Raw genomic sequence first — 88,527 nt, 5'->3', positions numbered from 1 at the left:
CACGAGGCCCAGATGATCCCCGCGGCAGGCCAGGTCTTCTCCTTCCACGACTTCCGCTTCGAGGTGCTCGAAAGGGAAGAAAACCGCCTGACACATCTGCGCATCAGCCGGCTGTGACCCGCCAGGAGCCGGCAGGTGCAGGCACGAAAAAAGGGCGGCCACGGGGCCGCCCTTGGTGTGATGACACGAAAGCCCCGCGATCAGAACGCGGTGTCGTAGAATGTGCCATAGGCCGAGTAGCCGGGGTTGGCGATGCTGCCCGCGACACTGGAATCCGGCACGGCCCCATCGGCATCGCCGAAGGGCAGCGTTACCATCAAGGCGAAGCCGTCGAAGTCATCGCCGAAGGCCTTATCCTCGACCTTCCGGTATTCCCCCGACAGGACAAGCGGCCGGCCAGAGAGACCGGCGTCAAAGGCATAGGACCCGCCGATGCCGGCAACCTGGTAGTCGTCACCTTCGACGTCCGCACCGATCACCCCGCCGAATAGGGCGAACCCCGAGCGGAACTTGTAGTGGCCGCCCAGCCCGGTCATCTCGATCTTGTCGCCGCCTTCTTCCATGCTCTGGTAGGCGGCATAGACACCCGTTTCGGGGGTCGAATAGCTGGCCGACAGGCCCCAATCATCCAGATCGGCGCCTGCACCACTATCCAATTCGGAGCGCCCGACATAGGCGTCGACCTCGAAATTCGACAGGCTGTAGCCGAGCGTCAGACCGTAGCTGTCCAGCGTAAGCGAACCGCCGTCGTCCAGGGCGAACCGTTGCAGGTACGCCCCCGCGGTCAGACCGTTTGCAAACCGATAGCTCACCGAGCCGAAAACATCGTAGATCTCGGCAACATCGGACCCGTCGTCAAGCCGGTTGGAACGCCCGGTCAGGTCGACCATGACTCCGTTTCCCATGTCGCGGGAAAACGTGCCGTTCAGCATGAGAGAGTCGAAATCGGTGTTTCCACCGTCGCCGGTCTGGCCATAGCCTAGCGTCACCGTGCCGCTATCGGCAACCGCCGCCATCGGCAGCACCGCGATGACCGCTGTGGAAAGGAACAGTCGTTTCATGGTGCAGTCTCCTCTTGATCGCACTGGATACGGTCAACCAAACGTAATCATTGGACAATTCCAAGAGGTGAGAGTTTCCGGCTCCGGCCCTCGGAGGGGGGCCGAACGCAACGGCTTGCCATAACTCCAGCACTGACCCGAATGAATCGCGGATGTTGCATTCGTGCGACCGAAGAAAAATTCCTTTGGCCCGGGCCTGTCCGGCCTCGTGGCCCGCGACTCAACGGCCCTTGAAAAGCCCGCCCAGAAGGCCCCGCACGATGCGGCGGCCGGTGGTGCCTTTCAATTCCCTCGCCACAACCTTGGCGATGCTTTCGCCCAGGCCGTCATCGTGGCGATGGCGAGTGGACCAGGGGCGCGACGCGGCCCCAGCCCGACCGCCGTCATAGCGGCGAGCATTGCGGAATTCGCGTTCGTCTTCCACCAGCCCGGCCCCTCGGGCCTCGGTCTGCTCTGCCGCCCTGGCGGCGGCCTCGGCCCGCTGCGCCAGCATCTCGGCGGCGCTGTCGCGGTCCAGAGGTATGTCGTATTTCCCCGCCAGGGGGCTGGCGGCCATCACGGCGGCGCGCTCGGCACCGGTGATCGGCCCCAACTGCGACGACGGGGGCCGGATCAGGGTGCGTTCGACCATGCCCGGCACGCCCTCGGCATCCAGCATCGAGGTCACGGCCTCACCGGTGCCCACGCGGGTGATCGCTTCGGCGGTCTCGAAGGCGGGGTTGGGGCGGTAGGTCTCGGCGGCCTGCCTGAGCGCACGCTGGTCACGGGCGGTAAAGGCGCGCAGCGCATGCTGAATTCGGTTGCCCAGTTGGCCCAGCACATCCTCGGGAATATCGGCCGGGCTCTGGGTGACGAAATAGACCCCGACCCCCTTGGACCGGATCAGCCGCGCGACCTGTTCGACCTTGTCGACCAGCACCTTGGGGGCATCGTCGAAAAGCAGGTGCGCCTCGTCGAAAAAGAAGACCAGCCGCGGCTTGTCCGGGTTGCCGACCTCGGGCAGCGACTCGAACAACTCCGACAGCAGCCAAAGCAGGAAGGTCGCGTACAGCTGGGGATTGGCCATCAGCCTGTCGGCGGCCAGCACGTTGACGCGGCCGCGACCATCCGGCGCGGTGGCCATCATGTCGGCCAGCTCCAGCGCCGGTTCCCCGAACAGCCGGTCTCCGCCCTGGTTTTCCAGCACGAGCAATTCGCGCTGGATCGCCCCGACCGAGGAGGTGGCGACATTGCCATAGCGCAGCGAAAGCGCCCGGGCATTCTGTCCGACCCAGAGCAGCAGGGATTGCAAGTCCTCCAGATCCAGAAGCGGCAGGCCCTCCTCGTCGGCCACGCGGAAGGCGACGTTGAGCACACCCTCCTGAGCCTCCGACAGGCCCATGAGCCGCGACAGCAGAAGCGGGCCCATCTCGGCCACTGTCGTGCGCACAGGGTGGCCCTGCGCGCCGAAGAGATCCCAGAAGGTCACGGGCGTGTCCGAATAGGCCAGGTTCAGACCGATGGTATCCGCACGGTCCATGAAGGCGTCGTGCAGCTTGAAATCCGGGCTGCCGGGCCGGGCCAGCCCCGAAAGGTCGCCCTTCACATCCGACAGGAACACCGGGACCCCGGCCGCCGAGAACCCTTCGGCCAGGATTTGCAGCGTCACGGTCTTGCCGGTGCCGGTGGCCCCGGCGATCAGCCCGTGGCGGTTCGCCTTGTCCCACCGCAGGTGCTGAGAATCGGCATGATCCGACCCGCCACCGCCTATGAAAAGGCCCCTGCCGTGATCCTGATCCATGGCATTCCCCTTCCAGCCCCCATCGTCGGGAGAGAGAATACATTGTTAACCCTATTGTGCGAGTCTGAAGAGGTCCCGCTGTCCAAGTCCTTCGGCGGCGGGCTTCCTCCCTGTCAGACTTGCCGCGCCTCCGGGCGCGGCCTTTTTCGCGCGCAGGCGCTTCTTCCCGCTCTCATCACGAGGCGTCATGGCCACCATGACAGAATGTCACATTTGGCTGTTGACGCGGGGGGCGGGGTTTCGTAGCGTCGCCACGATAAGTCGGCCAAGTCCGACAGGGAGAAATGGGAAAGGGTCCGTGAGGGCCCTTTTTCATTTGCGGGGTCATTGGCCATCCTGCCCGCTGCGCGGCGCGCCGCCTACGACGCTTGCAGGGAGGCGCCCATTGGTGAACGCGGCCGGATTTCGGTCTGACAGCCGGGTTGATCCATGCTAGGCCAGCCGCAATCTGAAACCAAGTGGACGCGAACATGACACCAAAGACTACACTCTCCCTCGTGGCCGTCCTGGCGATGCTCGGCCTGCCCGTCATGGCGCAGGACGACGGTGCAACCGAGCCGGCCACCACGCTCGACATGGGCACCCCCGTCGACGAGGACGGCAACCCGATCACCGAGGACCCGCAGCCGGGCCAGCAATACGTCCGCGACGAGTATGGCGACTGGTCCGTGCGCTGCCTGCGCACCGAAGAGGGCGAGGACCCCTGCCAGATCTACCAGTTGCTGTCCGACGAGGAGGGCAACGATGTGGCCGAGGTCTCGATGGTCAGCCTCGACGAGGGACAGGCGGCCGCGGGCGCGACCATCGTGGCGCCGCTGGGCACGCTGCTGACCGAACAGTTGACCCTGCGCGTGGATGGCGGCACCGCCCGGCGCTTCCAGTTCACCACCTGCAACCAGGGCGGCTGCATCGCCCGCGTGGGCTTCACCGAGCAGGATGTCGGGCTGTTCAAGGCCGGGGCCGAGGCGACGCTGCGCCTGGTGCCCTTTGCCGCCCCTGAACAAGAGGTCGTGCTGACCGTGTCCCTGTCTGGCTTCACCGCCGCCTTCGACTCGCTCTGAGGCGGGACCCCGCAAGACAAACGCCGCCCCGGATTGCCGGGGCGGCGCGACGTGTCCCGAGGACAGGATTCATCAAAAGGACTGGCGGAACCCGATCAGCACGTTCGTTGCGTTGTACTCTGCCGTCGCGGGCGAATTCTGCAGCGCGACCTGCGCATCTTCGAACGTGTCAAGCTTTCGTGCCTCGACGAAGACCTTGGATCGCGGCGTGAGCGCATAGCGCGCGCCGATCATGAGCTGGCCGCCACCTACGGTCTCGGATCTGGAATACCCCACATTCTCGTTATCGAAGGTCACCTGAACAGCGCCGAGGCCAAGGCCGCCATAGACCTCGACCCCCCCGGTCTGCACGACATCGTAGCGCGCTGTCGCCATCAGGGCATCGCCCGAAATGGCGTTGGGGTCACTGGTGGAATAGACGCTATCCGACCTGCTGTATTCCAGCCCGAGTTCGAGCCCGGGAACGACAACATCGCTCCTGGAAACACCCAGGCCGAAAATCCGGCCGGCGTCGGTGTCGTAATCGCCGGCATTCCATTCCAGTTCATTCTCGGTCGTCACGCCCGCGAACACGTCGAAATTCCAGTCCTGTGCCGCAACCTCGCCGGCGCAGAAACTGGCCGTCATCGCGAAAAGGGCTGTGTAGCATCGCATCGCCTTGACCTCCATCGTTGTTCCATTCGGACCAGCCATGTCGGTATCACTTTGAAACTTATAGGAAAACCGTCATTATTCCCGGCGGGCGCCATGCGTTGCAGCGTATCGGCAAGCCGGTGTCCGCCGCGTCAGGGGGCCTTACCAAGCGCCAGCACCGCGTTCAGCCCGCCGAAGGCGAAGGCGTTTGACAGCGCCACCCGGACAGAGGCCTCGCGCGCTTCATTGGGCACCACGTCGAGCGCGCATTCGGGGTCGAACTCCTCGTAGCCGATGGTGGGGGCCACGACACCGTCGCGCAGGGCCATGATGCAGGCCAGCAGTTCCACCGCCCCCGTGCCGCCGATCAGGTGGCCGTGCATGGACTTGGTCGAGGAGATCATGAGGTTATCCGCCTGCGCGCCGAAAACATCTGCGACGGCGGCGCATTCGGTCTTGTCATTGGCCGCTGTGCCAGTGCCGTGTGCGTTGATATATCCCACATCGCCCCGGTCGAGACGGCCGTCGCGCAGCGCACCGGCGATGGCCCGCGCTGCCCCCTGTTTCGAGGGCATCACGATGTCCGAGGCATCCGAGGACATGGCAAATCCCGTCACCTCGGCCAGGATCTCGGCGCCCCGCTTCTTCGCGTGGTCCAGCCGCTCGAAGACGAAGACGCCAGCGCCCTCGCCCTGGACCATGCCGTTCCGGGTGGCGCTGAAGGGGCGGCAGGCGTCCTTGGACATGACCCGCAGTCCTTCCCAGGCCTTGACCCCGCCAAAGCACAGCATGGACTCCGACCCGCCGGTCAGCATCACGTCGGCCATGCCGGTCCGGATCATGTTGAAGGCCTGCCCCATGGCGTGGTTGGAGGAGGCACAGGCAGTGGCGACGGTGAAGGACGGCCCGCGCAGGTTCCATTCCATGCTGACATGGCTGGCGGCGGCATTGTTCATCAGCTTGGGCACGATGAACGGATGGACCCGGTTCTTGCCCTCTTCGTAGACGGCGCGGTAATTCTCGTCCTGGGTGTTCAGCCCCCCTCCCGAGGTGCCCAGCACGACGCCGGACCGGTCCGCCAGTTCGCCCGAAAAGGACAACCCCGCCTGCCCCAGCGCCTCGCGCGCGGCCAGCAGGGTGAACTGGGTGAAGCGGTCGTAGAGCGAGATTTGCTGGCGGTTGAAATGGGTCTGTTCGTCGTAGTCCGTGACCTGCCCGCCGATCTTTACCGCGAGCCGATCCACATCGCGGATGGTCAGCGGGCCAATACCGCAGCGCCCCTCGCGCATGGCCTCCAGCGTGGCGGGCACATCGTGGCCCAGGGCGTTGATCGTGCCGGCTCCGGTGATGACCACACGGTGGGTCACGCCTGGTCCTGCACCAACCGCTCGACGGCCGCGATGATCGCGCTGACCGATGTAATGTCGAAGTCGCTTTCCGAGGGGTCGTTGGCGTTGAAGGGGACGGAAATGTCAAAGGTCTCCTCGATCGCGAAGATGCTTTCGACAAGGCCGAGGCTGTCGATGCCGAGATCCTCCAGCGTACTTTGGGGGCTCACGTCGGACGGGTCGAGCATGGCCTGCTCGGCGATGATTGCGATCACCTTGTCATCGATATCGTCGCGCATGTTGTCCTCTCGACCGTTCCCTGCCACTGATTTAGGGATTCGGGGGGCCCTTGGAAACCGTTATTCGCCCCCGGCGCTCATGCGTCCCCCGGCCCACGGACCAGGCGGCGCAGGGCCCTTTGTTCGGCGCGGTGGGCATGAGTGGGCTTGGCCGGGTGGCCGCTGACGAACAAGCCGTCACCGACATCGGAAAGGATCACCGCCCCGCCACCGGCGACCACGTCGCGCCCGACCTTCAGATTGTCGGCCACACCCGCCTTGCCGCCCAGGATCACCCGCGCGCCCAGAACGCTGGACCCGGCGACGGCAACATGGGCACAGAGCAGGCAGTCCGCGCCAAGGACCACGTTGTGGCCGACCTGGACCAGGTTATCGATCTTGACGCCGTTGCCGATGCGGGTGGCACGGATCGTGCCGGCATCCACGGTGCTGTTGGCGCCGATCTCCACGTCGTCTCCGATCTCGACCCCGCCCAGTGAATGGATGCGGTGCCAGCGGCCTTCGACGTCCGGATCGGAGGGCGGGTCCAGCGGCCTGCCGCCGCGCTGGCGCCGGGCCCGTTCGGCGTTGCTCGGCCCCATGGTGGTGAAAGAAAAGCCATCGCCACCGATGACCGCGCCGGGCTGGGCGATGAAGCGCGCCCCGATGTGCACCCGGGCGCCGATCCGCACCCCGGCGTGCAGGGTGGCCCCGGCGCCGATACGCGCGCCGGGGCCGATGCTGACATGGGGGCCGATCCGCGCGCCGGGGCCAAGGACGACCCCCGCGCCGATCACCACGAGCGGGCCGATCACGGCATCCCCGGGCACCTGGGCGGTCGGGTCGATCACCGCCGTGGAATGATGCCCGGACAGCCCCGCGAAGACGGGATCGTCGTCCATTATCTCCGTCAGCCCGGCCATGGCGAGGCGTCCACGCGGGGCCACGATGGCACCCTCGAGTCCCAGCGCCCCGATATCAGCATCAGGCCAGATCACGGCGGCGCGGGCCCGACCGGCAACCAGTTGGTCGGCGAACTTCGGGGTCAGGGCCATGGCCAAGTCATCGGGCCCCGCCGCACCGGGTTCTGCCAGGCGCTCCACTGTCAGGGTGGCATCGCCCTGGGTCTCTGCCCCCAGTTCGGCGGCGATCTCTTGCAGACTGTGGCGCATGACCCTTCCCTTCGTCTCAGGGGGTCAGCCTTAGCCGCCAAGGGCGCGGATCGCCACCCCCTCGTCGGCCAGCGCGCGCCAGATCGCGACGTCGCGTCCGTAGATATCCTCGCGGAAGTTCAACTGCCCGGTCGTGTGGGTGAAAGCCGTGCGATAGACGATGTGCACCGGTACGGGCTGTTCCAGGTCGACGCGGGTCTCGCGGCCCGTGTCGAGGCGGCTGTGAAAGAACCCCTCTGGGTCACTCGTCTGCGGCGCCAGCAGGGTATAGGCGAATTCGAAGGGATCGTTCAGGCGAATGCAACCATGGCTGAAGGTCCGGGTCTGGCGGCTGAAAAGGCTCTTTTGCGGCGTGTCGTGCAGGTAGATGTTGTAACGGTTGGGGAACATGAACTTGACCAGCCCCAGCGCGTTGCCCCGGCTGGGGGGCTGACGCATGGAGAAGGGGAAGGTGCGCCGGTTGAACTGGCTGAAGTCCACGGCCCCGCGGTTGATCCTGCGGCCCTGGCTGTCGGTGATCTCGATATGGCTGACCGCATTCGGATTGCGCTGCAGCATCGGCAGGTATTCCTTGGTGACGATCGAGCGTGGCACATACCAGCTGGGATTGATCACCATGAATTCCATGACATCCGAGAACTCGGGGCTCTGCCGATCGCTGGATCGCGCACCGATGACAGAACGGGTGACGAAGGTCGGCACGTCGTTATCCATGATGATGGCGTGAAAATCGGCCAGGTTCACCCAGACGTGCCGCTCGCCGCGCGGTCGGTTCATCCAGCGTTCCCGTTCCATCGACACGACCACGCTTTGCAGCCGGGCCTGGGCGGGGGTATTGATCGCGCTCAGCGTGCCCTCGCCCACGATCCCGTCGGGGGTAAGGCCATGCGCCTGCTGAAACCGCTGGACGCCCGCCTGGATGGTCGCGTCGTAGACCTGCGTGGCCGACCGGTCCATGTAGCCCATGCGCACCAGCCGGTCGCGCAGGGCCACCACCGCGGCGCCGCTGTCGCCCGTCTCGAGCCGCCCGCCGGGCACCAGCGCCCCCCAGCCGCCATTCGCCAGCAGTCGCTCCAGACGCATCTTCTCGCGCAGCAGCCGGGCGTATTCGGGCGATTGCGGCGGCAGCGCGGTCAGAAAGCCGGCCGGGCTCGACTTTGCGAAGCCGCGGATCAGGGCAAGGCGGTCACGAACGGGCACTTCGCGCTTGATCGCGGGCACAACGGCACCGGGCCGCAGCAGCCCGGTCTGGATGTCCCGGGCATATTGCAGAAACAGCTCGCTAAGGTAGACCTCGGTCGCGCCTTTTTCGGTCGGGGTCTCGGCGGCGCGCAGCCGCGCCATGACCCGGTCGGGGTCATAGTCGGCCATTGGCAGGCCGTGGTCGCCCGCGTCGGCCAGCGCCCCGAGAAAGGCATTGCGCCGGTCGCGGTCGCGCCCGGTCGTGCCGGTCCATATGCCCTCGAAGCCGCGGTCACGATAGAATTCTGCCAGCACCTCGTTGCGGGCCGCACTTTCGGCGACCGCCTGGCGGAAGGCCGTCACCTGCGCCGCGGCCGGGGCCGGCAGAGCCGAGGCCAGCAGTCCCGCGCAGATCACCACCGCGAGCGAGAATTGGTTAACGATTCTGAGCGACATTGGCATTGCTTCGGACGTCCCCTGGCGAAAAATACAAAACTTGATCGAAATCAGAGTGTTCACCCCGCAAGGATGATCTGTCCATTCACAATCGCGAAAGCAGGCAACAGCCGGGCCGGGTGTTGCCTGTCTGCGCAGGCCGTGCGGCAGCGCGGCCGGAATGTCACAAGTCGAGGAATTCCGACCTTTTGCGCAAAATCCTGCCGATTTTCACCTTGCCACGCACCTTCGAGACCTCGGGGGTTGGTCCGCGAATCGATTTGTGGCATAGACCCTGTGCAGCCAGCGATGAGACGACAAGTTAATGTCGCCAGAGGGCGAGCGAAGACAAAAGCGACGGGACAGGCGCTCACACCATGACCATGAACAGCTCTTCGGGCATAACGCGGCGCGGCCTGCTGGGGGCCTTTGCGGCCACCACGATCTCTGCAGCGCCGACCTTTTCCAATGCGGCCGGTTTCCTGCGCGGCGGCGGCGACATCCGGCGGATCCGGATGTACAGCGGACGCACCGGGGAACGCATCGACACCATCTACTGGATCGAGGGCGAGTACATCGGCGAGGCCCTGCGCGAGATCAATCTGTTCATGCGCGATTGGCGTACCGACCAGACCAAGAACGTCGATACCCGCACGATCGACATCATGGCGGCCTCTCACAACCTCATGGAGGCGAGCGAGCCCTACCTGTTGCTGTCGGGCTACCGTTCGCCGCAGACCAATGCCATGCTGCGGCGCCGATCCTCGGGCGTGGCGCGCAATTCCCTTCACATGAAAGCCCAGGCCGCCGACCTTCGGCTGCAGAGTCGTTCGGTCAGGCAGATGGCGCAGGCCGCCATTGCCTGCCGCGCCGGAGGCGTGGGGCGCTACACGGGTTCCAACTTCGTGCACATGGACTGCGGCCCGGTGCGCGACTGGGGCCGCTGACGCGCGCGCCAGGACGGGCGCAAGAGAACGGACCCGGGGCGCGCCGCGACCCGGGTTTTTCTTCGGACCGCGACGCGCCCTTGCCACAAGGGGCTTTGAGACCGGGCTGCAACGGGTTATCAGGACGCCCGTGAACCGTCGGTGCCGCCATGTTCCTCAATCTTCTGCTCGTGCTTTGCCTGGTCTGCCTGAACGGGTTGCTCGCCATGTCGGAACTGGCCGTGGTGGCCGCACGCCGCGCCCGGCTCGAGGCCGACGCGGCCCGCGGTCAGCGCGGCGCCCGCATCGCCCTGCGCCTGGCCGAGGACCGAGGCCGGTTCCTGTCCACCGTGCAAGTGGGGATCACCCTCGTCGGGGTGCTGGCCGGGGCCGTCTCGGGCGCCACCATCGGCGTTCGCCTGGCCGACGTCCTGCCCCGCCTGGGCGTGCCCGCGCAGTTCGCGGACGAACTGGGCGTCGGCCTGGTGGTCATCATCATCACTTACCTGTCGCTTGTCATCGGCGAACTGGTGCCCAAGCAGATTGCCCTGGCCGCGCCCGAAAAGGTGGCCGTCCGCGTCGCCCCGGCCATGCTGATCCTGTCCCGCATCGCGGCACCGGTGGTCTGGGTACTGGACAGCTCCGGGCGTCTCGTCCTGCGCCTGCTGGGGCAATCCGACCGCCAGGAGACCGCGATCAGCGACGAGGATATCCACTACATGTTGTCCGAGGCCGCGGGCGCCGGGGTCATCCACCGTGCCGAGAAAGACCTGATCGGCGGCGTCATGCGCTTTTCGGATCGGCGCGCGCGCGCTTTGATGACACCGCGCCCGGACGTGGAGATCGCCGAGTCGGGCGAAAGCCTGTCGGCGACCCTGGCGCGGTTCAGCGACTCGGGCCATTCCCGCCTGCCCCTGCGCAGCGGCGGCCCGGACGAGATCATCGGCCTGCTGCACAGTCGCGACGTCCTCGCCGCGCCCGCCGGCGATTTCGACGCCGAGGCACTGGTCCGGCCCGCCCCCGTGATACCCGAATCCCTGCCCGCCCTGAAGGTGGTCGAGCAGTTGCGACAGTCACCCGGCCACATGCTGCTGGTCTATGACGAGCACGGCCGTTTCAAGGGTATCGTCACGGCCATGGATCTGCTGGGCGCCATCGCGGGCGGCTTCGACGAAACAGAGACCGCACCGACCCCGATGATGCGCCGCGCAGACGGATCGCTGGTCGTTTCGGGCGCCATGCCCGCCGACGAGTTCCGCGATCGGCTGGGTCTGACCCTTGCGCCTGCGACGGACTACGATACCGTGGCCGGGCTGGTGCTGGCGCAGTCGGGCGACCTGCCCGCCGAGGGTCAGGTCATCGAAATCGGTGCCTGGCGGATCGAGATCATGGACATGGACGGGCGGCGCATCGACAAGATCTTGGTCACGCCCACCGGTTGATCCGGATCATCCGGTCGCCGGGACGACTCCTTATACCGAACCGGACCCAGGGCAATCAGGCCCGGCAGGCACGAGAGGCGGAACAGGGCACAAATGACAGCGCCGAGCGACGCAGAACAGATTCACACCCTGCCCCCCGAGGCGGCCCTGGCCGCGCTGGAGACATCCGCAGCAGGCCTGGACCCGGACGAGGCCGCCCGCCGATTGACAAAGCACGGGCCCAACCGCCTGCCAGAGGCGCCCCGCCACGGCCCCCTGTACAGGTTTCTGTCGCAGTTCCACAACGTCCTGATTTACGTGCTCATCGGGGCGGCTGCGGTGACGGCGGCGCTGGGGCACTGGGTCGATACCGGGGTGATCCTGGCCGTGGTGCTGGTCAACGCCGTGATCGGCTTCATCCAGGAAGGCCGCGCCGAACAGGCCATGGACGCGATCCGTGCCATGCTGGCCCCGGGCGCCACGGTGCTGCGCGGCGGCCAACGAACAAGCCTGGATGCCGAGGCCGTGGTGCCCGGCGATATCGTGCTGGTGAACGCAGGCGACCGGGTGCCCGCGGACCTGCGCCTGATCCAGACGCGGGGCCTGTCGGCGCAGGAGGCGATCCTGACCGGCGAATCTGTTCCCGTGGAGAAGACCACCGCGGCGGTCGCGCCCGAGGCCGCCCTGGGCGATCGGGCCGGGATGCTCTTCTCGGGCACGCTGGTCACCGCCGGAACCGGCCGCGGAGTGGTCGGCGCGACGGGAACCCGCACGCAGATCGGGCAGATCAGCGGCCTTCTGGATCGGGTCGAAACCCTCACCACACCCCTTCTGGCGCAGATGGACAGCTTCGCCCGCTGGTTGACGGTTTTCATCCTGCTGGTCGCCGCCAGCCTGCTGGCCTGGGGATATCTCACCGCAACGATGGGCTTTGCCGATCTCTTCATGGCGGTGGTCGGCCTGTCGGTGGCCGCGATTCCCGAAGGGCTCCCGGCAGTATTGACCATCACGCTGGCCGTGGGCGTTCGGGCCATGGCCCGGCGCAACGCCATTGTTCGCCGCCTGCCCGCGATCGAGACGCTGGGCGCGGTCTCGGTGATCTGCACGGACAAGACCGGCACCCTGACCCGCAACGAGATGATGGCGGCCGCTGTCGTCACCGCCGATGGCGCGGTCACGGTCGAGGGCGCGGGCTACGCCCCCGAGGGCGCGCTGCACAATGGCGGCCCGGTCCAGCCCGACCGGCTGATCGAGGTGGCGCGGGCGGCCGGGCTGTGCAACGACGCGGTGCTGCGGGCGGATGAGGGCGGCTGGCACGTCACCGGCGACCCGATGGAAGGCGCGCTGCTGGCTCTGGCAGGCAAGATCACCGGCGCGGGTGCCCGGCCCTTCGGCGACTGGAGGCGCCTTGACGCGATCCCCTTTGACGCGGCGCACCGCTACATGGCCGTTCTGGAACGCGACCCGGACGGCGCCGCGCATATCTACGTCAAGGGCGCCCCCGAGGCGGTGCTGGCGCTTTGCGCCGACCAGCGCGCCGGCAACGGCGGCACCGAGGCGCTCGACCCCGACCACTGGCACCAGCGGCTCGAGGAACTGGCCCACCAAGGCCAGCGGGTGATCGCCTTGGCCAGCCGAGTGACCCCCGACGCGGGCCGCGCGCTCGACCCCGACGACCTGCCCGGCAGGTTGACAATGGTTGGCCTCGTGGGGCTGATCGACCCGCCCCGCGACGAAGCCATCGCCGCTGTCGCCGACTGCCACACGGCCGGAATCCGCGTGAAGATGATCACCGGAGACCATGCCGCCACTGCCCGCGCCATCGCCGCGCGGATCGGTCTGACCAACCGCGACGAGGTGCTGACAGGCGCCGACATCGAGGCCATGGACGATACGGCGCTGGTCGCGGCGGCCGCGCGCACCGACATCTTCGCGCGCACCTCGCCGGCGCACAAGCTGCGCCTGGTCGCGGCGCTGCAATCGCGCGGGCTGACCGTGGCCATGACCGGCGACGGGGTAAACGACGCGCCGGCCCTCAAGCGCGCCGACGCCGGGATCGCCATGGGCCTCAAGGGCAGCGCCGCCGCTAAGGAAGCGGCGGACCTGGTGCTGGCCGACGACAATTTCGCCTCGATCGCCGCGGCGGTGCGCGAGGGCCGCACGGTCTACGACAACATCCGCAAGGTCATCGGCTGGACCTTGCCCACCAGTTTCGGCGAGGCGGCGACGATCATCCTTGCCCTGCTGCTGGGAATGGCGCTGCCCGTCACCGCGGTGCAGATCCTGTGGATCAACCTGATCACCGCCGGCACGCTGGGCCTCGCGCTTGCCTTCGAGCCCCCGGAGCCGGGCACCATGCGCCGCCCGCCACGGCCACGGGGCGCACCGTTGATGACCGGGGCCATGGTCTGGCAGGTGGTATTGGTCTCGGGGTTTTTTCTTGTTGCGGTCTTCGGCATTTACAGTCACGCCCTCGAAAAAGGGCATTCTCTCGCCCTGGCCCAGACCATGGCGCTCAACATGCTGGTGGTGCTGGAGGTCTTCTACCTGTTCTTCATTCGCCAGCTGCATGGCACCGCTCTGACCTGGTCGGCGGCCAGGGGCACGCCCGTGATCTGGAGCTGCGTTCTGATCATCATTGCCGCGCAATTCGCCATCACCTACCTGCCGCCGCTGCAAGGGGTCTTCGGCACCCGGGCCGTGCCCCTGGCCGACGGGATGCTGATCGTGGGGGCCGGCGTCGTGTTCCTGGGGCTGGTGGAAACGGAAAAGCGGATGCGGCTGGCCCTGCGGCCCGACCCGCCCCGCGGGAACGCGGGCACCGGGTCGAACCCGGAGGATTGATCATTTCCGCGCGACAAGAAAACCTGACGGCGCATGGGGACTTGGCGCAAGTCGGGGATCTCGAAGTGATCCAGTGCAGCCCGGCCGTCAGGACCGTGGATGGTGCTGTCGCGTCGTCAAGCCGGAGCCGCGCATCCGCTGCCCATGTTCATTCGCACAGACCATTCGCGTCCATGCCGACACGACATGTCCTGTCGGCTCCGGGGCGCGACGCGCGGCACAGCCAGAAAAGTGCAGAGTTCCAGATGAACTGCATCCAAAAAAGGAAGTGGCGCGCCCGACAGGATTCGAACCTGTGACCTTCGGCTTCGGAGGCCGACACTCTATCCAGCTGAGCTACGGGCGCCCATTCTTCCGTCCCCTTTGATTGCAGGTCTCGTCGCGCCTGCCCGGGTGACGGGTCATTCTTCCTTTTCAAACGGCCTTGGCACCTACGCCTAAGCGCCTTCGGCGGGAAACGCTGTTTCCGACCGGTCCAATGTCCGTTGATGTCCGGATACCGCGCCACGATCCCCCGCGCAACCACTTTCGGCTTGCCCTTGCCCGGCGTCGCGGGACAAATGTCGGCCATGAAATTCGGGGGACATATGCCGTTATGGCTGCTGGTCGCCATACAGGTCGTGGTGTCCGCGGCCTCGCTGGTGGTCGAGATCGTGGCGGGCCGGATGCTGGCACCCTACGTGGGCATGTCGCTTTACACCTGGACGGCCATCATCGCCGTTGTGCTTGCGGGTTTCTCGGCCGGGCACTGGTGGGGCGGGCGCATCGCCGGGCGGCCCGAGGCGCTACGCGCTACGGGCTGGACGCTGATCGGGGCCGCGGTGACGACGGCACTGGCGGCAAGCCTGCTGCGCTGGATCGCGGGGCCGGTGCTGGCAGGGGTCGATCACCCGGTCTGGGCCATCGTTGTGCTCTGCGGTGCGGTGTTCTTCCTGCCCTCGCTTTTTGCCGGCGTGCCCGCGCCGGTCCTGGCACAGATCGGCGTGCAGACCGGGCGCGACAGCGGCAAGGCGCTGGGCGCTCTTTTTGCGGCGGGGGCCATCGGCGCCATCGCGGGAACCCTGCTGGCGGGCTTCCTGTTCATTTCCTGGCTGGGCTCGGCCCTGACGCTGGCGGTGGTCACCGTCACCTACCTGTTCTCGGGGCTGCTCTGCCTGGGCTGGGCCAGGGCGCGGCAGGTCCCGGCCGGACTGGCCTCGGTGCTGGCGCTGGGGCTCGCGGGCTGGGCGGTCGCCGCGCCCTCGCCCTGCCAGGTGGAAAGCGATTATTTCTGCATCCGAACGGTGGACATGTCCACGGACCCAACGCGCCCGGCGCGGATGATGGTGCTCGATCATCTGGTCCACGGAACAAGCGCGCGGGACGCCCCGCAGGTCATGTTCACCGACCATGCCGCCATGCTGGACGGGCTGTCCCGGATTCGCGCCACCCGGCCGGACTATTCCAGCTTTCACATCGGGGGCGGCACCTATTCCATCCCGCGCGCCATCGCCGAGCGCGACGGCGGGCCTGTCACGGTGGCCGAGATCGACCCGCAGGTGACCCGGATCGCAGCGCGGGACTTCTGGTTCGATCCCGGGACGGCCGAGATCCTGCACATGGACGCCCGCGTCGCCCTTGCCAATCGTCCCGACCGCTACGACGTGATCCTTGGCGATGCCTTCACCGACATCGCGGTGCCGGCCCACCTGATCACGCATGAATTCTACCAGCTGGTCCGCATGCGGCTGGAACCCGGCGGCAGCTACCTGATGAACGTGATCGACTTCGAGGACCGGTTGCAGGTCCTTGGCGCGGTGGTGCGGACCCTGCAAACGGTCTTCCCGGTGGTCGAGGTCTGGACCGAAGCCGCCGCACCAGCGCCGGGCCAGCGCATGGTCTTCGTGGTGGTGGCGGGTACCGAGCGGACCGCCCTGCCCGGCTTTCGCACCCGCAGCCCGGATCCGATCCGTTTCGCGGCCCTGTCCGACGCCATGGTCGCGGGCATCGCCGCAGCCGACACCCTCACCCTTACGGATGACTTTGCCCCGATCGCCCGGCTGATGGGGCCGGCCGACTGACCCTGCCGCGCGGCCCGCTCAGTCAAGCAGCTTGTGACACAGCTCCAGCGCGTCCACGAGCGCGTCGATCTCGTCCGTGGTGTTGTAGAGCCCGAAAGAGGCCCGGCAGGTTGCCGAAACCCCCATGTGATCCATCAGTGGCCCGGTGCAATGCTGGCCCGCGCGCACCGCGACGCCCTTCTTGTCGAGGATGGTCGAGATGTCGTGGGCATGTGCCGCGCCGTCCAGCGTGAACGAGAAGATTGCCGCCTTGGTCTCGGATTTTCCTTGCACGTTCAGCCAGTTGAGCCCGTCCAGGCGGTCGCGGGCATAGTCGCGCAGTCCCCGTTCATGGGCGGCGATTTCCGTCATCCCGAGGCCCATCATGTAATCGAGTGCCGTGCCGAGCCCGATCATCTGGACGATACCGGGCGTGCCGGCCTCGAACTTCATCGGCGGATCGTTGTAGGTAACCGTGTCCTTGGTGACCTCGCGGATCATGTCGCCGCCGCCCATGAAGGGTTCCATCTCGGCCATGCGATCCCGGTGGATATAAAGCGCGCCGGACCCGCTGGGGCCGTAGAGCTTGTGCCCGGTGACGGTGTAGAAGTCGCAGCCGATCCCGTCGATGTTAACCGGCATGTGCACCGCCGCCTGCGAGCCGTCCACCAGAACCGGCACGCCCTTGTCGCGGGCGCCGTCGCAGATGGACCGCACGTCCACCACCGTGCCCAGCACGTTGGACAAATGTGTCACCGCGATCAGCCGGGTGCGGTCGGTGATGGCCCCCAGCACCTTTTCGGGGTCGAGGTCGCCGTTCGCGTCCACGTCGACCCAGACCAGTTTCACGCCCAGCCGTTCGCGCAGGAAGTGCCAGGGCACGATATTGGCGTGATGCTCCATGACCGAAAGCACGATCTCATCACCCGCCTGCATCCGGGGCATGGCCCAGCCATAGGCCACCGTGTTGATGCCCTCGGTGGTGCCGGAATTCATCACGATCTGGCGTTCGTCCGCGACCCCGAGGAACCGCGCGATGGTGCCGCGCACGCCTTCGTATTTCTCGGTCGCGATGTTGGACAGGTAGTGCAGGCCACGATGCACGTTCGAGTATTCCTCGGCGTAGGCACGGGTGATCGTGTCGATCACCACCTGCGGCTTCTGCGCACTGGCCCCGTTATCGAGGTAGACCAAAGGCTTGCCGTTCACCTCGCGCGACAGGATCGGGAAATCGGCCCGGACCGTGGCGACATCATAACTCATGGCTGACCTCCGTTCGCGCCGACCCCGAACGCGCCGAGGAAGAGCACCAGCGCGAAGGAGATGGCCAGAAAAGACAGGACGATCACGCTGGCGGCGCGACCGAGGCTGTCGAAGCCATGCGCCAGCGAAACGAAATGCGCCATGGCCCGCAGCGATATCACCAGGCCCGCGATCATGGCAAAGACGGACAGGAAGGGCGCCAGCAGCAAGAGCACCACTTGCGCCGCCAGCACCAGCACCATGAACAGTTGCAACCAGGCCATCAGGCTTAGCATCAGCTTGAAATCGGCCTGCCCGCCCATCATGCCCCCGATCCGCCAGAGCGCCGCCGTCAGCAACGCGGCGCTGGCCGTCGAGAGGACACCCCACAGGATCGGTGACAGCCGCGGCGCCGCAACCGTCTCGCCCGATTCCAGGGTGATGGGCTGGGGTGGCACGATCAGGTCCGACAGCCCGGTCAGCAGTGCCGAGCCCACGCCCGCCAGGACAAGCACCATCCAGCCCACCTCGCGCGGCAGGTCCAGATCGCGCAGATAGGCCCCGGCCGCTGCGGGGGATGTGACGGTCTGGCGCACGAGCGCCTTCAGATCGGCTTCGGTTATCAAGATCGTGTTTCCCCCTTGGAGGCCTCGACAAGGCCGGATATCCAGAACAGCAACAATATCAGCAGCCACAGCCCGCCGATCCCCTGGGTCGCAGGGGCCGCTGCCCCGTTGAGCCCCGAGAGCAGCCCATAGAACAATGCCAGCGGCGCCGCCGCCAGCCAGGCCCAGAACAGTGCCACCCGGGCACCGTAACCACCCGGCCGTCCGCCGAGCAGATAGGCCGCAACACGGCCCAGGAAAGCCAGCAGGTAGAACATCAACGGTGCAACCATCATCAGCCCGAAAAAGGCATAGGTCGCGTCGCGGGTAAAGTCACCATCGGCCAGGACCGTCTCGCGCTGCAGCGCCGGCAGGCGCGACACGAAGACGATCAGGCAGCCCGCCATGAGCCACATGATCGCGCGGTCCTCGCGCGGGCCCATGTCGAGAAGGCCCCGCACCACGCGGCGGGGCCCCCTGTAGGTCCGGACGATGTCGTTCGAGACCGGCATCAGGCGGCGCGCCGCTCCAGCCAGCCGCTCAGGCGGTCCACCATTTCGCCGGCGATGTCCTCGTCCTCGATCTCTTCGAGCGCCTCGGCAAGGAAGGCCAGCACCAGCAGGTCCGTGGCCTCGGCCTCGGGCACCCCGCGAGAGCGCAGGTAGAAAAGCGCCGTCTCGTCGATCGCGCCCGAGGTCGAGCCGTGCGAACAGGCCACGTCGTCGGCGTAGATCTCCAGCTCGGGCTTGGCCTGGAACTGGCTGTCGTCGTCCAGCAGCAACGACTGGCTGATCTGGTAGCCATCGGTCTTCTGGGCGCCGTCCTTGACCAGGATCTTGCCCTGGAACACGCCCGTGGCGCCGTTGCGCAGCACCTTCTTGAAGACCTGGCGGCTTTCGCAGTTCACTGCGTCATGGGTGACGAAGACCGTATCGTCGTGGTGGAAGTCCTTGCCGTCGCCGACACAAACCCCGGCCACGTGCGCCACGGCATCGTCGCCGGTCAGCGTGACGACGCATTCGTTGCGGGTCATCACGCCGTTGACGGTCATGGTGAAGGACTTGAAGGTGCTTTCGGTGCCCAGTCGGGCAAAGGTGCCCGTCACCGCGCGGCGCTCGTGGTCGCGCCCCTGCGCGCGGATGTGGTGCAATCGGCCACTGTCTTCGATGTCCACCTCCATGACCTGGTTGACCCGCGCTGCGCCGGGCCCGGTTTCCAGCAAGGTCATCTCGGCGCCCTTCTCCACGCGGATGACGTGGTGCAGGATCGCATCCGAGGTCTCGTCCTCGTGCAGGTAGGTCAGGCAGACAGGGTGCGCCGGGGTGCCGGTCACCCGGATGACCACGCCATCGGTGGCATAGGCGGTGTTCAGCGCGGCCAGCGGACGCGGCACCGGCGACTGGCCCGCCTCCTCGAGCACGCCGTAGGTATCGCGCGCCCAGTGGATGTCGGTATCCAGGGCCTTGCCCAGGCGCTCGATCTCGATCCCGTCCAGGGCCAGCGCGTCCGAGGCGGCCTCGTCCAGCACGCCATCTCGGAACACGAGGTGCAACCGCGCGCGATCGTGGAACAGGTGCGGCTCGCCCCCGTCGAAAAGCGCCGCGTGTGGCGCGTCGGCCTCAACCAGGGTCTCGGGGCGGGTGAACTTCCAGTACTCGTCGCGCGGATGCGGCAGGCCCATGTCACGCACGCGCGCCTGCGCTGCAGCGCGCGCCTCGGAGGCCCAGCCGGCCCCCATGGGCGCGGTCATGCCTGCCAGGCGCTCCTCGGTCGTGTCGCGTTTCAGCTGCGCGAGCTTTTCCTTGGCGATCGCGGGCATCAGGCCACCTCCGCCATGATGTCGGTGTAGCCGTTCCTCTCGACCTCAAGCGCCAGTTCCGGACCGCCTGTCTTGACGATCTTGCCGTGGGCCATGATGTGCACGACATCCGGCACGATGTGGTCCAGAAGACGCTGGTAGTGGGTGATCACGAGAAAACCGCGGCCCTCTTCGCGCAGCGCGTTCACACCATCTGAAACCAGCTTCATGGCATCCACGTCCAGCCCCGAGTCGGTCTCGTCGAGAATACACATCTTCGGTTCGAGCACGGCCATCTGCAGGATCTCGTTACGCTTCTTCTCGCCGCCCGAGAAGCCCACGTTGACCGGCCGCTTGAGCATGTCGGCATCGATCTTGAGGTCCTTGGCCTTCGCCCGGATCAGCTTGAGGAAATCTGCCGCGCTCATCTCCTCCTGGCCCTTGGCCTTGCGCTGGGCGTTCAGCGCCGTGCGCAGGAAGGTCATGTTACCCACGCCCGGGATCTCGACCGGGTACTGAAAGGCCAGGAAAAGACCAAGGGCCGCGCGCTCCTCGGGCTCCAGGGCCAGTACGTCTTCGCCTTCGAGATGCACCGAGCCATCCGTCACCTCGTAGCCCTCGCGGCCCGAGAGAACATAGGAAAGCGTCGATTTGCCCGACCCGTTCGGCCCCATGATGGCATGGACCTTGCCGGCTTCGACCTCGAGGTCGACACCCTTGAGGATCTGCTTGTCCTCTTCTTCAAGTTTGACGTGCAGATTCTTGATATTCAGCATTTTTACCTCTTTCTACAATGGGCCGGGGCTGACGGTCGCCCGGCGGGGTTTGATGACAGGGTCCGACCTGGACCGGTCCGAGGCCGCGGCACGCGACGCCGCCCGCGCCCCGACTCCATGTCGATTTCGTTGGCTTGCATCCCGGCCATGATCACGCTTTTTCGGTCTTGCGCGTGTCACGCGCCTTTCGCCGGGGCTCCAGCACCTCGGCGTAGGCGGGGGCCGCGCCCGGCTCCGCGCGCCCGCGTCGGGCCAGCGCGCCCAACGCCTGCAACGCGATGTCCGGGCTGTCGAACATCGTGTCCGCGGCCAGCGCAAGATGCGCCAACTGGTCATCCGACAGCGCGTCGGGGCCGGGCACATCGCGCAGGTAGACCGCGTCGCCGTCCAGCAATTGGCTGGTCATGGCGGGGCGATGGACAAGGTCCTCGTGGTCATGCGGCAACATCACGGACTTGGTGAACAGGAACTTGTGCAGCTTGAAGCCGTTGGCCCGCAGCGTCGCGTCCAGATCGCCGAAGACCGGCTCATCCTCGTAGATCCGATGGAACCGGACCTCGGTCAGGATGGCCACGGTTTCGGACAGGGTCCGGGGGCCGGTCTCGACCACCTCGCCCTCGGCGCCCTGCAGGTCCATCTTGAGCACGTCGACACCCGGCAGGCCCGTGACCTCGTCCAGCCCGGTGGTGCGCATCGGCACGGTCTCGATCGGGCGGCGCGGAGACATCCACTTTTCCTTGCCCAGCTGGCCCAGCGCCCGCCCATCGAAGGGAAAGAGCGAGGTGAAACCGGAATTGGGATGCACGTGCAGCACACGCTCGCCCGGACGGCCGATGGCGACCGGGAAATAGGTTTCCCGGTCGGACTTGGTCTGCTGCAGCTTGGCAAAGGCCTCCGCATGCGGCTCGAAGCCGTAGACATCGCACAGGCCCGCCTCCAGCAGGGGCTGGTAAGGCGGCGCGCCCAGCGGGTTGGCGCCGACGTCGCAAACGCGCATGGCGCGCGCGGGCGACAGGTGGCGCGACAGGACCTCAAGACGGGACATCGGTATCAGCCCGGCAAGGCACAGGCCGGGCGGGCAGCCCGCCAAGCCATGGGACGAGACAGGAGCGACAGGGGCATCAGCCGACACTCCCTTCCAGCGAGATCGCCACAAGCTGCTGAGCTTCCATGGCGAATTCCATGGGCAGGGCCTGAAGGACGTCCTTGGCGAAACCGTTCACGATCAGCGCGACGGCTTCTTCCTCGTCAATGCCGCGGCTGCGGGCATAGAACATCTGGTCCTCGTCGATCTTGCTGGTGGTGGCCTCATGCTCCACCCGCGAGGAGTTGTTCTTCACCTCGATGTAGGGGACGGTATGTGCGCCGCAGGTATCCCCGATCAGCAGGCTGTCGCACTGGGTGAAATTGCGGCTGTTCTTGGCCTTGGGATGCATCGAGACAAGCCCGCGATAGGTGTTCTGGGCGTGCCCCGCGCTGATCCCCTTGGAGACGATGCGCGACTTGGTGTTCTTGCCCAGGTGCACCATCTTGGTGCCGGTGTCGGCCTGCTGCCAGTTGTTGGTGATTGCGATGGAATAGAACTCGCCCTGGCTGTCGTCGCCACGCAGGATGCAGGACGGGTATTTCCAAGTGACGGACGACCCGGTCTCGACCTGTGTCCACATGCACTTGGCCCGGTCGCCCCGGCAGTCGGCGCGCTTGGTGACGAAGTTGTAGATGCCGCCCTTGCCGTTCTCGTCGCCCGGAAACCAGTTCTGCACCGTGGAATACTTCACCTCGGCGTCTTCCTCGACGATGATCTCGACGACGGCGGCGTGCAGCTGGCTCTCGTCGCGCTGGGGCGCGGTGCAGCCTTCGAGATAGCTGACATAGCTGCCCTTGTCGGCAATGATCAGCGTGCGTTCGAACTGGCCGGTGTTTTCCGCGTTGATGCGGAAATAAGTGGACAGCTCCATCGGGCAGCGCACGCCCGGCGGAACATAGACAAAGGACCCGTCCGAGAAGACCGCCGAATTCAGCGTCGCATAGAAGTTGTCCGAAACCGGCACGACCGACCCGAGGTACTTCTTGACCAGCTCCGGGTGATCCTTGATGGCCTCGGAGATCGAACAGAAGATGACACCGGCCTTCTTGAGTTCCTCCTGGAAGGTGGTCCCGACGGAAACCGAGTCGAAGACCGCATCGACGGCGACCTTGCGACCCTCGGCGGGGGCGTCCTCGGCGCCCTCGACGCCGGCCAGCACCATCTGTTCCTTGAGCGGAATGCCCAGCTTCTCGTAGGTGGCCAACAGCTTGGGATCGACATCGTCAAGCGACTTGGGCTTCTCGGCCATGCTCTTGGGCCGGGCATAGTAATACTGTTCCTGGAAGTCGATCTGCGGGTAATCGATCATGGCCCACTCGGGCTCTTCCTTCTCCAGCCAGCGATCGTAGGCGGCCAGCCGCCACTCGGTCATCCAGCCGGGCTCCTCGTTGCGCTCGGAGATCAGCTTGACGATATCGCGGGTCAGCCCCTTGGGGGCATAGTCCATCTCGATATCCGTCTCCCAGCCGTACTTGTACTTGCCCAGGGACTTGACCGCATCCACGGTTTCCTGATCGACGCCTTCCTTGACGTCCACGTCCAGCTTGTCCATCGCGGTCATTCCCTATTCCCCTTTCGTTGCGCACCCGTCATGCGGCGCGGGCGCGGTGTTTCCTCAGCTTTTCTGCCCAGACGTCCGCAAAGCGCAGCACGTCCTCTTGCGTGGTTCCGGGCCCCAGCGAGACCCGCGTGGCGCAGCCCGCCGCCCCGGCGTCGAAACCCAGTGCGCGCAGCACCCGGCTTTCCGTGACCTTGCCGCTGGAACAGGCCGATCCGGCACTGATTGCGAACCCGGCAAGATCCATGGCCATGACCTGCGTCTCCCCTTTCCAGCCGGGTGTCACGAAGCAGGTCGTGTTGGGCAGGCGATCGGCCCCTTTCCCGACGAAAATAGTCTCCTTTGAGGCAGCCTCAAGAGCATTTTCTAGAATATTTCTAAATTGTGCGATTTCTTCCCAGCGCCCGGCCGCAAGCTCGGCCACGGCGGCGCTGATCGCCGCCCCCATGCCCACGATCCCGGGCAGGTTCTCGGTGCCCGAGCGACGACCCATCTCCTGCCCGCCGCCGCGGATGCGCGCGGCAAGGTCACTACCCTGAGGCACGACCAGCGCCCCGACCCCCTTGGGCCCGCCGAACTTGTGGGCCGACAGCACCGCCATTTCCGCCCCAGACCAGTCATGGGCAAAAGGCAGACGCCCCACTGCCTGGGTCACGTCGCTGACGGCGAGGCCGCGGGGCAGATCCTGCACGACGCCCGTCTCGGAATTGGCCAACTGCAACGCGGTGACGCCGGGGGCCTGCACGGCGACCCGGCCCTGCCCATCCACCGGCAGCACCGGGTCGATCCAGGACCAGACCGCATCGTGCTCGATACTGGCGCCGGACAGGCCGCGCCCGGCCAGCGCCAGCGCCGCCGCCTCGCTCGCCCCCGAGGTAAAGACGATGTCCGAGCCCATCGCGCCCAGCGCCTCGGCCACCTGCGCGCGCGCCTTTTCGAGCAGTCCCTTGGCCGCGCGCCCCTCGGTGTGCACGCTTGATGGGTTGCCGACCACGTCGTAGGCCTCGAGCATGGCCGCGCGCGCCTCGGGGCGCAGCGCGGCGGTGGCGTTATGATCGAGGTAGACGCGCCGCATCATGCAACCGGGTCTACCGGCCCGGAATATCCCCTGGTTCGGGGCAGAGCCCCCAACCTATCACCAGCGGGTCCGCGGCAGGCCATCCAGTCTCGCCCCATCATTCGTCCACCAATTCGAACAGCGAGGGGACCGCCGGACAAGGCGCCAGGGAATTGCCCACCACATCTGACAGGCGGGTCTGGTGCAGGAAAACATAGACATGCGCCGACATCCCCTCCCACAACCGGTTGGTCAGCGACTGCGCGCGCGATCCCGACAGCCCCCCCGAGGCGCCGGCGCCGGTGTGCATGGCGTCCACGGTCTCGTCCACCGCCGCCAGCACCTCGACCACGCGAATCTCGGGCGCGGGCCGGGCCAGGCGATAGCCGCCGCCGGGGCCGCGCACGCTCTCGACCAGTTTCGCCCGGCGAAGCTTGACGAAAAGCTGCTCCAGGTAGGGCAGGGAAATGCTCTGCCGCCTCGACAATTCCGCCAGGGAGGTGAGCGATCCCTCGGGCTGAAGGGCAATATCGACCAGCGCCACCATCGCGTAGCGCCCCTTGGTGCTGAGTTTCATGGTCTTTCCCCGCTTGTCGTCGCGCCGGTCAGTTGACGAAGGCGCGGCGCCCCATTAGGTCGATATGGCCGGAGCGATCGCGCCGGATTAGAACACTTCTAAGGTGGCCGAGCGTTTCCGTCAAGAAAGCCGTGCCCCGGACATGAACGGACCGCAATGCCCGAAGTCATCTTTCCAGGACCCGAAGGACGTCTCGAAGGACGCTATCACCCCCGTCGGGAACGTGACACGCCCATCGCCATCATCCTGCACCCGCATCCGCAATTCGGCGGCACCATGAACAACCGGGTTGTCTACAACCTGCACTACGCCTTCTTCAACTTGGGCTTCAACGTGCTGCGGTTCAACTTTCGCGGGGTTGGCCGCAGCCAGGGCGAATACGACCAGGGCGTGGGCGAACTGGCCGATGCCACTTCGGCGCTGGACTACCTGCAATCCATGAACCAGAACGCCAAGCATTGCTGGGTCGCCGGGTTTTCCTTCGGGGCCTGGATCGGGATGCAGTTGCTCATGCGCCGCCCCGAGATCAGCGGCTTCGTATCGGTCAGCCCGCCAGCGAACATGTACGACTTCTCTTTCCTGGCGCCCTGTCCCTCTTCGGGGCTGGTCATCAACGGCGCCGCCGACCGCGTGGCCCCGCCCTCCGACACCACCGCACTTGTGAGCAAGCTGCACGAGCAGAAGGGCATCACCGTCACGCATGAAGAGGTGCCCGGCGCGGGGCATTTCTTCGAGGACGCGCACATGGACACCATGATCGAGACCGTCTCGGGCTACGTTTCGCACCGGCTGACCGAAACGACGCGCTGATGGCCCAAGACGTCGAGACCCTGGCCGCCCGGCTCGCCGAGGACGTGATCGAGGTTCAGGACGCCACCGGAGAGGACCGCCTGTTCGTCGAGGTGGGCGACGTCATCGGCGCATCCTCGCAAACGCTGGAAGAGGCCTTCCTGACGCAGGTCCGGATCCGCATGGCCGAACGCAAGGCCCGCGGCTTTCTCAAGGATCGGCTGCACCAGATTGAGGCGAACCTCAAGGGCCGGTCGGGCGACTGATCCCGGGGCTGCGGCAAATCCGGCATAATCTGGTATACTATCGCATACCATCTTCCATCGGGGCGGCATTTCCGCTAAGGGGCAGACAACAGGCGCCGCACGCCCTGGCGGCGCGCCCCACCCCGAGTGAAGCGAAAAGGCGATTCCATGTCCCATTCCGAGACCCCCGACATCATCTACACCAAGGTCGATGAGGCCCCCGAACTGGCCAGCGCCTCGCTCTTGCCGATCGTTCAGCGCTTCGCCAAGGCGGCGGGCATTCGCGTTGGCAGCCGGGATATCTCGCTCGCGGGCCGCATCGTGGCCACCTTCTCGGACGAGCTGGCGCCCGACCAGCGCCTGCCCGACGACCTCGCCGCGCTGGGCGACCTGGTCAAGCAGCCCCATGCCAATGTCATCAAGCTGCCCAACATCTCGGCCTCCGAGCCGCAGCTGGTCGCGGCCGTCAAGGAACTGCAGGCCAAGGGCTTCGCCCTGCCTGACTATCCCTACGAGCCGAAGACCGATGCCGAAAAGGCCGTCCGGGCCAAGTACGACACGATCAAGGGGTCCGCGGTGAATCCGGTTCTGCGCGAGGGCAATTCCGACCGCCGCGCCGCCGGGGCCGTCAAGAAATACGCCCAGGACAACCCGCACCGCATGGGCGACTGGGACGCCTCCAGCAAGACGCGCGTTGCCTCCATGCAGGGCGGCGATTTCTTTTCCAACGAGGTCTCGGCCACGCTGGACACGGACGCGACCGCCCGGATTGTACTTGAAACCGCCGACGGCGAGACCATGCTGAAAGAGGGTGTCTTCTACCCGGCGGGCACCGTCGTCGACGCCACCTACATGAGCGCCGCCGCGCTGGACGCCTTCCTGGCCGAGGAAATCGAGAAGAGCAAGACCGAGGGCACGCTCTTTTCGCTGCACATGAAGGCAACGATGATGAAGGTGTCCGACCCGATCATCTTCGGCCACGCGGTGCGGCAGTTCCTCCAGCCGGTCTTCGACAAGTACGGCGACGAGATGAAGGCCGCCGGCGTCGATCCCAATTCCGGGCTGGGCGCGCTGCTCGACCGCGTTTCCGACAAGCCCGAGATCGTGGCCGAGATCGAGCGGGTCATGGCCGAGCGTCCACCCATGTACATGGTCGACAGCGGCAAGGGCATCACCAACCTGCACGTGCCCAGCGACGTGATCATCGACGCCTCGATGCCTGCGCTGATCAAGGCCGGTGGCAAGGGCTGGGGACCGGACGACGCCCAGCACGACACCAATTGCGTCATCCCCGACAATTCCTATGCGCCGGTCTATGACGAAACGATCAAGTTCTTCAAGGAAAACGGCAAGCTGGACCCGGCGACCGCCGGGACCGTCCAGAACCTCGGACTGATGGCACAGAAGGCCGAGGAATACGGCAGCCACCCCACAACCTTCGAGATCCCGCAGGCCGGCGCCGTCAAGATGATCCTCGACGATGGCACCGTGCTGCATCAGCACACTGTTCAGGCGGGCGACATCTGGCGCTCGGCCAGTGCGCGCAAGGCCCCGATCGAGGATTGGGTCAAGCTGGCCATCGACCGACAACAGGCCACCGGATACCGGGCGATCTTCTGGCTGGACGAGGCCCGCGCCCATGACGCCGAATTGATCCGATACGTGAAGCCGATCCTGCAAGCCGCTGGTGTCGAAGCCAAATTCGAGATCATGGCCCCGCGCGAGGCGACCCGCGCCAGCTTGGAGACTATTACAAAGGGCGAGAACACCATCGCCATCACCGGCAATGTCCTGCGCGATTATCTGACCGACCTGTTCCCGATCCTGGAACTGGCGACCAGCGCCAAGATGCTGTCCATCGTCAAGCTGATGAACGGCGGCGGGCTGTTCGAGACCGGCGCCGGGGGCTCGGCCCCCAAGCACGTCCAGCAACTGCACGAAGAAAACCACCTGCGCTGGGACAGCCTGGGCGAGTTCTGTGCTCTGGGCGAGAGTTTCAAGTTCCTGGCCGACCAGAAGGGCAACGAGAAGGCCCGCGTCCTGGGCAACGCGGTCGAGGCGGCGACGCAGGGCGTGCTGGATCATGACCGCAGCCCCAGCCGCAAGGTGGGCGAGCCCGACAACCGCGACAGCCACTACTGGTTCGCCCGCTACTGGGCCGAGGCGCTGGCCGCCCAGGCCGATGACGCGGACCTGGCCGCCGAATTCGCACCGCTGGCCAAGGCGCTGTCCGAGGGCGAGGCCCAGATCACCGGCGACCTGGCCGCGGCACAGGGCCGGCCGGCCGATACCGGCGGCTATTACATGAACGACGACGCCAGGCTTGCGCAGGTCATGCGCCCGAGTGCGACGCTGAACGACATCATCGGCTGACCCACCCCAAGACACCGACCGGCGCGGCCCCAACGGGCGCGCCGGTTTCCAAGCCCGAACCCATGCAGGAGGGTCCCATGTCGAAGATCAAGGTAGACAACCCAATCGTCGAGATGGACGGCGACGAGATGACCCGCATCATCTGGCAGGTCATCAAGGACAAGCTGATCCTGCCCTATCTGGATATCGACCTGCTCTACTACGATCTGGGTATCGAGGAGCGCGACCGCACCGAGGACCAGGTCACCATCGACGCCGCCGAAAAGACCAGGGAGATCGGCGCGGCGGTCAAGTGCGCCACGATCACCCCCGACGAAGCACGGGTCGAGGAATTCGGCCTGAAAAAGATGTGGCGCAGCCCCAACGGCACGATCCGCAACATCCTTGGCGGCGTGGTCTTCCGGGCGCCGATCATCTGCCGCAACGTGCCGCGCCTCGTGCCCGGCTGGACCAAGCCCATCGTGATCGGTCGCCACGCTTTCGGCGACCAGTACCGCGCCACGGACATGAAGTTTCCCGGTCCCGGCAAGCTGTCCATGAAATTCGTGGGCGAAGACGGCACCGTGATCGAGGAAGAGGTCTACGATGCGCCGTCCTCGGGCGTTTTCATGGGCATGTACAACCTTGACGATTCGATCCGCGACTTCGCCCGCGCCTCGATGAATTACGCGCTGAACATGGGCTGGCCGCTTTATCTCTCGACCAAGAACACCATCCTGAAACAATATGACGGCCAGTTTCTGCAGCTGTTCCAGCGGGTCTTCGAGGAAGAGTTCAAGGACAGCTTCGACGCGGCCGGCATCTGGTACGAACACCGCCTGATCGACGACATGGTCGCCTGTGCCATGAAGTGGAACGGCGGCTTCGTCTGGGCCTGCAAGAACTACGATGGCGACGTGCAGTCGGACACCGTGGCGCAGGGCTTCGGCAGCCTTGGCCTGATGACATCGCAACTGATGACCCCCGATGGCAAGATCGTCGAGGCCGAGGCCGCCCATGGCACCGTCACCCGCCACTACCGCCAGCACCAGAAGGGCGAGGCGACCTCGACCAATTCCATCGCCTCGATCTATGCCTGGACCGGGGGGCTCAAGCACCGGGCCAAGCTGGACGGCAACGCGGCGCTCAAGACCTTTGCCGAAACCCTGGAGAGGGTCATCGTGGACACGGTCGAAAGCGGCGACATGACCAAGGACCTGGCCCTGCTTGTGGGCCCCGACCAGCGCTGGCTGACGACCGAGGGCTTCCTCGAAAGGATCGACGCGAACCTGGACAAGGCGCTCAAGGGCTGAGCCACGCCAGAGCCGCGATTGGCCATTCAGCCCGCGGGGCTTTTCGTTTTGACACCGGCCGCACGGTGGCCTAGCGGACGCGCATGGCGCAGGATATCCCCACGACCCCGCATTCCACGCTGGAAGACGCCCAGGCCTTCGCCCTCGGCACGGCCATGTGCGCGCTGGGCATCACCATGCTCACGCACCTGGGCCTGATCACCGGGCAGACGGCCGGGCTGGCGGTGCTCCTGTCCTATGTTACCGGCTGGTCTTTCGGCCCGATCTTCTTCGTGCTCAACCTGCCCTTCTACTGGCTGGGCTGGGTGCGGCTGGGCCGCCGCTTCGTGGTCAAGAGCCTGGTCTGCGTCACCCTGTTGTCCGTGATGGCAGAGACCTTCCCGGGCCTCGTCCGCTTCGACCAACTGGACCCGGTGCTTGGCGCGCTGCTGATCGGCGGCGTCACCGGGCTGGGCCTGATCGTGATCTTCCGCCACGGCGCGTCGCTGGGCGGGGTCGGCGTGCTGGGGCTGGTGATCCAGGACCGCACCGGGTTCCGCGCGGGCTATGTCCAGTTGGCCTTCGACGTGGCGCTCTTCGCCGCGGCTTTCGCCATCATGGAACCGCGGCTGGTGCTCTTCTCGCTGGCTGGCGCGGTGGTCGCCAACCTGATCATCGCCACCAACCACCGCCATGACCGCTACACGGGACGATAATCCATGCCAAAGCATTTCATCTGGCTGATGCTCGCCGTCGCCGCCGAAACCATCGGCACCTCCGCCCTGCAGGCCAGCCAGCAGTTCACCCGGCTCTGGCCATCGGTCCTGGTCGTCGTTGCCTACGCGATCAGTTTCTACCTGCTCTCGCTGACGCTGCGATACATGCCCGTGGGCATCATGTATGCCATGTGGTCGGGACTGGGCATCGTTTTCATCGCGCTGATCGGCTGGCTGGTGTTCCGGCAGACGCTGGACCTGCCCGCCGTGTTCGGCATGGCCCTGATCCTCGCCGGGATCGTGATCATCCAGCTCTTTTCCAAGACCGCCGTCCACTAGGCGTCTTCTGGCCGGAAATATCCCGGGGTTTGGGGCAGCGCCCCAATCAGGCAAATAATGGCTGCGCAGCAGACAATTTGAACACACCCCCTACCCTTTCGCCCGGCCCCGCGATATGGCCTGCGCAACTCTTCCAAAGGACACCCGCATGGACCTGCGCAATATCGCCATCATCGCCCACGTCGACCACGGCAAGACCACGCTCGTGGACGAGCTTCTCAAGCAATCCGGGGTCTTCCGCGAAAACCAGGCCGTGGCCGAGCGCGCCATGGATTCCAACGACCTCGAACGCGAGCGCGGCATCACGATCCTGGCCAAGGCAACCAGCGTCGAATGGGGCGAGACGCGCATCAACATCGTGGACACGCCAGGCCACGCGGACTTCGGCGGCGAAGTGGAACGCATCCTGTCGATGGTCGATGGCGTGGTGCTGCTGGTGGATGCCGCCGAGGGGCCGATGCCGCAGACCAAGTTCGTCACCTCCAAGGCGCTGGCCCTGGGGCTGCGGCCCATCGTGGTGCTCAACAAGGTCGACAAGCCCGACGCCGAACCCGACCGCGCCCTCGACGAGGTTTTCGACCTCTTCTCGGCCCTGGATGCCGACGAGGACCAGCTCGATTTCCCCTATCTCTACGCCTCGGGACGCGCAGGCTGGGCCGACGCCGAAATCGACGGTCCGCAAAAGGACCTTACCGCGCTCTTCAGCATGATCGTCGATCACGTGCCCGAGCCCCGGCAGATCTCAGCCAAGTCCGAGTCGTTTTCCATGCTCGCGGTCACACTGGGCGCCGACCCCTTCATTGGCAGGCTCCTGACGGGCCGGGTGGAAAGCGGTACGCTGAAACCGGGGGCCACCGTGCAGGCCCTCAGCCGCAAGGGCGACAAGATCGAGAGCTTCCGGGTCTCCAAGATCCTGGCCTTCCGGGGCCTGGCCCAGCAGCCCATCGAGGAAGCCGTTGCCGGCGATATCATCAGCATCGCTGGCATGGCCAAGGCCACCGTGGCCGACACGATCTGCGCCCCCGAGGTCACCGCGGCGATCCCGGCCCAGCCAATCGACCCGCCGACCATCAGCGTCACCTTCGGCATCAACGACAGCCCGCTGGCCGGCCGCGACGGCAAGAAGGTCCAGTCTCGCGTGATCCGAGAGCGCCTGATGAGGGAGGCCGAGATCAACGTCGCCATCAAGGTCACGGATACGCCCGGTGGCGAGGCCTTCGACGTCGCCGGACGCGGCGAATTGCAGATGGGCGTTCTGATCGAGAATATGCGCCGCGAGGGCTTCGAACTGTCGATCTCGCGCCCCCGGGTCCTGTTCCAGGAGCAGGACGGCCAGCGCATGGAACCGATCGAGGAAGTCACCATCGACGTGGACGACGACCATTCCGGTGCCGTGATCGAAAAGCTGACCGGCCCGCGCAAGGGCGAACTGGTCGAGATGAAACCGGCCGGGGCGGGCAAGACGCGGATCGTGGCCCACGTGCCAGCGCGCGGGCTCATCGGCTATCACGGCGAATTCCTGACCGACACGCGCGGCACCGGCGTGCTCAACCGCATGTTCCACGGCTGGGCCCCGCACAAGGGCCCGATTCCCGGCCGCCGCCAAGGGGTGCTGATCTCGATGGAGAACGGCCAATCCGTCGCCTTTGCCCTGTGGAACCTGGAGGACCGCGGCAAGATGTTCATCGGCGCCCAGACGGACGTCTACCAGGGCATGATCATCGGCGAGCATTCCCGTGAAAACGACCTCGAGGTCAACCCGCTCAAGGGCAAGAAGCTCACGAACGTGCGTGCTTCGGGCACGGATGAGGCGGTGCGCCTGACCACGCCTGTGACGCTCTCGCTGGAAGAAGCCATCGCCTATATCGACGATGACGAACTGGTCGAGGTCACGCCCAACGCCATCCGCCTGCGCAAGCGTCACCTTGACCCCCACGAGCGCAAACGCCAAGCCAAGGCGGCAGGCTGACCAGGATTGCACGCCTTTATTCCCGTGGCCGACAGGCCCGGGAAACAGGTTACTCGTCGATTTCGATGACCATGAGCTCGCGCTCGGACGCGCCGCGCGCGTGGCTCAGCGCCTCCTGGTAGTCGGGGCTGTTGTAGCACTCCACGGCCGCCTCGACCGACGGGAAGCGTGCAACCACGTTTCGCGGCCGTTCTTTGCCTTCCAGTTGCACGACGCGACCCCCACGGGCCAGGAAAGTGCCGTCATGCTTGGCAACGGCCGGTCCGGCCAGCTTGGCGTATTCGCCATAGGCGTCAGGGTCCGTCACCGTGACATGGGCAATCCAGAGTGCGGGCATCAGGTCCCCTCCATCATAACGAGAACACGCGGCGCGGCGCGCCGGGCATTTGGCAGACTGTCGTCGTCTGGCAACCTGTCATACCACGCTTCCGCGGTGGCGCAATCGGGGAATTCCGCGACACAGTGGCGGTCGCGCATCCGGCCGCTCGAGCACGCGTTGCCTCGCCTTTACCGGGAAACGCCGGCCGCGTTCGGCGGCACGGGCCTCCGTCTACGCGGCATATGTGGCGCGTCTTCGGGACGCGGGACCTCGTTTCGCGCGATCGGCTCGGCGCTCAGCCCAACACCTTTTCCGCCGCCGCGATGGCGGCCTGGGCATTGCCCGCATCCTTTCCGCCGCCCTGGGCCATGTCCGGGCGGCCGCCGCCACCCTTGCCACCCAACTCGCCCACGGCTGCGCGGACAAGGTCCACGGCGCTGACGGTTTCGGTCAGGTCCGGTGTCACGCCTGCGGCCACCGCCGCCTTGTCGCCCGCATCGGCGATCAGCAAGACGGCCCCGCTGCCCATCCGGCCCTTCATGTCGTCGATGATACCGGGAAGGTCCTTGCCGGTCACCCCGGACAGCACCTGAGAGGTGAAGGGTATACCATTGATCTCCCGTGCGTCGGGCCCGTTCGATCCGCCGCCGCCCATCGCAAGTTCGCGTCTGAGCTGCGCAACCTCGTTCTGGAGGGCGCGACGCTCCTCGAGGACCGTCCTGAGGCGGTCGGGTACGTCGTCCGGCCGGGTTTTCAGCGCCAGCGCCGCTTCGGCCAACCGGTGGTCCTGCCCCGTCAGATAGTCCAGCGCGGCCTGCCCGGTCAGCGCCTCGATCCGGCGAACCCCCGCGCTGGAGGCGCTGTCGGACAGGCACACGAAGGCGCCGATATCGCCGGTCTGGCGCACATGGGTGCCGCCGCAAAGCTCGATCGACCAGGTCTGCCCGTCCAGCCCCTTGCCGGTCTCGGCCTTGCCCATGGAAACGACACGCACCTCGTCGCCGTATTTCTCGCCAAAGAGCGCCTGCGCACCCAGCGACCGGGCATCATCGGGTGTCATGATGCGGGTGGTGACGGGGCTGTTCTGGCGGATCATCCCGTTCACGCGGGTCTCGATCGCGCGGATCTCGTCCAGAGAGATCGGCTTGGCGTGGCTGAAGTCGAACCTCAGACGGTCGGGCGCATTGAGCGAGCCGCGCTGCGCGACGTGATCCCCCAGCGCCTCGCGCAGGGCTTCGTGCAGCAGGTGCGTGGCAGAGTGGTTGGCGCGGATCGTGGTGCGGCGGGCGTGGTCCACTTCCAGTTCCGCGCCCTGGCCCGTGGACATCTCGCCTTCGGTGACCTCCGCGAAGTGGATGAAGACCCCGGCGGCCTTTTTCGTGTCGGTGATCCGGGCTGCGCCGGTGTCCGTCGTCAGCGTGCCGCTGTCGCCCACTTGGCCGCCGGCCTCTGCGTAGAAGGGTGTCTGGTTGCAGACAACCTGCACGGTCTCGCCCGCCTTGGCGCTCTCGGTCCTGTCGCCGCCACGGACGATCGCGACGACCTGGCCCTCGGCCTTTTCGGTGTCATAGCCCAGGAAATCCGTCGCCCCGTGCTCATCTGCGATGTCGAACCAGACGTCGGCGTCCGCCGCCTCGCCCGATCCGGCCCAGGCCGCGCGCGCCTTGGCCTTCTGTTCCGCCATTGCCGCATCGAAGCCATCGGTATCGACCTGGATTCCTCGGTCGCGCAGGGCATCCTGTGTAAGGTCCAGCGGAAACCCGTAGGTGTCATAGAGCTTGAAGGCGGTTTGCCCGGCAAGCGCCTCACCTTCCTTCATGTCCGAGGTTTCCTCGGCCAGCAGTTTCAGGCCCCGGTCAAGGGTCTGGCGAAAACGCTGCTCTTCCCCCAGCAGGGTTTCCTCGATCGTGGCCTGGCGTTCGCTCAGTTCCGGGTAATGCCCGCCCATCTGCTTGACCAGTTCCGGAACAAGCCGGTGCATGACCGGGTCCTTTGCGCCCAGCAGGTGTGCGTGGCGCATGGCCCGGCGCATGATCCGGCGCAGCACGTAACCGCGCCCCTCGTTGCCCGGCAGCACCCCCTCGGCGATCAGGAAAGAGGTAGAGCGCAGGTGATCGGCAATCACCCGGTGATGCACGTTGCCACCGCCATCGGGGTCCACGCTCGTGGCATTCGCGCTGGCCTCGATCAGCGCGCGCATCAGGTCGGTGTCGTAATTGTCGTGCTTGCCCTGCAACAGCGCGCCGATCCGTTCCAGCCCCATGCCGGTGTCGATGGACTGCATGTCCAATGCTTTCATTGAACCGTCCTCGAACTGCTCGTTCTGCATGAAAACGATGTTCCAGATCTCGATGAAACGGTCCCCGTCCTCGTCCGGGCTGCCCGGCGGGCCGCCGGGAATGTGATCGCCGTGATCGTAGAAGATTTCCGTGCAGGGGCCACAGGGGCCGGTCGGCCCCATCTGCCAGAAGTTGTCAGCGGTATCGATGCGGATGATCCGGTCGTCGGGAACGCCGATCTTGCGCCACAGCGCATGGGCCTCGTCATCGGTATGGTAGATCGTTGTCAGCAGGCGCGACGGGTCGATGCCGAACTCCCGGGTCAGCAGTTCCCAGGCGAAGGGGATCGCCTCGGCCTTGAAATAGTCGCCGAAGCTGAAATTTCCCAGCATTTCGAAGAAGGTATGGTGCCGGGCGGTATAGCCGACATTGTCCAGATCATTGTGCTTGCCGCCCGCCCGCACGCACTTCTGGCTGGTGGTGGCGCGCTGGTAGTCGCGATGTTCCAGGCCGGTGAAAAGATTCTTGAACTGCACCATCCCGGAATTGGTGAACATCAGCGTCGGATCGTTGCGCGGCACCAGGGGCGAACTGGGCACGACGGCGTGGCCCTGACGCTTGAAATAGTCGAGGAAAGTGCTGCGGATATCGGCAAGGCTGGTCATGATCGCATCCCGGGGTTTATGGCCGGTCAGAAATAGCCTTGGGCCGCGCGACTGTCCACAGGGCGCGGATGCGAAAGGGGCACCGGCCAAACGACCGGTGCCCCCGATTTTCGGTCTGTCGCGCCGCCCGGCGCTCAGCCCTCGACCAGGGCGTCGTCATCGCCATCGGGCGGCGAGTCGAACTCCAGCCCGTGGGCGGCGCGGATCTTGTCCTCGATATCATGGGCGATGGCGGCATTTTCCTTCAGGAAGGTCTTGGCGTTCTCGCGCCCCTGGCCGATGCGCTCGTCACCGTAGCTGAACCAGGCGCCCGATTTCTCGACCACGCCGGCCTTTACGCCCAGGTCGAGAAGCTCGCCGTTCTTCGATATGCCCTCGCCATACATGATGTCGAATTCCACCTGCTTGAAGGGCGGAGCGACCTTGTTCTTGACGACCTTGACGCGGGTGGCGTTGCCCACGACCTCGTCACGGTCCTTGACCGCGCCTATGCGCCGGATGTCGAGCCGCACGGAAGAATAGAATTTCAGCGCGTTGCCGCCGGTGGTGGTCTCGGGGCTGCCGAACATGACACCGATCTTCATGCGGATCTGGTTGATGAAGACGACCATGCAGTTGGACCGGCTCATCGAGCCGGTCAATTTGCGCATCGCCTGGCTCATCAGGCGGGCCTGGACACCGACGCTGCTGTCGCCCATGTCGCCCTCAAGCTCGGATTTCGGGGTCAACGCGGCGACCGAGTCGACCACGATCATGTTGACCGCGCCCGATCGGACCAGCGTATCGGTGATTTCCAGCGCCTGTTCGCCCGTGTCGGGCTGCGAGATCAAAAGCTCGTCCAGGTCGACACCCAGTTTCTTGGCATACTGCGGATCAAGCGCGTGCTCGGCGTCAACGAAGGCGCAGACGCCGCCCTTTTTCTGTTCCTCGGCCACGGCGTGCAGCGTCAACGTGGTCTTGCCCGACGATTCGGGACCGTAGATCTCGATGATGCGGCCCTTGGGCAGCCCGCCGATGCCCAGCGCGATATCCAGGCCGAGCGACCCGGTCGAGGTCGCCTCGATGTCGCGCATGGCATTGTCGCCGCCCATCTTCATGATGGACCCCTTGCCGAATTGCCGCTCGATCTGCGCCAGGGCGGAATCGAGGGCCTTTTGCTTATCTGCCGATGCTTTGTCTGTCATGTTGAGGAGATCTGCCGTTGCCATGTGTGAAACCCTTATTCCATACCCGCCCGCGGGCAGCAATTGGTGCCGTGTTCGCGTCTTGTTCCACGGTATGGGACCAAAACAGGAACATTTCAATAGAATTCTTAACCATGAGCATGCGGCGCCAAGGTTAACAGCAGGTTTATGCCGAGGCGCGGCCCCTGACTCAGCCGGGCGCCGCGCAGGCCTCGCCCAGCACCTCGGGCAGCGCGAGCAACCCGTGTAGCCCGCAGTTGCCCTCGACGAGGTCCGCCAGGGTCAAACGATCCAATTCGTCGTAGAATGCCGCGAGCGCCCGCGTCAGGGCATGGCGCAACCGGCATGTGCCAATCAGCGGGCAGGTGTTCGTCTCGGGGTCGAAGCATTCCGCGAAGGGGATGTCGGCCTCGAAAACGCGAAACACCTCGCCCATCGAGATTTGCTCGGGCGGCGCGGCCAGCCGGAGCCCCCCGGTGCGGCCGCGCACCGTCTCGATGAACCCCCCCGCGTGCAGCAGGTTGACCACCCGGGCGATATGGTTGGCCGAGGCGTTGCAGGTCTCAGCCACCTCGCCAGACCGCACGAGCCGCCCCTCGTTGACCGCGCAGAACATCAGAACGCGAGAGGCAAGGTTGGTCCGGGTTGTCAGGCGCATGTCATGGATCCATCTTCTTGGAGCTGTCGGCCAGCCGGTCGATTTGTCGCATATACCGTGCCGGATTTGATTGATCCAGATCAGAGACCGGAACCTGCGCGCGCGCCGATCGTCAGCGCCCCTGCCCCACCATGAGCCCCTGCAAAAGGCTGGTGGTCAGAAAGACCAGCGCCGCGACACAGACAATCGACGGCCCCGCCGGCGTGTCGAGGACATAGGCCGCGCGCAGCCCCACGATGGCCGAGCCGCTGCCGAGGACTGCCGCGATCAGGGCCATCTGTTCAGGCGTGCGGGCCAGCGGCCGCGCCGCGGCTGCCGGAATGATCAACATGGCCGCGATCAGCAGCACGCCGACCACCTTGATCGCCACGGCCACGGTGATCGCAAGCGCGAGGGTCAGCACCAGTTGTTCGCGGCGCGGGTTTATACCGCTGGCATGCGCCAGTTCCTCGTTCAGGGTGGCGGTCAGAAGCGCCGACCAGCGCCAGCCGATCAGCCCGACGACCAGCGCCGCGCCGCCCCAGATCACCGCCAGGTCGCCGCGCGACACCGCCAGGATGTCGCCAAAGAGATAGGCCATCAGGTCGATGCGGATTCCCGACAGGAAGGACACCGCGACCAGTCCGAAGGCCAGCGCCGAATGCGCGAGCACCCCAAGCAGCGTGTCCATGGCATAGCCGCGCCCCGACAGCGCCGTGACGGTCAGCGCCATGGCCAGGGCCACCGCCATGGCCCCGGCAAAGATCGACACCTGCAAGGCCAGCGAAAGCGCCACGCCGAGGATCGCCGCATGCGCGGTGGCATCGCCGAAATAGGCCATCCGGCGCCAGACCACGAAACTGCCCAGCGGGGCCGCGGCAATGGCCACGCCGACCCCGGCCAGCACGGCGCGGGTCATGAAATCGTCCAGCATCACTCGGCGGCCTCCTTGCCGGGCTGGTCGTGGGTGCAGGCCCCGTCATGGTCGTGACTGTGGTCGTGATCGTGCCGGTAGAGCGCCAGCGCCCCCCCCGTGCCGCTCCCGAAGAGCGCGCGGTATTCCGGCGCCGCCGAAACCACCGCCGGGGTGCCCTGGCAACAGACATGGCCGTTGAGGCAGATCACCCGGTCCGAGGCGCTCATGACGACGTGCAACTCGTGACTGATCATCAGCACCGCGCAGCCGGTCCCGTGCCGGACCGCGTCGATCTGGGTATAGAAGGCGGCAGAGCCGGGCTGGTCGAGCCCCTGCGTCGCCTCGTCCAGCAAAAGAAGGTCCGGCGTCTCGATCAAGGCACGCGCCAGCAGGACGCGCTGGAACTGACCGCCCGACAGGCCCGCCATCTGCCGCTGCAACAGGTCCGGCACACCGGCACTCTCGAGCGCGCGGGAACAGGCGGCCCGAGAACTGCGGCCCGGCAGGCGCAGGAACCGCTCGACGGTCATCGGCAGGGTCCGGTCAATGTGCAGTTTCTGCGGCACGTATCCGACCCGCAGGCCGGGCTTGCGGCGGATACGCCCCGCCGTGGGGCGCAGCGCCCCGATCAGCGTGCGCAGCAGCGTCGTCTTGCCAGACCCGTTGGGGCCGACCACGGTGACGATCTCTCCCGGCTCGATCGCGAAGGACACGTTGCGCAGCACCGGATCGGCGCCGTAGCCCGCGCTGAGGCTTTCCGCGGCGATCAGGCTCATTGCGCGCCACCGTCCTGGCAGGCGGGGCAGAGGCCCTCTGCCTCGACCACCGTGCGCTCGATACGGAACCCGGTGGCGCGCGCGGCCTTGCCAAGGCTGCCGCGGGCGGGTGCGGCCTGGGCCTCGGCCACCGATTCGCAGGCACGGCAGATCATGAAGGCGGGCGTGTGCCGCGCGCCGGGATGGGCGCAGGCGATGAAGGCATTGAGGCACTCGATCTTGTGCGCAAAGCCGTTGGCCACCAGGAACTCCAGCGCCCGGTAGGCTACCGGCGGCTGCGAGCCGAATCCCGCACCGCGCAGCCGGTCGAGCATATCGTAGGCGCCCAGTGCGCGATGCTCCTGCAGCAGGATTTCCAGCGCCTTGCGCCGCACGGGGGTCAGACGCAAGCCTTCGGCGGCGCATTGGGCCTCGGCCTGGGCCAACCCGTCGGAAATGCAACTGGCGTGGTCGTGCGTCCCGAAGCCCACCGGCTCGGCGGGATGGTCGGGGCTTCTCTCGGTGCCTGTATCGGTGCCCACTTCAAGGCTTGTCATGTTATCTCATATCATCTATTCAGCCACTAATGTTACACAATCACATGGAGACGCCGATGTCCAGAACCCGCCTGCCCCTCTCTGTCGCCGCCACGCTCATGGCCGGAACCGCGCTGGCCGATGTGCCGGACGTGGCCGTGGACATCGCGCCTGTTCATTCGCTGGTGGCACGCGTCATGGAAGGGATCGGCACCCCGGACCTGATCGTCGCCCCGGGCGCCACCCCCCATGAATACAGCCTGCGCCCCTCCGAGGCCGCCGCCCTGCAAGAGGCCGACCTGGTCTTCTGGATCGGCCCCGGCCTGACGCCATGGCTGGCGGACGCCATCAGCACCGTGGCCACCGGCGCCGCGGTCACCGAACTGCTAGAGGCCGATGGCGTGACCCGGTTGCCGATCCGGGAGGGCGCGTTGTTCGAGGCGCATGTCCACGATCATGGAGAGGAAGAGCACGCCCACGACGAGCATGACAACCATGGGGACGAGGGTCATGATGATCACGGGCATGATAATCATGACGATGAGGGCCGCGGCGACCATGAGGACGCCCACGCGGGCCATGATCACGGCGCGCATGACCCCCACGCCTGGCTTTCGCCCGACAACGCCGCCGTCTGGCTGAACGCCATCGCCGCCCAGCTTTCGCAAGCCGACCCCGGCAACGCCGGCGCCTACTTCGCGAATGCGACGGCAGCCCGCGCGGAGCTGGACAGCCTGTCGAACGACATCGACGCGATGCTCGACCCGGTGCGTGATGGCAGGTTCATCGTCTTTCACGACGCCTACCAGTATTTCGAGTCGGCCTTCGATCTGCCCGCCTCTGGGGCAATCTCGCTCTCGGACGCGACAGATCCGAGCCCCGCGCGCATCGCCGAAATCCGGGCCCGCGTCGACGAACAGGGCGTGACCTGCGTCCTGGCGGAACCGCAGTTCGACCCCGGCATCGTGACGGCGGTCATGGAAGGGTCCGAGGCCAGCACCGGAGTGCTGGACCCGCTGGGGTCGGACCTGGCGCCGGGACCGGAGCTTTACCCCGCAATGATGCGCGGCTTGGCCAGCACACTGGCCGACTGCCTGTGACCCGGGCGCGGGCGGCCGGTGGCGCCGCCCGTCCCTGCCCTCTCAGGCGTCGCGGTCCATGATCCATTTCACCGCCGGATCGGCCTGGAAACGCCACTTGCGCAGCGGGCCGGCCATGACGTTGAGATAGTACATCTCGAACCCGTAGGGCGCGCCGCAGGGGTGATGCCCGCGCGGCACCAGCACCACGTCGCCGTCGGAAACGGCCATGGTCTCGTCTAGGGTCCCGTCCTCGGTGTAGACCCGCTGCAGGCCGAAGCCCTGCGACGGGTTGAGGCGGTGGTAGTAAGTCTCTTCCAGGTAGGTGATGCGGGGGTAGTCATCCTCGTCATGACGGTGGCTGGGATAGGACGACCAGTTGCCGTCGGGGGTGAAGACCTCGGTGACGAGCAGACGATCGGCGTAGTCCTCGCCCTCCATGGCGATGTTGTTGATATAGCGCGTGTTGTTGCCCTTGCCGCGCTCGGTCAACTCGATGCCCTCGGGGCCGATGCGGCGGGCCGGATGCCCGCCGGTGCCCGGGGCGGAACAGACGGCTATGGTGCAGTGGGTTTCGGCAACCGCCGACCAGTCGCTGTCAGTCGGCACGTAAAGGCAATGCGGCGGGGTCTTTTCGAAGACATCCATCCGGTCGCCCAGCACGCCCCAGTCCTGCCCTGCGGCCTGCATCCGTGCCTTGCCCTCGACCATGACAAGGATCGCTTCGCGCTCGCCCGTGGTGTCGGCGGCCGTCTCGCCCGGCTGCAGACGGTGAAGCGAAAAACCGACATAACGCCAGCCGGCGCTTTCCGGGGTGATACGGTGGACTTCACCATGGGTACCGAAAGGTCTGCACAGAAGGTCAGCCATCATCCTTGTCCTTGTAGTTCTCCGGGTCGAAGACCAGGAAGAATTCGTAAACACAGAGCCCACCGAAGGCGCCGAAGATCGCGGCCCATCCGGCGTTGCCATTGACCAGTTCGAACAGCGCCCAACCAAGCGCCACCCCCGTGACGACCGCCCGCGTCGCGAGCGGCCGAAAGAAGGGGTGGCGCAGGTTGAACACCCGCTCAGGCCGCCTGCCGGGCCTGCTGGTCGGCCAGGGTGCGCGCGAACTGCGCGGCGGTCCAGCCTTCTTGCAGCGCCTGGCGCATGAAAGCGGCCATGCTGGGCGGGGCCAACCCGCCAACCGGCGGATCGGTGTCGAGGTTGGTCGGGAAGGGGTAGCCCTCGGCGCAGGCGGCGATCGCCGCGTCCAGGTCGGTGACCCCCATCGCGCCGCCCTGCTTGAGCTTGACCAGCTCGGGTAGCAGGGCCTGCGCCATGGTGCGGCGGTCCACCGCTTCCAGCGACCGGCCAAAGGCCGACGAGACCTGAAGCAGGTTCACCAGGCGTTCGACATCGGCGGTGCGGTTCTCGCCGCCGGCATGGAACACCGCCGGGTTGAAGAAGACCGCATCGCCCTTTTCCAACGGCACCTGGACATGGGCCTCTTCGAACCAGTCGCGAAAGCCCTCGTCATGAAAGGCCACATATCCCGGCCCGTAAAGCTGGCTGAAAGGCAGCAGCTTGGTCGGTCCGCTTTCCACGGCCATGTCCACATGGGCGACGGCCCCCTGAAGCGTCAGGGTCGCGGTCACCTCGTGGGCGTGGGCGGGATAGCGCATGGCCTCCTCGGCACTCATGAACCCCAGGTGATAATCCCGGTGTGCCGTCTGCGCCTTGCCGCCGGGCCGGACCTGATTGACCTGCGCCGTCATCTGGTAGTTCGGACCCAGCCAGGCCTCGGCCGCTGCCGCCAAGGACGCGTTGCCGAAATAGAGGGCAAAGCCTTCGGGGTCCTTCACGCATTGTTTTTGCAGCGAATTCCAGATCCGGTCATTGGCTCCGGCCGCGGCGAAATGATCGCCCTTGCCGGCCGCGGATTCCCGTTCCTCGACGATGATCCGTCGGAAGATCTCGCTGGCCCGGTCGATGACCGAGGTGTCCGCATAGGCCCGTTTCAGCGCGATGACACCCGCCGAGGACCGAAAGACACGACCCCATTCCGCCAGCAGGGCGCGGCGGCGTTCCGGGTCCTCCAGGGCGGGACGCAGGCTCTCCATGTCGTAGAGCGGGACATTCTTCTCGATCCCCGCGGCATGGGGGACATCCCCCGCTGTCAGGTTCTGCGAGGTCAACACCTTGAATTCGTCCAGATCGCAGGACTCCCGGTCGAAATAGCCGACGTGCCCGAGTTCCGATTTTACCATGATTTCCTCCTGCAGTTCATGGTGGTGGTGTTGACCCCGCGCGGGGGCCGGCGAAGCCTAGTGCCCGATCTCCAGCCCCGAACGGGTGCAGATTTCGGCAAGATGATCGAAGCCCATTTTCGAGTAGCGATGCGGTGGCGCCTTGGCCGGGTCCTGTTCGGCCTCGACCACGATCCAGCCGTCGTAGTCCATCGCCTTGAGACGATCCGTGATGGGTTGGAAGTCGATACAGCCCTCCGGGTCGCCCGGCACCGAGAAAACACCGTGCGCCACACCGTCGAGAAAGCTGCGATCCTCGGCCCGAACCCAGTCCAGTACCGGCTGGCGCACGGTCTTGAAGTGCACGTGGCTGACCCGGTGCCCCCATCTGTCCAGCACGGCAAGCGGGTCGGCCCCGGCAAAGTGCAGATGGCCGGTGTCGAACAGCAGCGTCAGATCGGACGTGGACCCTTCCATGAGCCAGTCGATATCCTCGGCATCCTGCACCATCGCGCCCATGTGGTGATGATAGGCCAGACGGCAGCCCCGCTCGGCGGACCATTTCGCCAGCTCCGACAACCGGGCCGCGTAGCCCATGACCTCGTCACGGGTCAACTTGGGCCGCTGGCGCACAGGGCGGTCCTGGTCGCCCTGGATGGTGTTGGAACACTCCGCATAGACCAGGCAGGGCGCATTCAGCGCCGCGAACTGGTCGACCTGGGCCCGGATCGTCGCCTTTTCCGTCTCCAGGTCGTCAAGCATGAGGTTGCCCGAACACCAGCCGCCGCAGAGTGCGACGCCGTAGCGGTCGAGATAGGCACGCAACCCCTCGGTATCCGGCGGCATCCGACGGCCGCGTTCGACGCCCGAATAGCCGATCCGGCCCGCGTCCTCCATCGCACCCTCGGTGGTGAAATCCGCCGTGAGCGCCGGCAGGTCGTCGTTCTGCCAGGCGATCAGGGATATACCCAGTTTCACACTCATCAATCGGCCCTTTGCGTCGCTTTGTTGGCCTCGTAACGGGCGCGGGCCTCGGCGACCTCGGCACGGTCGGACACCTCGGGCGTGCCCACTTCCCACCAGGTGCCGCCGTGTTCGGTGCTGGGATAGGGATCGGTGTCGATAACCACGACGTAGGGCCCGGTGACGTCGTGGCGCCGGGCCAGCGCCTCTTCCAGCTCGGCGATGCTGGCAACCTTTCGCGCGGTGGCGCCCATCGCGGCCGCATGGGCGGCAAAGTCGATGTTCGAATTCTCGCCGCCGACCGCGTGGTCGAGCATGCAATTGAACTCGGCCCCGCCCGTGCCCATCTGCAAGCGGTTGATGCAACCGAAGCCGCGGTTGTCGGTGACGACAACGGTGAAGCTGACGCCCATCATCGCCGCCGTGGCCATTTCCGAATTGGCCATCATGTAGGTGCCATCGCCGGTAAAGCAGATCACGTCGGCCCCGGGCTGGGCCATCTTGATCCCCATGGCGCCCGGGATCTCGTACCCCATGCAGGAAAACCCGTATTCCATGTGGTAGCTTCCGGGCCTGCCCGCCTTCCACAGCTTGTGCAGCTCGCCCGGCATGGTGCCGGCAGCGCACATGGCGACCGTGTCCTCGGTCGCCTGCCGCTGGACCGCGCCCACCACCTGCATGTCGGTGGGAAGCTGGTTGGTGTCCTCGGGCGGGGCGGTGACGGGATCGACCTTGGCAAACCAGGCCGGTTTCAGTCCCTCGATGTCGCCCGGCGCAGTATGCCCCCCCAGAACGGCGCCCAGTTCTTCCAGCCCGGCCCGCGCATCGGCCACCAGTGGCACGGCACTGTGCTTGGCCGCATCATAGGCGGCCACGTTCAGGCAGGCGATGCGGCGATCGGGATTCGCGAAAAGCCCCCAGCTGCCCGTGGTGAAATCCTGGAAACGCGTGCCCACGCCCAGCACAAGGTCGGCCTCGGCGCAGACGGTATTCGCCGGTTCGCCACCGGTCACGCCGATGGGACCAAGGTTCAGCGGATGGTCCCAGGGCAGCGCGGATTTGCCCGCCTGGGTTTCCGCGACGGGGATGTTGTGGGTCTCGGCAAAAGCCCTCAGCGTCTCGGTCGCGCCGGAATAATGCACGCCGCCGCCCGCAACGATCACCGGCCGCCGCGCGGATTTCACGACATCGGCCATGGCCGCCAGCTCGGTCGCGTCGGGCCGCACCCGGCGGGGCCGCCAGACCTGCGGTTCGAAGAAGCTGACCGGGTAATCATGAGCCTCGGCCTGGACGTCCTGGCACAGCGACAGCGTCACCGGGCCGCAGTCGGCCGGATCGGTCATGGTGCGAAAGGCGCGCGGCAGCGCGGTCAGCAAATGCTCGGGCCGGCTGATCCGGTCGAAATAGCGGCTGACGGTCTTGAAGGTGTCGTTCACGCTGGCCGTGCCATCACCGAAATTCTCGATCTGTTGCAGCACCGGGTCCGGACCACGATTTGCGAAGACATCCCCGGGCAACAGCAGCACCGGCAAGCGGTTGACATGCGCCAGCGCCGCCGCCGTGACCATGTTCGTCGCCCCCGGACCGATCGACGATGTCACCGCCATGGCCCGCTTGCGCCGCAACTGCTTGGCGTAGGCGATGGCGCAATGGGCCATGGTCTGTTCGTTGTGCCCCCGGTAGGTCGGCAGCACGTCCTGCACGGGATAGAGTGCCTCGCCCAGGCCCGCCACGTTGCCATGGCCGAAGATGGCCCAGCAGCCGGCGATGAAGGTCTCGCCATCCTCGTTCTTCTGCGCGGCGATATATTTCACCAGCGCCTGCGCGGCGGTCAGTCGGATCGTCTTGACCATTGCTAATGCTCCTCGCTCAGCCCGGCCTTGGCCCGGGCCGTATCCCAGATTTCACACAGACGCCCGTAGCGATCGGCCATCGTGGCCACCGCGTCGGCGTCGCTCATCTCGTCCTTGAACCAGGCACGCGCCGCATCGCCGAAGATCGTGCGGCCCACGGCAAAGCCCTTGACCAGCGGCTGCGCGGCGGCCAGCGCAAAGCTCTCGGTCAATTCCACCTCGGGCGCGTCGAGCCCCAGCACCACGATGCCCCGCGTGTGGGGATCGTTGCGGGTGATCGCCGCTACGGCCTTCTGCCAGGCGGCCGGACTCTTGAAGGGTTCCAGCTTCCACCAGTCGGGATAGACGCCCGCGTCGTAAAAGCCCTGGATCAGGGTCGCGGTGGTTTCGTCCTCCACGGGGCCGACCTTCGACGGGATCACTTCCAGCAGGAACTCCAGCCCGTTGCGCCGCGCCGCGGTGAAAACCCGCCTGACCCGTGCCAGCTGCATCTTGCGCGTCTTGTCGTCATCATCCGGGTGGCAGAAGACCAGCAGTTTGACCACGTTCTCGCGCGGCCATTCGCGCAATTGCCCGAGGTCCGAACCCAGCTCGGGTTCGAAATCGACGGGCCGCGAGCCGGGCAATTCGACCGGCCGGCCGATCCACAGGCCCGAACCACTGGCCCGGTGCAGGGCGCGGCGCCCGATCCTGTTGTCGCACAGGATGCCATGGCCCCCCTGCCCGCCCTGCACACGCAGAGCGGCGTCTAGGCACAATTCCTTGAACCTGTCGCCTTTCTCGGGCGTGTACCCGTCCATGTCCTCAAGTTGCGCGCGGTGGTCGAAGGCGAAGGTGCGCAAGGTTGCCCAATCGCCCTTGCGATTGGTCGACCAGTGCACCTGTTCGAGGTCCACGTCGTTGCGCAGGTCCGGTCGAACGATCCCGCGGTCAAGGAAGAATTCCAGCTCTTCCAGCGACGGATAAGCCGGCGTGCAGCCATGTCGGCTGACCGCGAGAGCACCGCAGGCGTTAGCGTATTTCAGGGCCGTGGGCCAGTCCGTCAGATCATCGGGCCCGTCCAGCCAGCCCTTCAGAAGCCCCGAGAAGAACCCGTCCCCTGCCCCCAGCACGTTGAACACCTCGATCGGGAAGCCCGGGCCGGCCTGGCCCTCGTCCAGGCTGTCGGGGACCGCGCCCTCGATGGCCACGGCCCCTTCGGCGCCGCGCTTGCAGACCAGCACCGCGTCGCTGACCGCGCGCACCGCGCGCAGGGCGGCCAGGGTGTCGGTGGTGCCGCCGGCGATATGGAATTCCTCCTCGGTGCCCACGATCAGGTCGAAGTAATGCAGCGACGCCTGCAGCCTTTCGGTCACGGCGGCGCTTTCGACGAAGCGGCTTTCGCCCTCGCCGTGCCCGGCAACGCCCCAGAGGTTCGGGCGATAATCTATGTCCAGCGCCGTCCGCAGCCCGTGCTTGCGGGCCAGCTTGAGCGCCTTGATCACCGCGGCCTCGGTGCGCGGATGGCTGAGATGCGTGCCCGTGGGCACGATGGCCCGGGCGCTTGCGACATAGCCCTCGTCGATATCATCTTCGCTAAGCGCCATGTCCGCGCAGTTTTCGCGATAGAAGATCAGCGGGAATTGCTCCGCGTCACGAATGCCGAGGATCACGAGCGCTGTCAGGCGATCCGGGTCGGTTCCGACCCCGTCCACGTCGACACCTTCGCGGAGCAACTGCTCGCGGATGAAACGGCCCATGTGCTCGTCGCCCACGCGGGTGATAAGGCCCGACTTCAGCCCCAGCCGGGCGGTGCCGCAGGCAATGTTGGTGGGCGATCCGCCGATATACTTGTCGAAGGAGCCCATGTCCTCGAGTCGGCCGCCGACCTGGCTGCCATACAGGTCCACCCCCGCACGTCCGATCGTGATGACGTCAAGTTTGGTCATGGTTCAGTCCAGCACCTCTGCAAGTTTCACGAGGCGGCCCTCGTCCACCGATTTCACCGCCGCATCTGCCAGCGCAAGCGCCATCATCCCGTCATGGCCCGTGGTGGGGGTTGCGGCGCCCTCGGCGACCGCGGCCACGAAGGCGGCGATCTCATTGGCATAGGCGGCCGTGTAGCGGGTCATGAAGAAATTCAGCAGCGGCGGGCGGGTGAACCCGCCGGCCCCGGCGATATCGATATCGGCCTCGTGGTGGTTGCGCGCGGCGACCATGCCCCGCGACCCCAGCACCTCGATCCGCTGGTCGTAGCCATAGGCGGCGCGGCGCGAATTGGTGATGATGGCCTGTCTGCCGCTGGCCGTCTGCAGGATCACGTTGACGCTGTCGAAATCGCCCAGCCGCCCGATCTCGGGGTCGGTCAGCACCGCACCGGTCGCCACCACGCTCTCCACGTCCTCGCCCAGCAGCCAGCGGGCCACATCGAAGTCATGGATGGTCATGTCGCGGAAGATCCCGCCTGAGCGCCTGATATAGTCGGCGGGCGGCGCGCCGGGGTCGCGGCTGACGATGGTGACCATTTCCACATCGCCCACGCGGCCCTCGTCGATGGCGGATTTCAGGGCCATGAAATCGGGATCGAAACGACGGTTGAAGCCGACCATGAGCGTCGCCTTCTCGGCCTCGACGACGCTCAGGCAGTCCCGTACCCGGGCGAGCGACAGGTCGATGGGCTTTTCGCAGAACACCGCCTTGCCGGTTTTCGAGAACTGCTCGATCAGGTCGGCATGGGTATCCGTCGGCGTGCAGATCACCACCGCGTCAACGTCATCGCTGCGCGCGATCTCGTCGATGGTGCGGACCTCGCCGCCGTGGGTGTCCTGCACCGCCCGTGCGGCCTCGGCCACGGGATCGGCCACGGCCACCAGCGCGGCTCCCGGGACGCTGGAAATGGCGGCGGCATGGACCTGGCCGATGCGGCCAGCGCCCAGAACGGCAAATCTCACAGTCATGTCTTGTCTTTCCCTGGCGGGGCTTTCGCCCCGCGTTAAGCGTGGAATATGAACCCCGCGGCTGCGCCCCGGACGTTTTCAGCGGACCGCGTGGCCGGTCAGGTCATCTCTGCGACCTCGTATTCCGGCTGGGTCTTGGCGCCGGTGATGTAGGCGACCACGTCCTGATGATCGGTCTCGTCCTTGTCGAGATTGGCGACGATCCGGCCCCGGCGGAACACGACGATCCGGTCCACGAGGTCCATGACCTGGCGCATGTTGTGGCTGATCAGGACCAGCGGTTCGCCCTGCTCCTTGAGGGTGCGGATGATGTTCTCGACCTGGCCGGTCTCCTGCACCCCGAGCGCGGCCGTGGGCTCGTCCATGATTGTCAGCTTGGAATGGAAGCTCGCGGTGCGCGCGATGGCCACGCACTGGCGCTGACCGCCGGACATGTTCTGGATCGTGTTGCGGATGTTGGGGATCTTGACCCCGGTCTTTTCCAGCGCATCGATCGTGTCCTGCCGCATGGCCTTGTAGTCGAGAAATCGGAAGGGTCCCAACCAGTCCATCCAGGTCTTCTCGCGGCCCAGGAACAGGTTGTCGGGCACGTCCAGGTGATCGGCCAGGGCCAGGGTCTGGAACACGGCCTCGATCCCGGCCTTGCGCGCATGCAGCGGCCCGTCGAAATGCACCGGGTGGCCGTCGAAGATGATTTCGCCCCGCGTCCGCTGCTCGACACCGGTGATCTGGCGCACGAAGGTGGACTTGCCCGCCCCGTTGTCGCCCATGATCGCCACGTGTTCACCCTTGCGCAAGATGAAGTCGGCCCCCTCCAGCGCATGAACACCGCCATAATGCTTGGTCAGGTCCCGTGTTTCGAGGATGATGTCGCCCATGTCGTGAAGCTCGATACCGCTCATTGCTCTCTCCTCCGGGTTCAGGATCGCGCCGCGGCGCGTTGCTGGCGCCACTGGTCGAGCACCACGGCACTGATGATGATCGCGCCCATGGCCATGATCTGGTAATAGGCGTCCAGCTTGACGTAGGTGAAGCCCGACTGGATGACGCCGAAGACCATGGCGCCCAGCACCGTGCCGATGATCGACCCGCGCCCGCCGGTCAGGCTGACCCCGCCGATCACCGCCATTGCGATGGCGAAAAGCTCGTAGAACAGGCCCATGCCGGACTGCGCGGTCAGGTTCTTGGAACTGAGCACGATGGCGGCGAAAGCCGCGAGCATCGAGGCGATCATGTAGACCAGAACCTTGTGCCGCTTGACGTTGATACCCGACATCCGCGCCGCCGCCTCGTTCGAGCCGATGGCATAGGTGTGCTTGCCGTAGACGGTATAACGCAGCAGCACGTGGCAAAGGACCGCCAGCAGCAGGAACCAGACGACCGGCATCATGCCCGACCCCAGCCAGGCATAGCTTTCCGTGGGGAACGACACCGGCTGGCCGCGCGTCCACCACTGCGCGATACCGCGGCAGATCAGGAACATGCCCAGGGTGGCGATGAATGGCGGGATGCGCGTGAAGGCGATCAGCGTGCCGTTGATCGAGCCGATGAAAGCCCCGAAGGCCAGGCCGATCAGGATCGGTACGATCACCGGAAGGTCAAAGGACCAAGGCCCGAAGACCGCCGCCGGATTGGGGTTTCCGTTGACCAGCCCCGTCTGCGCGAAACTCATCACGATCATCGCGGTCGCAGCGACCAGGGGCCCCGACGACAGGTCGATCCCGCCCGAAATGATCACCTGCGTCACCCCCAGCGAGATGATCCCGATGATCGCGATCTGCAGGATGATGATGCGCAGGCGCGCTTCGTTGAAGATGGTGCCGAACCGGTCCTGCGTGTCGAACAGGAAACTTTGACTGTTCATGTAGGGCAGAATCTGCCCCAGCGCCTCGAAGATCGCGACGATCACGACCAGTGCGATGAAAATGTTGAATTCGTTGGGCCAGGTCTTTTTCGACTTGTCGTATTTCAGCCCGCCGATACCGTCCGATTTCGCCGACATTCGTGGCTCCCCTGATGGTGGTTATCGTGCCGCGGTTCCGCTTTTCAAGACCTGCGGCAGGGCGCGCTTGCGCCCTGCCGCGGCTTGCCGGATCAGTTCTCGTCGAGGAACTCGTCCACGTTCTCGGGCGTCACCAGCTGGAACGGGATGTAGACCTTCTGATCCACCTCCTCGCCGCGGGCCAGCGCCAGCGCAGCGTCGACCGAGCCTTCGCCCTGGCCGAAGGCATCCTGGAACACGGTGGCGTCCAGGTCACCGGCCTGCATGGCCACCAGCGCGTCCTGGGTGGCGTCAACGCCCACCACGATGACATCCTCCATTGACATCCCGTTGGCCTTCATCGCCTGGATCGCCCCGATGGCCATCTCGTCGTTGTTGGCAAAGACGATGTCGAAGGGCTCGCCCGAGGACATCCAGTTGGTCATCTGGTCCTGGGCCTCGTTGCGCGACCATTCGGCGGTCTGGCGGTCGATGATGTTGATGAAGTTGCACATGTCCATGCCGATCACGTCATCGACGTCCTTGGTGCGCTGCACCGCCGCCTGGTTGCTGAGCTGCCCCATCAGGATGTAGGCATCGGCACCAGCGGCCAGGCCCTGCGCACGGGCCAGCTTGCAGGCCTCGAAGGCGGCCAGGGTGCCGGACTCGATCTCGTTCGAGGCCACGAAGGCCTGGTCGTCGGGCAGCGTGTCGACGTTGATCGGCTGGCGGTTGACATAGACCAGCGGGACGCCGGCGCTCGCAGCGGCCTGGGTCATGGCCTGGGTGGCCGAGGTATCTACCGCGTTGACGATGATCGCATCCACGCCGCTGGCGATGAAGTTGTTGATCTGGTCCAGTTGCTTGGCAACATCGTCCTGCGCGTCCTCGACCTGAAGCTCGACGTCCTCCAGACCGTCGGCGTAGTCGACCATGCCGTTGCGCATGACCGTCAGGAAGTTGTCGTCGAACCGGGCGATAGAGGCGCCGATGGTCTCGGCGAAGGACGCCGAGCCCATGACGGTCATCATGGCGGTTGCAGCGATAAGTGTCTTCTTCATTGGTTCCTCCCAATCGTGGTGTCCGGCACACCGGTTTTTCCGCCGGATACCCCGTGAACCGGGGCGGTTCTCCTTCGTCCTAGGCGGCCCTTTCCGCCAGTTGCGAAGACATGAAATCGAAAGCGCCGCGCAGTGCCGCTTCCGGATCGGCCAGCGCATGGACCTCGGGCGCGAAACACTCCATCGAGACCGGGCCGTCGTATCCCTGCGCGATAAGCGCGGCGACCTGGTCGACATTGCCCAGCCGGTCGGCCGCGTCCACGAGCCCCCGGTGGGCGTCCTCCATGCGTGTCACCGCGACCTGCGTGTCAGAGACCCCCGACACATGGACGATCCCGGTCATCTCGGCAAACAGCGCGCCGCCGCCCACCAGCGTGTGGTGAAAGGTGTCATGGACCAGTCTGAACCGATCCGCCGCGTCCAGGGCCTCGATTGTCTCGACCAGTTCCTGCTTGGACCGCAGCGAAGAGCGGATGAAACCCAGCGGCTCGACCAGCGCGACGAGCCCGGCATCGTCCAGCATCGGCCGGATCGCCTTGAGCGCGATGCGCAGGTTGGCGTGGCGTTCACCGTTACCGGTGCCGGTGCCGTCGTTGCGCGGGATCAGGCTGATGGTCTCGGCCCCGGCCTCGCGGGCGGTGGCGATCAGGGCGGCGACCTCGCGCTCGCGATCCGGCGTCCAGTCATTGAAGGGCTGGACCTGGCCGAGCCCCAGCAGGCGCAGCCCCCTGTCGCGGGCCATCTGGCCGCCCTCGATCGCCGGTGCGCCATCGAAAAGCGGACCGGGAATATCGTTGCGCACCTCGACACCGACACATCCAAGCCTTGAGGCGAGGTCAAGAAAGGCCGCGTAGCCCATCCCGGGCACGGTCATGTGATTGAGCGCAGTCCGAAGCTGCATGGCGACGATCCCCCTCCCGGGCGCCCTCCCGGTGCGCCTCCTTGTCGCAGAAGTCAAAACGCGCCGCGGCGATTCCGTCAACGCGGGGGTCGGTCCTTTCACTCATTCATGACGTTTTTCCGCGCATGCAAAATGACATTTTTTCGTCATTCCTGCGGGTGCTCAGGCGATCTCGGGCAGAATGATACGGGGATCAAGAAAGTGCTGGCCGATGGTGCCGTCGTCGCCGGATCGCGTTCTGACCATGAGCCTGACGACGTCGTCGCAAAGTTCGGCCAGCGGGGTCGAGATGATCATCCGAAGGTAGCCATCCAGCAACGCGGCGCGGCTCTCCTGTGTCACCTCGTTGACCACCAGCGCCACCTCGCCGGGCGCGCGGGCCTCGCGCAGGGCGGCGATGGCCCCCTCCATGCCGCCGCCCGCAACGTAGATGCCGCGCAGGTCGGCGTGACGGGTCAGCAGGTCCAGTGTCGCCTCGTATGTCAGTTGCCGGGTCTCCAGGTTCACCAGGGTATCCAGCACCGGAAAGGTCGGCGCGCGTTCGCGTGCGAAGGCCCGGAATCCCACCTCTCGCAGGTCGTGCCCATGCCAGCGATTGCCCCCCACGAAAATCGCCAGCTTGCCCGGAACGGGGCACGTCTGGGTGATCATCCAGGCCGCCTGCCGCCCTACCTTCATGTTGTTCAGGCCTATGTAATTGCTCCTAATTCCCTGCGCGAAATCGTTGAGCAACGAAAATGTCGCGACACCCTCGCGCTTGAGCGCCTCGACCACCTGGTCCAGCCGCCGGTCGTTTACGGCAATGGCCGCCACGGCATCGCAGCTGCGGCCCAGAGCATGAAGGATATCGGCGAATTCCTCGGGTGACTGGGACTGCGCGTAGCGAATCTCGGCCTTGCCGCGGATATCGGCGCGCGTCGCCACGGCCCGTTCGATCTCGGCGTGGAAATTCCGGTAGAACTCCTGCCGTTCCTTCAGCAGCACGAAGCCGAGGCGCATCTCGGGCACGGTCTCCACCAGGCGGTGATCGAACAGGCCACGCGCATGGTAGCCCACGCGGTGGGCCGCTGTGGCGATCTTCTTCAGGGTATCCTCGCGCACGGCGACGCGCCCGTTGAGCGCCCTGTCCACCGTCGAGACGCTGACCTGCGCCTCGCGGGCCACATCCCTTATCGTCGGACGCCGTGCCATGCTCATCCCCCCGAAGAATTCCTGTAGATCCATCTTGGATGACGGGCGGCACCCTTTGCAATGCCGCAAAACGCGGCATGGCATCATGAAATGCGTGAAACCGGTTGCAACACGGCGGCCGACCCGGTTTGCTGGTGTAGTGGAACAGAACGTCCGAGGATCGATGGCTGTCACGCTACAGGATGTCGCCGCGCGCGCTGGCGTATCGAAATCCGCGGTGTCACGGACCTTCACCGTCGGCGCCTCGGTCTCGGCTCGCACCCGCGCAAGGGTCGAAGAGGCTGCCGCCGCGCTTGGCTATCACCCCAACGTGCTTGCCTCCAGCCTTACCACGGGCCGAACCAAGCTGGTCGGACTGGTCTCGAACAACTTCTCCAACCCCTATTTCCTGGAAATTTTCGACCGGTTCACACAGGCGCTGCAATCGGCGGGCCTGCGTCCGTTGCTCGTCAACCTGGCCCACGCGGGCGATGCGGAACGTTCGCTGGACATGCTGCGCCAATACAGCGTTGACGGGGTGATTGTCGCCTCCTCTACCCTGCCACCGGATTTCACCGCGGCCTTCCGGCAAGCGGGGCTGCCGGTGGTCCACGCCTTCGGCTGGTCGCGCAATGCGCCGGATACGGACCTTGTCAGCATCGACAACGTCGCCGCCGGGCACCTGGCCGCCGAGACGCTTCTGACGCGCGGCTACGGCCGCATCGGTTTCCTGGGCGGCCCGGAAGAGGCCAGCACCACGCAGGACCGCCTGACCGGTTTCCGGGATCGCGCGGGCGCTGCATTTGCCGGGGCACGCTGTACCAGCGCCTATGCCTTTGCCGCCGGGCGCGACACCATGCGGGCGCTGCTGCACGACGGTCCCGTCGCCGAGGCCTGGTTCTGCGGTGACGACGTGATCGCCATAGGGGCGCTGAGCGCCATCCGCGATGCAGGGCACCGGGTACCGGGCGATGTCGGTATCCTCGGCCTCAACGACATGGAGATGGCGGGTTGGGAGAATATCGCCCTGACCACCATCCGCCAGCCCATCGCCGAGATCGTGGCCGACACGGTCGCGCTGATCGAGGCCAGTATCGCCGAGGGACCGAGGCCGCCAGTGACACGGATGCTGCCCTGCACTCTGGTGGAGCGGGCGACCTTGCGAGAGCCGAGCTAGGCGGTCGCCCGGCCCGCGCGCGGATGTCCATCTCCGCAGGGCAGCGGACTTATCGCAGAATCGGCGGGCGGGCGTCGGTCCAGGCACCCTGGGCCTTGCCGCTTGCGGCCACGGCAAAGACCGCCGCCATGGAGCGCAACCCGTCCTCGGCCCGGGGATAGAGATTGGCCGCGGGGTCCATCTCGCGGTCTTCTTTCTCGGCCCGGATGGCCTCGGCCAGATCGGCATAGATATTGGCGAAGGCCAGCGGCATCCCCTCGGCATGCCCGATGGCGACGCGGCTGGTTCGGTCGGCGGCGGGGGACAGCCCCGCCTCGCCGCGCTCGATGATCTGCACGCGCCCCCCCAGCGGCATCCAGCGCAGCTGGTTGGGCTGTTCCTGTGCCCAGGCCAGCCCGCCCTTTTCGCCGAAGACCTGAAGTGTCAGCCCGTGCTGACGCCCCAGCGCCACGGACGAGGTCCAGAGCCGCCCCACGGCGCCACCGTCGAAGCGCAGGTTGACCATTGCATCGTCTTCCAGCTCGCGGCTTTCGATGCAGCTGACCGTGTCGGCGCTCAGCCGCTGGGCCTCCTGCCCGATGACGAAGGACGCCATGTGCAGCGCATGGATACCGCAATCGGCAAACTGCGCGCTGACACCGGCCTGCGCCGGATCATAGCGCCAGCGCACGCGCGGGTTGTCCGCATCGCCCGCATCCGCGTGATGGCCATGGGCGAATTCGGCCTTCACCATGCGGATCTTGCCAAGGTCGCCGCGCGCCACCATGGCCCGCATGTGGCGCACGAGGCTGTAGCCCGAATAGCCGTAGTTCACCGCGCAGATCCGGCCGGTGGCGCGGGCGATCTTCACGATCTCCTCGCCCTCTTCGACGGTCATGGTCATGGGTTTCTCGCAAAGCACGTGAAACCCCGCCTCCAGATAGGCCTTGGTGATCTCGAAATGGGTCGCATTGGGCGTGGCCACGGTGACGAGATCGATCCGGTCGTCGCGATCCTTTTCACCTTTCAGCATTTCCTGCCAATCGCCGTAGGACCGGTCGGCAGCCAGGCCCAGGCGCTGGCCATGGGCGCGGCCCGCCTCGGGGCGATGGTCCAGCGCCCCGGCGGTGAAATCGAACAGGCCATCAAGACCGGCCCCCAGGCGGTGGGCGGGTCCGATCTGGCTACCCTCGCCCCCGCCGATCATGCCCCAACGCAGTTTCGTCATGTCGTGGTCTCCTTCACTCGAAGCCGATGGAGCGCAGGTAAGCACGGTTGGCCTGCGCATCCTCCAGCGGGGTCACGTCAAGGGTGGGGTCGATATCCTGTTCGACCGTGCACCACCCATCGAAGCCCGCCGCAGTCAGCACCTGCCGCACAGCGGGGAAATCCACGTCGCCCTCGCCCAGCTTGCAGAAGATGCCCTGCCCGCAGGCGGTGTAGAAATCCGTGCGATCGGCGACCACATTCGCCTTCACTTCCGGGTCTATATCCTTGAAGTGCATGTAGGAAATACGATCCACATGGCGCTTCATGAAGGCCACCGGGTCATAGCCCGCATAGGAATGATGGCCGGTGTCGAAACAGATCTTCAACAGATCCGGGTCGATCTCGCCCAGCAGGCGGTCCAACTCCGGCTCGAAGTCGATGAACCCGCCGGCATGGGCATGAATGCTGACCGTCAGGCCATAGACCTCGGCCCCCATCCGGGTGACATATTCGATGCGTTCCCGAAAGGCCTTCCACTCTGCGGCGTCCATCTGTTCGGCCTCGTCGGCGCGGCCCGCAGTGGGCGCGCGGCGCGGTGAGATGCTGTCGATCAGGACCAGGTGCCTGGCGCCGTGACTGGCCAGCGACTTGCAGGTGCGTTCGGCCCCGTCCAGCACGTCGCGCCACTGTTCGCGGTCGTGAAAGGGCCGGAAGACGACACCGCCGATCAGCGACAGGTCGTGTTCGGCCAGCGCCTCACCCAGTTCCACCGGGTCCTCGGGCATGTAGCCAACCGGGCCAAGCTCGATGCCGCGATAGCCCGCCGCCGCACAGTCCCGCAGCACCGTGCGCCAGGGCGGATTGCGCGGATCGTCCGCGAATTCCACGCCCCAGGAACAGGGCGCATTGCCGATCTCGATGGTCATGCGTTCACCTTTGTCCATTGTCCGGTTTCCGCCGAGGTCATGGCCGCCTCGACCACCTCGGCCACCTCCAGCCCGTCGCGGAAGGTCGGCCAGACCGGCTGGCCGGTCTCGATGGCGGTCAGGAAATCCTTGGCCTCGATGATGATCTGGTCCTGGTAGCCGGTGCCATGCCCCGGCCCCTGGCAAAACGGGGCATAGTCGGGGTGGGCCGGCCCGGTCAGGATCTTGCGAAAGCCGCGCGTCGCCTCGGGACCCTCGGCCAAATAGAGCCAGAGCGCGTTCTGGTCTTCCTGGTCGAAGCGGATCGCACCCTTGGTTCCCGTCACCTCGTAGGCATATCCCATCTTGCGGCCCGTGGCGATGCGGCTGGAATAGATATGGCCCATGGCCCCGTTGGCAAAGCGGCACATGATCTGTGCATGGTCGTCGTTGTCCACCGCGCCGCCGGGGCGGTCCGAATGGACGGTTTCGATATCCGCCGAGACCTTGGCGATCGGCCCCATCAGGGCAAGGGCCGCGTTGATCGGATGCGGAGCCAGATCGCCCATGTTGCCGTTGGCGCGCCCCGAACAGCGCCAGTTGAACGGCGTGGCCGGGTCCGACAGGAAGTCCTCGGTATGCTCGAGCCGCAGCCAGGTGACATCGCCCAGCGTTCCTTCCGCGATCAACTGTCGGGCGAATTGCGTCGCCGGTGTGCGACTGTAGTTGAAGCCCATCATGTTCGGAACGCCCGCCGCCTCGGCCGCCGCGACCATCGCGCGGGCGTCCTCGATGGTGTCGGCCAGCGGCTTTTCGCACAGGACGGGCTTGCCCTGGGCAATGGCAGCCTCGGCGATCTCGCGATGGGTTTCCTGGGGCGAGGCGATGATGACGGCGCCGACCTGCGGATCGTCGACCAGCGCCTGCCAGTCCGGCGCCGCGCGATTGAATCCGAAGGCCGCGCGATAGGATTCGGCGCTTTCGGGGCTCGAGGCCGCGATCATCTCGAGCCGGGGACGCAGTCTGGTTTCGAAGACGGCGCCGACCGCGGCCATGGCCACGGAATGCGCCTTTCCCATGTAGCCGCCGCCAATGATGCCAATGCCGATCTCGGTCATGATTTCCTCCCGTAACCTCCGGCCGACTCGTGTTGCAACCGGTTGCAAAACGTGTATCGTCACCGCCATGCAGTCGCAACATGAAATCGGGGGATCGCATGGCCAACCTGGACAGGCTTCGCGGAAAAGCCTTTCTCGTCATTGGTCGGGCGGGGATGGACCTCTATGCAGACCCGCCCGGCACGGCGCTGGAAGAGGCTGAGCGGTTCACCGCCGCGCTCGGCGGGTCGTCGGCCAATATCGCAGCGGGTCTGACACGCACGGGCTGCGACGCGGCGCTGGTCACGCGTGTGTCGGACGATTCCGTGGGACGGTTCTGCCTGAAGCAACTGGACCATTACGGCATCGACCGACGCTTCGTCCGCGTCGAGGGCGGCGAGGCGCGCAATTCACTGGCCATCGTGGAGACCCGCCTGGAGGATACGCAATCGGTGATCTACCGCAACGGTGCCGCCGATTTCGAAATGGTCGCGGACGACGTGGCCGGCTTGCCCTACGGGGGCTATTCGGCACTGGTCACCACCGGAACGGTGCTGGCGGCCGAACCCTCGCGCGGCGCCTGCTTCACCGCCTTCGAGCGCGCCCGGGCCGCCGATCTGCCGCTGGTCTTCGACGTGGATTACCGCCCCTACAGCTGGGCTTCGGCCGAGGAAGCGGCGCAGGTCTATTCCCGCGCCGCCGACCTGTGCGACATCATCATCGGCAATGACGTGGAATTCGGCTTCATGGCTGGCGACTATGACAAGGGGCTGGACAAGGCCCGCGCGCTGGCCGCGGAAAATGACCGGGTCGTGGTCTACAAGATGGGCGAAAACGGCGCTGTTACGATCACCGCCCAGGGCGAGACGCGCACTGGCATCTACCGTTCGAAGGCGCTGAAACCCACCGGCGCGGGCGACAGTTTCATGGCCGGGTTCCTGTCATCCCTGGCCGAGGGGCACGACGTGGCCGGGGCCGTAGCCCGCGGCTCGGCCGCCGCCGCCATCGTCGTGTCCCGAGTGGGATGCGCCCCGGCCATGCCCACGCCCGACGAGATCGACCGTTTCATGGACCAGACCGAAATGACCCAGCCCGCATAGGAGGCGAACATGCATATCCCCCCCTTCGACAATGCCAACCGGCCCATCGTGGACGTGGATCACGACCTTGTCCCGCTCAACTACTTCAACATCGTCAAGCTCAGGGCCGGCGAGACATTCGACTACAAGCTGGACGGCTACGAAACCTGCGTCGTGCCCGCCACCGGCACCGTGGATGTCGAGGTGAGCGGCGAGACATACGCGGAGATCGGGAATCGCGTCGCGGATGTCTGGGACGGTGATCCCGAGGGGGTCTACGTGCCCACGGCCACCGGCGCCCGCATTACCGCGCGCACCGATGCCGAGGTCTTCGTTGCGGGGGCCAGATACGCCGAAACGCTGAGACCCTTCGCGGTGCGCAGCGCCGACCTTGACCTGGTGCAATACGGGTCCGACGACACCAAGACCCATCGCAAGATCAAGCATATTCTGGGCGCAGGACATCATGACAGGGTGGGCCGGCTTCTGGTCAGCGAGTTGTTCACCGTGGGCGCCGGCGGCTGGTCTGGCTTTCCCAGCCACAAGCACGATACCGACCGTCGGGATGGCCCCGGCGAGGACATGACGGAAACCCGGCACGACGAGACCTACAACTTCCGCTTCAAGCCCGACTACGGCTCGGGGCTGCAAATGCTGCAACGCTCCGACAACGAGCCGGGCGATGCCTACCACGTCATGAACGGCTCCACCGTGCTGATCGACAAGGGCTATCATCCCTGCTGCGTGCTTCCGGGCTACGAGATGTATTATTTCACCATCCTCGGCGGGCTGTCCCAGCGCAGCCTGAAGCAGCATTTCCAGCCGACCCACGCCGAACAATTGCACACCATCCCCGGCATCATGGACATGGTGGCCAAGTTCAAATGACCCGCGCGACGCTCGCGCAGGTCCTGCAACCGGCCCTCGCGGAGGGTTATGCCGTGGCGGGTGTCGTCTGCCAGGGCTGGGAGGACGCCCGCGCCTATGTCGCCGCGGCCGAGGCCGAGGGTCTGCCCATCGTGCTTCAGGCCGGCCCGGGCGCGCGGGCGCACATGCCCCTGCCCGTCTGGGCGGCGATATTTCATGCGCTGGCTGATGCGGCGGCCGTCCCCGTCGTGCTGCATCTGGACCACGGAACCACCATCGAGGAATGCCGGCAGGCCATCGCGCTCGGCTTTACCTCGGTGATGTTCGACGGCTCGCGCCTGCCGCTGGCGGACAACATCGCCCGGACCCGCGCCATCGTCGAAATGGCCCATGCGGCAGGGGTGTCCTGCGAGGGCGAGATCGGCTTCGTCGGCTACCACGATGGTGCGGCGTCCGCAGGGACCGATCCCGAAGAGGCCGCGAGGTTCGCGAGTGAAACCGCGGTGGACGCCATGGCGGTGTCCATCGGGAACGTCCATCTGCAACGGGACCGGAAAGCCCGGATCGACCGCGGCCGACTGGCCGAGATCGAAGCCGTCACCGATACGCCCCTGGTCATCCACGGCGGATCGGGGCTGTCCCACACCCTGCGCGCGGACCTTGCCGCGCACAGCCACATCTGCAAGTTCAACATCGGCACCGAATTGCGCATGGCTTTCGGCGCGGCGCTGCGCAAGACGCTCGGGTCGGACCCGGACCTGTTCGACCGGATCGACATCCTGTCAGCAACCGAGGCGGCGATCGTGAACGAGGCGCGACAGGTCATAGGGGGGCTGCGTCCCGACCGACCTTAGAGCCCGGCCAGGAAGGCCTCGAATTCCGCCTCGGGGATCGCGACCGAATGCTCCGGCCCTGGAAAGCCGCCGGATTTCACATCCGCCTTGAATTCGCCGAAGGCCGCCACCCGTTCGCGTTGCAGTCGCTCGAACTCCGCCGCGAAATCACGGTAGGCCTTGGCATGACGCGGCAGCTTGTTGACGCCGTGACCCAACACATCCTCGGTGAAGAGGTATTGCGCGTCCGCATGCGCCCCCGCCCCCATGCCCAATAGCAGTAACGGCGTATGGTCCGCGATCACCCGGGCCACCCGGTCCGGCACGACCTCCAGCTCCGCGCCGAAACAGCCGATGTCCTCCAGCCGCTTGACATGATACCAGACGGCCAGCGCGTTTTCTGCGGTTTTGCCCACGGCCTTGAACCCGCCGGTCCACGTGCATTGGCTGGGGACGAGACCAACATGCGCGACGACCGGTATGCCGTTGTCGCAAAGCAGTTTCTGGATATCGAGCGAAGCCGCGCAATAGACGCAATCAGCCCCGGTTTGCATCGCCGCATGGGCCGCGCGCAGGTAGTCTTCGCCGGTGCAGAGTTCACCGTAGAGCAGGCCGGCCTGTACGAAACAGTCGCCCGCCGCCGCCCGCATCGCGGGCGACCATAGCGGGGCAACGACCGACAGCATGTCGATCCCCGCCTCGGCGGCCGCGCGGGCCTCGTCCTCGGTTTCGACGAAAAGCATGGTCAGCTTGTCGCCCGCCGCCTTGCGCCCCTGCAGGTCGGCCACGGTCGGGCGGGCGTGATACATCGACATGCCTCAGACCTCGACCCAGACCCGGCCGCCTTCGACCTTGGTGCGATAGGTGTTGAGGTTGACGCAGGCCGGGGCGCGCTTGGCCTCGCCGGTGCGGTAATCGAAGGTGGCGTTGTGCTTGGGGCACTCGATCTCGTAATCCATCACCAGCCCATCGGCGAGATGGACCTGTTCGTGGGTGCAAAGCCCGTCAGTGCAGAAGAACTCACCCTCGGGGCTGTGGTAGATCGCGAAGGTGCGTCCGTCATGATCGAAACGAACCAGGTCCTCTTCGTCGATATCGTTCGTCGCGCAGGCGTCGATCCATTGGGTCATTGTCATCCTCTCTTCTGCTATTGTGCGGCCGTGCCGAGTGCGGTGGCATGAAAGTCCTCGCGATAAGGCCTGGCCGTCGCGGGCAACTCGCGTTCGAGGAAATAGGTCTCGTTCCTCAGCTGTCGCCAGAGCGCCGGGATCATCTCGGCCAGCGCCTGCGGGATCGAGCGATTGGGCGCGGGCAGGTCATGCTTGATCGTTTCGTGCAGGCGGGGCAGCTGGTGATAGGGCACCATTGGGAACATGTGATGTTCCACGTGGTAGTTCATGTTCCAGTAGATGAAGCGGCTGACCGGGTTCATGTAGACGGTACGCGAGTTCAGCCGATGATCGATCACGTCCTCGGCCAGCCCGCCGTGCTGCAACAGGCCCGTCATGACATGGTGCCAGGCCCCGTAGAGCCGGGGCAGCCCGATCACCATGAGCGGCAGGATCGAACCCAGCGCCAGCGCCAGCGCGATGGTCCCGGCGTAGATCGCCACCCAGACCCTTGCCACCCGGATGACCTTGTGATGCTCGGTTTCAGGGATGAACGTCGCCTCTTCAGGATGCAGGCGTCCGGCGGCGTTCAGCAGCATCCGACCCACGGCGTTCCAGGCATCCACCAGCCCGAAGAGGTTTGCGACAAGCCGGGCAAAATCGGGTGGCCGCATCACCGCGATCTCGGGATCGCGGCCGACGATGATCGTGTCGGTATGGTGGCGCGCGTGCGACCAGCGCCAGGTATGCGGGTTGCGCATCATGCAAAAGCTGGCGACATGATACAGCCAGTCGTTGTAGCGGCGCGTCTTGAAGGCCGTGCCGTGGCCGCACTCGTGCCAGCGGCTGTCCATGGCCGACCCGTAGAGCACGCCATAGGCGAGCCAGAACGGCGCCGACCACCACGACGGCCAAAGCGCGATGCCCGCCCCGGCGAACAGCACCATCGCGCCGAACAGCAGGACCGTATCGCGGATCGCGGGCTGGTCGGCGCGTTTCATCAGGTCCTTCATCTCCTTTCGGGAAATGTCCGTGTGATACCACTCGGCGGCGGCCAGGCCGGTTTCCGTCGCCCGCTCCGCGTCCGGGCCCAGCAAGGAATAGTCGCGCATGCTCATCTCCATCTCCTCCGCAGGGTGCACCCACTGATGGAGGAAAGACTACACAACCCGGGTCAGCCTTCCTGCCCCTCGTCCTTGCATTTCTATCATTTTACATCAATATTTCAGACCTGATTGATGTGATCTCATCAAGGCACCCGCATGTCGAAACGCCCTACCATCGCCGATCTGGCCCGCGCCGCCGGCGTTGGCGTGGCCACGGTCGACCGCGTCCTGCACGGCCGCGCCAATGTCAGCACGGGCACAACCGCCCGGGTGGCCGCGGCCGCCGAGCGCATCGGCTACCACGCCACCGGTCTGATCGCCGCAAGACAGGCACCGCCGGCGCGGGTTCTGCGCTTCGGCTTCGTGCTGCACAAGAAGGCCCAACCCTTCTACGACGGCTTCGCCCGGCAGATCGAGGCGGCATGCGCCGCCGCCCAGGGCCATGACATCCGGCCGCGCATTGTCTTCTCGCCGTCGCAGGCGCCCGAGGATTTTGCCGCCGCCTTCGATCAGGCGGCCGAGGGCGCCGATGCCGTGGCGGGGTCGGCCATCAACCATCCCCTGGTCGACCGGAAGATCACCGGGATCCGCGCGGCCGGCACGCCCTGCTTTGCCCTGCTCAACGATTTCGCGACGGCGGCGCGCAGCCAGTATTTCGGCCTAGACAATCTGCGCGCGGGCCGTATCGCCGGCTGGACAATCGCGGCGACCGCCCCGGCCCCGGGCAAGGTCGCCGTCTTCGTGGGCGGCAGCCGCTGGCATGGCCAGGTCCTGCGCGAGACCGGCTGCCGCGCCGCGCTGCGCGACCATGCACCGGGGCTGCGGATGCTGGATACCGCGGTGAACCTGGAAACCCGCCAGGTGACTTACGAGGCAACGCTCGACCTGCTGTCCCGGCACGGCGACCTGCGGGGCATCTACGTGGCCGGGGGCGGCATGGAAGGCGCCATCGCCGCCCTGCGCGAGAGCCGCCCGCCGGGCAAGGTGGCGCTGGTCGTCAACGAACTGACCGCCGACAGCCGGGCCGCGCTGGCCGACGGCATTGTCACCATGGCCGTCGCCACCCCGATCACACAGCTCTGCGGTGATCTGCTGGCGGCCATGGCGAGCGCATCCGTCGCCCCCGGCGAAAGGCCCGGCCCCGACCGTCACATTCTGGAGCCGACGCTTCTGGTGCCCGAGTCCGTCTGATCCCGCCCCCGGAAGATATCTCCGTCCCCCGGATGGAAGCCTGGGCCGAACCCCGGCCGGCCTTTCCCGCGTCATCACCATGTGAGAAATCCGGTGCAAAACGCGGCCCCGGTCGCGGCGGAGGAGGTCTGCCGCGGGCGGCATGAGAAGACGTCCAGCAGCGCGTCATCTCAACACCTCGCGCGACACTGGCATCGAGGTCATGGCACCTCGGTGCTCCCTGGCTGCCTTCGCCCAGCACCGATCAGGCGGCCGGAACTTGACGGGTTCAGCGGGATCGTGGATGGCTGTCGGGACAGCGACATGGCAATCGGGACGCCCGGTTCGAACCGGAGCACCCTGAGGTTCACGCCATTGATGCGGTCCCGTGCGCCGGCGCGCGTCCTCGGGGCGCGCAGCCTTGCATAAGTGGCGCCCAGCCAGAGCACGGGCAAATCTCTTTCGAGTGCCGGTTCAGTAACGCCTGCACCCGCACATCTCTTCCCGGGACATGGCCGCGCGATCCGCCGCCGGGCCATGGGGCCGGGATGCCCGATGCGACCGGCCGCCGGCGATCATCCCGGAGAAACGGGATAACAGACAACGCGCAACAAAGCGGTTCAGCAGGTTTCACCCGGCCGTTTCGTGGACACCAGGACGAGCCTTTCAGGACCCTTGGCCACCCTCCGCTCATGGTCGCGCCATGGCCAGCACCGCCGCCCTGAGCACGGCCAGGAATCGCGCCAAGTCGGGTCGTGCAACGCCCGACATCTTGGCCCGGCTGGTGGCCTGTTCGAAAAAGGCCGCCACATCCTCGGGCGGGGGACATGCGGGCGGCAGCGCCCCGCGCAGCATTTCAGCCAACAGTGCCTGCTTTTCATCCTCCGCCTCTTGCGATGCGGCCTGCGAGGCGGGACCGAAGCCGCGCTCCAGGTCGGCGGCATCCGGCAGGGTCTCCATCATGTCGAAGACCGGCCAGACGGCCAACCGGTAATAGGCATCGATCTTCGCGCCCAGGTCCGGGGCCTCGGCAAAGGCGGCGGACAGCCGCGCGCAGATCTCCGCCCCCATCACACCGATGGCCGCTGCCATGACCCCGTCCTTGTCGCCGAACCGGTCATAGAGCGTCTGACGCGACACCCCCGCCTCGCGGGCAACATCGGCCATGGTCGTGCGCCGCATTCCGTAACGCGAAACGACCCGCAGCGCGGCATCGAGGGTGGGATCGGTCAAGTGGCTCATTGGGTCAGCGAGAGACAGCAAGCAGCCCGCAAAGTCAATCAGGCGCTGTTGACAATCGGTCAAATTATGTAAGGTTGTCAAGCCTAGGAAACGCCAGTGCGGAGGCAAGCCATCATGAAGATCACGGTCAATGGAACCGAACACGATGTGGCGGCGGAGTCCGATACCCCGCTGTTGTGGGTGCTGCGTGACGAACTGGGCATGATGGGGACCAAGTATGGCTGCGGCATCGCCCAATGCGGCGCCTGCACCGTTCACCTCGACGGGGTCGCGGCCCGCGCCTGCCAGCACCCCATCGGCAGCCTCGAAGGCGCCGATGTCGTCACCATAGAAGGTCTGGCCGGCGACACCGACGCGCTGCACCCCGTTCAGGAAGCCTGGGTCGAAACCCAGGTCGCCCAGTGCGGTTATTGCCAAGCCGGGCAGATCATGCAGGCGGCCTCGTTGCTGGCGGGCGATCCCGACCCCTCGGACGAGACCATAGATGCCACGATGTCCGGCAATCTTTGCCGCTGTGGCACAAATCTGCGCATCCGCCAGGCGATCCGTCTCGCCGCCGTCAAGATGGGAGCCTGATTCATGTCCCGCCTGAAAACCCTGTCCCGCCGCGGTTTCCTGATCGGCACGACCGTCGTGGGCGGCGCCGTCGTCTTCGGCTCTTACCTGGTGGCGCGCCCGCACGAAAACCCGCTGGCCGATGATGTCACCGCACAACAGGCCACCTTCAACCCCTGGATCAAGATCGGCCCGAAGGGGATCACGCTGATCACCCCCCACGCCGACCTTGGCCAGGGCACCACCCACATGCAGGCGATCCTTCTGGCCGAGGAGTTGGACCTCGAACTTGACCAGTTCACGACCGAATTCGGCGAGCCAGCCGCCGCCTACTACAATCGTGGCTTTGCCGCCGAGGGGGCGGATGTGGTGGCCGCCCTCACGCCCCTGGCAGCCGAGACCGTGCGCGGCCCCATGGGCGCGGCGCTCAAGATCGCGGGGATTCAGGGCACCGGCGGGTCGACCGCCGCCGCCGACAGTTTCGACAAGCTGCGCCAGGCCGGGGCCTCGGCGCGCGAAACACTCAAATTGGCGGCAAGCCAGCGCTCGAACCTGCCTGTCGAGCAGTTGACGACCGAGCGCGGCGCCGTGGTCCTGCCCGATGGCACGCGGCTGGCCTATACCGACTTGGCGACCGAGGCCGGCGCGCTGGACCCGGTACAGGAGGTCGCCCTGCGCCCGGCCTCGGACTGGCGCCTTGTCGGCCAGCCGACGGAGCGTCTGGACATCCTCGACAAGTCCACGGGGCGCACCGTCTATGGCATCGATCTTGAGGCCGAGGGCATGGTCCATGCCACTGTCGTGACCAACCCGCGCCGCGGCGAAATGCTTGGCTATGATGCCGGCACGGCACTGGAAATGCCCGGCGTGCAGGGCGTGGTCGAAGTGACCGGGGGGCTGGCCGTTCTGGCCGACAGCACCTGGCGCGCCTTCAAGGCCGCCCGCGCGATCAACTTCGACTGGGGTCCGGCGCCCTATCATGCCGAGCAAGCCGACCACTGGGCCGAGGTCTCGGCCTCCTTCACCGACGCGCGGCTCAACGCAACGTGGCGCGACGACGGGGACGCCGGGGCGGCCAGCGGGGACCAGGTCATCGAGGCCGAGTATCGCGCGCCCTATGTCGCCCATCAGCCGCTGGAGCCCCTCAACGCCCTCGTCACGGTGACCGAGGACGGCGTCGACATCGCCACCGGCCACCAGTTGCCGCGCTTCGTGCAGACCGTCGCCGCAGGGATCACCGGCCACGACGCCGATCAGGTGCGTTTCGTCAACCAGTACGCGGGAGGCTCCTTCGGGCACCGGCTGGAGTTCGAGCACATCAAGCGGGCCTGCGAGATCGCCAACCAGCGGCGCGGCACGCCGATCAAGCTGACCTATACCCGCGAGGAGGACTTCGCCCAGGATTTCCCGCGCCATATCGCCATGGCGCGCGGGCGCGGCGCGGTGGCGAATGGCCGGGTCCGCGCCCTGGACCTGCAGATCGCGGGCGCACCGGTCTTCGCCTCACAGGGCGGCCGGATGGGCGCGGCCATGAGCGGCCCCGACAACCAGCTGGGCGCCGGGGCCTATTCGGCACCCTATGCCCTTCCCGATTTCCGGGTGCGCGGCTATGCCGTGCCGGACCTCGCGCCGGTGTCCTCCTGGCGGTCTGTCGGGGCCTCCTTCGGAGGGTTCTTCCTGGAAACCTTCCTTGACGAGCTGATCCATGCCGCGGGCGCCGACCCGGTCGCGGAACGCCTGCGCCTGATCACAGACCCGGTGGCCCGCGACGTTTTGTCGGCGGCCGCCGAGATGGCCGGCTGGGGCCGCGACCCCGGCCCGAACCGCGGGCTCGGCGTGGCGCTTGTGCGCAGCTTCGGGGTGGACGTGGCCGAGATCGCCGAGGTCGAACAGACCGAGGACGGCTTGCGCATCCGCAAGGTCTGGGCCGTGGCCGATCCGGGCCCTGTGATCGACCCGGTCAACATCGAGAACCACATCCAGGGCGGGGTGATCTGGGGCATGGGCCATGCCATGAACTGCGAGGTCACATATGCCGACGGCATGGCGCAACAGTCCAACTTTCACCAGCACGCGGGGATGCGGCTCTGGCAGACGCCCGAGATCGAGGTCCGCGTGTTGCAGAACCGGGCCAGTATTGCCGGGATCGGCGAACCGCCCGTGCCCCCGGCCCCGCCCGCGCTGGCCAACGCGATTTTCGCGGCCACCGGCACGCGCCTGCGCGGGATGCCCTTCAACAAGACCGTCACCTTTGCCTGAGAGTCCCATGCGCTTGACCGCCCTTCTCGCCGCCAGCCTTTTCGCCGCCCCGGCCTTGGCCGAAACGCCGGGCGACATCCCGCTGGAGCCGCCCGGGGCCGCCACCCGCGCCGAAGGGCTGGCTGCATGGGACCGCATCCACGAGGTCGTCAGCCACCCGCGCTGCGCCAACTGCCATGTCGGCGCGGCGGGGATTCCGATGTGGTCGGGGCCGTCTTTCGAGGACGGCCCGAAACCCCACGGCATGAACGTGCAGGCCGGGGCCAGCCGCATGGGCATCGAGACCATGGTCTGTTCCACCTGCCACGCCCGATCCGACCAGCCCAACACGCGTGCCCATGCCGCCCCCCAGGTGGGCTTGCCCTGGCGACTGCCACCGGCCGAGTTCGCCTGGTTCGGCCAAAGTTCCGCCGAGATATGCGCCCAGATGTCGGACCCCGAACGCACCGGCGGGCGCGACTGGATGGGTCTGGCCGAGCACCTGGTCACCGACGCGGGCCATCAGGGTTTCGTCCTGTGGGGCTGGCAGCCAGGCGGCACCCGCGAACCGGCGCCCTATTCGCTCAGGACCCATGTCACCGATGTGCTGACCTGGGGCGTCGCCGGAACCCCCTGTCCCGAGGAGGAGTGACATGATGCGCACCGCCGGTGTTTTCCTGCTGATCAGTGCCGCCCTGCATGTCGCGGGCGCGATCCTGTCGGGCTTCGCGCCGATCGGGCAGTTCCTACTGTTCCCGGCCGTGCTTTACCTGGCGCTCTATGCCGGGCTGGCACGGGGCAAGCTCTGGGTCGCCTGGCTGGCTTTCATCTGCATGCTGGGCGGCATGGCCGGAACCATCCTGGAACTGTCCGGCCCCGGCCCGGTGCCGGGATGGGTGCTCTGGGCCATCCTCGGCACGGATTTTGCGGCGGCCATCACACTGTTCGCCGCGATCTGGGCGGGGCCGCGCGCCGAAAAGGCGTGACGCGGCCCTGCATCGCTCAGGTCACGTAGCGGTTGACCAGGTTTTCCAGCCGTTCCTGCCGGCCCGAGCAGGGCCGAGGCTCGATGCCCTGGTCCTCGACCCGCCGGGCCAGACCTTCGAGATCCTGCTCCAGCACGTCCGATCCGTCCCAGCCCGCGTAGCGGTCGCGGCGGGCGGCCTCCAGGGTGTCGTCCTCCAGCATCCGCGCGGCCGCCTTGAGGCCCGCGGCGCAGGTGTCCATGCCCCCCACGTGGGCCAGCACAAGGTCGGCGGGGTCGATCGACTGGCGCCGCAGCTTGGCGTCGAAATTGGTGCCGCCCCGGCCCAGGCCGCCGGCGCGCAGGATCTCGTAGTAGGCCAGCGCCACCTCGGGCACGTTGTTGGGAAACTGGTCGGTGTCCCAGCCCGACTGGTAGTCGTTGCGGTTCATGTCGATGGACCCCAGGATGCCCAATGCCCCGGCCAGGGCCAGTTCATGCTCGAAGCTGTGCCCCGCCAGCACCGCGTGGCCGCATTCGATGTTGACCCGGACCTCGTCTTCCAGGCCGAAGTCCTTGAGGAAGCCGTAAACAGTGGCAACGTCGTAATCATACTGGTGCTTTGTCGGCTCCTGCGGCTTGGGCTCGATCAGAAGCTGGCCCTTGAAACCGATCTTGCGCGCATAATCCACCACTTGGGCGAGGAAGCGCCCGGCCTGCTGGCGTTCGCGGGCCAGATCGGTATTCAGGAGGGTCTCGTAGCCCTCGCGGCCGCCCCACATCACGTAGTTCTGCCCGCCCAGTCTATGCGTGGCGTCGAGGCAGGATTTCACCGTGGCCGCGGCATAGGCATAGACCTCCGGGTCGGGATTGGTCGCCGCCCCGGACATGAAACGCCGGTGGGAAAACAGGTTCGCCGTCCCCCAGAGCAAGCCGGTGCCGGTCTGCTCCATTTTCTGGCCGAAGTAATCGGTGATCTCCTCCAGCCGGGCGCGGCTTTCGGCAAAACTGTCGCCCTCGGGGCGCACGTCGGCATCGTGAAAGCAGAAATAGGGAACGTCCAGGATCTCGAACAGATCGAAAGCGGCATCGGCCTTTAGCCGCGCGCGCTCCATGCTGTCCTGTGGCTGCCAGGGCCGGATCAGGGTCTGGCCACCGAAGGGATCGCCGCCCTCCCATGCGAAGGAATGCCAATAGGCCACGGCAAAGCGCAGGTGGTCCTTCATTGGCTTGCCCAGCACGACCTCTTCGGGATCGTAGTGGCGATAGGCGAACGCGTTGTCGCTTTGCGGGCCCTCGTAGCGGATCGGGTCGATCCCGTCGAAAAATCCGGTCATCTCCTAAAGGTCCTTCAGCCTGTGGTAAGCGGTGCGATAGCGGGCCTGCACCTCGGCCAGGGGGGCTGCCATCGCCGGGTCGGGCTCGTGGGTGCGGGCAATCGGCGGCGGCGTGGCGATCTCGGGGCCCGCGCCGGTGGCCGCCATGCGCCCCAACCGCGCCGCGCCCAGGGCCGCGCCGTAGTCCCCGGCCTCCGGCACGTCCAGCGGCACCCCCAGCGCCGAGGCGAGCAAGTCCAGCCAGTAGGCCGAACGCGACCCGCCGCCCAGCGCCAGCGCCCGCGATATTCGCGTGCCCGTGGCCGCCAGTGCATCACGGTTGTCGACAAAGGCGCAGGCGACCCCTTCCAGAACGGCCCGCGCGGCCTCGGTCGCGTCGGTGGCATGATCGAGGTGCAGGAACTGGCCGCGGATATGCGCGTCGTTGTGCGGCGTGCGTTCCCCGCCCAGGTAAGGCAGGAACAGCACCCGCCCCGGCGCACGCAGATCACCCAGCCCGGCGGTAAGGTCGGCGGCGCTGCGCCCGGTCAGCCGGGACAGCCATTCCAGAGCATCCGTCGCGGCCAGGATCACACCCATCTGGTGCCAGGTCTCGGGCAACGCGTGGCAGAACGCGTGGACGGCGCTGGCCGGGTCCGGACGATAGCCCGCGTTGGCCGCGAAAAGCACCCCCGAGGTGCCCAACGACAGGAAGGCCTGGCCGTCCTTCACGACACCCGCGCCGATGGCCGCGGCGGCGTTGTCCCCTGCCCCGCCTGCAACCGGCACCTGCGGCAGACCCCAGCGCCGCGCAAGATCGGCCCGCAGTCTGCCCGTCACATCGGAGCCTTCGGCCAGGGCCGGCATCTGTCCACGCGACAACCGGCAGGCGGACAGCAGATCGTCGGACCAGTCTCTTGCCCCGGTGTCCAGCCAGCTTGTCCCGGCGGCATCCGACATCTCGGACACGGCCTGACCTGTCAGCCAGAAGCGCAGGTAGTCCTTGGGCAACAGGACCTTGTCGATCTGGTCGAAGACCCGCGGTTCGTTCTCGCGCACCCAGTCGACCTTGGGCGCGGTGAAGCCGGGAAAGACGATGTTGCCGGTCACCGCGCGAAAGCGCGGGTCAGCGTCCATGTGCGCGGCCTGAGCCTCGGCCCGGGTATCGTTCCACATCATGCAGGGGCGCAGCGGCGCCCCGTCCCGCCCAAGCAGCGTGGCGCCGTGCATGTGACCCGACAGGCCGATCCCGGCCAGGGTGCTGCAATCGGCCTGCGCGGCAACCGCCGCGATGGCCGCCTCGGCCGCGCCCTCCCAGGCGCGGGGGTCCTGCTCGGACCAGCCGTCATGCGGGCGCGACACGGTCAGCGGGACGCTGTGTTCGGCCAGCAGCGCATCGTGTTCATCGGTCAGGATCGCCTTGAGCGACGAGGTCCCGAGGTCCAGTCCAAGGAAGGTGGTCATGGGATCAGGCCGCCACGCCCTCGGGCGCCTTGCCCGCGATGATCATGCCCAACAGGTCGTCGGTGGTCACGTCGGCCACCTGGACCACGTCGCCGACCAGCTTGCCGTTCTTCATCACGGCTGCGCGGTCGCACAGTTCCTTGACCTGGTGGACGTCGTGGTCGATCAGAAAAATGCCCAGCCCCTGCGCCTTCAACTCGTGGATCAGGTCGGCGACCATGCGGGTCTCGGCCGGTCCGAGCGCGGCGGTGGGTTCATCCATGATCAGGATCCGCGCGTTGAAATAGACCGCGCGGGCGATGGCGACGGATTGTCTTTGCCCCCCCGAGAGGCCCGACACCGGCGTGCTGAAACGCTGGAAGTTCGGATTGAGCCGGCCCATGATCTTGCGCGTCTCGGATTCCATCGCGGCATCGTCAACAAGACCGGTCATGGTGGTCAGCTCGCGCCCCAGGAAAAGATTGGCCGAGGCATCCAGGTTGTCGGCCAGCGCCAGGGTCTGGTAGATCGTCTCGATGTTGTAGGCACGGGCATCGCGGGGGTTGTTGATGACCGCCGTCTCGCCGTTGATGCGGATATCACCGGCATCACGGGGCAAGGCCCCCGACAGCATCTTCATCAGCACCGACTTGCCCGCGCCGTTGTGGCCGAGCACGCCCACGACCTCGCCCGGGTAGAGGTCGATGCTGACATGGTCGACGGCCTTGATGCCGCCGAAGGCCTTTTGCATGTCCCGCAGTTCAACCAGCGGCGTTCCTGAACGGTCGACCATCACTTGGCTCCTGTCCGTTTGCGATAGAGGATGTCGATCAGCACAGCCAGGATCAGGACCGCCCCCACGACGATGTTCTGGAAGGGCGCATCGACGCCCACCATGGCCATGCCAGATTGCAGCGACTGCATGATCAGCGCGCCCAGGATGGCACCGTAGATGGTGCCGATCCCGCCGGACAGGGCTGTGCCGCCGATCACCGCGGCAGCGATCACACGCAGCTCGTCCAGGGTGCCAATGTCATTGGAATGGAATGACAGCCGCGCCGAGGCGACGACCGCCGAGAGGGCGCAAAGAAAGCCCATGATCGCGAAGATCTTGACCGTCAGAAGCCGCGTGTTGATGCCCGACAGCTCCGCCGCGTCGGGATTGCCGCCGGTGGCGAAGATATAGCGCCCCAGCCGCGTGCGCTGGGCGACGATGGTCATGACCAGCGCGACCAGGATGAGCAGCAGGACCGAGATCGGCAGGCCATAGGCCGCGGTATAACCCTCGGGCAGAACCTCGCCCCGGGCCTCGAAGTCGCGTTCCAGGACGCGGCGCGGCACCTCGTAGGAATTCAGCAACCAGATGAAACCCATGATGGCTGCCACCACCAGCGCACCGACTGCGCCCTCGGCCCAGAGCGGCTTGACCGGGAAGTCGTGGGTCAGCTTGGTGCGACGGGCCGACCAGAGGCCGTAAAGCGCCGCCCCGGAGGCGGCGATCGCGAAGACCCAGGACCAGGTGGTGCCCAGCGTGCCGGAAATGCCGCCGAACATCGTGAACGTCTCGTCCAGCGGGCCGATGGTCTGGCCGTTGGTCAGATACCAGCCCACGTTGCGCCAGATCAGCAGCCCGCCCAGCGTCACGATGAAGGCCGGGATCGCCAGGTAGCCGATCAGGTAACCGTTGAAGGCACCGATCAACGTACCCGCGATCAGCCCCCCAAGGATGGCCAGCCAGGCCAGCGCCGGATGCCCCAGCGAGAAACCGAAGATCTGCAACAACCATTCGGTCTGCAGCATGGCCATGACCGCCGAGGTCGTGGCCAGCAACGAACCGACCGACAGGTCAATGTGGCGGGTGACGATCACGAAGACCATGCCGGTCGCCATGATGGCCACGCTGACGGTCTGGATCGTCAGGTTGAACACGTTGCGCGGGGTCAGGAAGCGCCCCCCGGTCAGGATGTTGAACACCAGTGCGATGAGGATGAAGGCCCCGATCATGCCCAGCAGGCGCATGTCGAGTTCCAGGGAGGCCAGAAGGCCGCGTTTTCCCTTTTGGGGCAGGGCCTCGTCAGGGTCTTTGGATGCTGTGTCGCTCATGTCTGTCCTGTCGGCTCGACCGGCAGACCCGCCGCCGCGCGAAGGGGCTGGCCGGGCCGGGATGGATCACCTGTCTGGAAGGCGGGGCGGGTCACCCGGACCCGCCCCGCCGGAATCGCGGCTCGGTCCAGCGCTCAGTCGCAGGGGGCCGGGCCAGCCTCGACGCCCTGGCAGAGCGACTCCTGGCTGATCCAACCCGCGTCGACCACGACCTCGAGGTTGTCGGCGGTCACCGGTACCGGCTCCAGGAACTTCGCGACCAGTTCGGTCCCCGACGGCGAAGTCCAGGAGACAGCGCCCTCGATCTCGGACATCTCGGCGCCCTCGGCCATGGCCACGGCGATCTCGCCGGCCTCCCGGCCCAGGTCGCGCGCATCCTTCCAGACCGAGACGGTCTGAGTGCCCTGGGCGATGCGGTTCAGCGCGGCGTGGTCGCCGTCCTGCCCCGACACCGGGATGCCTTCCATGCCCTGCGCGGTCAGCGCGGCCACGGCCCCGCCGGCGGTGCCGTCGTTGCTGGCCACGACCGCATCGACATCGTTGTCGTTGGCGGTCAGGATCTGTTCCATGTTGCGCTGGGCGTTGGCGGGCAGCCAGCCGTCGGTGTAGGCCTCGCCCACGATAGTGATGTCGCCCGAATCCAGCGCGTCCTGCAGGACCTCTTGCTGGCCGCCGCGCAGGAAGTCGGCGTTGGGATCCTGGGCCGAACCCTTGATCATGACGTAGTTTCCGGTCGGCTGCGCCTCGAACACCGCACGGGCCTGCATCCGGCCGACTTCGATGTTGTCGAAGGTCAGGTAGAAGGCGCGCGGGTCGTCGATCAGGCGGTCATAGCCCACGACCGGGATGCCCTCGTTGGCGGCGGCGGTCACCGCGGGGGTGATGGCCTGGGCATCCTGTGCCAGGATGATCAGCGCATCGGCGCCCTGGGCAATCAGGCTTTCTACGTCGGACAGCTGCTTGGACGACGAGGACTGCGCATCGGTCGAGATGTAGTCGGCGCCGGCCTCTTCGAGGGCAGCGACGATGGCCGCCTCGTCTGTCTTCCAGCGCTCTTCCTGGAAATTGGACCAGCTGACGCCGACGGTCAGGTCCTGCGCCAGGGCGGCCGAACTGAAGCCGACGACCGCGGCGGTGGCGGCGATGATGGACTTGTGCATTTGGTATCTCCTCCCAGTCTGTGACCCGACGCCTCCGGGGCGCGGGCCGCGAGTCGTTTGACCCTGCCCCAACAACTTGCCTGATTAATTTCACGTGTCAAAATAAAATTGACAAGCGGTCCGGAAATGTGGCCGAATTCTTTTTCGAGCCGGATCGTTTCTTGCGGTATGCTGCATTTCTGTGCTGCTTTTCGCATGCGGTGCCGGAATTGCACACGAAGTCGGGAAGGCACCGCCCCGGAATAATTTTGGTGAGTGAATGAATGACGCCATCTTTCCCGCCGGTCCGCCCCTCGCCGGGCACCGCCCGGGCCCTGACAACGCGGCGGTCGGCAAGGGATGCGGGCCAAGGCTGCGCGACGGCGGCCAGAGCGCGCCGCCCCTGCGCCAGCAGGTCTTCGAGCATGTCCGGGCCGAGGGGATTGCGACGCGCTCGGGGATCACCCGCGCCCTGGGCATCTCGGGTGGGATGGTCACCCAACTGACCGCCGACCTGATCCAGCGCGGCCTGCTGGAAGAAGTCGCGGACCCGCCCCGCGAGACCGGGCGCGAGGGCGCCCGGGGCCGCCCGCCGACCGCTCTGCGGGTGGTTCGTGACAGCGGCCGGGTTCTGGGCATCAAGTTGTCCGAGGATGTCCACACGGCCGTCATCACCGATTTTGCCGGGATCGAGCGCGGCGCGGCCACCCGCCCCAGCGATCACCGACCGCGCGATCTTTACGAGCTGACCGAGGAGGTCGCCGCGCTGGTCGAGGCAGCGCTGGAGGATGCCGGCCCCGCCGCCGCGCCGCTCGCCGCCGTCGGGGTCGGCCTGGCCGGGCTGATCCAGCACGACACCGGGACGGTGGCCTGGTCGCCGTTCCTTGCCCGGCGCGGCGCGCCCCTGAAAGCGGCACTGCAAGAGCGGCTCGGCCTGCCGGTGCACCTGGACAACGACGTCAACATGCTGACCCTGGCCGAACTCTGGTTCGGGGCGGGGCGACGCAAGACGGATTTCGCCGTGGTCACCATCGAACAGGGTGTCGGCATGGGATTGGTGCTGGGCAACCGGCTCTATCGCGGGGCGGGCGGCATGGGGCTGGAACTGGGCCACACCAAGGTGCAGCTTGACGGCGCCCTGTGCCGCTGCGGGCGGCGCGGCTGCCTGGAGGCCTATGTTGCCGACTATGCCCTGCTGCGCGAGGCAGCGACCGCGCTGGCCCCCGGCAGCGTGGCACAGGTGGCCCCCGAGGACATGCTCGACCGGCTCTTCGACGAGGCCAAGGCGGGCAACCGTGCCGCCGCGACGATCTTCCGCCGGGCGGGGCGCTACCTGTCGCTGGGGCTGTCCAATGTCGTGCAGCTTTTCGATCCCGAGCTGATCATCCTGTCGGGCGCGCGCATGCGGTATGACTACCTCTATGCCGAGGAGGTCCTGGCCGAGATGTCGGCCCAGGCGCTGGACGATCAGCGCCCGGCGGCCCGGGTCGAGATCCACGCCTGGGGCGATCTGGTCTGGGCGCGCGGCGCGACCGCGCTGGCGCTTTCGGTCGAAACCGACCGCCTGCTGGGCGAAGCCGCGTCGTGAGGCCTGCGCTGGCACTGCTCGCGCTGGTCGCGGCGGCGCCCCTGGGGGCCGAGCCGCGCTTTGCGCCCGTCCCCGGGCCGGTGGCGGATCATGTCTACGCGGGCGGTTGGGAACATTTCGTGGGCGGCGGGGTCTCGGTGCTCGATTGCAACGGCGATATCCGACCTGATCTGGTTCTGGCCGGCGGGGAAAACCCGGCACGGCTGATGGTGAACCGGGGCGAGATGGCGTTCATGTCGCAGCCCCTGCCCGGCCCGGACGGGCCGCTGACCGGCGTGACCGGCACCTACCCGATCGACCTGGACGCGGACGGAACGCTTGACCTGTTCGTGATGCGCGCGGGACCGAACCGCGCCCTGCGCGGGCTGGGGGACTGCCGTTTCGAGCCGGCGACCACGGCCCTCGGCCTGCCCGATGGCGGCAAGGCCTGGACCACCGCCTTTTCCGCCTGGTGGGCACCGGATGCATCCCGCCCGACGCTCGCCGTGGGCAATTACGTGGACCGCGCGGATCCCGATGGCCCCTTCGGCGCGTGTGACGGCAACGAGATCCTGACGCCGGGGCCCGACGGCTGGCACGCGCGGCCGCTGACGCCGGGCTATTGCCCGCTGTCCATGCTGGCCGCCCATGACGCGCGCGGCCGCATGACGCTGCGCCTGTCCAACGACAGACACTACTACATCCGCGACGGGGCCGAACAGCTTTGGGATATTGCGACACAGCGGTTCCTGGGCCCGCAGGACGGCTATGACCCGCCCATGCTCTGGGGCATGGGGATCGCCGCGCGCGACCTGGACCGCGACGGCCGCGACGAGGTCATGCTGACCTCGATGGGCGACCAGAACCTGCGGCTTGCCCGGCAGGATGGCTACGTGACCGCGCCCTTCGCCATGGGCACCACGGCCCAGCGGCCGCATACGGGCGACGACGGCCGCCCCTCGACCGGATGGCACGCCCAGTTCGGCGACGTGAACAACGACGGGCGCGCAGACCTTTTCATTGCCAAGGGCAACGTGGACCAGATGCCCGGCATGGCCATGCAGGACCCCAATTCGCTGCTGATGCAGGAACCGGATGGCACCTTCGCCGAACGCTCCGTCCCGGCGGGGGTGGCCAGCCCTGCGCGCGGCCGCGGCGCGGCGCTGGCCGACCTCGACGGTGACGGACGGCTGGACCTGGTGGTGGTCAACCGCCGTGCAGGAGCCGAGATTTACCGCAACGTCACGCCAGGGGCCGGCAATTGGCTGGGCGTGACATTGCGCCAGCCCGGGGGCAATGCCCGCGCCGTGGGTGCGCGGGTTCGGGTTCGTGGCGAGGGTTGGTCCGAGGAACAGGAAATCAGCATCGGCGGCGGCCATGCCGGCGGCATCGCCGGGCCACTGCACTTCGGACTGGGCAAGGTGGCAGCGGTCGAGGTCACGGTGACCTGGCCCGACGGCATGGTAACACGTCATGCCCCCGAAGGCGTCAACCGGCAGGTGACACTGCGGCGATAGGGCCGCCACGACGCGCGGGCGGCCATCCCCCCTACTGCGCCACCTCCAGGCCGCTGGGCACCTTGTCGGGCACGCCCAGGCGACCGGACTGCGCCACCGGGTCGGTCAGGCTTTCGAGGAAGGCGACAAGTGCTGCGACCTCGGCCTCGGTCAGAGCCATCGGGGGCCGCGTGACAGCCCCGACGATGGCTGCGACCTCGGCCGGGTCGTCCATGATGCGCGTATCCGCGACGTCCAGGTCCGGCAGTACAGCCTGGCCGATGTCATAGTCGGCCAGCCCCGCGACCGGGTCGGCGTGGTGGCGCAGGTAGGCGGCCAGGTCGGCATGGCCGCCGGCATGGCCATAGGGCGCGGTGAGGACGACGTTGCGCAACGACGGTGTGCGGAAGGCGTAGGCGTCCGCCGGATCGCCCGTCACCCGCATCCGCCCGGTGTCGCGGGCGTGGCTCTCGAAGCGCGCCGCCTTGCCCGGCCCGATCTGCACATCGCCCATGGCATGGAAGCGCTGATCGGTCAGCAGCGGACCACTGTGGCAGTCGGCACATCCCTTGTCGCCGTAGAACAGCCGCAGGCCAGCCATGGCAGGCTCGTCCAGCCCCCGTTGCCCGCGCAGGTAGGCATCGAATGGCGCGCTGTCCGAGCGCCATTCATGCGCCATGAACACCGCGATGGCGTTGGATATATCGGTGAAATGGATCTGATCCGGGGCGAGGCCGTAAACGGAGTCGAAGCGCCGCTGGTAGTCGGGCAGCGCCGCAACACGCCGCGCCAGCAGGTCCCAGGTGCCGCCCGGCCCGGTGATGCGCCCGGTGCGCGTGGCCTTGGAAATGGCATTCTCGCCGTAGTGGCCCGCCATCTCGTCCGCCGAGAGCACCGGAAACATGGTCTGTGCCGACAGCAGCCCGTCGAAGCCCCGTTCCATCTCGGGACCCATTGGCGTGCGAAAGCCCGACGGACGGCTCGGATCCCGCTCGATCCGGCCGTCATGGAACAGTACCCGCACCTGCCGCGCCCCGAGGTTGAAAAGGCCCGGCGCGTTGCGTGGCACGCGCTGTTCGGGCAGGTTATCCGGGTCGGTCACCCGCTCGGGGCCAAGGCCCTGACCGCCATCCCCGATCCCCAGGCTGACCCCGTCCGAGGTGCCGAAGCGCGGGTGATGGCAGGTCGCGCAGGAGACCTCCTTGTTGCCCGAAAGGATGGGGTCGTAGAACAGCAACTGGCCCAGCCGGGCCTCCTCCATGTCCACGGGCGGGAAATCCGCAGCGGTCAGGGGATCGGGCAGATCCCCGGCCCCTGCCATCCCGGCCCAGAGCCCCAGCAGCATCGCGATCCGGCGCATTGGTTCTCCTCCTTGTGTGTCAGGATCACCGCTTGTCGCACCGCTTGCAAGGCCGCTGTCGCGCCGGGTGTCACGTCACCCGGCCGCGAGCCTGGTATCCGGGGTCCTGCCAGGCCCCGGTCTCCAGCACCTCCTGCAGGGTCGTCGCGGCGGCGATCACGTCGCCCTCGTCGAGGTAAAGCGGCGTGAAGCCGAACCGCATGATGTCCGGGGCACGGAAATCGCCGATCACGCCCCGGTCGATCAGCGCCTGCATGGCCGCGTACCCGTGTTCGAAGGCAAAGGACACCTGGCTGCCGCGCTGCTCCGCATCCCGCGGTGAGGCCAGCGTCAGCGCAGGGCAACGCGCCTCGACCTCCGATATGAACAGATCGCCCAACCGCTGCGAAGCGGCACGCAGGTCGGCCATGTCGACGCCCTCCCAGACGCGCAGTGCCTCTTGCAACACGGCCAGTTGCAGGACCGGCGGCGTGCCCACGCGCAGCCGCTCGGTACTCATCGCGGGGCGATACTCGGGTTCCATGGCGAAGGGGGCCTCGTGGCCCAACCAGCCAGCCAGCGCCGGGTCGATATCCGCCACGAGGTCGGGGCGGGCGTAGATGAAGGCGGGCGCGCCCGGGCCGCCGTTGAGGTACTTGTAGCTGCAGCCCACGGCGAATTCCGCGCCCGAACCGGCGATGTCCAGCGCCATGGCCCCGGCGCTGTGCGCAAGGTCCCATATCATCACCGCCCCTGCCTCGTAGGCGGCGCGCGTGATACGGTTCATGTCGTGCAGCCGCCCCGTGCGATAGTCCACCTGCGTCAGCAGGACGACAGCGACGTCGTCGGTGATTGCCGCCTCGACCGCCTCGGGTGCGGGGGTGCGCAATTCATGGCCCTTGCCGATGGTGCCGATCAGGCCCTGCGCCATGTAAAGGTCGGAGGGGAAGTTGCCGCTGTCGGACAGGATCACCCGACGGTCCGGCCGCATCTTGAGCGCCGCGTCCAGCGCTTGGTAGACCTTGATCGACAGCGTGTCCCCCGTGGCGACCGACCCCGCGGGCGCGCCAATCAGGTCTGCGATCTCGTCCCCCACCACACGGGGCAGGTCCATCCAGCCCGCGCTGTTCCAGGCGCGGATCAGCTCTTGCCCCCAGTCCTGTTCAATGACCCGGGCGGCACGGGTCGCGGCCCCCTTGGGCAGCACCCCCAGCGAGTTTCCGTCAAGGTAGATGATCCCCGGCGGGATCTCGAAAAGGTCTTTTCTCGGCAGGGGCACGCCCATATCGCTGTTCTCCAACTTCGTTCCCGATGTGCCTAGCAAGCCCTGCGCTCGATGGAAACACACGGGTTCTGGACAGGCGGCGCGCGGCGGCGCAGTCTCGGTCCCGTGCGGAAAGGGGCAAGGATGACAGACGACAGCGGGATCGACTGGGAAGACGCCTTTGCCAACGGGGCCCATATCGCCGGGGCCGCGGATTACCCGCCGCGCTGGCAGGCGGAGGCGGCTGCCTTCCGTGCCGCGGCCGAGGGCCGTTGCGACATTACCTACGGCGACGGGGCGCGCGCGCGGCTGGACCTGTTCATGCCCGATGGCCCGGCGCGCGGGCTGGTGGTCTTCTTTCACGGTGGCTACTGGCGCGCCTTCGACAAGTCCACCTGGTCGCACCTCGCCGCGGGGCCACTGGCGCTGGGCTGGGCCGTGGCCCTGCCGAGCTATCCGCTCGCCCCCGCGGCGCGGCTGGCAGAGATCACAGTGCAGGCGGGGCGTGCCGTCGCCCGGGCCGCCGGCCTGGTGGACGGTCCCATACGGCTGGCGGGCCATTCGGCCGGTGGACACCTGGCCGCGCGGCTGGCCTGCATCGACGCCCCCCTGCCCGGCGCGGTGGCCGCACGGGTCGCGCGCCTGGTCTCGATCAGCGGTCTGCACGACCTGCGGCCGCTTGCCTTGCATTCCATGAACGCCGACCTGTGTCTCGATACGGCCGAGGCCCGCGCCGAAAGCCCCGCGCTGCTGACCCCCCGCCCGGGCATCGCCACGACCGCCTGGGTCGGCGCGGGCGAGCGCCCCGAGTTCCTGCGCCAGGCCGCCCTGCTGGCCGAGGCCTGGGACGCGCCGCTGGTGGCCGAGCCGGGCCGGCACCATTTCGACGTGATCGACGGGCTGGCCCTCGCGGAACATCCCCTGACCCTGGCGCTGGCGGCGGACTGACGCACGATCTGGCGCTGTGTGACCCGGAAATGCCGCGCCGGGGCAACCGGCGTGCAGGGGGCCTGTTACCGTCATGCGCAAGAAAGCAGACAAGGAGAAACCGCATGGCCGACCTTGCCGCCTATTGGCACAATCACATCGACGGCGCCTGGGTCGACGGCGGCGCTGGCCGCATCGCGGTGACAGACCCGGCCACGGGCCAGACGCTGGCCGAACAGGCCCTTGCAGATGCCGCCGACGTGGACCGCGCCGTGCAAGCGGCGCGACGGGTGCACCTGTCGGGCGCCCTGCGCGACATGCGCCCGCTGGAGCGGGGCCGCATGGTGCAGGCAATGGGCCGCTACCTGCTGGACCATGTGGACAGGATCGCCGAGGCGCTGACCCTCGAACAGGGCAAGCCGCTGTGGGAATCGCGCATCGAGGTCGAGGGCGCCGCGCTCTACTTCGAATACTACGGCAACCAGGCCAGCACCCTTGAGGGGCGCTCGATCCCGCTCGGGGCGGGGTATTTCGACTGGACGGAGCTGGAACCGCTGGGCGTCTCTGCGCAGATCATCCCCTGGAACTTCCCGCTGGAGATGACCGCACGGTCGCTCGCCCCGGCGCTGGCCACGGGCAATGCCTGCGTGGTCAAGCCGCCAGAGATGACCCCGCTGACCAACGCCTGGTTCGCCCGTGCCGCGCAGGCGGCGGGGTTTCCCCCCGGCGCGGTCAACTTGGTTTGCGGACGCGGCGCCGAGGCGGGCGCGGCCCTGGCCGGGCACCCTCAGGTCAACCAGATCGTCTTCACCGGCTCGGTGCCGACCGGCGTTGCGATCGCGCAGGCGGCGGCGGGCAATGTCGTGCCCTGCGTGCTGGAACTGGGCGGCAAGTCAGCGGCCATCGTCCATGACGACGCCGATCTCGCCACCTTCGAGAACGATATCCGCTGGGGCATCTTCTTCAACGCGGGTCAGGTCTGTTCGGCCATGTCCCGCGTGATCGTGCACGAAAGCCGCGCGGCCGAAATGCTCGAGCGGGCCGAGGCGATCGCCAAGTCGCTCTCGGTGGGGCCGGGAATGGACCGCCCCGAGACGGGCGCCAACATGGGCGCCCTGGTCAACGACACCCAGCGAAACCGCGCCGCCGATATGGTGGCCCGGGCCGAGGCGCAGGGCGCGAAGGTCGTTACCGGGGGCCGCCCGCTCAACCGCCCCGGCGCCTTTCTCGAACCCACGGTCCTGTCAGGCGTGACACCCGATATGGACATCGCGCAGGACGAGGTCTTCGGCCCGGTGCTGTCGGTGATGTCCTTTCGCGACGAAGCAGAAGCGCTGGAGATCGCGAACGGCACCGACTACGGCCTGGTGGGCGGTGTCTTCACCGCCGACCTGGACCGCGCCACGCGGGCTGCGCGGGCGATGCGCGCGGGGCAAGTTTTCGTCAACGAATGGTACGCCGGCGGGGTCGAAACGCCCTTCGGCGGCTACGGCAAATCCGGCTATGGCCGCGAAAAGGGGCGCGAGGCGCTGTGGAACTACGTGCAGACCAAGAACGTGGCGGTGCGACTGACGCGGTGACGGGCGATCGGGTCGGGTCAGCGCGGCGTCCTTGACATCACCTGAGCAATTCAAGCCGCCGCGCCCGACCCGCCCACGTCGCCCGGCGCGACCGAAACTGTCTTGACGATGGCGTGCAGCGCAGCCCCCTCGGCCAGGTCGAGCGCCCGTGCCGAGCGTTCGGTAATCCGCGCCAGAACCCGTCCGGCGGGCGTATCGACCGCCACCATGACCCCAGGCCCGGCACCGGGGCGCAGCGCGGCCACCGTGCCCGGCAGGATATTGAGCGCCGACAGCCCCCGCGGCAGGTCACGTGACAGGATCACGTCATGGGCGGCGATGCGCAGCCGCACCGGCGCGCCCGACGCCCGGCCGATGCGTGGCAGAAACAGCGGCACACCGCCGGCCTCCAGCTCGGTCAGGCCGTCGGCGTGATGGCGCACGACCCGGGCGGCCAGGATCGCCCCGGCCTCGCGCGCGCCGGCGGGCAGGACCGCCGGATCGCCCAGAACCTCGGCTGCCGACCCCTGGCGCAGCACCTTTCCATCCGCCAGCGCCACCACGCTGGTGGCGAGCCGCCCGACCTCGGAGGCGGCATGGCTGACGTAAAGGATCGGCACTTGAACCTCGTCGCGCAACCGCTCGAAATAGGGGAGGATTTCCCCTTTCCGCTCTTCGTCAAGCGCGGCCAGAGGTTCATCGGCCAGGATCAGTCGCGGTGCGGCCAGCAGGGCGCGGCCGATTGCCACCCGCTGCTTTTCGCCGCCCGACAGGGCACCGGGGCGACGGTCCAGCAGGTCGCCGATCGCCAGCATCTCGACCACCCTGCCCATGTCCTCACGCGGGGCGTCTCGGGGGGCAAAGCGCGCGCCATAGGCCAGGTTGCGCCGGACCGTCATGTGCGGAAACAGCCGCCCCTCCTGGAAGATGTAGCCGATGCGGCGGCGATGCGGCGGCAGGCAGGTTCCGGCATCGGTGTCCAGCAGCACCCGGCCATCCGCCACGATCCGCCCCGCCTGCGGGCGCGACAGGCCGGCGACGGCATTGACGATGCTGGTCTTGCCCGCGCCCGACCGCCCGAACAGCACGGTCAACCCAGTGGGCACCTCGAAGCTCACGTCAAGCGTGAAGCCCGGCAGCTCCTGTTTCAGCGTCACCTCAAGCATCGCGTCCCCCGACACGCGCCGCGACCCGGCGCGACACCCACTCCGACAGCGCCAGTGCCAGCGCGGCCAGAATGATGGAAAACACCGCCAGTCGCGCGGCGCGCGCCGCGCCGCCCGGTGTTTCCAGCGCCAGGTCGATCGCCAGCGGGATGGTCTGGGTCTGGCCGGGGATGTTGGACACGAAGGTGATCGTCGCCCCGAATTCACCCATGCCCTTGGCAAAGGCCAGGACGGTGCCCGCGATCACGCCCGGCACGATCAGTGGAAGCGTCACTGTCAGGAACACCCAGGGCCGCGCCGCCCCCAACGTCGCCGCCGCCTGTTCCAGCTTGGGATCCACCGCCTCGATCGACAGGCGCACCGCGCGCACCAGGAAAGGAAAGGCCATGACCCCCGAGGCCAGAGCCGCCCCGGTCCAGCGAAAGGCGAAGGTCACGCCGAAGGCCCGGTCCAGCAGCCCGCCGATCGGCCCCTGCGTGCCGAAGGCCAGCAGCAGCAGGTAGCCGGTGACAACCGGCGGCATGATCAGCGGCAGATGCACCGCGATATTGAGCAATTCGCGCCCCGGAAAGCGCCAGCGGGCCAGGGCATAGGCCACGACGACGCCAAGGGGCAGGCTGACAAGGGTGGCGGTGGTCGCCACCCGCAGCGACAGGCGCACCGCCTCCCATTCCGCCGGGGTCACTCCATCAATCATCCGCCGAGGCCAGCGCAGTGAAGCCCTCGGCCTCGAAAAGCGCCCTGGCCGCCGGGCCGCGCAGATAGGCCAGGAAGTCGCCCGTCAATGAGCTTTCGCTGCGCGCAAGGGCCGCGGCGGGATAGGTGATCGGCGGGTGGCTGTCCGCCGGAAAGTGGCCGACGACCGAAACCGCCCCCTCGGCGCGCGCATCCGTGGCATAGACGATGCCGTAGGGCGCTTCGCCCAGCGCAACCAGCGCCAACGCGGCGCGCACATTCTTGGCCTGCGCCACCTTCGGCGCCACCGCCTCCCATTGGTCCAGCGAGGTCAGCGCCGCCTTGCCGTAGGTGCCCGCCGGCACCGCCTCGACGAGGGCCATGGCCAGTCGGCCGTTGCCCAGCAGGGCGGACAGGTCCATGTCGGGACCGAACTCGACCGGGGCGGCGTCCGCCTTGGCAGCGATCAGGACAAGGGCATTGGACAGAAGATCGACCCGCGTGCCCGGCGCCAGCAACCCGTCCGCCGCCACGGCGTCCATCCAGTCGGGATTGGCCGAAATGAAGACATCCGCCGGCGCGCCCTGCCGGATCTGCCGGGCCAGGGCGGAGGATCCGGCAAAGGCGACGGTGACCGCGTGCCCGGTGGCGGCCTCGAACCCCGCCTCGATCTCGGTCATCGCGTTGGTCAGGCTTGATGCCGCGAACACGGTGATCTCTTCCGCCGCGGCCGGGGCGGCAAGCGAAAGGGCGATCGCGGCAGCCCCGGAAAGCGCGGCAGGGGTCATGAAAGGGTCGCTCCAAGGTGACATATCTGGCCAAAGATGTCGCAAGCCCCTACACCGAAGGTCAAGCGTTATTTTTCTTCGGGAATATCGCGGGTCAGCGCGTGAAGCGCCCGCAACTCTTCGGCGCCACCCTGCGCGGCGGCCTCTTCGAAGGCGCGGTAGAGCGACAGCACCTCGAGGCCCAGGTCGGTCAGCACCGCGCCGCCACCGCCAGAGCCGCCCCGGGTGCTTTCGACAAGCGGCCCCCGGAACATCGCGTTGAGCGTGCCGATCAATTCCCACGCCCGCTTGTAGGACATGCCCATCTCGCGCCCCGCCCCGGCGATCGAGCCGATGCGCGCGATCCCGTCGAGCAGATCGGCCTTGCCGGGACCGATCATATCGTCACCGTCGAAAACGATGCGGATGCGCAGGCGGCCGGCGGAGTCCGTGGGCATGTTCCGCGCCCTTTCAAGTTGGATTGCCTGCCCCGTATCGCAAGCGCGCCGGTCCGGGGCAAGGCCGCGCCACTGGACACGCCCGCTGCCGCCCCCGATACCGGGGATCATGCACGAGGACGACACGATGATCCGACCCGACGATCCCGACCACCGTGCCTGGGCGCTGCGGGATGCCGCACGACAACTGGACCTTTTCCGCGCCAGCCTCGATCCGGCCGGGGGGTTCTTTCAGCTCGGCCGCGATGGCACGCCTGTGCCCGGCCGCCCGCGGGAACTGCACGCCACAGCGCGACTGGTGCATTCCTATGCCTTGGGAAAACTGGCGGGCTTCAAGGAGTGTGACACGATGATCGACGCCGGGATGCGCGACCTGTCGCGCAATCACCGCGACAGCATCCATGGCGGCTATCTGTGGTCGCTGGACGCCGACGGGGTCCGCGACGGGCGCAAGCTGGCCTATGGCCATGTCTTCGTGTTGCTGGCCGGGTCCAGCGCGCTGGCCGTGGGCCACCCCGACGCGCAGGCGCTGATCGACGATGTGACCGAGGTGCTGGACGCCCGTTTCTGGGAAGACGGTACAGGCCGCTTTTGCGACGAGTTCAACCGCGACTGGACGCCCTTTTCCGACTATCGCGGCATGAATGCCAACATGCACGGGATCGAGGCGCTGCTGGCCGCGCACGAGGCGACCGGGGCGGACGGCTACCTTGCAAAGGCGAGCCGGATCCTCGATTTCTTTCTCGGCCGGATCGCGCCGGCGCATGGCGACCGCCTGCCCGAACACTACCACGGCGACTGGTCGGTCGATCTCGACTACAGCGCGGACCCGATGTTCCGCCCGGCAGGCACCACGCCGGGTCATTCCTTCGAGATGGCGCGGCTGCTGCTGCAATACTGGGACATGAGCGGCCGGGCCGACGAAACCGCCCCGGCCCGCGCCCGCGCGCTGACCTGTCGCGCGCTGGCAGATGCCTGGGACCCGACCCGCGGCGGGCTGGTCTACACGCTGCACCGCGACGGCACGCCGGACATCAGCGACCGCTATTGGTGGCCCGTGACCGAGGCCATCGGCGCCCTGGCCGCGCTGATGAAGCTGGGCCCGACCGAGGACGACGCGCTGTGGTTCGATCGGCTCTGGCGCTTTGCCAAGGCGCATTTCGTGGACGCCGTGCGCGGCGGCTGGTTTCCCGAGATCGACGATGCGGGCCACCCGACCGAGCGGCAATTCATCGGCAAGCCCGACATCTACCACGCGCTGCAGGCGGACCTGTTTCCGCTGACCCCGGGCCTGTCAGGGTATTACACCGCTTTGAAAGAGCTTCGCGCCTAGGGAAGCCCCCGGGACGCAACCGTGCGGCACCCCGCAAAAGATGCCCATGTGAAATCAAGCGGGATGCCAGGACGCAAGCATCGCTCGCGGAAACCTCGGATGACCGCTGTCAGCCCGAAGCGGTCGTTTAAGGCGGGGGAATCCCATGCTCCGGGTTGTCGCTGATGCCAGAAATCCTTTAGTGCTTAGGCGGATACATGGATGCTGGCATTCGATCTAAGGTTGATTGCCGGGAAACCAGCATTGATTGGGCAGTGAATGAACTTCTGGCGCAAAGAATTTTCACAAAACGAACGCGACTTTATTCTTGAGAAGATTAAGGAAATTCGCGTCATTGGAGACGATGGGCGTATCAGCTTCAGGGGCGGTGACTACGAAAATTGGGTCGCCGTTTTGGTATCTGCCGTTGAATTAAAG

Annotated in this window: 79 protein-coding genes, 1 tRNA gene and 1 pseudogene; 26 read left to right on the top strand and 55 right to left on the bottom strand. The window is 66.8% G+C overall.

What is annotated here, in order from left to right; genetic code table 11:
- Positions 1-200: 200 nt before the first annotated feature.
- Positions 201-1,061 (bottom strand): porin, encoded by an 861-nt coding sequence (locus VJ897_RS11565; protein WP_324055819.1) that lies wholly within the window; start codon positions 1,059-1,061, stop codon positions 201-203.
- Between the two features lie 220 nt (positions 1,062-1,281).
- Complete coding sequence (locus VJ897_RS11560) at positions 1,282-2,841, bottom strand: helicase HerA-like domain-containing protein (protein WP_324055818.1); 1,560 nt, start codon at positions 2,839-2,841, stop codon at positions 1,282-1,284.
- Positions 2,842-3,311: 470 nt separating this feature from the next.
- Here VJ897_RS11560 and VJ897_RS11555 point away from each other — a divergent pair, with 470 nt between their 5' ends.
- On the top strand, positions 3,312-3,902 hold the full coding sequence (locus tag VJ897_RS11555) for an invasion associated locus B family protein (protein ID WP_324055817.1): 591 nt from the start codon (positions 3,312-3,314) through the stop codon (positions 3,900-3,902).
- A gap of 72 nt (positions 3,903-3,974) precedes the next feature.
- On the opposite strand, the gene VJ897_RS11550 is transcribed toward VJ897_RS11555, so the two are convergent.
- The 5 genes from VJ897_RS11550 to VJ897_RS11530 form a co-directional block, all read right to left on the bottom strand.
- Positions 3,975-4,556, bottom strand: coding sequence for an outer membrane protein (locus VJ897_RS11550; RefSeq protein WP_324055816.1), 582 nt, complete (start codon positions 4,554-4,556; stop codon positions 3,975-3,977).
- A gap of 131 nt (positions 4,557-4,687) precedes the next feature.
- Positions 4,688-5,902: a beta-ketoacyl-[acyl-carrier-protein] synthase family protein gene (locus VJ897_RS11545; RefSeq protein ID WP_324055815.1), complete on the bottom strand. Its 1,215-nt coding sequence runs from the start codon at positions 5,900-5,902 to the stop codon at positions 4,688-4,690.
- A complete protein-coding gene (locus VJ897_RS11540) occupies positions 5,899-6,162 on the bottom strand; it encodes an acyl carrier protein (RefSeq protein ID WP_324055814.1) in 264 nt (87 codons plus the stop codon). Before VJ897_RS11540 ends, VJ897_RS11545 begins: the two co-directional genes overlap by 4 nt.
- Positions 6,163-6,239: 77 nt before the next feature.
- Positions 6,240-7,313, bottom strand: coding sequence for a UDP-3-O-(3-hydroxymyristoyl)glucosamine N-acyltransferase (locus VJ897_RS11535; protein ID WP_324055813.1), 1,074 nt, complete (start codon positions 7,311-7,313; stop codon positions 6,240-6,242).
- A 30-nt stretch (positions 7,314-7,343) separates the two neighbouring features.
- Positions 7,344-8,951 carry a L,D-transpeptidase family protein gene (locus VJ897_RS11530; protein WP_324055812.1) on the bottom strand — a complete coding sequence of 536 codons (1,608 nt, stop codon included), beginning with the start codon at positions 8,949-8,951 and terminating at the stop codon, positions 7,344-7,346.
- A gap of 356 nt (positions 8,952-9,307) precedes the next feature.
- Between VJ897_RS11530 and mepK the strand changes: the two genes are divergently transcribed.
- The 3 genes from mepK to VJ897_RS11515 all read left to right on the top strand — a co-directional run bounded on the left by mepK (position 9,308) and on the right by VJ897_RS11515 (position 14,121).
- Positions 9,308-9,877, top strand: coding sequence for a peptidoglycan L,D-endopeptidase MepK (gene mepK, locus VJ897_RS11525; RefSeq protein WP_324055811.1), 570 nt, complete (start codon positions 9,308-9,310; stop codon positions 9,875-9,877).
- A gap of 149 nt (positions 9,878-10,026) precedes the next feature.
- Positions 10,027-11,298, top strand: coding sequence for a hemolysin family protein (locus VJ897_RS11520; protein WP_324055810.1), 1,272 nt, complete (start codon positions 10,027-10,029; stop codon positions 11,296-11,298).
- A 93-nt stretch (positions 11,299-11,391) separates the two neighbouring features.
- Positions 11,392-14,121, top strand: a complete 2,730-nt coding sequence (locus VJ897_RS11515) for an HAD-IC family P-type ATPase (protein ID WP_324055809.1) — start codon at positions 11,392-11,394, stop codon at positions 14,119-14,121.
- 269 nt (positions 14,122-14,390) lie between these two features.
- Here the strand turns inward: VJ897_RS11515 and VJ897_RS11510 are convergent.
- A tRNA-Arg gene (locus VJ897_RS11510) sits at positions 14,391-14,467 on the bottom strand.
- 223 nt (positions 14,468-14,690) lie between these two features.
- On the opposite strand from VJ897_RS11510, the gene VJ897_RS11505 reads away from it, so the two are divergent.
- Positions 14,691-16,181 (top strand): fused MFS/spermidine synthase, encoded by a 1,491-nt coding sequence (locus tag VJ897_RS11505; protein ID WP_324055808.1) that lies wholly within the window; start codon positions 14,691-14,693, stop codon positions 16,179-16,181.
- Positions 16,182-16,199: 18 nt separating this feature from the next.
- Here VJ897_RS11505 and VJ897_RS11500 read toward each other — a convergent pair whose 3' ends face one another.
- From VJ897_RS11500 to iscR, 9 genes are all read right to left on the bottom strand, one after another.
- A complete protein-coding gene (locus VJ897_RS11500) occupies positions 16,200-17,423 on the bottom strand; it encodes a cysteine desulfurase (protein WP_324055807.1) in 1,224 nt (407 codons plus the stop codon).
- Positions 17,420-18,028: a YIP1 family protein gene (locus tag VJ897_RS11495; RefSeq protein WP_324055806.1), complete on the bottom strand. Its 609-nt coding sequence runs from the start codon at positions 18,026-18,028 to the stop codon at positions 17,420-17,422. The genes VJ897_RS11500 and VJ897_RS11495 overlap by 4 nt, the downstream gene beginning before the upstream one ends.
- A complete protein-coding gene (locus VJ897_RS11490) occupies positions 18,025-18,519 on the bottom strand; it encodes a hypothetical protein (RefSeq protein ID WP_324055805.1) in 495 nt (164 codons plus the stop codon). Before VJ897_RS11490 ends, VJ897_RS11495 begins: the two co-directional genes overlap by 4 nt.
- Positions 18,519-19,826, bottom strand: a complete 1,308-nt coding sequence (gene sufD / locus VJ897_RS11485; protein ID WP_324055804.1) for a Fe-S cluster assembly protein SufD — start codon at positions 19,824-19,826, stop codon at positions 18,519-18,521. The genes VJ897_RS11490 and sufD overlap by 1 nt, the downstream gene beginning before the upstream one ends.
- Positions 19,826-20,581, bottom strand: a complete 756-nt coding sequence (gene sufC, locus VJ897_RS11480) for a Fe-S cluster assembly ATPase SufC (RefSeq protein WP_324055803.1) — start codon at positions 20,579-20,581, stop codon at positions 19,826-19,828. Before sufC ends, sufD begins: the two co-directional genes overlap by 1 nt.
- Positions 20,582-20,732: 151 nt before the next feature.
- Positions 20,733-21,626, bottom strand: coding sequence for an FkbM family methyltransferase (locus tag VJ897_RS11475; RefSeq protein WP_324055802.1), 894 nt, complete (start codon positions 21,624-21,626; stop codon positions 20,733-20,735).
- Between the two features lie 76 nt (positions 21,627-21,702).
- On the bottom strand, positions 21,703-23,229 hold the full coding sequence (sufB, locus tag VJ897_RS11470; RefSeq protein ID WP_324055801.1) for a Fe-S cluster assembly protein SufB: 1,527 nt from the start codon (positions 23,227-23,229) through the stop codon (positions 21,703-21,705).
- A gap of 28 nt (positions 23,230-23,257) precedes the next feature.
- A complete protein-coding gene (locus VJ897_RS11465) occupies positions 23,258-24,301 on the bottom strand; it encodes a cysteine desulfurase family protein (protein WP_324055823.1) in 1,044 nt (347 codons plus the stop codon).
- 100 nt (positions 24,302-24,401) lie between these two features.
- Positions 24,402-24,860: a Fe-S cluster assembly transcriptional regulator IscR gene (gene iscR, locus VJ897_RS11460; RefSeq protein ID WP_324055800.1), complete on the bottom strand. Its 459-nt coding sequence runs from the start codon at positions 24,858-24,860 to the stop codon at positions 24,402-24,404.
- 156 nt (positions 24,861-25,016) lie between these two features.
- Here iscR and VJ897_RS11455 point away from each other — a divergent pair, with 156 nt between their 5' ends.
- The 7 genes from VJ897_RS11455 to typA all read left to right on the top strand — a co-directional run bounded on the left by VJ897_RS11455 (position 25,017) and on the right by typA (position 32,562).
- The gene (locus VJ897_RS11455; protein WP_324055799.1) at positions 25,017-25,670 is read left to right on the top strand and encodes an alpha/beta hydrolase; all 654 of its coding nucleotides are present in this window, start codon (positions 25,017-25,019) and stop codon (positions 25,668-25,670) included.
- Entirely contained in the window at positions 25,670-25,915 is a 246-nt protein-coding gene (locus VJ897_RS11450; RefSeq protein WP_324055798.1) for a hypothetical protein, read from the top strand. The genes VJ897_RS11455 and VJ897_RS11450 overlap by 1 nt, the downstream gene beginning before the upstream one ends.
- 147 nt (positions 25,916-26,062) lie before the next feature.
- Complete coding sequence (locus tag VJ897_RS11445; protein WP_324055797.1) at positions 26,063-28,267, top strand: NADP-dependent isocitrate dehydrogenase; 2,205 nt, start codon at positions 26,063-26,065, stop codon at positions 28,265-28,267.
- A 77-nt stretch (positions 28,268-28,344) separates the two neighbouring features.
- Entirely contained in the window at positions 28,345-29,559 is a 1,215-nt protein-coding gene (locus VJ897_RS11440) for an NADP-dependent isocitrate dehydrogenase (protein ID WP_324055796.1), read from the top strand.
- A gap of 83 nt (positions 29,560-29,642) precedes the next feature.
- Positions 29,643-30,254: a YitT family protein gene (locus tag VJ897_RS11435; RefSeq protein ID WP_324055795.1), complete on the top strand. Its 612-nt coding sequence runs from the start codon at positions 29,643-29,645 to the stop codon at positions 30,252-30,254.
- Positions 30,255-30,281: 27 nt separating this feature from the next.
- The gene (locus VJ897_RS11430) at positions 30,282-30,593 is read left to right on the top strand and encodes an SMR family transporter (RefSeq protein ID WP_414706737.1); all 312 of its coding nucleotides are present in this window, start codon (positions 30,282-30,284) and stop codon (positions 30,591-30,593) included.
- 148 nt (positions 30,594-30,741) lie between these two features.
- Positions 30,742-32,562, top strand: a complete 1,821-nt coding sequence (gene typA, locus VJ897_RS11425; protein ID WP_324055793.1) for a translational GTPase TypA — start codon at positions 30,742-30,744, stop codon at positions 32,560-32,562.
- A 49-nt stretch (positions 32,563-32,611) separates the two neighbouring features.
- Here typA and VJ897_RS11420 read toward each other — a convergent pair whose 3' ends face one another.
- The 7 genes from VJ897_RS11420 to VJ897_RS11390 form a co-directional block, all read right to left on the bottom strand.
- Positions 32,612-32,899 carry a DUF1330 domain-containing protein gene (locus VJ897_RS11420; RefSeq protein ID WP_324055792.1) on the bottom strand — a complete coding sequence of 96 codons (288 nt, stop codon included), beginning with the start codon at positions 32,897-32,899 and terminating at the stop codon, positions 32,612-32,614.
- Positions 32,900-33,176: 277 nt separating this feature from the next.
- Positions 33,177-35,825 (bottom strand): alanine--tRNA ligase, encoded by a 2,649-nt coding sequence (gene alaS / locus VJ897_RS11415; protein WP_324055791.1) that lies wholly within the window; start codon positions 35,823-35,825, stop codon positions 33,177-33,179.
- A 134-nt stretch (positions 35,826-35,959) separates the two neighbouring features.
- Positions 35,960-37,033: a recombinase RecA gene (gene recA, locus VJ897_RS11410; RefSeq protein ID WP_324055790.1), complete on the bottom strand. Its 1,074-nt coding sequence runs from the start codon at positions 37,031-37,033 to the stop codon at positions 35,960-35,962.
- A 166-nt stretch (positions 37,034-37,199) separates the two neighbouring features.
- Positions 37,200-37,667, bottom strand: a complete 468-nt coding sequence (locus VJ897_RS11405) for an RrF2 family transcriptional regulator (RefSeq protein WP_324055789.1) — start codon at positions 37,665-37,667, stop codon at positions 37,200-37,202.
- A 112-nt stretch (positions 37,668-37,779) separates the two neighbouring features.
- Complete coding sequence (locus tag VJ897_RS11400) at positions 37,780-38,580, bottom strand: metal ABC transporter permease (protein ID WP_324055788.1); 801 nt, start codon at positions 38,578-38,580, stop codon at positions 37,780-37,782.
- The gene (locus VJ897_RS11395; protein ID WP_324055787.1) at positions 38,580-39,338 is read right to left on the bottom strand and encodes an ATP-binding cassette domain-containing protein; all 759 of its coding nucleotides are present in this window, start codon (positions 39,336-39,338) and stop codon (positions 38,580-38,582) included. Before VJ897_RS11395 ends, VJ897_RS11400 begins: the two co-directional genes overlap by 1 nt.
- Entirely contained in the window at positions 39,335-39,874 is a 540-nt protein-coding gene (locus VJ897_RS11390; protein WP_324055786.1) for a transcriptional repressor, read from the bottom strand. The genes VJ897_RS11395 and VJ897_RS11390 overlap by 4 nt, the downstream gene beginning before the upstream one ends.
- 56 nt (positions 39,875-39,930) lie before the next feature.
- Between VJ897_RS11390 and VJ897_RS11385 the strand changes: the two genes are divergently transcribed.
- Positions 39,931-40,953: a zinc ABC transporter substrate-binding protein gene (locus VJ897_RS11385; RefSeq protein WP_324055785.1), complete on the top strand. Its 1,023-nt coding sequence runs from the start codon at positions 39,931-39,933 to the stop codon at positions 40,951-40,953.
- A 42-nt stretch (positions 40,954-40,995) separates the two neighbouring features.
- Here VJ897_RS11385 and iolB read toward each other — a convergent pair whose 3' ends face one another.
- The 12 genes from iolB to VJ897_RS11325 form a co-directional block, all read right to left on the bottom strand.
- The gene (iolB, locus tag VJ897_RS11380) at positions 40,996-41,802 is read right to left on the bottom strand and encodes a 5-deoxy-glucuronate isomerase (RefSeq protein ID WP_324055784.1); all 807 of its coding nucleotides are present in this window, start codon (positions 41,800-41,802) and stop codon (positions 40,996-40,998) included.
- Positions 41,795-41,998 carry a hypothetical protein gene (locus tag VJ897_RS11375; RefSeq protein WP_324055783.1) on the bottom strand — a complete coding sequence of 68 codons (204 nt, stop codon included), beginning with the start codon at positions 41,996-41,998 and terminating at the stop codon, positions 41,795-41,797. The genes iolB and VJ897_RS11375 overlap by 8 nt, the downstream gene beginning before the upstream one ends.
- A gap of 4 nt (positions 41,999-42,002) precedes the next feature.
- A complete protein-coding gene (locus tag VJ897_RS11370) occupies positions 42,003-43,184 on the bottom strand; it encodes a phytanoyl-CoA dioxygenase family protein (protein WP_324055782.1) in 1,182 nt (393 codons plus the stop codon).
- A 57-nt stretch (positions 43,185-43,241) separates the two neighbouring features.
- A complete protein-coding gene (gene iolE, locus VJ897_RS11365) occupies positions 43,242-44,147 on the bottom strand; it encodes a myo-inosose-2 dehydratase (RefSeq protein WP_324055781.1) in 906 nt (301 codons plus the stop codon).
- Positions 44,147-45,979, bottom strand: coding sequence for a 3D-(3,5/4)-trihydroxycyclohexane-1,2-dione acylhydrolase (decyclizing) (iolD, locus tag VJ897_RS11360; protein WP_324055780.1), 1,833 nt, complete (start codon positions 45,977-45,979; stop codon positions 44,147-44,149). The genes iolE and iolD overlap by 1 nt, the downstream gene beginning before the upstream one ends.
- 2 nt (positions 45,980-45,981) lie before the next feature.
- Positions 45,982-47,907, bottom strand: a complete 1,926-nt coding sequence (locus VJ897_RS11355) for a bifunctional 5-dehydro-2-deoxygluconokinase/5-dehydro-2-deoxyphosphogluconate aldolase (protein WP_324055779.1) — start codon at positions 47,905-47,907, stop codon at positions 45,982-45,984.
- A 3-nt stretch (positions 47,908-47,910) separates the two neighbouring features.
- Positions 47,911-48,915, bottom strand: a complete 1,005-nt coding sequence (gene iolG, locus VJ897_RS11350) for an inositol 2-dehydrogenase (protein WP_324055778.1) — start codon at positions 48,913-48,915, stop codon at positions 47,911-47,913.
- 98 nt (positions 48,916-49,013) lie between these two features.
- The gene (locus VJ897_RS11345; RefSeq protein ID WP_324055822.1) at positions 49,014-49,793 is read right to left on the bottom strand and encodes an ATP-binding cassette domain-containing protein; all 780 of its coding nucleotides are present in this window, start codon (positions 49,791-49,793) and stop codon (positions 49,014-49,016) included.
- 41 nt (positions 49,794-49,834) lie between these two features.
- Positions 49,835-50,917, bottom strand: coding sequence for an ABC transporter permease (locus VJ897_RS11340; protein WP_324055777.1), 1,083 nt, complete (start codon positions 50,915-50,917; stop codon positions 49,835-49,837).
- Between the two features lie 92 nt (positions 50,918-51,009).
- Complete coding sequence (locus VJ897_RS11335; protein ID WP_324055776.1) at positions 51,010-51,957, bottom strand: sugar ABC transporter substrate-binding protein; 948 nt, start codon at positions 51,955-51,957, stop codon at positions 51,010-51,012.
- Between the two features lie 79 nt (positions 51,958-52,036).
- Positions 52,037-52,858 carry a TIM barrel protein gene (locus tag VJ897_RS11330; protein WP_324055775.1) on the bottom strand — a complete coding sequence of 274 codons (822 nt, stop codon included), beginning with the start codon at positions 52,856-52,858 and terminating at the stop codon, positions 52,037-52,039.
- 162 nt (positions 52,859-53,020) lie between these two features.
- Positions 53,021-54,082, bottom strand: a complete 1,062-nt coding sequence (locus VJ897_RS11325; protein ID WP_324055774.1) for a LacI family DNA-binding transcriptional regulator — start codon at positions 54,080-54,082, stop codon at positions 53,021-53,023.
- A 130-nt stretch (positions 54,083-54,212) separates the two neighbouring features.
- On the opposite strand from VJ897_RS11325, the gene VJ897_RS11320 reads away from it, so the two are divergent.
- Complete coding sequence (locus VJ897_RS11320) at positions 54,213-55,205, top strand: LacI family DNA-binding transcriptional regulator (RefSeq protein ID WP_324055821.1); 993 nt, start codon at positions 54,213-54,215, stop codon at positions 55,203-55,205.
- Positions 55,206-55,254: 49 nt separating this feature from the next.
- On the opposite strand, the gene VJ897_RS11315 is transcribed toward VJ897_RS11320, so the two are convergent.
- The 3 genes from VJ897_RS11315 to VJ897_RS11305 are packed head-to-tail and all read right to left on the bottom strand — an operon-like array spanning position 55,255 to position 58,416.
- Positions 55,255-56,412, bottom strand: coding sequence for a Gfo/Idh/MocA family protein (locus VJ897_RS11315; RefSeq protein ID WP_324055773.1), 1,158 nt, complete (start codon positions 56,410-56,412; stop codon positions 55,255-55,257).
- Positions 56,413-56,425: 13 nt separating this feature from the next.
- Positions 56,426-57,319, bottom strand: coding sequence for a TIM barrel protein (locus VJ897_RS11310; RefSeq protein WP_324055772.1), 894 nt, complete (start codon positions 57,317-57,319; stop codon positions 56,426-56,428).
- Positions 57,316-58,416: a Gfo/Idh/MocA family protein gene (locus tag VJ897_RS11305; RefSeq protein ID WP_324055771.1), complete on the bottom strand. Its 1,101-nt coding sequence runs from the start codon at positions 58,414-58,416 to the stop codon at positions 57,316-57,318. Before VJ897_RS11305 ends, VJ897_RS11310 begins: the two co-directional genes overlap by 4 nt.
- A gap of 98 nt (positions 58,417-58,514) precedes the next feature.
- Here VJ897_RS11305 and iolC point away from each other — a divergent pair, with 98 nt between their 5' ends.
- Genes iolC through VJ897_RS11290 form a run of 3 tightly spaced genes read left to right on the top strand, consistent with a single transcriptional unit; the run spans position 58,515 to position 61,195 of the window.
- Positions 58,515-59,495: a 5-dehydro-2-deoxygluconokinase gene (gene iolC, locus VJ897_RS11300; RefSeq protein WP_324055770.1), complete on the top strand. Its 981-nt coding sequence runs from the start codon at positions 58,515-58,517 to the stop codon at positions 59,493-59,495.
- A gap of 9 nt (positions 59,496-59,504) precedes the next feature.
- Entirely contained in the window at positions 59,505-60,362 is an 858-nt protein-coding gene (locus tag VJ897_RS11295) for a 5-deoxy-glucuronate isomerase (RefSeq protein ID WP_324055769.1), read from the top strand.
- The gene (locus VJ897_RS11290; protein ID WP_324055768.1) at positions 60,359-61,195 is read left to right on the top strand and encodes a class II fructose-bisphosphate aldolase; all 837 of its coding nucleotides are present in this window, start codon (positions 60,359-60,361) and stop codon (positions 61,193-61,195) included. Before VJ897_RS11295 ends, VJ897_RS11290 begins: the two co-directional genes overlap by 4 nt.
- Here the strand turns inward: VJ897_RS11290 and VJ897_RS11285 are convergent.
- From VJ897_RS11285 to VJ897_RS11275, 3 genes are read right to left on the bottom strand one after another with little or no spacing between them, the layout of a single operon-like run.
- The gene (locus tag VJ897_RS11285; RefSeq protein ID WP_324055767.1) at positions 61,192-61,989 is read right to left on the bottom strand and encodes a 3-methyl-2-oxobutanoate hydroxymethyltransferase; all 798 of its coding nucleotides are present in this window, start codon (positions 61,987-61,989) and stop codon (positions 61,192-61,194) included. The two genes, VJ897_RS11290 and VJ897_RS11285, sit on opposite strands and share 4 nt — an antisense overlap.
- 3 nt (positions 61,990-61,992) lie before the next feature.
- Positions 61,993-62,304, bottom strand: coding sequence for a MocE family 2Fe-2S type ferredoxin (locus VJ897_RS11280; protein WP_324055766.1), 312 nt, complete (start codon positions 62,302-62,304; stop codon positions 61,993-61,995).
- 17 nt (positions 62,305-62,321) lie between these two features.
- Positions 62,322-63,395 carry a fatty acid desaturase family protein gene (locus VJ897_RS11275; RefSeq protein WP_324055765.1) on the bottom strand — a complete coding sequence of 358 codons (1,074 nt, stop codon included), beginning with the start codon at positions 63,393-63,395 and terminating at the stop codon, positions 62,322-62,324.
- Positions 63,396-63,545: 150 nt separating this feature from the next.
- Here VJ897_RS11275 and VJ897_RS11270 point away from each other — a divergent pair, with 150 nt between their 5' ends.
- Complete coding sequence (locus VJ897_RS11270; protein ID WP_324055764.1) at positions 63,546-64,580, top strand: LacI family DNA-binding transcriptional regulator; 1,035 nt, start codon at positions 63,546-63,548, stop codon at positions 64,578-64,580.
- Positions 64,581-65,249: 669 nt separating this feature from the next.
- Here the strand turns inward: VJ897_RS11270 and VJ897_RS11265 are convergent.
- Entirely contained in the window at positions 65,250-65,792 is a 543-nt protein-coding gene (locus VJ897_RS11265; RefSeq protein ID WP_324055763.1) for a TetR/AcrR family transcriptional regulator, read from the bottom strand.
- 123 nt (positions 65,793-65,915) lie between these two features.
- On the opposite strand from VJ897_RS11265, the gene VJ897_RS11260 reads away from it, so the two are divergent.
- Together VJ897_RS11260 and VJ897_RS11255 are read left to right on the top strand one after the other, a co-directional pair.
- Complete coding sequence (locus VJ897_RS11260) at positions 65,916-66,377, top strand: (2Fe-2S)-binding protein (RefSeq protein ID WP_324055762.1); 462 nt, start codon at positions 65,916-65,918, stop codon at positions 66,375-66,377.
- Positions 66,378-66,380: 3 nt separating this feature from the next.
- Positions 66,381-68,615, top strand: a complete 2,235-nt coding sequence (locus tag VJ897_RS11255) for a xanthine dehydrogenase family protein molybdopterin-binding subunit (RefSeq protein ID WP_324055761.1) — start codon at positions 66,381-66,383, stop codon at positions 68,613-68,615.
- A gap of 555 nt (positions 68,616-69,170) precedes the next feature.
- Here the strand turns inward: VJ897_RS11255 and VJ897_RS15275 are convergent.
- Positions 69,171-69,227 (bottom strand): annotated as a pseudogene (locus VJ897_RS15275) (hypothetical protein); the annotation flags it as partial.
- A 20-nt stretch (positions 69,228-69,247) separates the two neighbouring features.
- On the opposite strand from VJ897_RS15275, the gene VJ897_RS11245 reads away from it, so the two are divergent.
- Positions 69,248-69,580 (top strand): hypothetical protein, encoded by a 333-nt coding sequence (locus VJ897_RS11245; RefSeq protein WP_324055759.1) that lies wholly within the window; start codon positions 69,248-69,250, stop codon positions 69,578-69,580.
- A gap of 16 nt (positions 69,581-69,596) precedes the next feature.
- On the opposite strand, the gene xylA is transcribed toward VJ897_RS11245, so the two are convergent.
- The 5 genes from xylA to xylF form a co-directional block, all read right to left on the bottom strand.
- Positions 69,597-70,895, bottom strand: a complete 1,299-nt coding sequence (xylA, locus tag VJ897_RS11240; protein ID WP_324055758.1) for a xylose isomerase — start codon at positions 70,893-70,895, stop codon at positions 69,597-69,599.
- A 3-nt stretch (positions 70,896-70,898) separates the two neighbouring features.
- Positions 70,899-72,338 (bottom strand): xylulokinase, encoded by a 1,440-nt coding sequence (gene xylB / locus VJ897_RS11235; RefSeq protein WP_324055757.1) that lies wholly within the window; start codon positions 72,336-72,338, stop codon positions 70,899-70,901.
- Between the two features lie 4 nt (positions 72,339-72,342).
- Positions 72,343-73,110 carry an ATP-binding cassette domain-containing protein gene (locus VJ897_RS11230; protein ID WP_324055756.1) on the bottom strand — a complete coding sequence of 256 codons (768 nt, stop codon included), beginning with the start codon at positions 73,108-73,110 and terminating at the stop codon, positions 72,343-72,345.
- Positions 73,110-74,420 carry a sugar ABC transporter permease gene (locus VJ897_RS11225; RefSeq protein WP_324055755.1) on the bottom strand — a complete coding sequence of 437 codons (1,311 nt, stop codon included), beginning with the start codon at positions 74,418-74,420 and terminating at the stop codon, positions 73,110-73,112. Before VJ897_RS11225 ends, VJ897_RS11230 begins: the two co-directional genes overlap by 1 nt.
- A gap of 134 nt (positions 74,421-74,554) precedes the next feature.
- Positions 74,555-75,580 carry a D-xylose ABC transporter substrate-binding protein gene (gene xylF / locus VJ897_RS11220; RefSeq protein WP_324055754.1) on the bottom strand — a complete coding sequence of 342 codons (1,026 nt, stop codon included), beginning with the start codon at positions 75,578-75,580 and terminating at the stop codon, positions 74,555-74,557.
- A gap of 259 nt (positions 75,581-75,839) precedes the next feature.
- Here xylF and VJ897_RS11215 point away from each other — a divergent pair, with 259 nt between their 5' ends.
- Together VJ897_RS11215 and VJ897_RS11210 are read left to right on the top strand one after the other, a co-directional pair.
- Positions 75,840-77,147, top strand: coding sequence for an ROK family protein (locus tag VJ897_RS11215; protein ID WP_324055753.1), 1,308 nt, complete (start codon positions 75,840-75,842; stop codon positions 77,145-77,147).
- Positions 77,144-78,643, top strand: a complete 1,500-nt coding sequence (locus VJ897_RS11210; RefSeq protein WP_324055752.1) for a CRTAC1 family protein — start codon at positions 77,144-77,146, stop codon at positions 78,641-78,643. The genes VJ897_RS11215 and VJ897_RS11210 overlap by 4 nt, the downstream gene beginning before the upstream one ends.
- Before the next feature lie 31 nt (positions 78,644-78,674).
- On the opposite strand, the gene VJ897_RS11205 is transcribed toward VJ897_RS11210, so the two are convergent.
- Positions 78,675-79,982 (bottom strand): cytochrome-c peroxidase, encoded by a 1,308-nt coding sequence (locus VJ897_RS11205; protein ID WP_324055751.1) that lies wholly within the window; start codon positions 79,980-79,982, stop codon positions 78,675-78,677.
- A 70-nt stretch (positions 79,983-80,052) separates the two neighbouring features.
- On the bottom strand, positions 80,053-81,246 hold the full coding sequence (gene kynU / locus VJ897_RS11200) for a kynureninase (protein ID WP_324055820.1): 1,194 nt from the start codon (positions 81,244-81,246) through the stop codon (positions 80,053-80,055).
- 123 nt (positions 81,247-81,369) lie between these two features.
- Between kynU and VJ897_RS11195 the strand changes: the two genes are divergently transcribed.
- Together VJ897_RS11195 and VJ897_RS11190 are read left to right on the top strand one after the other, a co-directional pair.
- A complete protein-coding gene (locus VJ897_RS11195) occupies positions 81,370-82,173 on the top strand; it encodes a hormone-sensitive lipase (RefSeq protein ID WP_324055750.1) in 804 nt (267 codons plus the stop codon).
- Between the two features lie 104 nt (positions 82,174-82,277).
- Positions 82,278-83,732 (top strand): aldehyde dehydrogenase family protein, encoded by a 1,455-nt coding sequence (locus tag VJ897_RS11190; RefSeq protein WP_324055749.1) that lies wholly within the window; start codon positions 82,278-82,280, stop codon positions 83,730-83,732.
- Positions 83,733-83,782: 50 nt separating this feature from the next.
- On the opposite strand, the gene modC is transcribed toward VJ897_RS11190, so the two are convergent.
- From modC to VJ897_RS11170, 4 genes are all read right to left on the bottom strand, one after another.
- Positions 83,783-84,877 carry a molybdenum ABC transporter ATP-binding protein gene (gene modC / locus VJ897_RS11185; RefSeq protein ID WP_324055748.1) on the bottom strand — a complete coding sequence of 365 codons (1,095 nt, stop codon included), beginning with the start codon at positions 84,875-84,877 and terminating at the stop codon, positions 83,783-83,785.
- Positions 84,870-85,574: a molybdate ABC transporter permease subunit gene (gene modB, locus VJ897_RS11180; RefSeq protein WP_324055747.1), complete on the bottom strand. Its 705-nt coding sequence runs from the start codon at positions 85,572-85,574 to the stop codon at positions 84,870-84,872. The genes modC and modB overlap by 8 nt, the downstream gene beginning before the upstream one ends.
- Complete coding sequence (modA, locus tag VJ897_RS11175; RefSeq protein WP_324055746.1) at positions 85,567-86,340, bottom strand: molybdate ABC transporter substrate-binding protein; 774 nt, start codon at positions 86,338-86,340, stop codon at positions 85,567-85,569. Before modA ends, modB begins: the two co-directional genes overlap by 8 nt.
- A gap of 68 nt (positions 86,341-86,408) precedes the next feature.
- The gene (locus VJ897_RS11170) at positions 86,409-86,777 is read right to left on the bottom strand and encodes a winged helix-turn-helix domain-containing protein (protein WP_324055745.1); all 369 of its coding nucleotides are present in this window, start codon (positions 86,775-86,777) and stop codon (positions 86,409-86,411) included.
- A gap of 109 nt (positions 86,778-86,886) precedes the next feature.
- Between VJ897_RS11170 and VJ897_RS11165 the strand changes: the two genes are divergently transcribed.
- The gene (locus VJ897_RS11165) at positions 86,887-88,110 is read left to right on the top strand and encodes an AGE family epimerase/isomerase (protein ID WP_324055744.1); all 1,224 of its coding nucleotides are present in this window, start codon (positions 86,887-86,889) and stop codon (positions 88,108-88,110) included.
- The last annotated feature ends 417 nt before the right edge of the window (positions 88,111-88,527 follow it).

The sequence above is a fragment of the Salibaculum sp. genome (assembly GCF_035270045.1).
Taxonomy (GTDB): Bacteria; Pseudomonadota; Alphaproteobacteria; order Rhodobacterales; family Rhodobacteraceae; genus Salibaculum.
This window is presented reverse-complemented; position numbering and strand designations above follow the sequence as displayed.

Excerpts from the sequence above, each read along its gene's own strand:
- VJ897_RS11565 (WP_324055819.1), bottom strand. The coding sequence starts at position 1,061 with ATGAAACGACTGTTCCTTTCCACAGCGGTCATCGCGGTGCTGCCGATG.
- iolD (WP_324055780.1), bottom strand. The coding sequence starts at position 45,979 with ATGGTCAAGACGATCCGACTGACCGCCGCGCAGGCGCTGGTGAAATAT.
- mepK (WP_324055811.1), top strand. The coding sequence starts at position 9,308 with ATGACCATGAACAGCTCTTCGGGCATAACGCGGCGCGGCCTGCTGGGG.
- VJ897_RS11455 (WP_324055799.1), top strand. The coding sequence starts at position 25,017 with ATGCCCGAAGTCATCTTTCCAGGACCCGAAGGACGTCTCGAAGGACGC.
- iolC (WP_324055770.1), top strand. The coding sequence starts at position 58,515 with ATGGCCAACCTGGACAGGCTTCGCGGAAAAGCCTTTCTCGTCATTGGT.
- VJ897_RS11490 (WP_324055805.1), bottom strand. The coding sequence starts at position 18,519 with ATGCCGGTCTCGAACGACATCGTCCGGACCTACAGGGGGCCCCGCCGC.
- iolG (WP_324055778.1), bottom strand. The coding sequence starts at position 48,915 with ATGACTGTGAGATTTGCCGTTCTGGGCGCTGGCCGCATCGGCCAGGTC.
- VJ897_RS11320 (WP_324055821.1), top strand. The coding sequence starts at position 54,213 with ATGGCTGTCACGCTACAGGATGTCGCCGCGCGCGCTGGCGTATCGAAA.
- VJ897_RS11310 (WP_324055772.1), bottom strand. The coding sequence starts at position 57,319 with ATGACCATCGAGATCGGCAATGCGCCCTGTTCCTGGGGCGTGGAATTC.
- iscR (WP_324055800.1), bottom strand. The coding sequence starts at position 24,860 with ATGAAACTCAGCACCAAGGGGCGCTACGCGATGGTGGCGCTGGTCGAT.
- VJ897_RS11435 (WP_324055795.1), top strand. The coding sequence starts at position 29,643 with ATGGCGCAGGATATCCCCACGACCCCGCATTCCACGCTGGAAGACGCC.
- xylF (WP_324055754.1), bottom strand. The coding sequence starts at position 75,580 with ATGCACAAGTCCATCATCGCCGCCACCGCCGCGGTCGTCGGCTTCAGT.
- VJ897_RS11285 (WP_324055767.1), bottom strand. The coding sequence starts at position 61,989 with ATGTCGATGTATCACGCCCGCCCGACCGTGGCCGACCTGCAGGGGCGC.
- VJ897_RS11515 (WP_324055809.1), top strand. The coding sequence starts at position 11,392 with ATGACAGCGCCGAGCGACGCAGAACAGATTCACACCCTGCCCCCCGAG.
- kynU (WP_324055820.1), bottom strand. The coding sequence starts at position 81,246 with ATGGGCGTGCCCCTGCCGAGAAAAGACCTTTTCGAGATCCCGCCGGGG.
- VJ897_RS11555 (WP_324055817.1), top strand. The coding sequence starts at position 3,312 with ATGACACCAAAGACTACACTCTCCCTCGTGGCCGTCCTGGCGATGCTC.
- VJ897_RS11520 (WP_324055810.1), top strand. The coding sequence starts at position 10,027 with ATGTTCCTCAATCTTCTGCTCGTGCTTTGCCTGGTCTGCCTGAACGGG.
- VJ897_RS11270 (WP_324055764.1), top strand. The coding sequence starts at position 63,546 with ATGTCGAAACGCCCTACCATCGCCGATCTGGCCCGCGCCGCCGGCGTT.
- VJ897_RS11540 (WP_324055814.1), bottom strand. The coding sequence starts at position 6,162 with ATGCGCGACGATATCGATGACAAGGTGATCGCAATCATCGCCGAGCAG.
- VJ897_RS11530 (WP_324055812.1), bottom strand. The coding sequence starts at position 8,951 with ATGTCGCTCAGAATCGTTAACCAATTCTCGCTCGCGGTGGTGATCTGC.
- VJ897_RS11245 (WP_324055759.1), top strand. The coding sequence starts at position 69,248 with ATGATGCGCACCGCCGGTGTTTTCCTGCTGATCAGTGCCGCCCTGCAT.
- xylB (WP_324055757.1), bottom strand. The coding sequence starts at position 72,338 with ATGACCACCTTCCTTGGACTGGACCTCGGGACCTCGTCGCTCAAGGCG.
- VJ897_RS11305 (WP_324055771.1), bottom strand. The coding sequence starts at position 58,416 with ATGACCGAGATCGGCATTGGCATCATTGGCGGCGGCTACATGGGAAAG.
- VJ897_RS11275 (WP_324055765.1), bottom strand. The coding sequence starts at position 63,395 with ATGCGCGACTATTCCTTGCTGGGCCCGGACGCGGAGCGGGCGACGGAA.
- alaS (WP_324055791.1), bottom strand. The coding sequence starts at position 35,825 with ATGACCAGCCTTGCCGATATCCGCAGCACTTTCCTCGACTATTTCAAG.
- VJ897_RS11355 (WP_324055779.1), bottom strand. The coding sequence starts at position 47,907 with ATGACCAAACTTGACGTCATCACGATCGGACGTGCGGGGGTGGACCTG.
- iolB (WP_324055784.1), bottom strand. The coding sequence starts at position 41,802 with ATGGCTGACCTTCTGTGCAGACCTTTCGGTACCCATGGTGAAGTCCAC.
- VJ897_RS11550 (WP_324055816.1), bottom strand. The coding sequence starts at position 4,556 with ATGCGATGCTACACAGCCCTTTTCGCGATGACGGCCAGTTTCTGCGCC.
- VJ897_RS11400 (WP_324055788.1), bottom strand. The coding sequence starts at position 38,580 with ATGCTGGACGATTTCATGACCCGCGCCGTGCTGGCCGGGGTCGGCGTG.
- VJ897_RS11205 (WP_324055751.1), bottom strand. The coding sequence starts at position 79,982 with ATGCGCCGGATCGCGATGCTGCTGGGGCTCTGGGCCGGGATGGCAGGG.
- VJ897_RS11345 (WP_324055822.1), bottom strand. The coding sequence starts at position 49,793 with ATGGGCGACATCATCCTCGAAACACGGGACCTGACCAAGCATTATGGC.
- sufD (WP_324055804.1), bottom strand. The coding sequence starts at position 19,826 with ATGCCCGCGATCGCCAAGGAAAAGCTCGCGCAGCTGAAACGCGACACG.
- modA (WP_324055746.1), bottom strand. The coding sequence starts at position 86,340 with ATGACCCCTGCCGCGCTTTCCGGGGCTGCCGCGATCGCCCTTTCGCTT.
- VJ897_RS11295 (WP_324055769.1), top strand. The coding sequence starts at position 59,505 with ATGCATATCCCCCCCTTCGACAATGCCAACCGGCCCATCGTGGACGTG.
- VJ897_RS11170 (WP_324055745.1), bottom strand. The coding sequence starts at position 86,777 with ATGCCCACGGACTCCGCCGGCCGCCTGCGCATCCGCATCGTTTTCGAC.
- VJ897_RS11405 (WP_324055789.1), bottom strand. The coding sequence starts at position 37,667 with ATGCGCCTGACAACCCGGACCAACCTTGCCTCTCGCGTTCTGATGTTC.
- VJ897_RS11195 (WP_324055750.1), top strand. The coding sequence starts at position 81,370 with ATGACAGACGACAGCGGGATCGACTGGGAAGACGCCTTTGCCAACGGG.
- xylA (WP_324055758.1), bottom strand. The coding sequence starts at position 70,895 with ATGACCGGATTTTTCGACGGGATCGACCCGATCCGCTACGAGGGCCCG.
- VJ897_RS11475 (WP_324055802.1), bottom strand. The coding sequence starts at position 21,626 with ATGTCCCGTCTTGAGGTCCTGTCGCGCCACCTGTCGCCCGCGCGCGCC.
- VJ897_RS11440 (WP_324055796.1), top strand. The coding sequence starts at position 28,345 with ATGTCGAAGATCAAGGTAGACAACCCAATCGTCGAGATGGACGGCGAC.
- VJ897_RS11290 (WP_324055768.1), top strand. The coding sequence starts at position 60,359 with ATGACCCGCGCGACGCTCGCGCAGGTCCTGCAACCGGCCCTCGCGGAG.
- VJ897_RS11465 (WP_324055823.1), bottom strand. The coding sequence starts at position 24,301 with ATGCGGCGCGTCTACCTCGATCATAACGCCACCGCCGCGCTGCGCCCC.
- VJ897_RS11450 (WP_324055798.1), top strand. The coding sequence starts at position 25,670 with ATGGCCCAAGACGTCGAGACCCTGGCCGCCCGGCTCGCCGAGGACGTG.
- modB (WP_324055747.1), bottom strand. The coding sequence starts at position 85,574 with ATGATTGATGGAGTGACCCCGGCGGAATGGGAGGCGGTGCGCCTGTCG.
- VJ897_RS11315 (WP_324055773.1), bottom strand. The coding sequence starts at position 56,412 with ATGACGAAACTGCGTTGGGGCATGATCGGCGGGGGCGAGGGTAGCCAG.
- modC (WP_324055748.1), bottom strand. The coding sequence starts at position 84,877 with ATGCTTGAGGTGACGCTGAAACAGGAGCTGCCGGGCTTCACGCTTGAC.
- VJ897_RS11215 (WP_324055753.1), top strand. The coding sequence starts at position 75,840 with ATGAATGACGCCATCTTTCCCGCCGGTCCGCCCCTCGCCGGGCACCGC.
- VJ897_RS11505 (WP_324055808.1), top strand. The coding sequence starts at position 14,691 with ATGAAATTCGGGGGACATATGCCGTTATGGCTGCTGGTCGCCATACAG.
- VJ897_RS11255 (WP_324055761.1), top strand. The coding sequence starts at position 66,381 with ATGTCCCGCCTGAAAACCCTGTCCCGCCGCGGTTTCCTGATCGGCACG.
- VJ897_RS11230 (WP_324055756.1), bottom strand. The coding sequence starts at position 73,110 with ATGGTCGACCGTTCAGGAACGCCGCTGGTTGAACTGCGGGACATGCAA.
- recA (WP_324055790.1), bottom strand. The coding sequence starts at position 37,033 with ATGGCAACGGCAGATCTCCTCAACATGACAGACAAAGCATCGGCAGAT.
- VJ897_RS11535 (WP_324055813.1), bottom strand. The coding sequence starts at position 7,313 with ATGCGCCACAGTCTGCAAGAGATCGCCGCCGAACTGGGGGCAGAGACC.
- VJ897_RS11225 (WP_324055755.1), bottom strand. The coding sequence starts at position 74,420 with ATGAGCGACACAGCATCCAAAGACCCTGACGAGGCCCTGCCCCAAAAG.
- VJ897_RS11445 (WP_324055797.1), top strand. The coding sequence starts at position 26,063 with ATGTCCCATTCCGAGACCCCCGACATCATCTACACCAAGGTCGATGAG.
- VJ897_RS11335 (WP_324055776.1), bottom strand. The coding sequence starts at position 51,957 with ATGAAGAAGACACTTATCGCTGCAACCGCCATGATGACCGTCATGGGC.
- VJ897_RS11390 (WP_324055786.1), bottom strand. The coding sequence starts at position 39,874 with ATGACAAGCCTTGAAGTGGGCACCGATACAGGCACCGAGAGAAGCCCC.
- VJ897_RS11325 (WP_324055774.1), bottom strand. The coding sequence starts at position 54,082 with ATGGATCTACAGGAATTCTTCGGGGGGATGAGCATGGCACGGCGTCCG.
- VJ897_RS11500 (WP_324055807.1), bottom strand. The coding sequence starts at position 17,423 with ATGAGTTATGATGTCGCCACGGTCCGGGCCGATTTCCCGATCCTGTCG.
- VJ897_RS11190 (WP_324055749.1), top strand. The coding sequence starts at position 82,278 with ATGGCCGACCTTGCCGCCTATTGGCACAATCACATCGACGGCGCCTGG.
- sufB (WP_324055801.1), bottom strand. The coding sequence starts at position 23,229 with ATGACCGCGATGGACAAGCTGGACGTGGACGTCAAGGAAGGCGTCGAT.
- VJ897_RS11430 (WP_414706737.1), top strand. The coding sequence starts at position 30,282 with ATGCTCGCCGTCGCCGCCGAAACCATCGGCACCTCCGCCCTGCAGGCC.
- VJ897_RS11560 (WP_324055818.1), bottom strand. The coding sequence starts at position 2,841 with ATGGATCAGGATCACGGCAGGGGCCTTTTCATAGGCGGTGGCGGGTCG.
- VJ897_RS11395 (WP_324055787.1), bottom strand. The coding sequence starts at position 39,338 with ATGAGCCTGATCGCCGCGGAAAGCCTCAGCGCGGGCTACGGCGCCGAT.
- VJ897_RS11340 (WP_324055777.1), bottom strand. The coding sequence starts at position 50,917 with ATGTCGGCGAAATCGGACGGTATCGGCGGGCTGAAATACGACAAGTCG.
- VJ897_RS11370 (WP_324055782.1), bottom strand. The coding sequence starts at position 43,184 with ATGGTAAAATCGGAACTCGGGCACGTCGGCTATTTCGACCGGGAGTCC.
- VJ897_RS11330 (WP_324055775.1), bottom strand. The coding sequence starts at position 52,858 with ATGCAGCTTCGGACTGCGCTCAATCACATGACCGTGCCCGGGATGGGC.
- VJ897_RS11260 (WP_324055762.1), top strand. The coding sequence starts at position 65,916 with ATGAAGATCACGGTCAATGGAACCGAACACGATGTGGCGGCGGAGTCC.
- VJ897_RS11280 (WP_324055766.1), bottom strand. The coding sequence starts at position 62,304 with ATGACCCAATGGATCGACGCCTGCGCGACGAACGATATCGACGAAGAG.
- iolE (WP_324055781.1), bottom strand. The coding sequence starts at position 44,147 with ATGAGTGTGAAACTGGGTATATCCCTGATCGCCTGGCAGAACGACGAC.
- typA (WP_324055793.1), top strand. The coding sequence starts at position 30,742 with ATGGACCTGCGCAATATCGCCATCATCGCCCACGTCGACCACGGCAAG.
- sufC (WP_324055803.1), bottom strand. The coding sequence starts at position 20,581 with ATGCTGAATATCAAGAATCTGCACGTCAAACTTGAAGAAGAGGACAAG.
- VJ897_RS11420 (WP_324055792.1), bottom strand. The coding sequence starts at position 32,899 with ATGCCCGCACTCTGGATTGCCCATGTCACGGTGACGGACCCTGACGCC.
- VJ897_RS11165 (WP_324055744.1), top strand. The coding sequence starts at position 86,887 with ATGCACGAGGACGACACGATGATCCGACCCGACGATCCCGACCACCGT.
- VJ897_RS11385 (WP_324055785.1), top strand. The coding sequence starts at position 39,931 with ATGTCCAGAACCCGCCTGCCCCTCTCTGTCGCCGCCACGCTCATGGCC.